The organism is Arthrobacter sp. YA7-1 (genome assembly GCF_025960325.1).
GTDB lineage: Bacteria > Actinomycetota > Actinomycetes > Actinomycetales > Micrococcaceae > Arthrobacter > Arthrobacter bambusae_A.
In genome coordinates this window covers 514,460-628,161 of record NZ_CP110114.1, presented here as the reverse complement: position 1 = coordinate 628,161, position 113,702 = coordinate 514,460, and the positions used below count along the sequence as shown (strand labels likewise).

General features: G+C 64.3%; 104 protein-coding genes, 4 tRNA genes, 3 pseudogenes and 1 riboswitch (2 of these 112 running past the window's edge). Of the genes and pseudogenes, 67 read left to right on the top strand and 44 right to left on the bottom strand.

Translation table 11 applies throughout. The features are described from left to right. From OIT41_RS03035 to OIT41_RS03025, 3 genes and pseudogenes are all read left to right on the top strand, one after another. Positions 1-595, top strand: the 3' portion of a protein-coding gene (locus tag OIT41_RS03035) for a hypothetical protein (RefSeq protein ID WP_264637417.1). Its footprint begins 74 nt before the window's first position; 595 of the gene's 669 nt are visible here — the last part of the coding sequence; the start codon falls outside the window, past its left edge; it ends in the stop codon at positions 593-595. 193 nt (positions 596-788) lie between these two features. After that, positions 789-1,220: pseudogene (locus tag OIT41_RS03030) on the top strand (hypothetical protein); the annotation flags it as partial. Between the two features lie 106 nt (positions 1,221-1,326). Beyond that, positions 1,327-1,773 (top strand): hypothetical protein, encoded by a 447-nt coding sequence (locus tag OIT41_RS03025; protein ID WP_264637416.1) that lies wholly within the window; start codon positions 1,327-1,329, stop codon positions 1,771-1,773. 388 nt (positions 1,774-2,161) lie between these two features. On the opposite strand, the gene OIT41_RS03020 is transcribed toward OIT41_RS03025, so the two are convergent. Both OIT41_RS03020 and OIT41_RS03015 read right to left on the bottom strand, forming a co-directional pair. Beyond that, positions 2,162-2,365 carry a tautomerase family protein gene (locus OIT41_RS03020; protein ID WP_264637415.1) on the bottom strand — a complete coding sequence of 68 codons (204 nt, stop codon included), beginning with the start codon at positions 2,363-2,365 and terminating at the stop codon, positions 2,162-2,164. A gap of 223 nt (positions 2,366-2,588) precedes the next feature. After that, positions 2,589-3,773 (bottom strand): integrase catalytic domain-containing protein, encoded by a 1,185-nt coding sequence (locus OIT41_RS03015; protein WP_264637414.1) that lies wholly within the window; start codon positions 3,771-3,773, stop codon positions 2,589-2,591. Between the two features lie 210 nt (positions 3,774-3,983). Here OIT41_RS03015 and OIT41_RS03010 point away from each other — a divergent pair, with 210 nt between their 5' ends. Next, positions 3,984-4,160 (top strand): CsbD family protein, encoded by a 177-nt coding sequence (locus OIT41_RS03010; protein ID WP_078106551.1) that lies wholly within the window; start codon positions 3,984-3,986, stop codon positions 4,158-4,160. Positions 4,161-4,384: 224 nt separating this feature from the next. Then, positions 4,385-4,879, top strand: coding sequence for a hypothetical protein (locus tag OIT41_RS03005; RefSeq protein WP_241710591.1), 495 nt, complete (start codon positions 4,385-4,387; stop codon positions 4,877-4,879). On the opposite strand, the gene OIT41_RS03000 is transcribed toward OIT41_RS03005, so the two are convergent. From OIT41_RS03000 to OIT41_RS02980, 5 genes are all read right to left on the bottom strand, one after another. Further along, entirely contained in the window at positions 4,876-6,054 is a 1,179-nt protein-coding gene (locus OIT41_RS03000) for a Gfo/Idh/MocA family protein (RefSeq protein WP_241710590.1), read from the bottom strand. The genes OIT41_RS03005 and OIT41_RS03000 overlap by 4 nt on opposite strands. Beyond that, the gene (locus OIT41_RS02995) at positions 6,051-6,896 is read right to left on the bottom strand and encodes a sugar phosphate isomerase/epimerase family protein (RefSeq protein ID WP_264637413.1); all 846 of its coding nucleotides are present in this window, start codon (positions 6,894-6,896) and stop codon (positions 6,051-6,053) included. The genes OIT41_RS03000 and OIT41_RS02995 overlap by 4 nt, the downstream gene beginning before the upstream one ends. A 49-nt stretch (positions 6,897-6,945) precedes the next feature. Further along, positions 6,946-7,734, bottom strand: a complete 789-nt coding sequence (locus OIT41_RS02990; protein ID WP_241710608.1) for a carbohydrate ABC transporter permease — start codon at positions 7,732-7,734, stop codon at positions 6,946-6,948. A 158-nt stretch (positions 7,735-7,892) separates the two neighbouring features. After that, positions 7,893-8,864: a carbohydrate ABC transporter permease gene (locus OIT41_RS02985; protein WP_413542306.1), complete on the bottom strand. Its 972-nt coding sequence runs from the start codon at positions 8,862-8,864 to the stop codon at positions 7,893-7,895. After that, positions 8,861-10,228 (bottom strand): ABC transporter substrate-binding protein, encoded by a 1,368-nt coding sequence (locus tag OIT41_RS02980; protein WP_264637412.1) that lies wholly within the window; start codon positions 10,226-10,228, stop codon positions 8,861-8,863. Before OIT41_RS02980 ends, OIT41_RS02985 begins: the two co-directional genes overlap by 4 nt. Before the next feature lie 228 nt (positions 10,229-10,456). Between OIT41_RS02980 and OIT41_RS02975 the strand changes: the two genes are divergently transcribed. After that, on the top strand, positions 10,457-11,494 hold the full coding sequence (locus OIT41_RS02975; protein WP_264637411.1) for a LacI family DNA-binding transcriptional regulator: 1,038 nt from the start codon (positions 10,457-10,459) through the stop codon (positions 11,492-11,494). A gap of 310 nt (positions 11,495-11,804) precedes the next feature. On the opposite strand, the gene OIT41_RS02970 is transcribed toward OIT41_RS02975, so the two are convergent. The 6 genes from OIT41_RS02970 to OIT41_RS02945 form a co-directional block, all read right to left on the bottom strand. Then, positions 11,805-12,644, bottom strand: a complete 840-nt coding sequence (locus OIT41_RS02970) for an aldo/keto reductase (protein ID WP_241710653.1) — start codon at positions 12,642-12,644, stop codon at positions 11,805-11,807. 117 nt (positions 12,645-12,761) lie between these two features. Then, complete coding sequence (locus OIT41_RS02965; protein WP_264637410.1) at positions 12,762-13,214, bottom strand: hypothetical protein; 453 nt, start codon at positions 13,212-13,214, stop codon at positions 12,762-12,764. Between the two features lie 8 nt (positions 13,215-13,222). Then, positions 13,223-13,876 carry a bacterial proteasome activator family protein gene (locus OIT41_RS02960; protein ID WP_264637409.1) on the bottom strand — a complete coding sequence of 218 codons (654 nt, stop codon included), beginning with the start codon at positions 13,874-13,876 and terminating at the stop codon, positions 13,223-13,225. Positions 13,877-13,902: 26 nt separating this feature from the next. Further along, complete coding sequence (locus OIT41_RS02955; RefSeq protein WP_264637408.1) at positions 13,903-14,361, bottom strand: GNAT family N-acetyltransferase; 459 nt, start codon at positions 14,359-14,361, stop codon at positions 13,903-13,905. A 34-nt stretch (positions 14,362-14,395) separates the two neighbouring features. After that, positions 14,396-14,977, bottom strand: coding sequence for a PadR family transcriptional regulator (locus OIT41_RS02950; protein ID WP_264637407.1), 582 nt, complete (start codon positions 14,975-14,977; stop codon positions 14,396-14,398). A gap of 35 nt (positions 14,978-15,012) precedes the next feature. Further along, on the bottom strand, positions 15,013-15,996 hold the full coding sequence (locus tag OIT41_RS02945; RefSeq protein ID WP_264637406.1) for an NAD(P)H-quinone oxidoreductase: 984 nt from the start codon (positions 15,994-15,996) through the stop codon (positions 15,013-15,015). Positions 15,997-16,110: 114 nt separating this feature from the next. Between OIT41_RS02945 and OIT41_RS02940 the strand changes: the two genes are divergently transcribed. The 4 genes from OIT41_RS02940 (at position 16,111) to OIT41_RS02925 (ending at position 22,913) form a co-directional block, all read left to right on the top strand. Continuing rightward, positions 16,111-16,198, top strand: a tRNA-Ser gene (locus OIT41_RS02940). 148 nt (positions 16,199-16,346) lie between these two features. Then, a complete protein-coding gene (locus OIT41_RS02935) occupies positions 16,347-17,231 on the top strand; it encodes an undecaprenyl-diphosphate phosphatase (protein ID WP_241710647.1) in 885 nt (294 codons plus the stop codon). Positions 17,232-17,354: 123 nt separating this feature from the next. Continuing rightward, positions 17,355-18,134, top strand: a complete 780-nt coding sequence (locus OIT41_RS02930; protein WP_078106563.1) for a VOC family protein — start codon at positions 17,355-17,357, stop codon at positions 18,132-18,134. A 279-nt stretch (positions 18,135-18,413) separates the two neighbouring features. Next, a complete protein-coding gene (locus OIT41_RS02925; protein ID WP_264637404.1) occupies positions 18,414-22,913 on the top strand; it encodes an ExeM/NucH family extracellular endonuclease in 4,500 nt (1,499 codons plus the stop codon). A gap of 120 nt (positions 22,914-23,033) precedes the next feature. On the opposite strand, the gene OIT41_RS02920 is transcribed toward OIT41_RS02925, so the two are convergent. Beyond that, on the bottom strand, positions 23,034-25,037 hold the full coding sequence (locus OIT41_RS02920) for an FAD/NAD(P)-binding protein (RefSeq protein WP_264637403.1): 2,004 nt from the start codon (positions 25,035-25,037) through the stop codon (positions 23,034-23,036). A gap of 59 nt (positions 25,038-25,096) precedes the next feature. Here OIT41_RS02920 and OIT41_RS02915 point away from each other — a divergent pair, with 59 nt between their 5' ends. After that, positions 25,097-27,358, top strand: coding sequence for a prolyl oligopeptidase family serine peptidase (locus OIT41_RS02915; RefSeq protein ID WP_264637402.1), 2,262 nt, complete (start codon positions 25,097-25,099; stop codon positions 27,356-27,358). A 140-nt stretch (positions 27,359-27,498) separates the two neighbouring features. Further along, positions 27,499-27,586: transfer RNA gene (locus OIT41_RS02910), tRNA-Ser, on the top strand. Between the two features lie 122 nt (positions 27,587-27,708). Here OIT41_RS02910 and OIT41_RS02905 read toward each other — a convergent pair. Both OIT41_RS02905 and OIT41_RS02900 read right to left on the bottom strand, forming a co-directional pair. Further along, positions 27,709-29,226: an MFS transporter gene (locus tag OIT41_RS02905; RefSeq protein ID WP_413542305.1), complete on the bottom strand. Its 1,518-nt coding sequence runs from the start codon at positions 29,224-29,226 to the stop codon at positions 27,709-27,711. Further along, positions 29,142-31,313: a RecQ family ATP-dependent DNA helicase gene (locus tag OIT41_RS02900; protein ID WP_264637400.1), complete on the bottom strand. Its 2,172-nt coding sequence runs from the start codon at positions 31,311-31,313 to the stop codon at positions 29,142-29,144. The genes OIT41_RS02905 and OIT41_RS02900 overlap by 85 nt, the downstream gene beginning before the upstream one ends. Before the next feature lie 124 nt (positions 31,314-31,437). Between OIT41_RS02900 and OIT41_RS02895 the strand changes: the two genes are divergently transcribed. From OIT41_RS02895 to OIT41_RS02880, 4 genes are all read left to right on the top strand, one after another. After that, positions 31,438-32,856 (top strand): phosphomannomutase/phosphoglucomutase, encoded by a 1,419-nt coding sequence (locus OIT41_RS02895; RefSeq protein ID WP_078106569.1) that lies wholly within the window; start codon positions 31,438-31,440, stop codon positions 32,854-32,856. Positions 32,857-32,883: 27 nt separating this feature from the next. Next, complete coding sequence (locus OIT41_RS02890; protein WP_241710641.1) at positions 32,884-33,336, top strand: hypothetical protein; 453 nt, start codon at positions 32,884-32,886, stop codon at positions 33,334-33,336. A gap of 24 nt (positions 33,337-33,360) precedes the next feature. Next, positions 33,361-33,810, top strand: coding sequence for an RrF2 family transcriptional regulator (locus OIT41_RS02885; RefSeq protein WP_241710640.1), 450 nt, complete (start codon positions 33,361-33,363; stop codon positions 33,808-33,810). Positions 33,811-33,962: 152 nt separating this feature from the next. Next, positions 33,963-35,123 carry a globin domain-containing protein gene (locus OIT41_RS02880; RefSeq protein ID WP_264637399.1) on the top strand — a complete coding sequence of 387 codons (1,161 nt, stop codon included), beginning with the start codon at positions 33,963-33,965 and terminating at the stop codon, positions 35,121-35,123. A 48-nt stretch (positions 35,124-35,171) separates the two neighbouring features. Here the strand turns inward: OIT41_RS02880 and OIT41_RS02875 are convergent, their stop codons facing one another. The 3 genes from OIT41_RS02875 to OIT41_RS02865 all read right to left on the bottom strand — a co-directional run bounded on the left by OIT41_RS02875 (position 35,172) and on the right by OIT41_RS02865 (position 40,356). Next, entirely contained in the window at positions 35,172-35,777 is a 606-nt protein-coding gene (locus OIT41_RS02875) for a TetR/AcrR family transcriptional regulator (protein ID WP_241709702.1), read from the bottom strand. A 1-nt stretch (position 35,778) separates the two neighbouring features. Next, positions 35,779-38,361: a PEP/pyruvate-binding domain-containing protein gene (locus OIT41_RS02870; protein ID WP_264637398.1), complete on the bottom strand. Its 2,583-nt coding sequence runs from the start codon at positions 38,359-38,361 to the stop codon at positions 35,779-35,781. 168 nt (positions 38,362-38,529) lie between these two features. Continuing rightward, a complete protein-coding gene (locus OIT41_RS02865; RefSeq protein WP_264637397.1) occupies positions 38,530-40,356 on the bottom strand; it encodes a phosphoenolpyruvate carboxykinase (GTP) in 1,827 nt (608 codons plus the stop codon). 283 nt (positions 40,357-40,639) lie between these two features. On the opposite strand from OIT41_RS02865, the gene OIT41_RS02860 reads away from it, so the two are divergent. Beyond that, a tRNA-Arg gene (locus OIT41_RS02860) sits at positions 40,640-40,713 on the top strand. 164 nt (positions 40,714-40,877) lie between these two features. Here OIT41_RS02860 and OIT41_RS02855 read toward each other — a convergent pair. Further along, a complete protein-coding gene (locus OIT41_RS02855; RefSeq protein WP_264637396.1) occupies positions 40,878-41,606 on the bottom strand; it encodes a FadR/GntR family transcriptional regulator in 729 nt (242 codons plus the stop codon). A 361-nt stretch (positions 41,607-41,967) separates the two neighbouring features. Between OIT41_RS02855 and OIT41_RS02850 the strand changes: the two genes are divergently transcribed. The 12 genes from OIT41_RS02850 to OIT41_RS02795 all read left to right on the top strand — a co-directional run bounded on the left by OIT41_RS02850 (position 41,968) and on the right by OIT41_RS02795 (position 56,495). Then, positions 41,968-43,608 carry an ABC transporter substrate-binding protein gene (locus OIT41_RS02850; protein ID WP_264637395.1) on the top strand — a complete coding sequence of 547 codons (1,641 nt, stop codon included), beginning with the start codon at positions 41,968-41,970 and terminating at the stop codon, positions 43,606-43,608. 157 nt (positions 43,609-43,765) lie between these two features. Beyond that, positions 43,766-44,671 carry an ABC transporter permease gene (locus tag OIT41_RS02845; protein WP_264637922.1) on the top strand — a complete coding sequence of 302 codons (906 nt, stop codon included), beginning with the start codon at positions 43,766-43,768 and terminating at the stop codon, positions 44,669-44,671. Between the two features lie 2 nt (positions 44,672-44,673). Continuing rightward, entirely contained in the window at positions 44,674-46,812 is a 2,139-nt protein-coding gene (locus OIT41_RS02840) for a dipeptide/oligopeptide/nickel ABC transporter permease/ATP-binding protein (RefSeq protein ID WP_264637394.1), read from the top strand. Beyond that, complete coding sequence (locus tag OIT41_RS02835; RefSeq protein ID WP_264637393.1) at positions 46,809-47,615, top strand: ATP-binding cassette domain-containing protein; 807 nt, start codon at positions 46,809-46,811, stop codon at positions 47,613-47,615. The genes OIT41_RS02840 and OIT41_RS02835 overlap by 4 nt, the downstream gene beginning before the upstream one ends. Before the next feature lie 36 nt (positions 47,616-47,651). Further along, positions 47,652-48,569, top strand: a complete 918-nt coding sequence (locus OIT41_RS02830; RefSeq protein ID WP_264637392.1) for a dihydrodipicolinate synthase family protein — start codon at positions 47,652-47,654, stop codon at positions 48,567-48,569. Between the two features lie 582 nt (positions 48,570-49,151). Continuing rightward, on the top strand, positions 49,152-50,111 hold the full coding sequence (locus OIT41_RS02825; RefSeq protein ID WP_264637391.1) for an ROK family protein: 960 nt from the start codon (positions 49,152-49,154) through the stop codon (positions 50,109-50,111). A 53-nt stretch (positions 50,112-50,164) separates the two neighbouring features. Then, entirely contained in the window at positions 50,165-50,851 is a 687-nt protein-coding gene (locus OIT41_RS02820; RefSeq protein WP_264637390.1) for an N-acetylmannosamine-6-phosphate 2-epimerase, read from the top strand. A gap of 61 nt (positions 50,852-50,912) precedes the next feature. Then, positions 50,913-52,373 (top strand): dihydrolipoyl dehydrogenase family protein, encoded by a 1,461-nt coding sequence (locus OIT41_RS02815; protein ID WP_264637389.1) that lies wholly within the window; start codon positions 50,913-50,915, stop codon positions 52,371-52,373. A gap of 74 nt (positions 52,374-52,447) precedes the next feature. Then, positions 52,448-53,164 (top strand): ABC transporter ATP-binding protein, encoded by a 717-nt coding sequence (locus tag OIT41_RS02810; RefSeq protein ID WP_264637388.1) that lies wholly within the window; start codon positions 52,448-52,450, stop codon positions 53,162-53,164. After that, positions 53,161-55,197: a YhgE/Pip domain-containing protein gene (locus OIT41_RS02805; protein WP_264637387.1), complete on the top strand. Its 2,037-nt coding sequence runs from the start codon at positions 53,161-53,163 to the stop codon at positions 55,195-55,197. Before OIT41_RS02810 ends, OIT41_RS02805 begins: the two co-directional genes overlap by 4 nt. Beyond that, complete coding sequence (locus tag OIT41_RS02800) at positions 55,194-55,826, top strand: TetR/AcrR family transcriptional regulator (RefSeq protein ID WP_264637386.1); 633 nt, start codon at positions 55,194-55,196, stop codon at positions 55,824-55,826. The genes OIT41_RS02805 and OIT41_RS02800 overlap by 4 nt, the downstream gene beginning before the upstream one ends. Positions 55,827-55,889: 63 nt before the next feature. Then, positions 55,890-56,495 (top strand): hypothetical protein, encoded by a 606-nt coding sequence (locus OIT41_RS02795; RefSeq protein WP_264637385.1) that lies wholly within the window; start codon positions 55,890-55,892, stop codon positions 56,493-56,495. Here the strand turns inward: OIT41_RS02795 and OIT41_RS02790 are convergent. Continuing rightward, a complete protein-coding gene (locus OIT41_RS02790) occupies positions 56,468-57,424 on the bottom strand; it encodes an EamA family transporter (RefSeq protein WP_264637384.1) in 957 nt (318 codons plus the stop codon). The genes OIT41_RS02795 and OIT41_RS02790 overlap by 28 nt on opposite strands. Positions 57,425-57,496: 72 nt before the next feature. On the opposite strand from OIT41_RS02790, the gene OIT41_RS02785 reads away from it, so the two are divergent. Next, on the top strand, positions 57,497-58,447 hold the full coding sequence (locus tag OIT41_RS02785; RefSeq protein WP_241709688.1) for a LysR family transcriptional regulator: 951 nt from the start codon (positions 57,497-57,499) through the stop codon (positions 58,445-58,447). Between the two features lie 7 nt (positions 58,448-58,454). On the opposite strand, the gene OIT41_RS02780 is transcribed toward OIT41_RS02785, so the two are convergent. The 5 genes from OIT41_RS02780 to OIT41_RS02760 form a co-directional block, all read right to left on the bottom strand. Further along, positions 58,455-58,985, bottom strand: coding sequence for a SixA phosphatase family protein (locus OIT41_RS02780; RefSeq protein ID WP_241709687.1), 531 nt, complete (start codon positions 58,983-58,985; stop codon positions 58,455-58,457). Between the two features lie 87 nt (positions 58,986-59,072). Next, the gene (locus OIT41_RS02775) at positions 59,073-59,942 is read right to left on the bottom strand and encodes a winged helix-turn-helix domain-containing protein (RefSeq protein ID WP_264637383.1); all 870 of its coding nucleotides are present in this window, start codon (positions 59,940-59,942) and stop codon (positions 59,073-59,075) included. Positions 59,943-60,492: 550 nt separating this feature from the next. Further along, positions 60,493-61,482 (bottom strand): diguanylate cyclase domain-containing protein, encoded by a 990-nt coding sequence (locus tag OIT41_RS02770; protein WP_264637382.1) that lies wholly within the window; start codon positions 61,480-61,482, stop codon positions 60,493-60,495. After that, positions 61,479-62,297 (bottom strand): alpha/beta fold hydrolase, encoded by an 819-nt coding sequence (locus OIT41_RS02765; RefSeq protein ID WP_241709685.1) that lies wholly within the window; start codon positions 62,295-62,297, stop codon positions 61,479-61,481. The genes OIT41_RS02770 and OIT41_RS02765 overlap by 4 nt, the downstream gene beginning before the upstream one ends. A 155-nt stretch (positions 62,298-62,452) precedes the next feature. After that, on the bottom strand, positions 62,453-63,310 hold the full coding sequence (locus OIT41_RS02760) for a hypothetical protein (RefSeq protein WP_241709705.1): 858 nt from the start codon (positions 63,308-63,310) through the stop codon (positions 62,453-62,455). A 242-nt stretch (positions 63,311-63,552) separates the two neighbouring features. Here OIT41_RS02760 and OIT41_RS02755 point away from each other — a divergent pair, with 242 nt between their 5' ends. The 13 genes from OIT41_RS02755 to OIT41_RS02695 all read left to right on the top strand — a co-directional run bounded on the left by OIT41_RS02755 (position 63,553) and on the right by OIT41_RS02695 (position 80,404). Further along, a complete protein-coding gene (locus OIT41_RS02755; protein WP_078106594.1) occupies positions 63,553-64,293 on the top strand; it encodes a response regulator transcription factor in 741 nt (246 codons plus the stop codon). 12 nt (positions 64,294-64,305) lie between these two features. Then, positions 64,306-65,784 (top strand): sensor histidine kinase, encoded by a 1,479-nt coding sequence (locus OIT41_RS02750; protein ID WP_241709684.1) that lies wholly within the window; start codon positions 64,306-64,308, stop codon positions 65,782-65,784. Between the two features lie 140 nt (positions 65,785-65,924). After that, a riboswitch (cyclic di-AMP (ydaO/yuaA leader) is annotated at positions 65,925-66,120 on the top strand. Between the two features lie 122 nt (positions 66,121-66,242). Next, positions 66,243-66,845 carry a hypothetical protein gene (locus tag OIT41_RS02745; protein ID WP_319801838.1) on the top strand — a complete coding sequence of 201 codons (603 nt, stop codon included), beginning with the start codon at positions 66,243-66,245 and terminating at the stop codon, positions 66,843-66,845. Between the two features lie 161 nt (positions 66,846-67,006). Then, positions 67,007-68,395 carry a glycosyltransferase gene (locus OIT41_RS02740; RefSeq protein ID WP_241709682.1) on the top strand — a complete coding sequence of 463 codons (1,389 nt, stop codon included), beginning with the start codon at positions 67,007-67,009 and terminating at the stop codon, positions 68,393-68,395. Next, positions 68,392-70,431: an ArnT family glycosyltransferase gene (locus tag OIT41_RS02735; protein ID WP_264637381.1), complete on the top strand. Its 2,040-nt coding sequence runs from the start codon at positions 68,392-68,394 to the stop codon at positions 70,429-70,431. Before OIT41_RS02740 ends, OIT41_RS02735 begins: the two co-directional genes overlap by 4 nt. Before the next feature lie 6 nt (positions 70,432-70,437). Continuing rightward, entirely contained in the window at positions 70,438-72,480 is a 2,043-nt protein-coding gene (locus OIT41_RS02730; RefSeq protein ID WP_241709680.1) for an ArnT family glycosyltransferase, read from the top strand. 124 nt (positions 72,481-72,604) lie between these two features. Continuing rightward, positions 72,605-74,137, top strand: coding sequence for a sodium:solute symporter family protein (locus OIT41_RS02725; RefSeq protein ID WP_241709679.1), 1,533 nt, complete (start codon positions 72,605-72,607; stop codon positions 74,135-74,137). Then, a complete protein-coding gene (locus OIT41_RS02720) occupies positions 74,134-75,399 on the top strand; it encodes an AGE family epimerase/isomerase (protein WP_241709678.1) in 1,266 nt (421 codons plus the stop codon). The genes OIT41_RS02725 and OIT41_RS02720 overlap by 4 nt, the downstream gene beginning before the upstream one ends. Beyond that, on the top strand, positions 75,396-76,145 hold the full coding sequence (locus OIT41_RS02715) for a 6-phosphogluconolactonase (protein ID WP_241709677.1): 750 nt from the start codon (positions 75,396-75,398) through the stop codon (positions 76,143-76,145). Before OIT41_RS02720 ends, OIT41_RS02715 begins: the two co-directional genes overlap by 4 nt. Further along, positions 76,142-76,906, top strand: coding sequence for a sugar isomerase domain-containing protein (locus OIT41_RS02710; RefSeq protein WP_241709676.1), 765 nt, complete (start codon positions 76,142-76,144; stop codon positions 76,904-76,906). Before OIT41_RS02715 ends, OIT41_RS02710 begins: the two co-directional genes overlap by 4 nt. Then, the gene (locus OIT41_RS02705; protein ID WP_241709675.1) at positions 76,903-78,066 is read left to right on the top strand and encodes an N-acetylglucosamine-6-phosphate deacetylase; all 1,164 of its coding nucleotides are present in this window, start codon (positions 76,903-76,905) and stop codon (positions 78,064-78,066) included. Before OIT41_RS02710 ends, OIT41_RS02705 begins: the two co-directional genes overlap by 4 nt. After that, positions 78,063-79,340, top strand: a complete 1,278-nt coding sequence (locus OIT41_RS02700; RefSeq protein WP_241709674.1) for a neutral/alkaline non-lysosomal ceramidase N-terminal domain-containing protein — start codon at positions 78,063-78,065, stop codon at positions 79,338-79,340. Before OIT41_RS02705 ends, OIT41_RS02700 begins: the two co-directional genes overlap by 4 nt. Continuing rightward, positions 79,337-80,404: a LacI family DNA-binding transcriptional regulator gene (locus OIT41_RS02695; RefSeq protein WP_241709673.1), complete on the top strand. Its 1,068-nt coding sequence runs from the start codon at positions 79,337-79,339 to the stop codon at positions 80,402-80,404. The genes OIT41_RS02700 and OIT41_RS02695 overlap by 4 nt, the downstream gene beginning before the upstream one ends. On the opposite strand, the gene OIT41_RS02690 is transcribed toward OIT41_RS02695, so the two are convergent. From OIT41_RS02690 to upp, 3 genes are all read right to left on the bottom strand, one after another. After that, positions 80,339-81,016, bottom strand: coding sequence for an HAD-IA family hydrolase (locus tag OIT41_RS02690; RefSeq protein ID WP_241709672.1), 678 nt, complete (start codon positions 81,014-81,016; stop codon positions 80,339-80,341). The genes OIT41_RS02695 and OIT41_RS02690 overlap by 66 nt on opposite strands. Positions 81,017-81,071: 55 nt before the next feature. Continuing rightward, positions 81,072-81,449: a VOC family protein gene (locus OIT41_RS02685; protein ID WP_078106607.1), complete on the bottom strand. Its 378-nt coding sequence runs from the start codon at positions 81,447-81,449 to the stop codon at positions 81,072-81,074. Positions 81,450-81,622: 173 nt separating this feature from the next. Beyond that, positions 81,623-82,258 (bottom strand): uracil phosphoribosyltransferase, encoded by a 636-nt coding sequence (upp, locus tag OIT41_RS02680; protein ID WP_241709671.1) that lies wholly within the window; start codon positions 82,256-82,258, stop codon positions 81,623-81,625. 23 nt (positions 82,259-82,281) lie between these two features. Between upp and tadA the strand changes: the two genes are divergently transcribed. The 3 genes from tadA to OIT41_RS02665 all read left to right on the top strand — a co-directional run bounded on the left by tadA (position 82,282) and on the right by OIT41_RS02665 (position 83,532). Further along, positions 82,282-82,791, top strand: coding sequence for a tRNA adenosine(34) deaminase TadA (gene tadA / locus OIT41_RS02675; RefSeq protein ID WP_241709670.1), 510 nt, complete (start codon positions 82,282-82,284; stop codon positions 82,789-82,791). 82 nt (positions 82,792-82,873) lie between these two features. Beyond that, positions 82,874-83,260, top strand: a complete 387-nt coding sequence (locus tag OIT41_RS02670; protein ID WP_241709669.1) for a VOC family protein — start codon at positions 82,874-82,876, stop codon at positions 83,258-83,260. Further along, positions 83,257-83,532: an acylphosphatase gene (locus OIT41_RS02665; RefSeq protein WP_078106609.1), complete on the top strand. Its 276-nt coding sequence runs from the start codon at positions 83,257-83,259 to the stop codon at positions 83,530-83,532. Before OIT41_RS02670 ends, OIT41_RS02665 begins: the two co-directional genes overlap by 4 nt. Before the next feature lie 23 nt (positions 83,533-83,555). On the opposite strand, the gene OIT41_RS02660 is transcribed toward OIT41_RS02665, so the two are convergent. From OIT41_RS02660 to OIT41_RS02650, 3 genes are read right to left on the bottom strand one after another with little or no spacing between them, the layout of a single operon-like run. Continuing rightward, positions 83,556-84,803, bottom strand: a complete 1,248-nt coding sequence (locus OIT41_RS02660; RefSeq protein ID WP_241709668.1) for a DNA glycosylase AlkZ-like family protein — start codon at positions 84,801-84,803, stop codon at positions 83,556-83,558. Positions 84,804-84,852: 49 nt separating this feature from the next. After that, positions 84,853-85,248: a 6-pyruvoyl trahydropterin synthase family protein gene (locus OIT41_RS02655; protein ID WP_241709667.1), complete on the bottom strand. Its 396-nt coding sequence runs from the start codon at positions 85,246-85,248 to the stop codon at positions 84,853-84,855. Positions 85,249-85,250: 2 nt separating this feature from the next. Further along, positions 85,251-86,285, bottom strand: a complete 1,035-nt coding sequence (locus OIT41_RS02650) for a zinc-dependent alcohol dehydrogenase (RefSeq protein ID WP_264637380.1) — start codon at positions 86,283-86,285, stop codon at positions 85,251-85,253. 116 nt (positions 86,286-86,401) lie between these two features. On the opposite strand from OIT41_RS02650, the gene OIT41_RS02645 reads away from it, so the two are divergent. Next, positions 86,402-86,491 (top strand) — tRNA-Ser (locus tag OIT41_RS02645). A gap of 61 nt (positions 86,492-86,552) precedes the next feature. Here the strand turns inward: OIT41_RS02645 and OIT41_RS02640 are convergent. Beyond that, positions 86,553-87,686: a site-specific integrase gene (locus OIT41_RS02640; protein ID WP_264637379.1), complete on the bottom strand. Its 1,134-nt coding sequence runs from the start codon at positions 87,684-87,686 to the stop codon at positions 86,553-86,555. Next, positions 87,664-88,203, bottom strand: a complete 540-nt coding sequence (locus OIT41_RS02635) for a helix-turn-helix domain-containing protein (protein WP_264637378.1) — start codon at positions 88,201-88,203, stop codon at positions 87,664-87,666. Before OIT41_RS02635 ends, OIT41_RS02640 begins: the two co-directional genes overlap by 23 nt. A gap of 92 nt (positions 88,204-88,295) precedes the next feature. Between OIT41_RS02635 and OIT41_RS20920 the strand changes: the two genes are divergently transcribed. The 11 genes and pseudogenes from OIT41_RS20920 (at position 88,296) to OIT41_RS02585 (ending at position 100,246) form a co-directional block, all read left to right on the top strand. Then, entirely contained in the window at positions 88,296-88,499 is a 204-nt protein-coding gene (locus OIT41_RS20920) for a helix-turn-helix transcriptional regulator (protein WP_413542304.1), read from the top strand. Positions 88,500-89,220: 721 nt separating this feature from the next. Beyond that, the gene (locus tag OIT41_RS02630; protein WP_264637921.1) at positions 89,221-89,424 is read left to right on the top strand and encodes a hypothetical protein; all 204 of its coding nucleotides are present in this window, start codon (positions 89,221-89,223) and stop codon (positions 89,422-89,424) included. Positions 89,425-89,900: 476 nt separating this feature from the next. Next, positions 89,901-90,059 (top strand): annotated as a pseudogene (locus OIT41_RS02625) (helix-turn-helix domain-containing protein); the annotation flags it as partial. 88 nt (positions 90,060-90,147) lie between these two features. Continuing rightward, a complete protein-coding gene (locus OIT41_RS02620) occupies positions 90,148-90,294 on the top strand; it encodes a hypothetical protein (protein ID WP_264637377.1) in 147 nt (48 codons plus the stop codon). Positions 90,295-91,148: 854 nt separating this feature from the next. Beyond that, the gene (locus tag OIT41_RS02615) at positions 91,149-91,766 is read left to right on the top strand and encodes a SipW-dependent-type signal peptide-containing protein (protein WP_264637376.1); all 618 of its coding nucleotides are present in this window, start codon (positions 91,149-91,151) and stop codon (positions 91,764-91,766) included. Between the two features lie 99 nt (positions 91,767-91,865). Then, positions 91,866-92,396 carry a hypothetical protein gene (locus tag OIT41_RS02610; RefSeq protein WP_264637375.1) on the top strand — a complete coding sequence of 177 codons (531 nt, stop codon included), beginning with the start codon at positions 91,866-91,868 and terminating at the stop codon, positions 92,394-92,396. 8 nt (positions 92,397-92,404) lie between these two features. Further along, positions 92,405-93,226, top strand: coding sequence for a signal peptidase I (locus tag OIT41_RS02605; RefSeq protein ID WP_264637374.1), 822 nt, complete (start codon positions 92,405-92,407; stop codon positions 93,224-93,226). Then, on the top strand, positions 93,223-93,612 hold the full coding sequence (locus OIT41_RS02600) for a hypothetical protein (RefSeq protein ID WP_264637373.1): 390 nt from the start codon (positions 93,223-93,225) through the stop codon (positions 93,610-93,612). Before OIT41_RS02605 ends, OIT41_RS02600 begins: the two co-directional genes overlap by 4 nt. Further along, positions 93,609-93,758 (top strand): hypothetical protein, encoded by a 150-nt coding sequence (locus OIT41_RS02595; RefSeq protein ID WP_264637372.1) that lies wholly within the window; start codon positions 93,609-93,611, stop codon positions 93,756-93,758. The genes OIT41_RS02600 and OIT41_RS02595 overlap by 4 nt, the downstream gene beginning before the upstream one ends. A 1,169-nt stretch (positions 93,759-94,927) precedes the next feature. Continuing rightward, positions 94,928-97,072: a putative bifunctional diguanylate cyclase/phosphodiesterase gene (locus OIT41_RS02590; protein ID WP_264637371.1), complete on the top strand. Its 2,145-nt coding sequence runs from the start codon at positions 94,928-94,930 to the stop codon at positions 97,070-97,072. Positions 97,073-98,356: 1,284 nt separating this feature from the next. Continuing rightward, on the top strand, positions 98,357-100,246 hold the full coding sequence (locus OIT41_RS02585; RefSeq protein WP_264637370.1) for a polysaccharide deacetylase family protein: 1,890 nt from the start codon (positions 98,357-98,359) through the stop codon (positions 100,244-100,246). Positions 100,247-100,478: 232 nt separating this feature from the next. Here OIT41_RS02585 and OIT41_RS20845 read toward each other — a convergent pair whose 3' ends face one another. Together OIT41_RS20845 and OIT41_RS02575 are read right to left on the bottom strand one after the other, a co-directional pair. Then, positions 100,479-100,673 (bottom strand): hypothetical protein, encoded by a 195-nt coding sequence (locus OIT41_RS20845; protein WP_319801837.1) that lies wholly within the window; start codon positions 100,671-100,673, stop codon positions 100,479-100,481. Positions 100,674-101,108: 435 nt separating this feature from the next. Continuing rightward, the gene (locus OIT41_RS02575) at positions 101,109-101,546 is read right to left on the bottom strand and encodes a recombinase family protein (protein ID WP_264637920.1); all 438 of its coding nucleotides are present in this window, start codon (positions 101,544-101,546) and stop codon (positions 101,109-101,111) included. 332 nt (positions 101,547-101,878) lie between these two features. On the opposite strand from OIT41_RS02575, the gene OIT41_RS02570 reads away from it, so the two are divergent. From OIT41_RS02570 to OIT41_RS20915, 4 genes are all read left to right on the top strand, one after another. Then, a complete protein-coding gene (locus tag OIT41_RS02570) occupies positions 101,879-102,439 on the top strand; it encodes a hypothetical protein (RefSeq protein ID WP_264637369.1) in 561 nt (186 codons plus the stop codon). Between the two features lie 180 nt (positions 102,440-102,619). After that, on the top strand, positions 102,620-103,174 hold the full coding sequence (locus OIT41_RS02565; protein ID WP_264637368.1) for a barstar family protein: 555 nt from the start codon (positions 102,620-102,622) through the stop codon (positions 103,172-103,174). Between the two features lie 322 nt (positions 103,175-103,496). Next, positions 103,497-104,456: a hypothetical protein gene (locus OIT41_RS02560; protein ID WP_264637367.1), complete on the top strand. Its 960-nt coding sequence runs from the start codon at positions 103,497-103,499 to the stop codon at positions 104,454-104,456. A gap of 171 nt (positions 104,457-104,627) precedes the next feature. After that, on the top strand, positions 104,628-105,065 hold the full coding sequence (locus tag OIT41_RS20915; RefSeq protein ID WP_413542303.1) for a GNAT family N-acetyltransferase: 438 nt from the start codon (positions 104,628-104,630) through the stop codon (positions 105,063-105,065). Between the two features lie 239 nt (positions 105,066-105,304). Here OIT41_RS20915 and OIT41_RS02555 read toward each other — a convergent pair whose 3' ends face one another. Further along, positions 105,305-105,766: a hypothetical protein gene (locus tag OIT41_RS02555; RefSeq protein WP_264637366.1), complete on the bottom strand. Its 462-nt coding sequence runs from the start codon at positions 105,764-105,766 to the stop codon at positions 105,305-105,307. Between the two features lie 254 nt (positions 105,767-106,020). On the opposite strand from OIT41_RS02555, the gene OIT41_RS02550 reads away from it, so the two are divergent. Beyond that, positions 106,021-106,926, top strand: a complete 906-nt coding sequence (locus OIT41_RS02550) for a hypothetical protein (RefSeq protein ID WP_264637365.1) — start codon at positions 106,021-106,023, stop codon at positions 106,924-106,926. 166 nt (positions 106,927-107,092) lie between these two features. Continuing rightward, positions 107,093-107,341: a hypothetical protein gene (locus OIT41_RS02545; protein WP_264637364.1), complete on the top strand. Its 249-nt coding sequence runs from the start codon at positions 107,093-107,095 to the stop codon at positions 107,339-107,341. Positions 107,342-107,467: 126 nt separating this feature from the next. Here the strand turns inward: OIT41_RS02545 and OIT41_RS02540 are convergent, their stop codons facing one another. From OIT41_RS02540 to OIT41_RS02510, 7 genes and pseudogenes are all read right to left on the bottom strand, one after another. Then, positions 107,468-107,932, bottom strand: a complete 465-nt coding sequence (locus OIT41_RS02540; protein ID WP_264637363.1) for a hypothetical protein — start codon at positions 107,930-107,932, stop codon at positions 107,468-107,470. A 15-nt stretch (positions 107,933-107,947) separates the two neighbouring features. Next, positions 107,948-108,088: a hypothetical protein gene (locus OIT41_RS02535; RefSeq protein WP_264637362.1), complete on the bottom strand. Its 141-nt coding sequence runs from the start codon at positions 108,086-108,088 to the stop codon at positions 107,948-107,950. A gap of 275 nt (positions 108,089-108,363) precedes the next feature. Next, the gene (locus tag OIT41_RS02530; RefSeq protein WP_264637361.1) at positions 108,364-109,386 is read right to left on the bottom strand and encodes a zeta toxin family protein; all 1,023 of its coding nucleotides are present in this window, start codon (positions 109,384-109,386) and stop codon (positions 108,364-108,366) included. Between the two features lie 14 nt (positions 109,387-109,400). Then, positions 109,401-109,889, bottom strand: a complete 489-nt coding sequence (locus OIT41_RS02525) for a hypothetical protein (RefSeq protein WP_264637360.1) — start codon at positions 109,887-109,889, stop codon at positions 109,401-109,403. Between the two features lie 125 nt (positions 109,890-110,014). Further along, positions 110,015-110,272: a ParB family protein gene (locus OIT41_RS02520; protein ID WP_264637359.1), complete on the bottom strand. Its 258-nt coding sequence runs from the start codon at positions 110,270-110,272 to the stop codon at positions 110,015-110,017. Beyond that, positions 110,269-110,874: a DNA-binding protein gene (locus OIT41_RS02515; RefSeq protein ID WP_264637358.1), complete on the bottom strand. Its 606-nt coding sequence runs from the start codon at positions 110,872-110,874 to the stop codon at positions 110,269-110,271. The genes OIT41_RS02520 and OIT41_RS02515 overlap by 4 nt, the downstream gene beginning before the upstream one ends. Before the next feature lie 58 nt (positions 110,875-110,932). Continuing rightward, positions 110,933-111,171 (bottom strand): annotated as a pseudogene (locus OIT41_RS02510) (hypothetical protein); the annotation flags it as partial. A gap of 51 nt (positions 111,172-111,222) precedes the next feature. Here OIT41_RS02510 and OIT41_RS02505 point away from each other — a divergent pair. From OIT41_RS02505 to OIT41_RS02495, 3 genes are all read left to right on the top strand, one after another. Next, positions 111,223-111,678, top strand: a complete 456-nt coding sequence (locus OIT41_RS02505; protein WP_264637356.1) for a MarR family winged helix-turn-helix transcriptional regulator — start codon at positions 111,223-111,225, stop codon at positions 111,676-111,678. Further along, positions 111,675-113,279: a chloride channel protein gene (locus OIT41_RS02500; RefSeq protein WP_264637355.1), complete on the top strand. Its 1,605-nt coding sequence runs from the start codon at positions 111,675-111,677 to the stop codon at positions 113,277-113,279. Before OIT41_RS02505 ends, OIT41_RS02500 begins: the two co-directional genes overlap by 4 nt. A 219-nt stretch (positions 113,280-113,498) precedes the next feature. Further along, positions 113,499-113,702 carry the 5' end (the start) of a recombinase family protein gene (locus tag OIT41_RS02495; RefSeq protein WP_319801836.1) on the top strand. 801 nt of this gene lie beyond the right edge of the window, so 204 of the gene's 1,005 nt are visible here — the first part of the coding sequence; its start codon is at positions 113,499-113,501; its stop codon lies beyond the right edge, outside the window.

Here is a 113,702-nt window from a genome sequence, read left to right as displayed (position 1 = left end):
GGGATCCGGTCCCGCCACAGAAGCGATGTCGCCGGCGACTCCCCAGGCAATCGCGGCCGCTCCCGGGGGAGCATCCTCAGGTGCGTCGGCCGCAGCCGTGAAGTCCATCCACTCCCCCGGCATCGTCGCCACCGACGAACAGCTTAGTGCCGGACAGTGCTCCGCCAAGGTCGTCGATGCCGCCACCGGCGAGTACCTGCCGGACCCGGCCTGCACTCCTGGCGCCGCAGATCCAGCGGTCACTCAGGACAACATCGACTCGACCATCTGCACGAGCGGCTACACGGCCACGGTTCGCCCGCCCGCTTCGAACACGGACAAGGTGAAGGCCGAGAGCCTGAGCGAATACGGCCAGACCGCCGTCAAGACCACGGAATACGACCATCTCATCAGTCTTGAGCTTGGCGGCACCAACTCCGTATCGAATCTGTGGCCTGAGCCGAACAAGGCGAGCGCAACGGGCACCACGAACCCGAAAGACGCGGTGGAGAACGCCCTGCACAAGGCCGTATGCACTCACAAGGTCACCCTGTCGGCTGCCCAGAAGGCGATCGCCCACAACTGGGTCACCGCGGTCAAAGACCTCGGTTTGTAGCAGCGCGAAGCGCTGGCTCCGACGCGCAGGGTCGTCAGCCGGGGTATAGTCGCCCCATGCTCTCCACGCGTCGATTTGCTTGCCCCCGACCGGTTTCCGGTCGCGAGGGCTCTCAGGCGCGCGCCTAGGTCCTGGCGCCGGATGTGAGTCGGGGGTGGAACCCGCCACTCACATCCGAACATAAGGACCAGTAATGCCCGCTTATCTCGGCCCCTCCGAACTGAACGATGCTTTGACTATCCGGGACCTCTCAAATCCGGACGCCGGGCCCCATGCAATGCAGACACTCTTGCAAGGTGTCATCGACGCGCTCGGCAGCAAGTGGGGCGTGCCCGAACAGATCATTCGGCACAGCCCGCTGGTGAGCGTGACCGACAACTATGACCGCCTGGGGTTCAGCGAATCGGATGTCACGCGGGATCAAAGATACTCCCGCTACGTCAGCCCTACGGTGATGCTCCGCAGCCATACCTCCGCTTCCATCCCGTCCCTGCTGCGGGCACTGGATTCAGACCAATCCATCGACGAGCTCTGGGCCATCCCCGGTCTTGTCTACCGGCGCGATTCCATCGACCGCACCCACGTCGTTACCCCGCACCAGGTCGACTTGTGGCGCATCAGCTCCCGGCAAGCCCTCGACGCCGGTGATCTCCAGGAAATGCTTTCTTCCCTCGCGCAGGCGGTCCTTCCGGGAGCACAATCCCGCAAAGTGGTCGGGACTGGCTCTAGGGATGGGCTTGGACCGTGCACTGATGCTCCGCAAAGGCATCCCCGACATCAGGTTGCTCAGATCCACGGACAAAAGAATCGAACAGCAGATGCTGGACCTGTCCCAATGGAAACCGGTCTCCCAGATGCCTTCCATCCGCAGGGACATTTCCATCGTCGTCCCCGCGGGTTTGGACGCCGAAGTTCTCGGAGACCGGGTACGGACATCCTTGGGCGAGCAAGCCGAAGATCTGGAAAGCGTCGAACTCCTGGCGCTGAGTTCATGGGGAGAGCTCCCGGCGGCAGCGCGGGAACGGCTCCGCATCTGCGACGGACAAGCCAACGCGCTCATACGTTTGGTGCTGCGCCCCCTCGCCCGGACCATGACGGATTCACAGGCCAACCAGATCCGGAACGCGGTTTACCTAGCCCTCCACGAAGGGCCGGTCAAGGAGCTCATCGCGGGATAGGACATGCGCGGCTTTCCCCAGATGATGGAGGGCGCCGCGGGACATGCCGGCAAAGGGCCCGATCGGGACCTCCATCCCGCGACGCTCCACCAAGGGCTTCCCGCTGGATCGATCAGCCCGGCGGGCCACGATGCGGTGTTCTTGGCGGCGGAGCAAATCATGATCGGAGTATCTACGGATTCGACGACTGTGGTCCTGTCCCGTCTTGATAGGCACCGTTCTTGACCACGCATCCGGCGGCAGCCGCAGGACTCATAGAACGGCGCCAACCACTAGGACCCCGGCCGGGCCCACGTCGAACACGACCCGAAGGTCCTCCACGGTTCGCCGAGGAAGATGAGTGTGTGCCTGACAACCCGGATCGCCGCCTGCATTTCCCTGGCGGAGCTTAAACCGCTTCGTTCTGACCTGAATCAGCGAGGGTCACTCCGGCCACCGACCAGTTCTCTCGCGGGACTTCGTGGAGGACGACGCGGATGGTGTCCGGCCGGATCCCCATGACGTCGGCGTAGGTCGCAGTCAGCGCTGCCAACAGCTCTCGCTTCTTCTCGTTAGATGCCGGCGAAGCGTTCAAAACCTGGATCAGGGGCATCAGACGATTCTGCCACGGCCCATGAGGTTGTGCGTTTGGCTTCCACTGTTCCTCGCTTTGTTGACGGGCGGCCGCCGGATGAACACACCACAGTTTCATGCCCGGCAACTCATTCGGACCCTGTTGCCTCATTGCAATACCTCCGGGAAGAGTAATACGTTGCCTCATTTGAAAACCTCCGGATGGGTGGTTTCGTTGCCTCGGTGAAGTGCCTCCGCGAGGCCTAGTGGTTCCAGGCGCGGTTGAAGGGTTTGAGGGGTGCTGGTTTCTTGGCCAAGGCCAGTGTTTCCAGTTGCCCGGTGAGCGCCAGGATCTGGCGTGAGAGGGCTCCGGGCTTGATGCGTTTGAAGGCGGCGTTCATCTGGATGACCGGGCGTTTGTGCATCCGTTCATGCCGGATCGCGCGTTGGTGGGGTGTGGCGGGGGCGTCGTGTTTCTTGGTGACTTTCGCGCCGTGCCGCTGCTTGAAGAGTAGCTTCTGCTGGGGCAGCAGGTAGTTGGTGAGGACACGGTCCAGCTCCCAGATCTCGTTGAGTTTGGCCAGTTCCGCGGGGGTGTCGTAGCGCAGGTAGCCGACCAGTTCCCGGACCCTGGCCCAGTTCTTCTGCTCCACGTGGGCTCCGTCGTTTTTGTTGCCGGGCCGGGAGCGGGTGAAGGTGATCTCGTGCGCGTGGCAGTAGGCCAGCAGATGCTCGTTGATGAACTCGGAACCGTTGTCTGAATCGATGCCGATGATGGGGAACGGGAACACGGCAGTGACGTGTTCGAGGGCCTCGAAGACCCATTTGGCGGCCTTGTTCCGCACCGACCGGTTCACGGTCCAGCCCGTGGCGATGTCCGTCACCGTCAGGGTGCAGCAGAACTCCCCGAAGCTGTTGCCTCCTTCGTGGCCCACCAGGTCGATCTCCACGAACCCCGGGACGGCGTCATCCCACTCGGCCCAGGTGCGGACCGGGATCTGGGATTTGAGCAGCGTGCCCGGCTTGGTATGGGACCTTCCCCGCGGGAAAAGTTTTGCCCGTTCGCCGGCGAGTTTCCGGTCGATCGTCGCTGCGCTCATCCGCATCAGCAGTCCGGCCTGTTCATCGGTCAGCTCAAGCTCCCGGTCCCGGCGCAGCAGCGGCACCAGGACAGGCAGCATCGGGGCCAGCAGCCTGCCGGCAGGGGCGCGCAGCACGGCCCAGCACTTGATGAGGGCCGGCAGCAGATCGGGCCCGTACACCGGGGTCCTGCCCGGGCGTGGTCTGACGATCTTCAACACCAGGGCATCCCGCAACGCCGCCCGGGCGTAGTCGCGGTGCCACCCGGTCAGCTCGACCAGTTCGTTCAGGATCCGGGACTTCCCTGCACGATCAGCACCCTTATAGGCGAGGGCCTTCTTCTTCGTCACAGCTTGCCGCTGGGCCATCGTTAGCTCCATGAAAACGGGCATAGCCCCCAACCGCCGCCACACCTGCGAACCACGCCGCTACGCGGAGGTTTTCAAATGAGGCAACGTATCCGGCTACGCGGAGGTTTTCAATGAGTCAACGCGCGGACTTGAAATCCAAACCCGAAGCATGCTTAGTATGTAACAACGGCCGTATCGATCGGCTGCCGAACCAGAGGAGGAGACACCATGGGACTAGGCGACAAGATTGAGAACGCTGCCGAGAAGGCTGGCGGCAAGGGCAAGGAAGCTGCCGGCAACGCCACGGGCAATGAAAACCTGAAGGCGGAAGGCCAGGCCGACCAGGCCAAGGGCGATTTGAAGCAGGCCGGCGAAAAGGTCAAGGACGCCTTCAAGAAGGACTGATCCGACCGTCTGGCGAAGGGCGCATTCCATCGGGGTGCGCCCTTCGCCGTGCCGGTACCTGATTCCAGACGTGTTCCCGCGGGAACACACCGCAGACATAGTAATCATGGACGCCGGGCAACCTCACCGGTAGTGTGATCACACCCGAATGGTGCTCATCCGGGATGGTGCTCATCCGGGACTGCGTCAATGGAGTCGCAGCGAAATCACATCTGGGGGATTTGATGACAACGCTGGTTCAGTCGGAGGGCGAATTACGCCCCGACGCAGAGGCCAACACCGTTTCCGATGCGAAGGGCGGGGCCTGGCTCAGCTCGGAACATGAAAATGTCAGGATTGAGGACTCGGGTGAGGGGATCCTCCGGATCATCTTGCGCCCCGGAGGCCGGATCACGGCAGAGGACGGAGCCCTTGTCAAGGAGCGATACCTGGCTCTGACGGGCGGAATGGGCGCCGCTGTACTGCTTCAGGTCATCGGCGTCGAGTACGTCAGCCGCGACGCCGTCAGATTTTTCAGCGAAGCAGCCACCATCACGGCCTTCGCGATTCTGGGCAGCACGCCCGTGGACCGTGTCATCGCCCACGGTAGGCACGGGCTCCCCGCACCGCAGTGCCCCACCCAGTATTTCTCCGATGAACAAGAAGCCTTGGGGTGGTTGCGCGAACTGCGTGCTGGCGCCGCAGAGAGCGGCACCAGCACGGCAGCCAAGCAGACTTAGGCGCGGCCCGTGTGGACGACGAGGTCGTCATACTTGCCGGCCAGGACGTCTTCGAAGTACACCGCCGAGCCGAGAGTTGCCGACACATAAAGGGCCCGCACGGTAGCGAGTGCCGCGGTTGCTTCCTCGACGCCAACCCGCGGATTCTTTCCGGAACGGATGGCTTCCACGACGTCGGCATACTGCTTTTGGTGCGCGGTCTGCAGATCGTCTGATCCGTCCGTATTGGCTGCCGCATCATGCGCCCCGACCTCAAGTTCGGCCTGGTTCCCGGCCCCGGCCATGCCGTAGGAAGATTCTCCTTCTGCGGGAGCATTGTCAGCGGCATGGAAGTACTGCAGCCGATCATTGTCGACGACCGCCGAGCCCCTCTCGCCGTGGACCTGGATCCGGGCGGTGAGACCGGGATAGGCCGCGGTGGTGCAGTGGATCACTGCCAAAGCGCCGGAGGCGAATCGGACCGTCGCAACGGCAGTGTCCTCAACTTCGATGCGCTCGTGGGCGAGCAGCGCAGTGTGGGCCTGGATCTGGACGGGGGTTCCCAGGAACCAAAGAAGCAGATCCACGCTGTGGACGCCTTGATTCATGACCGCGCCGCCGCCGTCGAGCTCCCAAGTGCCCCGCCACTGGCCGGAGTCATAGTAGTTCTGGCCCCGCCACCAAGCCAGCGAAGCCACTCCCGAGGTGATCCTGCCGAAGCGTGCGGACCGGACCGCCCGGGCCACCGCGACGCTCGCCGGATCGAAGCGGTGTTGGCTGATCACGGAGACGACCTGCCCTGTCGCGGCGGCCGCCGCATCTGCAACGCGCCGGGCGCTCGGCAAATCCACGTCGATGGGCTTTTCGATGATGACGTGCTTGCCGGCATTCAGGGCTTCGACGGCCAGGTCCGCGTGCAGGCCGCTTGGCGTGCAGACAGCGACAAGATCGATGTCCGCGCCCTTCAGTGCGGCCGCCAGCGACGAGTACGTTGCGGGACGAGGGTTGTGCAGCTCACTCTCGACCGTGTCTGCCAGCGCGGTCGCGGCCGGCTCAAGCGGGTCAACGAGGGCCACGAGTTCCAGGTCATCATTCGCGGTGATGAGCTTGGCATGCTGACGGCCGATGACTCCGCAGCCGACGACGGCGGTGCGCAGCCGCCGCTTGGGCGTGGTTGCTGTGTTCGCGAGGGTCATTTGGTGGTAACTCCGGCTTCTTCGAGGAGGCGGTTGAAGGAGCGGCCGGCAACTCCGAACGCTGCCGGTCCCGAGAATCCTCCGAGGTGTTGGGTGTTGGCCAGGTGGGGCTCCAGGGAAGCGAAGCCTTCGAAACCGTCTTCCTTCAAAGCGTTGATGGTTTCGCGAAGTTGGCCGTCGCCATCCCCCGCCGGCATCACCAGGCTGTCATCGGCACGGGCATCCTTGACCTGGAGATATTCCAGGTAGGGGCGGAGCATGTCGTAGGCCTCGCTGAAGGGCTTGACGCCCACCTGGACGAAGTTCGCGGCGTCCCAGGCAATCCGCAGCGCCGGGGAATTAACAGTCGTGATGATGTCCAGGACGCGTTCAGGCGTGTCGCCGTAGATGTCCTTTTCATTTTCATGCAGGAGTACCACGTCGTGCGCCTGGGCCTCTGCGGCCAAGGCTCGCATGCGGATCATGACGGCGTCGCGGATGTCTTCGGCGCTGAGGTCTTCGGCCCGATAGAACGAGAAGATCCGGATGTAACGGGTACCCAGGACCTTCGCGGCCCGAATGGCCGCGTGGAGGCGATCCACTTCGAATGCGACAGGTGTGGTGATGTCCACTTTGCCGATGGGAGAGGCGATGGCCGACACACCCATGTTCTGCTCGCGCAGTATCTGGTCCAGCCGGGCGAGGTCCTTTTCGGACAGCTCCACGATATTGGTGCCCCACGCGCTACGGACTTCGATGTGGTTGGCGCCCAAGGCCTGCAGAACTGCGATCTGGATCAGCGGGTCAGGACTTATTTCGTCGCCGAATCCAGACAGTGTCCACTGGGTTTGCTTGACGGTCACGTCGTTTTCTCCTTGAAGTAATACATGGTTGGCAGCCGGCGTGGCTGGCCTATTTGACACCGCCGGCAGTCAGGCCGCCGACGAGGAATCGTTGGAAGATGAGATAGAGGATGACCACAGGTGCGGCACAGACCAAGGATGCGGCCATCATCTGGCCGTACAGGGGCAGCGCCCCACCTTCCGAGGAGGACCCGAAGATCTGCAGCACTACCGCTACGGTCTGGGTATTCGGACGGGTCAGGACCGAAGCGAACATGACGTCATTCCAGCCAAGCAGAAAGGAAAAGACGCCGGCGACCACGAGCCCGGGCCAGCTCAGGGGGAAGATGATCCGGAAGAGAACCCCCATCGAGGAAGATCCGTCAATACGGGCTGCTTCCTCCAGTTCCTTGGGCAAGCCCCGCAGATACGTGACCATGACCCAGATGGAAAACGGCAGCGCAAACGTCAAGTACGCCAGGAACAGGCCCCAGTAGGTACCGATGACGGTGATTCCCAGATAGTTGCCCGCCGAGGCGAAGAGAACAAATACCGGAAGCAGCAAAAGACCGCCCGGAACGCTTTGCAGGCCGATGAGCCCCCGGAGAATGCTTAGGCGGCCCCTGAATTCGAACCGGACCAGCACGTAAGCGGTGATGATGCCCAGTAATGAGGAAACCACCGCAACCGCACCGGCGATCATGACGCTGTTGATCAGGCCCGTGCCCAAGGGCAGGGTGCTCCAGATCTTCGTGTAGTTGGCGAGGGTGAATTCGGTGGGGAAGAATGCCCCCCGTGCCACTTCCACATCGGAGTTCATCGAGGAAAACACGATGTAGAGCAACGGAATCGCGACCATGGCGCACAGCACGATGGTGCCTCCGACCAGCAGCGGTGTCGGGAGCAGGCGGTATACCGCGGCAGTCTGCCGTCCGGTCTTGCGGGGAGCGCTTCCAGTGCGAAGCGGGCTGGAGGCCTCCAGCGGGACCTCCATGACGACGTCGGGCGTTTTGTTGCTCATTTCTTGCCTCCCGCGTCCGCGCCGGTGTCGAGCCGAACGGCTTTCAAGTAGAAGTAGAGCGGTATGGCGATCAGCAGAAGCGAGATCAGTGCCATCGCTGCTCCCATGCCGAACCGCAGGCTGGTGAAACTCATGCTGTAGACAAGGGTCGGCAGTATTTGCACGTCGAAGGGAGCCGGGACGCCGAACAACAAGAAGGCCAGCGAAAAGTTGTTCATGTGGTGGAGTGTCGCGATAAGGCACGCCAAGGCGACCGGCCCGCGCAAATACGGGAAGATCACGTAGCGCAGCTTCGTCCACCACAAGGCGCCATCGATGGCCGCTGCCTCGTGGACTTCCGGGTCCACGGATTGCAAGCCTGAAAGTGCCATCAGATAGATGAACGGCCACGCCGCCCATACCTCGACCAGGATCAGGACCCAGAAGCTGGCCGGACCGGTCAGCCATTGACCGGCAGGCAGTCCGAACGCGGTCAGCACCTTGTTGACGATGCCGTCGTGTTGGAGCATGGTGCGCCAAAAGCTTCCCACGACGAACGATGGAAGGACGTAGGGAATAAGGAACATCGAGCGCACCAAGGACCTGCCGCGATAGGCATTCTGGGTCGCCAGTGCAGCGTAGATGCCGATCGGTACCGTGATGACGGTGGCGATCAAGGAGAAACCGATGCTGTTGCCGAAGGCATGGACCAAGTCAGTGGACGTGAACGCTTCGACGAAGTTTTTCAATCCTACGAAGGGGGCACTGATCCATTTCCGGATCGTGTACTGATCCAGTTGCAGCATCGCGATGTAGATGCCCAGGATCAGGGGGACGACGATTATCAGGCCGATCAGGAGGGCACCAGGGGTGAGCATCCATAGTGGCCGGTTTCGTTCGCTCACAGTCCGCCGGCGCTTGGCGGGCGGTTGCCCGCCAAGCTCCGGGGCGCGCCGCAAGGCGGCGTCTTCTTTCACGGTGGTGCTCACTGGTTTGCCGACGCCCTGTCGAGGGAGGCCTGGGAGTCCTTCTGGGCCTTGGCCAGCGCAGCCTTGAGGTTGGCCTCATTGAAGCTGCCATTGCCAAGATCGGGACGGGACTGAACCACGACGTTGGTCATCGCCAGTTGGATGTCGCCCCACGCGCCGGTGAACGGTGTGGTCTTGGACTTGGACGCTGAATCAATGATCGGCGCCAGCGAAGGATCCGCATCCTGGACCTTCATTGCGGCCGCAGCGTTGGTGGGAAGATCTCCGAACAGTTTGTTGTAGTTGACCTGCTCGTCTTCACTGGTAAGCAGCTTGATGTAAGCAGCCGCGAGGTCCTGGTTCTGCGAGTATTTGGCAATCACCAGGTTGTCGCCGGAAATGATGGAGCTGACCGGCTGGCCACCGGACGGCGCGGAAGTCTGTCCCGGCGGCACGGTCGGCATCACGGCGTAGGCGTATTTACCCTTCACGGCGGAGGCATCGAAAGTGACCTTTGTTGATGCGGTGGTCATCAACATCATGGCGGACTTGCCCGCGGCGAAGTCAGCGGCAGCCTGGGTATCGTTCCAACCGACGGCGGCCGGGTTGACCACCTTGTCCTTGGTGAGCCAACCGAAGTACGTTTCGTAAGCCTGGAGCACGGTGGGGTCATCGATGCGGGCAGTCTTTCCGTCCACCAAGGGGTTGCCCGACTGGTTGGCCATGGCCCAGGCAAACTTCCACGGCGTGTAGTTGTCCGCGTATCCGGTCGCGAACCCGTAGGTGGATCCGGTGGTCAGCTTCTTGGCCTGGTCCAGCAGACCGTCCCAGGTGTTAGCAGGCTTGCCCAGCCCGGCCTTCTTGAACATTTCGGTGTTGTAGGCCAGAACGTAGGGCCTGGAGGTAAACGGGACGCCCACTTCATTCTGGGTGTCCGGCCCTGAAATTCCCAACGTCGCGGGAACGAAGCGGTCGCGGCCGCCTACCTTGTTCCACATATTCGAGTCGAACTTGACGAAGGCGTCTGTTGAGTACGCGGTCGGGGTGAAGGTGGTACCCACTGCGTAGACGTCCGGGCCCTGGCCTGCGACCACAGAGGTCTGGATCTTCGAGAGCTCATCGTTGGCGCTGGCGAACGTCTCGAATTTCAGGTCGGCGCCGGTCTGCTTCTTGAATGCATCGGCTATGTGGGCCTGCCAGGCCTTGAACTGATCGGACTTGTTGGTGTTGGCACCGACCAGGACATCCAGGGTCTTGCCTTGGCCGTTGGGGGCGCCCCCGCTCGCGCTCGACGAGCCGTTGTCGGCACCGCAACCGGTTACCCCTAGTGCTCCCAGCGAAACGAGAACGACCGCGCCAATAAGTCGCGTCCTTGAGTTGTTCATGTCTTTCTTATGCTCCTCGTTGAGTCGCCCCGAAATCCTCGGGGGAACCGGCCACACAGACCGGATGTTAGCTGGAACACTATGACAGTTGCTGCAACAAGTGCAACGGTTGCCAAAAATTGCCGTCGTTGCTTTTGGGGATTGGCCTGTCACAGAGGGGAAGGGACATCCCTGATGAGGGAAGATGGACTCTCAGAACGCATTGCGGGGCCGCGAGGGGGCAGCACTATGAGCATTAGCGAGGCCAGCATTGGAACCGGCGCGCTGGGGCGGGGTCCGACTATCAGGGACGTCGCCGCTCTCAGCGGTGTAGCGGCGTCCACAGTCTCGCGGGCTTTATCTCAGCCGCACCGCGTCAACCAAGCCACCAGGGAACGCATCGAAGCGGCTGCCCGCGAACTGGGATACGTGCCGTCCGCATATCCCCGCAGCACCGCCCCGGGAAGGTCCGGAGCCGTCGCCGTCCTGGTTCCGGACATCACAAACCCGTTCTTTTTTGACTTCATCCGCAGCACACAGCATCAGCTCAAGACTGCCGGCTATACCCAGCTGCTTGTCGACACCGAAGAGGATGTCGAACTGGAAGCAAACTACCTGGACGAGTTCCGGAGCTCCGCGGTCGGCTTCCTTCTTCCCGCGACCCGCCTCAGCGACGATCAGCTCATCAGCGCGGCCGCCAAATCCCCTTTGGTGACGTTGAACCGCAGCACACCGGGCGTACCGAGCGTGATCATTGATACCCCTTCAGGGGTCCAGCAGGCCATGGAGCATCTGTTTTCACTCGACCACAGGGATATTGCCTATCTCGCAGGGCCGCCGAACTCCTGGTCGGACGGCCGGCGGTGGGAGGCCCTGCAGGAGCGATCCGAGTTGTTGGGTATCACCATCCGGCGCCTTGGCCCGTATCACCCGAGTACCCGGTCCGGGGCTGCCGCCGCTGACACCCTGCTCAACAGCGGGGCGACTGCCTGCATCGCGTTCAACGACTTGGTTGCCATCGGCGTCCTCGTCCGGCTGAGGGAACGCGGCATCGACGTACCCGATGAAATGAGCGTGGTCGGGTGCGATGACATCTTCGGAGCTGATTTCTGCCAACCGCCCCTTACAACCCTCACGGCCCCGATCGAACAAGCCGGACGGGTCGCAACGGACATGCTCGTCAGCAGGCTTCGACCGGGCCGGTCCCAGATGCGCGTGAAAGTCGAACTCCCCACCCATCTGACGATCCGGGCATCCACGGGCCCACCCCTCCGCCCCGCGAGGTGAACCAGCAACGCGGAGTCACTTACGGCCCATCTGGTGCCGCTGAATGGGCCGCAAGTCCCCGCGTCGCCAGCCGTGCGTACGCTCCGCGATACCCGAGGCCCGCCTGGCGGCATGCTCCCAACGATCGTTTGACCCTGCCATGAGATAGTCAATCCCGCTCATCGCCTGCTTCCCCTGGGTTCAGCACTTTCCTGAGGAATGGCCTTGAAGCTCGCCAATCACCCCGAACACCCTACGATCATCAGCCCACGTAGCAGTTATGACAAGAAAACCCCGCACCTGTCAGGTGCGGGGTTTTCCCGTGGAGAAACTACGCGAAGTCCGAGACTGCGGGATCCGGTCCGATGCGGCCTTCGGCACCGCGGTCCAGGCCGTTGATGGCCTCGATGTCGGCCTCATCCAAAGTCACGCCAAGTGCTGCGAAGTTTTCCTGGATCCGGGACTCGGTCACGGACTTGGGGATCACGACGTTGCCGATCGCCAGGTGCCAGGCGATGACTACCTGTGCCGGGGTAGCCCCGTGCCTGGCAGCGATCTGGGCGATGGTGGCGTTCTCAAGGAGCTCGCCGCCTTGGCCCAAAGGCGACCACGCCTGGGTCAAAATGCCCCGGGCAGCAGCGAACTCGCGGAGTTCCGACTGGTTGAAGAACGGGTGCAGCTCGATCTGGTGGATGGCCGGAACAACGCCGGTTTCCTCGATCAGGCGCTGCAGGCCCTCCTTGCTGAAGTTCGAGACGCCGATCGACTTGATGCGTCCGCGCTTCTGGAGCTCGATGAGGGCCTTCCAGGTGTCCACGAACTTGTCCTGCTTGGGCTGCATCCAGTGGATCAGGTACAGGTCAAGGGTTTCCAAGCCGAGGCGGTTCATGGACTCTTCGAAAGCCGCAAGAGTGGACTCGTAGCCCTGGTCCGCGTTCCACAGCTTGGTGGTGATGAAGATTTCCTCGGGCTTGAGGCCGGAGGATGCGATGGCACGTCCCACGCCTGCCTCGTTGCCGTAGATCTTGGCGGTATCGATGTGGCGGTAGCCGGCGTCGAATGCCTGTCGCACCACCTTTTCGGCTACATCGTCCTCAACCTGCCACACCCCGTAGCCGAGCTGGGGAATGGAGTTGCCGTCGTTAAAAGTAAGGTTCGGTGACGAAGTCATGGCTTCCATCCTGCCAGCGCGCACCTGCAGTGGCTACGGATTCCGCGCCTCTAAGCTAGGCGCTTAATAGTTGCCATGTGGGAATAGACGCGCCTGCAGCTACTTTGCCGGCAGGGGTTACGAGCCGGCTTCGGCCCTCAGCAGTCGTTCGGCTTCCTCGACGTGCTCGTAAACGGCTTCGGCGCGTCGTCGCACCGACGCCGCTCCTACCGGGACGGGCCCGACGGCGAGACGCAGCATCGCGGCGGCCTCCGCCGTCGTGGCAAGTGAGTTCCCGGCCTTGGACAAGGCCCGATGGACGCCGGCGAGCGATCCCGGAATATCCAGCCCGTCGCTGGGCGAACGGAGCTGGGCCTCCACGCAGACCGCACGTACCCGGGACGACAAGTCCGCGAGTTCGTTGGCAATGACTACGAGTTCGCCGTAGAGCTGTTCGTCTTCGACACCCTCCAGCACTTGGTGATACCGATCCAGGCCTCGATGAAAACGGTCGTGGGCACGCCGCCACAATCCTTTGCCGAGTTCAGCGTCATCCTTCCGCCCCTGCCGGACGGCCCCAAAGAAGCCCAACCCAGCGCTCAGAGGTACTGGCCCGGACCGTGGTCCGGATCTTCCACGCGAGCCGGATTGCCGGGTTCCGCTTCTTTGCCGGGAAGGTGGGCACGCTGGGGCTCACCGTTCTCGCCAATAACGACGCCTGGGGCGATCATGGTTCCGGGTGGCAACTGGCGAAGCTGCAACTGGGCAACAGCGTGTTCCCGGGCCGCCTGCTGGGCGGCTATGGCTGTCTGGATTCCATGGAACAATCCCTCGAGCCAACCAACCAGCTGCGCCTGGGCGATCCGGAGTTCAGCGTCGGAGGGCGTGGCGTTTTCAGGGAACGGGAGGCTGATGCGTTCCAGTTCTTCCACAAGTTCGGGAGCGAGGCCCTCTTCCAGCTCTTTGATGGAGCGTTCGTGGATTTCGGCAAGGCGTCCGCGTGCCGCCTCGTCCAAAGGGGCGCTCTTCACTTCTTCGAGGAGCTGGCGGATCATGGTGCCGATCCGCATGACCTTGGCGGGTTCGTCGACGAGGTCCTGCAGGGTGGTGCCCTTCTTGGCGCCAGCCTTCCCGTCGGCCTTGGGACCTGCTTCCGATGTGCTTTGTGTCGCGCCAGCGTCCAAGGTTGTGCCCTCCACCGGGATGTCGTCAAAACTCTCGCCACTGGGTTGAGTGTCGTCCTGATCGCTCATGCGTTCATACTCTCATGGGCCGCAACTCAGCCCAGAGCCTTGACGAGTATTTCGCCTTCGTCCTTAGCGAAACCGCATTTTTCATAGAATCCGGTGGCATACAGGTTGGCGGGGACCCAGACCTCCTCCATCCCGTGTTCCCGCATCCACTCCTCCATGACAGCCAAAAGGGACCGGCCGATACCGCGGCGGCGCCACTCCAGATGGGTCCCCATTTCCATGAGGAGCAGTTCGGCCCAGGGGCCGGCGTTTCGGCGGCGCTGAATGCAGCAGTGGAGGAATCCCACCGTCTCGTCATCGAGCTCGGCCAGCCAAAACAGAACGGCGGGGTCGCCCAAAAAGGAGCGGGCGGCGTCGTACGTCAATGCGCCTGACGGCGCGACGGACGGATCCTCGTCGAACAAGTTATCCGTCTCCGCCAGGCGGATCAGCGCATCGGCGTCGTCGGGGCCGAGCAGCCGGATGCGGACGTCGGCATTCGTCAATGTTTCGATGTCAGCACCTCCCCTGCGGAGCAGTCTATGCGGTGGCTGTCCCGTTTCCGCGGACGGTTCCCATCATGCCGTTGCTGGCGCCATTGGCCTGCTGGACCAGCCTCGCGTCGCACAGATCCAACCAGCGGGCCTCCGCCTCGGCATGGAAGATCAGGGAGTCCAGAACGAGCAGCCTGGCGGTATCCGTGACCCTTTGGTTGGCTGCGACATCCTTGCGGTCTTGGGTGTACACCTGCAGTTGGCGCAGGGAAATCTCACGTTGGGCCTGGATGAGCGCGGGAACATCGGTGCCCGCCGTCGTGACGGCCAGCGCAAGCTTGATGGCCAGTTCGTTCCTTGGCGGAGCTCCACGATCCACCGCTGTTGTGAACCATCGGCGGATCTCCGCGGTCCCGGCGTCGGTGATGCTGAAAAGCACATGGCCGCGGCCGTCGTCGCCCTCCTTGCGGACCAAAGCGTCGCGCTCCAGACGGTTCAGGGTGGTGTACACCTGCCCGATGTTCAACGGCCAGACGGCTCCCGTGCGTTCCTCGAACGCTGCCCGCAATTGGTAGCCATAGCGAGGTTGCTCCTGAAGCAACGCCAGGATGCTGTACCGGATGGACATACGCCTCCTTCGTGCTGCCGGTTTGGTGGGCGCGGCTAGAGCAGCAGCAGGACTTTGCCCATGTGCTCGCCGGAATCGAAGTATTCGTGGGCTTCGCGGACCTGCGCCAGGGGGAACGACTTGGCCACGAACGGTTTGATCCGGCCGTCGGCCAGCATCGGCCAGACCGATTCGCGGACGGCGTTCATGATGACACCCTTTTCCGCAACCGGCCGCGGGCGCAGCGCTGTGCCGATGATCGCGGCCCGTTTGCTGAGCAACTGGCCGAGGTTGAGTTCTCCCTTGGCACCACCCTGCAAGCCGATCACCACCAGCCGGCCGTAGCCCGCGAGTGCTTCCACGTTCTGCTGCAGGTACTTGGCGCCGACGACGTCGAGAATCACGTCCGCGCCCTTGCCGCCGTTTTGTGCCTTGAGGCTTTCGGCGAAGTCTTCTTCCGCGTAGTTGATGGCGATGTCGGCGCCAAGGAAGGCTTTCGCGGTGCCGACCTTTTCAGCCGTACCGGCCGTCGTCGCGACCGTAGCGCCGTACGCTTTGGCGAGCTGGATGGCCATGGTGCCGATGCCCCCGGTGGCGCCATGGATCAGCACCGTCTCACCGGCCTGCAGCTGCGCAGTCATGATGAGGTTCGAGTAAACCGTTGCGGCTACCTCAGGCAAGGATGCGGCGGTGACCAGATCCACGCCGTCGGGCAATCGCAAAACCTGCTCCGCCGGGACAGCAACCTGCTGCGCATAGCCGCCACCCGAAAGCAGGGCCACCACCTTGTCCCCCACGGAAAACGGCTTGCTGACCTCGGGCCCGAACGCGGCAATCCTGCCCGAGACCTCAAGGCCCGGAATGTCGGATGCTCCCGGTGGGGGCGGGTAGAAGCCGCGGCGCTGCTGGACGTCCGCCCTGTTCAGGCCGGCGGCGACGACGTCGATAAGAACCTCGCCGGGGCCGGGAACCGGAGCAGGGACGTCGCGGATTTCCAGAACCTCGGGCCCGCCCGGTTCGGAGATGAAGACGGCTTTCATGGAGTGCTCCCGATCCCTCGCTCAGTGCAGTTGGCTTTTCAGACACCTTAACCGCGTTAATCGCGGAGGCAGGTTTTTGGCGCAGCCAACTCCCTATGAAACACTACTAGGCAGGGAAGGTTGTCCGAGCGGCCTAAGGAGCTGGTCTTGAAAACCAGTGTGCGGTAACCCCGCACCAAGGGTTCAAATCCCTTACCTTCCGCGTGGCGCGACACAGCGCAGCCGAGAGGCCGGTTCATGCGAATCTTCGGATTCCATGGCCGGCCTCTTGTGCATTCACCGGCTGACACCCGGCCAGCTCCCAGCAAACGTTCATCTCTCAGTAACCGGTACTGGCTAGGATCGAACCCATGATTAATATGATCCAGGCCATCATTATGGGCCTGCTGCAGGGAATCACCGAGCTCTTCCCGATTTCCAGCCTCGGCCACAGCGTCATTCTGCCCAAGCTCTTCGGTTGGGGCCTGGACCAAAAGGCGCCGGAATTCCTGAACTTCCTCATAGCCACCCACCTGGCAACGGCAATCGTGCTGTTCTTCTTCTTCCTCCGGGACTGGATCGAAATCGCCAAGGGTCTTGGCCGGTCCATCCGGGACAGGAAGATCGCTCCGTCGGACACGTATGCCAAGCTCGGCTGGTTGCTGGTGGTCGGATCCGTGCCTGCCGGAATCATCGGCTTGGTCCTGGAAAAGCCCATCCGGAACCTCTTCGGTTCCCCGCTGATCGCCGCCGTCTTCCTTGTGGTCAACGGCCTGGTCCTGTTTGGTGCCGAGCGACTGCGGACACGCGAAAGGCAGCTCACGTCCGCGCGCCATGTGAACACAACGGCAACGGCTTCCGACGCCGAGATCGCCACGTTGTCGTGGAAACGCGCCCTCGGAATCGGAACCGCGCAGGCCGCGGCCCTCATTCCCGGCATTTCCCGCTCGGGCTCGTCGATGGCCGGCGGCCTGCTGTCCGGGCTGAACAACGAGAACGCCGCGCGGTTCAGCTTCCTTCTCGCCACGCCGATCATCGGCGCTGCCGCAGTGCTCAAACTGCCCGACCTCTTCACGCCGGCCATGGCCGACGAGCGCGGCGTATTTCTGGTCGGCGCACTGTGCGCGGCCGTCGCCGCATGGTTCGCCACCAAGTTCCTGCTTCGTTTCTTTGAGACCAGGACCCTGACGCCTTTTGCCATCTACTCGGTCGTCGGCGGAGTGATCTACTTCGTCTTGATGCTCGTCATGGGCTAGGTTCGCTGCCGGCATTGTGCGAAGCCATTGAAACTGTCAGGGGCCCCGCATAGGGTTTTGTCTGTCTCCACCACCCACTCATGAAACCGTGGAAGCAACCGCGGTAACTACACAGGAGCGAACATGCCCACGCCTGACATCACCCCCGGCTCACCTTGCTGGATCGACCTGATGACCTCGGACACGGAGAAGGCAAAGTCCTTCTACAACACCCTCTTCGGCTGGACCTACGAGACCGGGGACCAGGAAAAGTACGGCGGCTACATCACGGCCTCGAAGGACGGCAAGATGGTGGCCGGGATCATGCAGAAGCAGCCGGACATGGGCCAGATGCCCGATGTCTGGTCCACTTACCTGCGCACTGACGACATCAAGGCCACCACCGAAGCGGCCGTCGCCAACGGCGGCCAGGTCTACATGGAACCCATGGAAGTGCCGGACCAGGGAACCATGGCCATGTACGCGGACTCCTCCGGAGCAGCAATCGGCGCCTGGCAGTTCGGCGAGATGAAGGGCTATCAGCTGGCTGCCGAAACAGGCGCACCCGCCTGGCACGAGCTCTTCGCCAAAGAATACGACTCGGCAGTTTCCTTCTACCAGAATGTCTTCGGCTGGGAAACCACCGTCGTGGGCGATACCCCGGAGTTCCGCTACACGACGCTCGGGGAGGGCGACAACTCCAAGGCAGGCATCATGGATGCCTCCGGTTTCCTCCCCGCCGAGGTGCCGTCCTATTGGGGCGTCTACTTCGCGGTGGATACTGTCGATGCGACGATCGAGCAGGCCACCGCCCTGGGCGCCACCGTCATCCAGGCGGCTGAGGACACTCCCTACGGCCGGATGGCCACCCTGACCGATCCGACGGGTGCGATCTTCAAGCTCATCCAGAACCAGGCTGCATAAGCCCAACCGCCAGGCGCAGCCCGCCACCCACCAGAGAGCATGCTCTCCCCACGACGCGGGGAGTGGACATATTGCGATTATGTCCACTCCCCGCCTCAAAGGGAGGGCATGCTCTCTCTTGTTTGTGCCGTCACCATATGGCAACCCGGTATTCATCCACGCCTGATGTGATGCCGAGCGTGATATCCCCGCCGGAGTAAAGCCCGGTTCACCGCCCGCCGACGCACACGGCGGGTGTCTTCCACTGCGCCCTACAGGGCCAATTGAAAGTTAGAGCTAATGCATTTTAAAAATGGGAAACTTCTCGTCGGTTTGGTGGTGTCGGCGGGATTGCTTGCAGCCCCGCTCGCCACCATTCCGGCCGTGGCAGCCGATACGCCCACCGCTACAGGCCCATCGGTGGTGATCAATGAGGCCTACCTCAGCGGAGGAAGCGCCGGCGCAGCGTTCCGGAACAAGTTTGTGGAGCTGTACAACAACTCCGACTCCGCCGTCAGCCTGGGTGGTTGGTCGCTCCAATACCGCGCGGCGGGCAACGTCAATCCGCCCACCTTCATCACTCCCCTCAGCGGCACCATCCCGGCCAAGGGATTCTTCCTCGTCAAGGGCGCCAGCAACAGCGCAAGCTCGACGGCGGCAGAATTGCCGGCTGCCGACGTCGACGGTTCCGGAACGCTCAACCCGAGCGGAAGTGCCGGAACCATCGTCCTTGCGAAGCAGGGCACTGCCGTGAACCCCCTCCCCACGGGTTCCGTCGTGAGCAACCCCGCCGTAGCCGATCTCCTCGGTTACGGCAGCACGAATACCTTCGAGACCGCGGCTGCCCTGGCACCGGCAAGCAACACCGATGTCAGGAGCCTGAACCGGACCAACGGTGCGGACACCAACAACAACGCCGCCGACTTAAGCCTCAGCGCCGCCATCACCCCGACGGCGGCCGGGGCCACTGCCCCTCCGCCCACCGACGCCGGGACCAAGACCATCGCGGAAATCCAAGGCACGGGGGCGGCCAGCCCGTTCACCGGTGCCACGGTGACCACCCGGGGCAAAGTCACGGCTGTCTACGCCACGGGCGGTTTCAACGGCTACTACGTGCAGACCCCGGGAACCGGCGGCGACACCGATCCGGCGGCCAGGACGGCGTCGGACGCTATTTTCGTCTACTCGCCGTCCACCGTGGAAAGCACCCGGACCGGCGACTACCTCGAACTCACTGGCACGGTAAGCGAGTTCTCCAACCAGACGCAGCTCACCGCGGACGCAAGCGGAGTGAAGAAGCTCAGCGAAGCCGCACCTGAAGTCAAGCCGAGCAACTTCGCGCTTCCGGCCGACGAAACCACCCGAGAGCGCTACGAAGGCATGCTCGTGGCACCCCAGGGCGCCTTCACCGTGGCGGACAACTATTCACTGAACCAGTACGGCGAAATCGGCTTGGCTGCAGGGACCTCTCCCTTGGTCCAGCCCACCGCCGTCGCAAACTACGGCTCAGCCGAATACAACGCGGTGGTTGCGGACAACGCACTTCGCGGCATCAAGCTCGACGACGGCGCGTCCACCAACTTCCTCAAGGACGCCTCCACGAAGGCACAGGCGCTTCCCTACCTGACAACGAGCGATCCCGTGCGGGTCGGATCGGCTGCGACCTTCCGTACCAACGTGATCCTCGGCTACGGGAACAACTCCTGGAAATTCCAGCCGCTCTCCCAACTGACCCCGGCCACCGCGGATTCGGTGCAGCCTGTGAGCTTCACCGGAAGCCGCCCCCAGGCCCCGGCGAACGTGGGCGGCAACCTGAAGATCGCCTCCTTCAACGTGTTGAACTTCTTCCCCACCACCGGTGACCAGCTCAGCGGCTGCACCTACTACACGGACCGGGACGGTAACCCGATCACGGTCAAGGACGGCTGCAACGCCCGCGGTGCGGCGAATGCCGAGAACCTCCAGCGCCAGCAAGCAAAGATCATCGCCGCGATCACCAAGTCCGGCGCCGACGTCGTCTCCTTGGAGGAGATCGAGAACTCGGCACAATTCGGCAAGAACCGCGACGATGCCCTCGCGAAGCTGGTGGATTCCCTCAACATCGAGACCCCGGGAATCTGGGACTACGTCCGCACGCCTGCCAACGCTCCCCCGCTGAGCGACGAGGACATGATCCGTACGGCGTTCATTTTCAAGAAGGCCAGCGCCGAACCACTGGGTGAGTCGATCATCCACAACGACACCATCGCTTTCGCCAGCGCACGCAAGCCCCTCGCCCAGGTATTCAAGCCCGTGGGGGCAAGCGATGACAAGAAGTTCATCGCGATCGTGAACCATTTCAAGTCCAAGGGCTCAGCAGTAACACCGGACGACACCGACAAGGGCCAAGGCGCTTCCAACCTCGCCCGCACCAAGCAGTCACAATCGCTCCTGGCCTTCGCCGACCTGTTGAAGTCCTCCAAGGGCACCGACAAAGTGTTCCTCATCGGCGATTTCAACGCCTATTCCAAAGAAGACCCGATCAACGTCCTGACCGGGGCAGGCTACACAGATCTGGAAACAAGCACCGGGAAGCACTCGTACTTGTTCGGCGGAATGGTCGGCTCCCTCGACCACATCCTTGCCTCCCCCGCTGCCCGTGAGGTGGTCACGGGAACCGACATCTGGAACATCAACTCGGTGGAGTCGGTCGCCTTTGAGTACAGCAGGTACAACAACAATGTCGGCAACTACTACGCCCCGGACCAATTCCGGGCCAGCGACCACGATCCCGTGGTGGTCGGCCTGAACCTGCCGACCACACCGGCCAGCGTGGACCTGCAGTTCCTGGGCATCAATGATTTCCACGGACGCATCGACAGCAACACCGTCCTGTTCGCCAGCACCATCGAACAGCTCCGGGCCGGCGCCGCGGCCGGTTCAACTGCCTTCATCTCCGCCGGAGACAACATCGGCGCGTCGCTCTTCGCCTCTGCGGTGGCCAAGGACCAGCCGACCATCGACGTGCTCAACGCGCTTGAACTCAAGGCGTCCGCAGTGGGCAACCATGAGTTCGACGGCGGATGGTCGGACTTACGGGACCGCGTCATCGCCGGGGGCAACAACGCGAAGTTCCCGATCCTGGGTGCCAACGTCTACCAGAAGGGCACCACCACCCCGGTACTGCCGGAATACACCGTCCTGGACATGAACGGCATCAAGGTGGCCGTCATCGGCACCGTGACGCAGGAAACCCCGTCCCTGGTCAGCCCGGCCGGCATCGCCGACCTTGAATTCGGTGACCCTGTGGACGCCGTCAACCGTGTTGCCGCCAAGATCAAGGCCGGAAAGCTGGCCGATGTGATCGTCGCGGAAGTCCACGACGGCGCCGGAGCCGGTACCCCGGACGGTGCGACCATCGAACAGGAAGTGGCCGCGGGCGGGCCGTTCGCCAAGCTCGTGAAGGAAACCACACCTGATGTTGCGGCCATCTTCACCGGCCACACCCACAAGGAATACGCCTGGGACGCACCGATCCTCGACGCCAACGGCCAGCCGACGGGCAAGACCCGCCCGATCGTGCAGACCGGAAACTACGGCGAAAACATCGGCCGTATCACGCTGACAGTGGACACCAAGAGCATGGCCGTGACCGCCTACACCGCGGGCAACGTCAAGCGGTCAACAACGGACATGTCCGGAACCTACCCGCGTGCCGCACAGGTCAAGGCCATCGTCGACAAGGCGCTGGCCGACGCCGCCGTCGTCGGCAATCAGCCGGTGGGCGCTGTCACCGCGGATATCACCACGGCGTTCACGCCGGACCCCGCTGGAGGGACTCCCAAGCGTGATGACCGCGCGAGCGAATCCACCCTCGGCAACCTGGTGGCGGATTCCCTCGTGGACACGCTCAAGGCTCCGGAACTGGGCGGTGCCGAGATCGGCGTCGTGAACCCCGGCGGACTGCGCAACGAGCTCTACTACGCACCCGACGGCACCATCACCTACGCGGAGGCCAACGCTGTACTGCCCTTCGTGAACAACCTCTGGACTACCTCCCTGACGGGCGCCAAGTTCAAGTCACTTCTTGAGCAGCAGTGGCAGACCAACGCCGATGGTTCCGTGCCGAGCCGTCCGTACCTGCAGCTGGGCGTGTCCAAGAACGTGAACTACACGTTCGACGCCGCCCGCCCCGCAGGCGACCGGATCACCTCCATTTGGGTGAACGGAGCGCTCATCGACCCCGCGAAGTCGTACCGCATCGGAACCTTCAGCTTCCTGGCCGCCGGGGGTGACAACTTCCGGGTCTTCAAGGAAGGCAGCAACACCAAGGACTCAGGACTGGTGGATCGCGACGCGTGGATCAAGTACTTGAGCGCGCACCATCCGGTGTCACCGGACTTCGCCCGCCGTTCGGTTGCCGTAGTGAACACCACGGCGGCGGAGGTGAAGAGGGGCGACGCCATGACCCTGACCGTCTCCAAGCTGAACCTGACCTCGCTCGGCAGCCCGCAAAACGCCTCGCTCAAGGCAGTCTTCACGGACGCAAAGGGGCTCGCGACACAACTGGGAACGGTCGGCGTAGCTTCCGGTGCTGCCTCGGTGAACCTCAAGGTACCCGCGGGAGCGGCGGCCGGAACAGGAACCCTGGTGCTGACCGCCGTCGAGTCCGGGACCGTGGTGAAGGCCGCCGTCAAGGTTGCCGCCCCACTGCCTCCGAAGTGCACCGCGCCGGTAGCGCCGAGCAAGTGGTACGACGTGATCGGCTGGATCAAGTACGCCTTCGCGTGGCTCGAGTACCAGAAGTGCCTTAAGGGCTAGCCGCAGCGCCAACCCCGGATGAGCATGCTCTCCCCCGGCCCTGACGAGTGGACATACCACGTTTATGTCCACTCGTCGGAACGGGCGGGGGGCATGCTCATTTTTGTTGGTGGGACATGCTCATTTTTGGAGCGGAAGGCCGAGCATGTCCCTGGCGATTTCGTCCGCGTCGCGGAGGGTCCGTTGGCCGCTTCGGTAGCTGGTGCCCTCGGAAGGCCGGGCCTCTGCGGCAATGGCCGTTCCCCATTGCGTGGAGGAAAGCTGCAGGCCAAGGGCGTACATCCCCGGAGTCACCGAACCATTGGCCCCCACCAAACGGTAGGGATGCGGCTGGACGTCCAAGCCGGAGGTCTGCACGGGCGTTCCTTCGGCGGTCATCATGACCTTCGGCCGCACCAACCCGTCGGCGAGCAACTGGCGGAGGAACGGAGAAACACTCATGCCCACCCGGTTCGCGGGAGACATGGCTTCGATCAGCGTCCTCGCTTCCACGGCGTCGTCGTGCACCCAAGCAGACACCGCGCGGAAGACACGGTTGGAGCGGTCGACGCTGAATCGCGGATCAGGGCCCACGAAACTCACGACGCCGGCGCGCGCCAAAGCGGCCAACTGTTCGGCGCGCAGAGCAGGAGGACCGCTCGCGAGCCCCTCAACGAAGGATTCGAACCAGCCGCGCAGCTCACCGACCCACGATTCGTCCGTGATCCCGCCGTCGGCCACAGCACTCTTCAGGATTGCCCGTCCGGTGTGCAAGGCCCCGATGGCCATCTTCACAGGATCCGACTCTCCGAGCGCGGAACGGCGGGCGTCGTCGTCCAGGTAGTCCACGACGGCGCCATCGAGTTCCTTCCTGGACGCGAAGGAATGCCCGGCCAAAGGCGCTGCGAGCCCCAGCAGGTCAAGGCGGCGCGACGCGGCAACATGCGTGGTGACCAACTCCCCGACCTGGTTCTCCCATCGCCCTGTGGCGTGTGCATGCGGCTGCAACAAATCTTCGAGGGCAGCCAGGAACTCCGTCGCGTCAGTCACGGCCACGGGTTCGGCCACGACCAGCGTTGAGTAATAGGCCCACAGGGCGTCCCGATGCAGAAGGGGCCATAGGTCGTGGTCGAAGCCAGGTTGGATACCGGCCGCGTCGAAGCGTTCCACCGCGCTCTCGGTCAGGTACCGCAAGCGAACGGACTTGGGATAATAACCGTCCAGCCCGGCCTTGGCCCGGTACGGGGTGCCTCGCCTCGAGGCCGCGATGATCTTCGGTTCGCGGCCCGAAGGCAAGTACTTGAGCTCCCCCCGGAGACCATCTTCTGCGGGCACGAATTGTCCCCCGCGGCCTTCGGTCAGCTGGCCCATGACGTCGAAGAAATTCAGGCCCATGCCCCGCACCAGGACCGTCTCCCCGTCCGGAACCAGAGCCCAGTCGACGTCGGCGGGCGCGGCCGGCGGCACGTACAGCAGCCCGAGTTCGGCCGCGACCTCCCTGAACGAACGCTGCTCCGGGTTGAGCCTGGACTCCAGGTGCCCCAGCGCGAGGACGAGGGAATCCACGGTGAGCTTGCCGCCGTCGTCGAGTTCGACGTCGAACCCTCCGCCCGCGGGATTGCCCGGCGAACCGTCACGCGCGCCGTCCGCCGGGGCGCCCGGCAGGGGATGCGCCGCCACGGCGTTGCTCCGGTGGAAGGCGATCTCCACGCCGGCCGGGATACGGTCCAGCAGTTGCTCGAGCGTAGAGCGCAAGTACCGTCCGTAAAGGGCGCGGCTGGGAAAGTCGTGGGAGGCAAGTCCGGCAAGTTCGGCCCGTTCCTCGGGGCTCAGGCCCGGGCCGCCGTCGGACCGCTGTTTCGCCCGCCACTGCTCAAACGAGCCCCCGGCCAGGGGCGGCGCGAGTCGCTCGTCTTCGGGGATCAGCGTGGGATAAAACGACTGCGTGTTCATGAGGTACAGCCGGGACTGCTGGGGCTGCCAGACGTGCCCCGGACCGGCGGGATACGGGTCCACGACGTCGATGTGAAGGGAGCGCGTTTGCGTTTCCGTCGCAGCCCAATTGGCGAGCAAACGCTCCAGCACACTGGTGCCGCGGGGACCTGCCCCGATCAGCCCGACCCGAATGTTCTGCGATTTACCCACGCCCAAGCCTAACTTCTTGTGACTTGCTTCCTCCTCAGATAGTCACTCTAGGATGAGGCATGACCACCACAGCAGCTGATCAAGCGCCCGCGCCCGACAACGCAACTGCCCAGGGAACCGCAATCGCCCCCGAACCTGTCGACGAGAATATCTGGCTCGAAGACATTCACGGCGAGGAACAGCTGGCCTGGGTGCGGGAGCAAAATGCCCGCACCGAAGACTTGCTGGATGACGCCGAATACGCCGCTTTGGAAGCCGGAATCCTGGAGGTCCTGGACTCCACGGACAGGATCGCCATGGTCAACAAGCGCGGCGAGCACTACTACAACTTCTGGAAGGACCAGCAGAACCCCAAGGGCCTCTGGCGCCGGACCACGTGGGAAAGCTACCTCAGCGACGCCCCGGAATGGGACGTGCTGCTCGACATCGACGCACTCGCGGCCGCTGAAGGCGAAGAATGGGTCTTCCACGGCGCCAACTTCCTGCGCCCGGCCGAAGGCGAACCGCACCGCCTCGCCATCATCGCCCTCTCCCCCGACGGCGGCGACGCCAACCGCCACCGCGAGTTCGACGTCGAGACCCGCACCTTCGTGGGCCCTGCAACAGGCGGCTTCGACCTTCCGACCGCGAAGGGCAACGTGAGCTGGCTCGACGGCGATACCCTGCTGGTTGCCACGACCGCCGACGGCCTGCCGAAAACCAGTTCGTCCTACTCGCGCACGGGTGTGAAGCTCCGCCGCGGCCAGTCACTGGCCCAAGCCGAGCGGATTTTCGAGATCCCCGAAGACCACATGATGGCGCTCGTCGCCCACGACTCCACCCCGGGCTTCGAACGCACTTTCGCCGTGGACTGGATCGACTTCTTCAACCGGACCACGTCGGTGCTGCGCGACGACGCGTGGCTTGCGATCGATGTCCCCACCGACGTCAACCTCAGTTCCCACCGTGAATGGCTCATGTTCCGTCCGCGGCAGGACTGGAACGTGGACGGGACCACGTACCCCGCCGGGTCCCTGCTGGCTGCCGACTTCGAGGGCTATCTGTCCGGGGAACGCGACTTCACGGTGCTTTTCACCCCGGATGAGCACACGTCCCTCCAGTCGTGGAGTTGGACGCGGAACTACCTGCTCCTGAACCTGCTGCATGACGTCTCTTCCGAAATCAGGGTGCTGGACCCGGCCAGCAAGGACCCGGCCGGAGGGTGGGCCTCGACGTTGTTGGACGCGTGCCCGCCGCTGCACGACGTGAATGCCTACGCCGTCGACGACGAGGACGAAGCGGAAGGTGACGACGCCGGCAACGACTACTGGCTCGTGGCCACCGGATTCACCACTCCCACCACGCTCATGCGTGGCACCCTTTCCCCGGGCGTTGCCAGGTACAGCCTCGACGCAGGGCACGACGGCGGTGTGTCCAGTACGCATGCAGCGGTGAAGTCCTCGCCGTCGTTCTTCAACGAGGCGGACTATGAGGTACAGCAGCACTTCGCCACGTCCGCGGACGGCACACGCGTGCCCTATTTCCAGGTCGCTTCCAAAGACCTGGACCTCGACGGCGAGAACCCCACACAGCTCTCGGGCTACGGCGGGTTCGAGGTCTCAAGAACGCCGGCCTACAGCGGAGCCATCGGGCGCGCCTGGCTGGAGCGCCGGACCGAAAGCACCACCTCCGAAGACGGCTCCGCGGTGCATTCACGCGGCGGCGTCTACGTCGTAGCCAACATCCGCGGCGGGGGCGAGTACGGTCCCGCCTGGCACAGCGCAGCCTTGCAGGCGAATCGACACCGCGCCTTCGAGGACTTCGCTGCTGTGGCGCGGCACCTCATTTCGCGGGGCGTCACCAGTCCGCGGCGGCTCGGCTGCGTGGGCGGCTCCAACGGCGGACTGCTCGTGGGCAACATGCTCACCCAGTACCCGGAACTGTTCGGAGCGATCTCCTGCGGCGTCCCGTTGCTGGACATGCGCCGTTACACCAAGCTCTCGGCCGGCTACTCATGGATTGCCGAGTACGGCGATCCAGACGTCCCGCAGCAGTGGGAGTTCATCCGTACCTTCTCGCCGTACCACCTGCTGCGCGACGGCGTGGAGTACCCGGAGACCTTCATCTGGACAGCTACGTCCGATGACCGTGTGGGCCCGGTCCAGGCCCGAAAGATGGCAGCCCGGATGCAGGCAATGGGCATCCCGAACGTGTGGTTCCACGAAGCGCTCGAAGGCGGTCACGCGGGAGCCTCGGACAACCGCCAGGCGGCCTCACTTCAAGCCCGCAGCCAGCACTTCCTGTGGCGGGCCCTTGCCGGCAAGGACGGCTCGGGGCACTAACGCACTCAACGATGGAACGCCCGACGGCGGCCCGCGCCACCTCCGACAGGCGGCAGCGCGGCGCCCGACGGCGGCCCGCACCCCCGTTTTGCACTGGATGCCCAGTTCTGCGTATCCTTGGTTGGCTAGCAATAGCAACTGGAGACGTGCCAGAGCGGCCGAATGGGCTTCACTGCTAATGAAGTGTGGGGCACAACTCCACCGGGGGTTCAAATCCCCCCGTCTCCGCGTTTTGGCCCCGGTCTTCGGACCGGGGCCTTTTTGCGTCCCGGGTCCTCTGACCGGACCGCGAGACCGAGGGACCGCGAGTGCGAGAAGCCGCTGACAAGGTCCTTGAATTTTGCGCAGCCCTAGCGCCGCTTCTGGGCCTTGCTCATAACCCTGCGACTGACTTCGGCTCCGGCGTGCCGGTGCAGGGTGAGGCTGTCCACCGTGCTCAAGAGCATCACGGCAGCCATCGCGAGGAAGGCGCCACGGTACGCGGAGGATGGGCCGCCGCCGAAAAGCGACACATGGTCGAAGAGACGCAGGAAGAGCGCACCCACTGCGATACCGGCACCCGCGGCCAGTTGAACCAATGTTGCCGACACCGCGTTGGCAGAGGGAAGCTCCCCTGGAACAATGTCCGCATACTGCACGGAGGCGTACGCCGAGAATCCGATCGAACGGAATGCCCCGCTGGCCAGGAGCAAAGCGATAATCAGCGGCTCCGGAGTCCCCGCATTGAGCGCTGCACAAGCGGCAAGGGTGACGGCCGAGGCAAATGAGGCGAAGACCAACACGGGTTTGAATCCGAACCGCCGAATGATGGGCGTCGTTGCGGGCTTGATGCCGATGTTGCCGACAAATACCGCGGCCACCATGGCTCCGGACCTCAGCGGATCCCAGCCAAAGCCGTCCTGGAACAACAATGGCAGCAGGAAAGGCACCGAGCTGATGGTCAGGCGATAGATGAACCCTCCGGTGGAGGTGGCCCGGAACGTGCGCGTGGCGAAAACCCGGAGATCGAAGAGCGGAGCCTTGGCCTTGAGCATCCACCAGGCCGCTCCGGCCAATGCCAATGCACCGGCCAACAGCACGACTGCCGGCACCACACCGCCACCATGACCGCCAATCCCTTCAAGACCCACAACAAGCGATCCGACGCCGAAGGTGGTGAGCGTGAGCCCGCGCCAATCGAGCCGTCGGCCAGCATCGCCTCCCGTACGCGGAACCAGCCTCAGGGCTGCGATGAAGGCTGCGAGGCCCAGCGGCACGTTGATCAGGAAGATCCAGTGCCAGGACAGATAGGTAGTGAAAGCTCCGCCCACAAGGGGCGCTAAAACGGGCGCCAGCAACCCAGGCCAGACAAGGAATGCCGTGGCTCGGAGGAGCTCCGACTTGGGCGTGCCCCGCAACACTACGAGAGTCCCTACCGGAACCATCATGGCCCCGCCAGCACCCTGTGCCACGCGGCTCAAGGTCAGCAGGGTGAGGTTCTGGCTCGCAGCGCACAGCAGCGAAGCCAAGGTGAACACGGCGATCGCCAGGCAGAAAATCCGACGCGCACCAAAGCGTTCCGCGAGCCAACTGCTGAGCGGAATCCCCATCGCCACGGTTACCAAGTAGGCAGTCATGGTGATGTTGACGTCGGCCGAGACCACTTTGAAGTCGGCCGCGATGCTCGGCATGGCAGTAGTCAGGACTGTTCCGTCCAGGAACTCCATGAAAAAGGTGGCGGCCACGAGCAAAGCGAGCCGCGGCTGCCACTTGGATTCGGACTGGACGTCCGGGACGGAGCCGGTCACGCTGCTTGACCGAGGACGAGAGGCAGCACTGATCCGGCTCCCGCCTGCCTGAGGGCCCGGCCGGCAACGGTCATCGTCCATCGGCTGTCCGCCAGGTCATCGACCAAGAGGATGCCTTGACCGCCGAGCGAGGCAAGGCTCTCTCCAAGTTCGGGACCCACCACAAGGCGCTCCCAGACGCCGGCCAGCCGATAGGCGCTGTTGCCGCCCCGCCCGCCCGTTGGTCCCTCGTGTTGGAGTTGGAGGGAACCCAAATACGGCATCTGGCCGATTCCGGCTATGCCGCGGGCCAGGGATTCGACCAGCACCGGTTTGTTCCTGGACGGAACGCTCACGACGGCAGCCGGGCGCCCTTGACCGCTCCACCCGGTGGATCGGCCGTCTCCGGCAGACCATTCGCGCAAGACCTGTACGCAGGCCTGCAACATGGCAGGTTCAACCTCGCGGTCAGCCGCCCCGGCGGCAAAGAGTTCACGGAGGGCACCACCCCAGCCGAGGTCGGTCAGGCGTGCCAGGATGCGCCCTTCGGACAGCAACTCCTCCGGCTTGATCTTGCCTTTCACGCTCACGCCCAGCCGATCCATGCCGCTGGGCCATTGAAGCCTGGGTTCGAGAGCAAGACCCGCTCGCCGCAGGGTTTGACCGGCGGCGTCGGCGGCTGCTGCTGCCACGTCCGCCGGAAACCACTTGCCGGCACAATTGTCGCAGCGGCCGCATTCACGCGCGGACTCGTCGTCCAGGACCGCGGTGATGTATTCCATGCGGCACCCGGCGGTGTCCTGGTAGATCACCATGGAATCCTGCTCGTCCACCCGTGCCTCGGCGATACGGGCGTAGCGCTCGGCGTCGTAAATCCAGGGACGTCCCGTGGATTTCCAGCCACCGCCTACGCGCTCCACCGCTCCATCCACGGCCAGGACCTTCAGCAGGAGTTCCAAGGGAGTCCGGCGCAGGTCCACCCGCGCTTCGAGTGCCACGGTGGACAAGGCAGAGCCGGATCCGGCCAAGACGTTGAGCACGGCGGCGGCCTTTTCCTCCGACGGCATTGACGCAGTCGCAAAGTATTGCCAGATCTCGCGGTCCTCGGATCCGGGCAGAAGAAGCACGTCGGCATTTGCTGCGCCACGGCCGGCACGGCCGACTTGCTGGTAGTAGGCCACCGGGGATGACGGCGCGCCAAGGTGGATGACGAACCCGAGATCCGGCTTGTCGAAGCCCATGCCGAGCGCCGACGTGGCAACCAGCGCCTTCACCTCGTTGTCCTTAAGGAGTTGCTCGGCCCGCTCGCGATCCGCGGGGTCCGTCCGTCCGGTGTAGGACAAGACGTTGTGGCCTGCCTCGGAGAGGAGCCTGGCGGTGTCTTCAGCGGCCGAAACGGTCAGCGTATAGATGATTCCGCTGCCTGGCATGTCTGCAAGGTGGGTCAGCAACCACCCAAGGCGATCCCGCGAATCGGCGAGCTTCAAGACCCCCAGCCGCAAGGACTCACGGCCGAGCTCCCCGCGGATGGTCAATACTCCGGCACCGAGCTGCTCTTCGATGTCGTGGACCACCCGGGAGTTGGCCGTGGCTGTGGTGGCGAGCACTGGAGCACTGTCCGGCAGTTGCTCGATGAGGTCGGAGATGCGCCGGTAGTCGGGGCGGAAATCGTGTCCCCAGTCCGAAATACAGTGTGCCTCGTCAATCACCAGGAGACCGGTGCGCCGAATGAGCTCGGGAAGCTGGTTCTCCCGAAACGAAGGATTGGTAAGCCGCTCCGGCGAAACCAGGAGTACATCAACCTCGTCCGCGGCCAGCTGCTCCCGGACGTTGTCCCACTCAAGCTGGTTTGCGGAGTTGATCGCAACGGCCCTCACGCCAGCACGTGCGGCTGCCGCCACTTGGTCCCGCATGAGTGCGAGCAGCGGCGAAACGATGAGGGTGGGACCTGCGCCCCGGCGCCTCAACAACAACGACGAGACGAAGTACACAGCCGACTTGCCCCAGCCCGTCCGCTGCACCACCAAGGCGCGCCTTCCGGCGTCGACGAGGGCCTCAATCGCCTCGTACTGGCCGTCGTGGAATCGGGCGTCCGCGTTTCCGACCAGCTCTTTCAGTACTTCAAGGGCCTGCAGCCGGGTGGTGGACTGTTCTGCTGCGAGTAGGGCAGCATCCGGGTTGTTGGGCATGGCTTCAGTATTCCAGCCCCCACAGACAGCCAGAACCCGTGACTTCATCTATGTGGACAAACGTTTTCAACATAGATGAAGTCCCGGCGTAGCGACGACCTCGCTCCACAGTAAGATTGAGCGCGTGACTAGCGAGCAGAACAAGACATTTGACCTCTCGGCTTCCTTCAAGGCCTATGACGTCCGGGGAATCGTCGGCGAATCCATCACATCCCACATCGTGGAATCCGTCGGCGCGGCCTTCGTCGACACCCTCGGCCTCGCTGGCGAGACTGTGTTGGTTGGCGGCGATATGCGCCCGTCATCCCCTGAATTCATCAAGGCATTCGCCGACGGCGCCGCCCGTCGCGGCGCCAATGTCCAGCTCCTGGACCTCATCTCCACCGACGAGCTCTACTACGCGTGCGGCGCCCTCAATGCAGCCGGCGCCACGTTCACCGCAAGCCACAACCCCGCCGAGTACAACGGCATCAAGATGTCCAAGGCCGGCGCCCAGCCGATCTCGTCCGAAACAGGCCTCAAGGAAATCCAGGCACTGGCTGAGGAGTACCTCAACACGGGAAGCATTCCGGCCGCAGAGGTGCAGGGCAAGATCAGCACCCGCGATGTCCTGAAGGACTACTCGGAGTACTTGCGCAGCCTGGTTGACCTGAACGGCTCGCGTCCGCTGAAGATCGTCGTCGACGCCGGAAACGGCATGGCCGGGCTGACCACCCCCGCAGTGCTTGGCGATCAGCTGCTTCCCGCCCTGCCGTTCGAGATCGTCCCCCTGTACTTTGAGTTGGATGGCTCCTTCCCGAATCATCCGGCCAATCCCCTTGAGCCCGAAAACCTGCGCGATCTGCAGGCCGCAGTCATCGAGCACGGCGCGGATATCGGCCTGGCGTTCGACGGTGACGCCGACCGCTGCTTCGTGATCGACGAGAAGGGCGAACCGGTATCTCCGTCTGCCATCACCGGGATGGTTGCGCGCCGGGAAATCGCCCGCGCACAGGCCGCCGGTGAAGAGACCCCCGTGATCATCCACAACCTGCTGACCTCGCGGGCAGTCCCGGAACTCGTGGCGATGGATGGTGGCAGGGCTGTGCGCACGCGCGTGGGGCACTCGTTCATCAAGGCCGTCATGGCAGAAGAAGGAGCCGTCTTCGGCGGCGAACACTCGGCACACTTCTATTTCCGCGATTTCTGGAACGCCGACACCGGCATGCTCGCAGCCATGCACGTCTTGGCGGCATTGGGCGAGCAGGACGGTCCGCTGTCCGAGCTTGGCCGCCAGTACGAGCCTTACGTCTCTTCCGGTGAAATCAATTCCGAAATCGAAGACAAGGCAGGGGCCATTGAGCGGGTCCGCGTCGATTTCGACGGCGAAGACGTCGACGTGGACACCATGGATGGCAGCACCTTCACCGCGAAAGACGGCAGCTGGTGGTTCAATCTTCGTCCGTCCAACACGGAGCCCTTCTTGCGCCTGAACGCCGAGGCGAAGGACGTTGCCACCATGGAAAAGGTCCGGGACCGCGTCCTCGCGCTGGTCCGGTCCTAGCAGGCAGCCCCGGAAGGGAGCAGCAGCATGAGCACCACAACCAAAGGCCTCGAAAGCACTGAGGAACACGAACTCCGTGAAGTGCGTGAAACCCTGGGTGCCGCCTTGGCAACGGCACAGGAACACTTGGAACAAAACGGAGGATTCCTGCCCTTCGCTGTCACTCTCGATGAGGATGACGAACTTCGGATCGTCTTCGTAACCCCTGGAGAGCCGGACGATGAGGGAAGCGTCGACACAGACTTGATGCTGGCGGACATCCTCGAATTGCTGCGCCAAGGCCGTGACGAATACCGTGCGGTGGCGATTGCGAGCGACGTGATCCTTCCGGAACACGGCTCTGACGGGATCCACGCCGCAGCTGAGCATCGCGGCGGCCGGCTGATGGCAGCCGTTGTCCCCTATGTCCGGACTGCCGAAGGCTTCACTTTCGACAACGCCGAAGGCGACACCAATGAACCCCTCGTATGGGTGGACTAGGCCTTACTCCGTAAGCTTGAGGGCATGAAGATCAATGCCTTCGCGGATGTGAGCCTGCGTGCGCTCCTGGTTCTCTCGTCCGTGCCCGCAGGTGAACTCTTGACGACCCAAAACATCGCCGACGCCGTGGGAACTCCGTACCACCATGTCAGCAAGGCCATTGTTCGGCTGCGGGAGCTGGGCCTCATCGACGTCGAGCGCGGCCGCAACGGTGGATCCAGGCTCAGTGCCGCCGGACAGAAAGCCACCATTGGCCAGATTCTGCGGGAACTGAACACCAGATCCGACCCCGCCGAGTGCCAATCCGCCCATGGCGACTGCCCTCTGATCACCGAATGCGGCCTGCGCCACGCCCTGGCCCGCGCGAGGGAGGCCTTTTACCGGGAGCTGGACGACGTCGTCGTCTCCTCCCTGCCGCGTTTGCGACAAATGGCGCCTGTATTCCAGGCGATCGGGTTGCGATCCGGACTGTAAGGCCGTGTTGGAGCGCCCGCCGACAGTCGGTGGGCTGCCGATTAGCCAAATCCTTCTACAGCGTGTAGAAATTTAGCTATAGATACTTGCATTTCAAATACAAGTATTGGCCGGTCCGCATGCAACCGCGGGCCATTAAGACAGGAGTACCTATGCTCTCGGACAAGTCCTTCCCCGTCATCGAGGCCACTTTGCCGCTCGTCGGCTCCCGGATTGGTGACATCACCCCCAAGTTCTACTCCCGCCTCTTCGCAGCGCACCCCGAGCTGCTCGACGGGCTGTTCAGCCGTTCGAACCAGCGCTCCGGCAGCCAGCAGCAGGCATTGGCCGGAAGCATCGCTGCTTTCGCAAGCCATCTGGTGAGCAACCCCGGCACACTGCCGGAGACAGTCCTGTCACGCATTGCACACCGCCACGCATCCTTGGGGATCACCGAGCCGCAGTACCTAGTGGTCTATGAGCACCTCTTCGCCGCGATCGCGGAGGACCTGGCCGATGTCATCACCCCTGAAATCGCCGAAGCCTGGACAGAGGTCTATTGGCTCATGGCGGACGCGTTGATCAAGCTCGAAAAGGGACTGTACGCGGCGCAGGCCAATGGCGAAATGTGGAGCCCATGGAAGGTGGCGTCCAAGGCTCCCGCCGGCACCGGGTCCATGACCTTCATCCTGCAGCCGGCCGACGACACCCCCATCACCGAAGCACTGCCGGGCCAATACATCAGCGTCAAGGTCACGCTCCCGGACGGCTTGCGCCAGGTCCGTCAGTACTCGCTTTCCGGCGACGCCGGCACCAGCCGCAGCTTCACGACCAAGATCGACGACGGCGGTGAGGTTTCGCCCGTGCTGCACAACGACGTCGAGGTCGACGATGTCCTGGAGATCTCCAATCCCTACGGCGAAATCACGCTCAAAGATGGCAACGGTCCCGTGGTCCTCGCCTCGGCCGGCATCGGCTGCACGCCGACGGCTTCCATCCTGCGTTCGCTCGCCGATTCCGGCTCCGACCGCCGGATCCTGGTGCTCCACGCCGAGAGCAATCTGGACAGTTGGGCGCTTCGCGGCCAGATGACGGACGACGTCGAGCGCTTGGACGCAGCCGAGCTGCAGCTCTGGCTAGAAGAACCGCAGGCCGGGGCCAAAGCGGGCTTCATGTCGCTGCGCGAGGTGGACCTTCCGGCCGACGCCTCACTGTACCTGTGCGGGCCGCTGCCGTTCATGAAGCACATCCGCAACGAAGCGATCAACGCCGGAATCCCCGCCACAAAGATTCACTACGAAGTCTTCGGTCCGGACATCTGGCTCGCCAACTAGCAAGCAGTAGGTGTCGTTTAGAGGCCCCAAAACGACACCTACTGCGAGTCAGTTGGGCGGCCCGGCCATTAGCAGCGGCAGCATCACCTCGTCCACCACGTGCACCAGGAATTCGTCGTCGATCGGCGCGCCCGAGAAGATGAACCGCTGCCGCAACAAGGCGGGGCCGGCCTCGATCCTGGTCTCCGTCGCTACGCTCGGATCGCATTCGCCGCGGGACGCGGCCTGCTCAATGATGGCGCGCATGATCTTTGCCACGTTGCCGCGGGCGTACTCCCGGATCTCAGCCGCCACCGCCGGATTCTGCAGCGCCTCACCCAAGAGCCCGCGCATGGCTTGCCCTACTGCTCCTTCCAGTTGCTGGGCCACGAGCCGCAGGATCGCGAGGGCATCTCCGCGCAGGCTACCGGTATCGGGCGCGGACGCCGGACCAGGCATGGCATCGTAGGCTGCTTCGAGGACCAGGGCCGCGCGCCCGGGCCACCGCCGGTAGAGCGACGCCTTGCTCGCCCTGGCGCGCTCGGCAACGCTGTCCATGGTCAACCCTGCGTAGCCGGATTCGGCGATCTCTTCCCGGACCGCCTTGAAGATTGCGCTATTCAGGGCCGCCCCGCGGCGGCGCGGCAGCTTCCGGTGATCCCGCTGCTGCGGCATCTCAAGGCCTCTCCGCCGAAGCGGCCGGCAGGACCACTCCCCGGGTTCCGTCCACGAATACCCGTTGGCCGTCGGCCAGGATACTCGTGCCAGAGCCGGTTCCCATGACGGCCGGAATGCCGTATTCCCTCGCGACAATCGCCGCATGTGAGCCGAGCCCACCGGCGTCCACCACAACCGCGGCGGCCCTCTGGAACAGCGGCGTCCAGGCCGGGTTGGTATACGGGCAGACGAGGACCTCTCCACTGCGCAACCGTCCGAACTCCGCCGGTCCACGGATCACACGGACCGGACCGGTCGCTTGGCCCCGGCTGGCCGGAGTGCCGGAGACCAGGGCCCCTTCGACCTTGCGGTTCCCGGCGAAGAGCAAAGCCGGATCGAGCAACGGGATGCCTTCGAGCCCGCGCCGCTTCGCCGCGCGCGCCAGCACCAGCGGCCGGAATCGGTCACGGAGCGAAGCCGGCAGCGCGCCGTCGTCGTTGTCCTTGATGGACTCAAGTTCCTCAAACCGCAGGTGATAGATTTCGTCGGGCTCATCGAGCACGCCGGCCAACACCAACCGGCGGCCTAGCTCCCGGTAGGCCCGGCGGATCGGCGGGATGGCTTTGGTCGCGTAGAAGTGGCTGTCCTCGCGGAACGCCATGCCGGCTTGTGCGGACTCGACGGCGGCGAGCACCCGCCGACGCAGCGGTTCGAAGCGGAGGGCCGGATGGCGTTTCAGTGCCGCGAGCGCATCCCCGGACTGGTCAACTGTTTGAGGCCGTTCTCCAGACATGGCCTTGACCAACCCCAGAACCACCTCGGGGGCATCGGACCACGTAGGCGAACTACTGAGGACAACGCTCGTGGTTTCGCGGTGGCCGTACTCGAGCTGGAACGCCTCGAAAGCCTCTCGGAATGCGCGATGACCGGGTTCCTTTTCCACCACGTCCAGGAGCTCACGGGGTGCTGAACCAAGTAACGCGCGGGACAACCCCGGATCGTCCCCCGCCATGGAAGCGAGCCGTTCGAGGGCCCTGTTCGCTTGGCTCGTCCGCGTTTCCGCCCCCGCGATCAATGCAGGCGCAAGCTTCGTCTTGCCCAGGAGCAAGAGCATCAACCGCATTTTCAGCACCGGCACCAGGATGCCCGGCAGATACGAAACCCTCAAATCTGTGATGCTCTGCATCGCCGCGAAGCATTCCCCGGCAAATGCAACAACCACGCGCCACCGCAAGGGGCCAAGGTCCGTGCCGTTCAGTCGTTCGATGTTGCCGAGGAACAGGGAGAAACGCGGATCCCGGGTCCAGGCGGCAGCCTTGAATCGCCTCGCCCGGCGCAACAAGGACAGCGGCGCGGCAATCGTACGGACAGTCGGGCGCGGAACCGGCGGGATGAGCTGGACCACCACCCCGTCTTCCTCCGGCAGCAACTCCTCCACCGCCGGGAAGACCACCCCCACGCTCCCGGCCATCCCGTGCAGCATGGCGAGGATCCCCCTACTCATCCAGCCGGATACGTCCAAGGGATAGGGCCGCTCCTGGAACATCTCGATGAAGAACGGCCCGACGCGCCGTTGGACCGCGTTGAGGACGGGCGGTTGGGGCGGGAGGGCGGTCAAGGGCCTCGACTGCAGGATGTACAGCGTTCCGTCGACCGCCGCCCACTCGATGTCCTGTGGCCGGCCGAAATGTTGCTGGGCTTTCCTTCCCAGCCTGGCAAGTTCCGCCAATTCCTCCGCGGCGAGCCCTGGTTTCGTGCTTTGCGTACCGGAGTTTTCCTGCGTACCGCCACCCTCGGCCACGCTGATCACCACCTCGCGGCCACCGGGCGTGAAACTCAGCGTTTTCCCCGAGCGGTCCAACACGTAGTGCTCCGGCGTCACCCTCCCGGAGACCACGGCCTCCCCCAGCCCGGGGTTCGCGTCCACCACCATCTCGCCGCGCTCGCCCGTGACCGGGTTCGCAGTGAACAGCACGCCCGCCATCGCGGCGGGCACCATTTTTTGCACGACGACGGCGATCGCCACCTCGTGCGGATCGATCCCCTGCCGTCGGCGATAGGCCATGGCCCGGTCCGTCCACAACGATGCCCAGCAATTGGCCACCGCCTGTACTACACCGTCTCCGCCGAGCACGTTGAGATAGGTGTCCTGTTGACCGGCGAACGCGGCTCCCGGAAGATCCTCCGCCGTGGCGCTGGAGCGGACCGCAACTGCCCCGCCGCCCAGCCCCGCATAGGCATCGAGGATCTCCTGCCGCAGCCAGCCGGGCATTTCCGCCCCGGCGAAGAGGGCCCGGAGTGCCGCACTACCGGCACCATCGCCGCCGTCGGGAGCTTCATCCGGCCCGACGGACAGGAAACCGCCCAGCGCGGCACCCACGTTCGTTTCCGCCAGGAAGGACGAGTACGCGTCCGTGGTGAGGATAAATCCCGGCGGCACGGGAAACCCCTGACGCACCAACTCCCCCAGGGCGGCACCTTTTCCGCCGGCAACAGCGATGTCCCCCACGCCAAATTGGGCCAAGGACGCGATGGTCTGCTTCGGCGATTCAGGCGGCCCCGACCCCGTGGAGTCTTTGGTGTGCTGCTGGGCATCGTCCATAACGCGGACCCCCGGAATTAGAGAACTGTTGGTTCTCTAAAAGCTACTCTCGGCCCGATCACGGCACAATGCTCCGCGACGACTGCTCCACCGTGCGGAAACGACGACGGCGATCCCGCACCGAGGTGCGGGATCGCCGTCGTCGTAAGCCAGGTTCCGGCAGGTGGGCTAGGCCAGGCGGGCCTTCAGTCCGTCGAGCTCGGAGATGAGCGCGGCTGGCAGGGAACCGCCGAACTTTGCGTACCATTCCTCGATCGATGCCAGTTCGGTCTCCCACTCGGCCGGGTCGACGCGTACGGCGGCTTCCACCTCGGCGGGGGTCATGTCCAGGCCTTCGAGATCGATGGCCTCGCCGGTCGGCACGAAGCCGATGGGGGTCTCGACGGCGTCGGCCTTGCCTTCAAGCCGCTCGATGGCCCACTTGAGGACGCGGGCGTTGTCACCGAAGCCGGGCCAGGCGAATCCACCTTCGGCAGTGCGGCGGAACCAGTTGACCAGGAAGATCTTGGGCAGCCGCTCAGGGTTGGCCTTGGCGGACAGGTTGACCCAGTGGTTCAGGTAGTCGCCTGCGTCGTAGCCAATGAACGGCAGCATGGCCATGGGGTCGCGGCGCACGACGCCGACGGCACCGGCCGCAGCAGCGGTGGTCTCGGAGGACAGCGTGGAACCCATGAAGATGCCGTTGGACCAGTCACGGGCCTCGGTGACCAGCGGGATGGTGGTCTTCCGGCGGCCGCCGAAGAGGATCGCGGAGAGCTCTACGCCGTCGGGGCTGAAGTACTCCTCGGCGAGCATGTCGATCTGGTCGATCGGGGTGCAGAAGCGGGAGTTCGGGTGCGCAGCAGGCTTGTCGGACTCGGGAGTCCAGGAGTTGCCCTGCCAGTCAGTCAGGTGCGCCGGAGTTTCCTGCGTCATGCCCTCCCACCAGACGCCGCCGTCGTCGGTCAGCGCGACGTTGGTGAAGATGCTGTTGCCCTTGGCAATAGCGCGCATCGCGTTGGGGTTGGTGCCCCAACCGGTGCCGGGAGCGACGCCGAACAGGCCGGCCTCGGGGTTGACGGCGCGGAGTTCGCCGTCCTTGCCGAACCGCATCCAGGTGATGTCGTCGCCGAGGGTCTCGACCTTCCAGCCCTTGATGGTGGGGTCGAGCAGCGCGAGGTTGGTCTTGCCGCAAGCGGAGGGGAATGCCGCGGAGATGTAGTAGGTCTTCTGCTCGGGCGAAGTCAGCTTCAGGATGAGCATGTGCTCGGCCAGCCAGCCTTCGTCGCGGGCCATGACGGATGCGATGCGGAGGGCGTAGCACTTCTTGCCGAGGAGTGCGTTGCCGCCATAGCCGGAGCCGAAGGACCAAATGGAGCGCTCTTCCGGGAAGTGCACGATCCACTTGTCGGGGTTGCAAGGCCATGCGACGTCGGCCTGGCCGGCTTCCAACGGAGCGCCGAGGGAGTGCAACGCGGGGACGAAGAAAGCGTCGGTCTGCGTAATGCGCTCAAGGACGTCTGTGCCGATGCGGGCCATGATGCGCATCGAGGCAACTACGTAGGCGGAGTCGGTGATCTCGACGCCGAACTTCGGATCTTCGGCATCCAGGTGGCCCATGACGAACGGAATGACGTACATGGTGCGGCCGCGCATGGAGCCGGCGAACAGCCCGCGCAGCTTCTGCTTCATCTCGGCCGGAGCCATCCAGTTGTTGGTGAAGCCTGCGTCATGCTCCTTCTCGGAGCAGATGTAGGTCTGTTCTTCCACGCGGGCTACGTCCGCGGGATCAGAGAATGCAGCGAAAGAGTTGGGGAAGAGCTCTTGGTTCAGCCTCTTCAGGGTGCCGGCCGCAACGAGTTCGTCGGTCAGCTTCTTGTTTTCAGCTTCACTGCCGTCGACCCAGTGGATGCGGTCCGGCTGTGTCAGCTCGGCTACTTCCTCCACCCAGGCCAACAGGCGTGCATGCGTAGTAGGTGCCTTCTCAAGCAACGGCAGTCGCGCCAGATCGCCCATCGTGGTTCCCTTCCTCGGGTTCAGTGGTGTGTCCTAAATGCTAGGGGTCGCGGAGTAGACCAATCTGGGTCCAGACATGGGATCTCTTGACCATTTCGACGCAAAACCCCTAAAAATCAAGGATCTGCGTCAAAGATTTGCCAAATTTAGTGACCAACGTCACATAGACCGGTCTAGTTAGGCAGATTACACCGCATCGATTTGGCACCAACAGCGATCTCGCGTAAAGTTTATTGAGGTTCGAGGGGGGAACGAGTTTGAAACTCCCCAGAATCACCAAGATGCGCCCATAGCTCAGCTGGATAGAGCGTCTGTCTACGGAACAGAAGGCCGGGGGTTCGAATCCCTCTGGGCGCACAAATCAAGACCCGCACCGGCTTCGGTGCGGGTCTTTTTTCGTTAAATTCCAGGCCCGAGTTTGGTTGGCGCGCCCTCCAGGTGCCGCGCGCACAACAGGCAAGGGCCGCCGTCGTACTTCATGACAAAGCACGACGGCGGCCCGTGAGCTTGGGTGCCAGGCTTTAGACCGCGACGGCGTCGCTGATGCGGCGGCGGATCCCATCGAAGTGGCGGTTGAGCAGTTCGGCTGCCGCGGCCTTGTCCCCGGTGGCGACGGCGGTGTAGATGCTTCGGTGCATGGCCGCCGTGGCTACAAGATCTTCGTTGTCGGAGCCGATTTCCACGTGTATTTTCCGGTAGACCTTCCAGAAGACGCCCATCAGGTTGATGAGGAGCTCGTTGTTCAGTGGCTCAAACAGCCGGCGGTGGAACTCGGCGTCGGCGGCGACGAAGTTCTCGCCGGAGTTCGCGAGCTCCTCCATCTGCTTGACGGCTTCTTCGATCAAAGCGAGCTGCTCGGTGGTCATCACATCCATCGAGGATCCGATCAGCCCCGACTCGAGGGCCTGGCGCACGTCCACGAGTTGCAGCGCCTCGAACCCCTGGTGGCGCAGCGACAAACGGCCCCGGAATGTCAGGCCGTCGGCGAGCGCCTCGAAGTTGCTCGGGGCGACGAACATGCCAAAACCATGGCGGATCTCGATGACACCGAGGGCCTGCAGAACTTTCAGGGACTCGCGCAGTGTGTTGCGCCCTACGCCCAAAGCCACGGAGAGTTCGTTTTCCGTGGGCAATGGATCGCCCGCCTCGAGCTCGCGCTCGAGGATCAATTCCATAATGTCCGACTGGAGGGCCCTGAGCCGGGCCTGTGCGCTGAACCGCGCCTGCGGAACGACACCGGAAGTGGTCATGGCTCTCCTTGCAAAAGTACTCATCCTTGGCCTGGATCCTGTGAGGACCGGGGACAAGGAATCAGTGCGGTGTTAATGTTGAGGTGAGCCTAGCGCCCACCGTGGATATAGTGCTTCGCAACATACAATATCGGATGTCCCATATCCTTGATAGATGTTCGCCCTTATTTTTGACCGAGCCCCAGGCCGACCCCGCCGGTGAACCGTGGCGCAGGGCCCCGACGGCAGCCCCCGCTGGCAGCGCCGGAGCCGCCCGTCGGGTCGCCAGTGATCCAGATCTCGCTTGACGACTTCGTGTGACCGCCCTTACAGTTTCTTTACGAGCATCGGATGTCCTACATCCGATAACCAGAAAACTTGAATGGTGAGGCATCTTATGAGCAACACGATTAACAAACTGCCGCTGGTCAGCGACGCGAGCCGGCGCAACTTCCTCCAGCTGACCGGGGCGATCGGAGCCGCGGCAGCGTTCACGGCCACCCTGTCCGCGTGTGGCGGTCCTGCCTCCACCACGACGGGCGGAGCGAACAACACTGCGACCGTCAACAAGGACCTCACCATCGAGGCAGGCATCTCCTATGCCCTGTCCACGGGTTTCGACCCGCTGACGTCTTCCGGCGCCACGCCGCAGGCCGCCAACCTGCACATCTTCGAAGGCCTCGTGGAACTCCACCCCGCTACCCGCGAGCCCTATAACGCGCTGGCCGCGAGCGACCCCAAAAAGGTCAACGACACCACGTACCAGGTGACCATCCGCGACGGCGCCAAGTTCCACAACGGCGCCCCCGTCACCACGGACGATGTTGTCTACTCCTTCACCCGCGTGATGGACCCGGCCAACAAGTCCTTGTTCTCCCAGTTCATTCCCTTCATCAAAGACGTCAAGGCCCTCGACGCGAAGACGGTGGAATTCTCGCTGAAATACCCCTTCCCCGGTTTCGGACCGCGAATCTCCGTGGTGAAGGTGGTTCCGAAGGCGTTGGCCTCGACCGATCAGAAGGGATTCGATGCCAAGCCCGTCGGTTCCGGCCCCTACAAACTGATCTCGGCCGTCAAGGACGACAAGATCGTCTTCGAAGCATTCGCCGATTACAACGGCCCCAAGCCGGCACTCGCCAAGGGGATGACCTGGTTGTTGCTCTCGGACGCGGCAGCCCGTGTCACGGCAGCCCAGTCGGGACGCGTCCAGGCGATCGAAGACGTCCCCTACCTGGACATGGACGGGCTCAAGTCCAAGACACGGGTTGAATCCGTGCAGTCCTTCGGCATGCTGTTCCTGATGTTCAACTGTGCCAAGGCCCCGTTCGACAACAAGCTGGTCCGCCAGGCACTCCACTATGGACTGGACAAAGACGCCATCATCAAGAAGGCCTTGTTCGGCAATGCGAAGGCCGCGTCGTCGTACTTCCAGGAGGGCCACCCGGACTACGTCAAGGCAAAGAACGTCTATGGCTACGATCCCCAGAAGGCCGCGGACCTCCTCAAGCAGGCCGGAGTGAGCAACCTCGAATTCGAACTGCTCACCACGGATACCGCCTGGGTCAAGGACGTTGCGCCGCTGATGCTGGAATCCTGGAACAAGATCCCCGGCGTCAAGGTCACCGCGAAGAACCTGCAGTCCGGAGCCTTGTACTCAGACAGGGTCGGCAAAGCCGACTTCTCGGTAGTCGCGGCCCCTGGCGACCCCTCCGTCTTCGGCAACGACGCGGACCTGCTTTTGAGCTGGTTCTACTCCGGCGCCACCTGGATGGCCAAGCGCGCCTACTGGACTACCCCGGAAAGCGCCACCCTCCAGGGCCTGATGGATAAGGGATCACAGGCCGCGGCCGCTGACGCGAAGAAGATCACCGGCCAAATCGTGGACCTCGTCTCCGAGGAACTTCCCTTGTACCCGCTGTTCCACCGCCAGCTCCCCAGTGCCTGGGACGAAAAGAAGCTGTCGGGCTTCAAGCCGCTGCCCACCACGGGACTGTCCTTCATCGGCGTCGGCCGCACAGCCTAGCCACACCCCACCCCAACTGACTCGCATTTGTTGTCGTTTAGACGGCTCAAAACGACACTTACTGCGAGTTAGTTGGGTACCCGCACCAAAGTAACCGGAGAACAAATTGGTCATGATATTGCGTCTGCTTGGACGCAGGCTCGCAGCATTGCCCTTGATGATCCTGGGCATCACACTGCTGGTCTTCCTCGTCCTTCAAGCAGCACCAGGCGACCAGGCCAGCTCGGCCCTCGGCGAAGGCGCCAGCGAGGCAGCCAAACAGCAGTACCGCCAGGACAACGGCCTGAACGATCCCTTGTTCGTCCAATACTTCCGTTTCCTCGGCAGGCTCCTGCATCTCGATCTTGGCGTCACCACCCCGCCGTCCAAGTCGGTGGCGAGCATGATCGCCTCGGCTTTCCCGCTGACCCTCCAGCTGACCTTCCTCGGCGTGATCATCGCCATCGTCCTGTCCTTGGTCTTCGGCATCATCGGCGCCCTTTACCGCGACAAGTGGCAGGACCAGCTGGTGCGGATCTTCTCCATCGCGGCGATCGCCACCCCGTCCTTCTGGCTAGGCATCCTGCTCATCCAGTGGTTCGCGCTCGGCGACAACCCGCTGTTTCCCTCGGGTGGAATCGCGACGCCGGAGTCCGGCTTCGGCGGTTGGCTCAACTCGATGGCGCTCCCGGCCCTCGCCCTCGGCATTCCGGTCTCGGCTTCGCTTATCCGCGTGGTCCGCACGTCCATGGTGGAGGAACTCGACCGCGACTACGTCCGCACGGCCATCGGCAACGGGGTCCCCTACCGCGAAGTGGTTTCCCGGAACGTCCTGCGCAACGCGCTCGTGACTCCGGTGACCGTGCTGGGGCTCAGGATCGGCTACCTCCTGGGCGGCGCCGTCGTGATTGAAATGATCTTCGCCCTTCCCGGCATGGGCCAGCTGATCCTCAACGGGATCACCAACCTGGACGTCAACCTGGTCCAGGGCGTGGTCCTCACCATCTCGGTCACCTTCGTTCTGGTGAACATCGTGGTTGACCTCCTGTACCTGCTCATCAACCCCCGAATCAGGACGGTATAGCCATGCGCAGCAAACTTGCTGAACGGCTCAGCGCCCCGAGCGTCCGCTTCAAGTCCCTCCCGTGGGGATCGCGTTTTGCCTTGTTGTTCCTCGTGGTCATCGCCCTGGCGGCGATCTTCGCACCGGTCATCGCGCCGCACGATCCCCTGGAAACGTTCATTCCGGCGCAAGCGCCGGACGGCGACCACTTCTTCGGTACCGACCGCCTGGGCCGGGACGTCTTCTCCCGGCTCCTTTACGGTTCGCAGTCTTCGCTCATGATCGGCCTCGGCGCAGTGGCCCTCGCGATCGTCGTCGGCGCAGTGCTTGGCTCCCTGGCCGCGACGTCCAGCAAAGCTGTCAACGAGATCATCATGCGCCTCATGGACATCCTCATGGCGTTCCCGGGCATCGCCCTCGCAGCCGTACTCCTGGCCGCATTCGGCAACTCGGTGCCCACGATCATCGTCGCGATCGCCATCATCTACACGCCGCAGCTCGCCCGCGTAGTCCGCGCCAATGTGCTCTCCCAATACGGTGAAGACTACGTCCGCGCCGAACGCGTGATGGGTGCAAGCCGCCCCTACATCCTCCTCAAGCACATTGTCCGCAACACCGCGGCCCCGGTGCTGGTTTTCGCGACGGTCATGGTGGCCGACGCCATCATCCTCGAAGCATCCCTGTCCTTCCTCGGCGCCGGTGTCCAGGATCCCGCGCCGTCGTGGGGCAACGTGATCTCCTACGGCCGCAACCTGGTCCTGTCCGGCGGCTGGTGGGCAACCACCTTCGCCGGCCTCACCATCCTGCTCACCGTGCTTGCGCTGAACATCCTCGCCGAAGGCCTCACCGATGCCATGGTGAACCCGAAGCTGCGCAAGGCTCCCGTTGTGAAGGACGACGACGGTGCTGCCGCTGCCTTTGCGGGCGCGGCAGTGGCCGGTGCCGCCGTCGATACCGAGATCGCGACGTCGGTAGCCCAGTCTTCCGTGGTCGAGCAGCACGAGCTCGACGGCGTCCGCGCCGCCAACGGCGATCCGCTCTCGGAAGAGGACTACGCGGCGTCTGTCCTGAATGATCCGCGACTCGCGGCGGAGAATCCCCACGCCCTGCTGGATAAGGAGCTCGAGCTCCTCGCGTCCATCGAGGCCAAGCGCACGGACCGGCTCCCCCAGGTCCCCGCCGACGCCCGCAACGTGCTGGAGGTCAAGAACCTGTCCATCCGCTTCCCCGGCCGTTTCGGCGAAACAGCGATCGTGGACAACGTCTCCTTCACCGTCCGCGAAGGAGAGACCATGGGCCTGGTGGGCGAATCCGGTTGCGGCAAGTCCATCACCTCCCTCGCGATCATGGGCCTCCTTCCAAAGACCGCCGAGATCACCGGGTCCATCACCTTCGACGGCAAGGAACTCCTGGATTCCGGCTCGAAGCACAGCAACGCCAAGGCCTACCAGGGCCTGCGCGGCGAACAGATCGCCATGGTCTACCAGGATGCGTTGAGCTCGCTCAACCCTTCCATGAAGATCAAGGAGCAGATGACCCAGCTGACCAGGCGCGGCGGCCGCAAGACCCCCGCCGAGTTGCTGGAAATGGTGAAGCTCGATCCCGTCCGGACGCTCGCCAGCTACCCGCATGAGCTCTCCGGCGGCCAGCGCCAACGCGTCCTGATCGCCATGGCGCTCTCCCGCTCGCCGAAGATCGTGGTGGCTGACGAACCCACCACCGCCCTCGACGTCACCGTCCAGAAGCAGGTAGTGGAACTGCTCAACGAACTGCGCGAGCAGCTCGGCTTCGCCATGGTCTTCGTCAGCCACGACCTCGCCCTGGTCGCCTCCCTGGCGCACCGGATCACGGTCATGTACGCCGGCCAGGTGGTGGAATCCGCACAGGCTTCGGAGCTCCTGCAAAACCCGCGGCACGAATACACCCGCGGCCTGTTGGGCGCCGTCCTTTCCATCGAGGCCGACGCCGTCCGCCTCCACCAGATCCCCGGCACCGTCCCGTCGCCGCGCGATTTCGCTCCCGGCGACCGCTTTGCAGCCCGCTCGCTGAGGCCCGACGCCGACCCGAACCAGCAATTGGTCCTCGCCGTTGTCGATCCTGCCGGCGACGGAGCAGACCGCGACCACTACTGGGCAAGCCACCTGAAGGAGGACGCAAAGTGAGCGTTTCAACCGGCAAGCCGGTCATCGAGCTCAAAGACGTCAAGGTCCACCACCGTGCCCGCACGGGCGGTCTCTTCCGGCCGAACATCGTCAAGGCAGTCAACGGCGTGGACTTCAGCATCAGCCGCGGCGAAACGGTCGGCATCGTCGGCGAGTCCGGCTGCGGCAAGTCCACGCTCGCTTCAGTGCTCGTGGGACTCCAGGCCCCGACGTCGGGCCAGGTTCTCTTCCACGGCAAGCCGGCCATCAAACGCAACGCCCGGATGCGCAAGGAATTCGGACGCGCCGTCTCCGTGGTCTTCCAGGACCCGGCCACGGCACTCAATCCGCGCATGACCATCCAGGATATCCTCACCGATCCCCTGCAGGTGCACGGCATCGGCAACGCCGCGTCGCGCTCCGACAAGGTCAAGGAACTGCTGGCCCTCGTCGGCCTGCCGCAATCGGCCGGCGAGGTCACGCCGTCGCAGGTTTCCGGCGGCCAGCGCCAGCGCGTGGCGATTGCCCGCGCCCTCGCCCTCGCTCCTGACATTATCGTGGCGGACGAGCCGACGTCGGCCCTCGACGTTTCCGTCCGCGCCCAAGTCCTCAACCTGCTGTCCGACCTGAAAACCCAGCTGAACCTCGGCATGGTTTTCATCTCGCACGACATCCAGACCGTCCGCTACGTCTCCGACCGCATCTGCGTCATGTACTTCGGACAGATCGTCGAGGAAGGCCCGGCCGCCCAGGTCTTCGACAACCCGAGCAACGACTACACCAAGAAGCTGCTCGGCGCCGCGCCCAGCCTGCTTCACACCTAAGTTTTTCCCATCCAGATCCAAGCAACGGAGATTTCTGTGTCTACTCAGTTCCAGGGCGTCATTCCCCCGGTCATCACCCCCCGCCACGCTGACGGCCGCGTTGACACCGCGTCCCTGAAGAACGTCACCAAGCACCTGCTCGACGGCGGCGTGTCCGGCCTCTTCGTGTTGGGCTCCTCGGGCGAAGTCCCCTACATGACCAACGAAGAGCGCGACCTCGTCGTCTCCACGATCGCCGACGCGAACGCCGGCGCCGTGCCCCTGATCGTGGGTGCCAACGAGCAAACCACCAACCGCGTCATCGAAGAAGCACGCAAAGTCGTGGATCTCGGCGCCGACGCCATCGTGGTCACCTCCATGTACTACGCCATCGGCAACGCCGAGGAGACCGAAACCCACTTCCGCAGCATCCACGCTGCCGTGGACAAGCCGATCTTCGCCTACGACGTCCCTGTCCGCACCCACTTCAAACTGCCCACCGATCTCCTGGTCCGCCTCGGCCGCGACGGCGTCATCGCAGGCGTCAAGGACTCCTCCGGCGACGACGTCTCCTTCCGCCAACTCGTCCTCGCATCCAAGGACATCCCCAACTTCGACATCTTCACGGGCCACGAAATCGTCGTCGACGGCGCCCTCCTCGCCGGCGCCCAAGGCGTAGTCCCCGGCCTCGGCAACGTCGACCCCGCCGGTTACCGCCGCCTGTTCGACGCCACCCAAGGCGGAGACTGGACCGCCGCGGCCACCGAACAAGACCGCCTCGCCGACCTCTTCGACATCGTCTACACCCCCAACGGCCGGGTCTCCGGCGGCGCAGCAGGACTAGGCGCCTTCAAGACGGCCCTCCAAATCATGGGCATCATCGAATCCAACACCATGAGCGCCCCCATGCTCTCCCTGAACGCCGAAGAAACCTCCGCAATCCGGACGATCCTCGAACGCAACGGCCTCGTCTAGGGAGGCGGCGCCGGCTCGTCCCGCTCACCTAAGCGGGTTGCAGTCACCTGTGCTGTTCGCGAGCGTCACCTTTCGTAGGTTGCCGGACGTCACCTTTGTGGGTTGACGTGGTCGGGTCGTGCCGGCGGACCAGTTTTGCCGTCCCTTAGACACCTCCCGACGCACTGCTACAGTCGCTGAGCGACTTCCGCAATGCTCTGGTCGGCGATGCGGGACTACACAAAACCGTCCCTCCGCCACTCGGGCGAATACGGAACCTATCGGGGTGGTCCGGATCCGCACTGTGCCGCCGGAGGCGGCAGTGAGCGGCCCGTCCCGATCGGCGAGGCGACAGCGCAAAGCGCGGGCGCATTGTTTCGTGTAGGCGCGCATCGCCGACCAGAGTTCTGCGGAGGTCGCTTAGCGACCGTAGCGGAACGTCGGGAGGTGTCTAAGCGCCGGCGAAATGATGGGTCCGCGCTGTCCCAGCCAGAGCTAACCTGATCATCAACGAACCGCAGCCTGGGCGCCGCCGCGACGACGGCTAACCTGACCACACAGCAACGGCAGCAACAGCAATCGAACGATCCGGAGGACAAAAACATGATGTACGTGGTCGGGGTTGATCTTGGGGGGACGAAGACGGCTGCCGGGGTTGTGGGGGCCGACGGGGAGGTGTTGTTCTCGGAGCAGACTCCTACGTTGAATCGGGGTGGGGGCAACGTGATTTTGCGGGAGACGGCGGCACTCGTGGAGCGGCTCATGCGGCGGGCGGCGGGTGCGGGAATCGACGTCGGGCGTGTTGGCGTGGGTTCTGCCGGGGTCATCGATGCAGTGAATGGTGAGGTGGTTTCTGCGACTGATGCGATTCTGGGGTGGGCCGGGACAAGGTTGACGGCCGGGCTGGCGCAACTCCTTGGCTTGCCGCGGGGCTCGGTCAGTGCAGTCAATGATGTGCATGCGCATGCTTTGGGTGAGGCATGGCGTGGGGCGGCTGCGGGGTCTTCGAGTTCGTTGATGGTGGCTTTCGGGACAGGTGTGGGCGGCAGCTTCGTGCTGGACGGCTCTCCTGTTTTGGGGCACCACTATGTAGGTGGGCACGTTGGGCATTTTGCGTCGCCGTACGCCTATCACGAGGGCAAAGCCCTCCCGTGCGTGTGCGGCGGCTCGGGCCACGTCGAGGCGATCGCCTCGGGGCCGGCCATCCATGAGTCGTTCATCCGTTTCGGCGGTTCCTCCGAGGTCGCGGACACACGTGCCGTGTTTGCCGTGGCCCGCGACGGCGATAGTGCCGCCGCGGCTGACAGTGCTGCCGCCATCAAAGCCATCGGGGCGGGCGCGGGTGCTGCCGGGCAGGCGATCGGCGGGCTCGTCAACATCCTCGACCCGGAAACGGTAGTGGTTTCCGGCGGTCTGGCGGATGCGGGAGATTTCTGGTGGAAACCCATGGAACGCGCCCTGCGCAAGGAGCTCATGGGCCCGCTTGCTGACATTCCCGTGCTTCCCGCGGCGCTCGGCAATACCGCGGCGATTGTGGGCGCAGCCAAACTCGTCCTGAACTGACCCGCGAACACCTGGAAATCCAATCCCCCTAACAACCTCGCAAGGAGACCCCCATGATCTTGACCCCCGACGGCCTCGAAGCCCTCCGCTCGCAATTGATCGTGTCGTGCCAGGCCTACCCGGGCGAACCCATGCGGGATCCCCGGACCACCGGCCAGGTGGCGGCGTCCGCGGTTATCGGTGGTGCCGCGGCAGTCCGGGTCCAGGGCCTCGCAGACGTCCAGTTCACCCGCGCCGCGGTGGAGGTTCCGGTGATCGGGCTCTGGAAGGACGGGCACGACGGCGTGTTCATCACCCCGACGCTCCGGCACGCCCTCGCCGTCGCGAATGCCGGCGCTCACGTCGTGGCTATCGACGGCACGCGGCGCACGCGTCCCGATGGCTTGAGCCTCAAGCAAACCGTTGACGGAATCCACGCCGCATCGCACGCCCTGGTCATGGCCGACTGCGGTTCCTTCGCTGATGCTGTGGCCGCCGTCGAAGCCGGTGCTGACCTGATCGGCACCACGCTGGCCGGGTACACCGGGGAACGTGCCAAGACAGACGGCCCCGACCTTGAGCTTCTCGCGGAAATCGCCGGCGCCGGACTAGGCAAGCCGCTCATCGCCGAGGGCCGCATCCACACCCCCGCACAAGCCCGCCAGGCGCTCGACGCCGGGGCGTTCGCCGCCGTCGTCGGTACCGCCATCACGCATCCGGCGAGCATCACCAGCTGGTTCAGAGGCGCAATGGACGCCTGACCCTGCAGAATCCGTGGCCGGGTCCCTCATCCCGGCCTGTGTCCGGGCGTAGGCTTCTCCCATGGCTGAGGAGAATATCCGGGAATTCGATGTCATCGTGATCGGCGCCGGGGCTGTGGGTGAGAACGTTGCAGACCGAGTAGTCCGGGGAGGCCTCACTTGCGCAATTGTGGAGGCCGAGCTCGTCGGAGGGGAATGCTCCTACTGGGCGTGCATACCCTCCAAAGCGCTCCTTCGGCCGGGAACCGCACTGCACACGGCACAATCAGTGCCCGGGGCGTCGGACTCCGTCACCAAGGTCCTGGACCCCGCACCGGTCCTGAAGTACCGCGACTACTTCACCAACAAATGGCAGGACGACGGAGCGGTCCAATGGCTCGTAGATACGGGGATCGAGCTCATCCGGGGCCGGGCGCGCATCACGGGCCCGCGCGAAGTCCAAGTAGACGGCAAGGACGGCACCAGCTACTCGCTCAAAGCCCATCACGCCGTGGTGGTGGCCACCGGATCCACACCGCTCATCCCGAAAATCGACGGCTTGCGCAACGTCCCCTACTGGACAACCCGCGGCGCCACCTCGGTGCGGCACATCCCTCAACGATTCATCGTGTTGGGCGGCGGGGTGGCCAGCGTCGAGCTTGCCCAGGCTTTCGCCCGCCTAGGCTCGTCGGTTTCGATCGTTGCCCGAGGCCGACTGTTGAGCGCATTTCCCGAGGAAGCCGCCAACTTGGTCGCGGCGGGGCTGCGGGCCGACGGCGTCGATCTGCACCTTGGGGCAGACACGGCGCGGGTCGAACACCACCCGGACACTGCCTTCAGCGTCACGCTGGGCGACGGGACGGTCTTGAAGAGTGACGAGTTGCTGGTGGCCACAGGTCGTCGGCCTTCCCTTGACAATCTGGGACTCGAAAACGTGGGTCTCGACGCCGAAGAGGGCAAGCCTTTGCGCCTCACCACAGACTCGAGCGGCTTGGTTGAGGGCGCAGCGAGCGACGGGACCAGCGGGCTGTGGCTTTACGCAGCCGGCGATGCCGCGGGATCTGTCTTCCTCACCCATCAGGGCAAGTACGAGGCCAGGGCAACGGGCGACGCTATTGTGGCCCGCGCCCAAGGAACCCTCCACGGCACCCCGAAACCGTGGAGTTCCCTGGCGAAGACGGCCGACGAATACGCGATCCCGAGCGTGGTCTTCACGGATCCGGAAGTGGCATCCGTGGGCCCGAGCCTCAAGCAGGCGCTGCAGAAGGGCATCAACGCAAGCTCGGTGGAACTCCCCATCAACGTGTCCGGCTCCCAGCTGCATTCGGAAAATTACGAAGGCTGGGCGCAACTGGTGGTGGACGAGGACCGGAAGGTGGTGGTGGGCGCGACGTTCGCCGGGCCTGGAGTAGCCGAGCTTTTGCACGGCGCAACCATCGCGATTGTGGGCGAAGTCCCACTGGACCGCCTATGGCACGCGGTGCCGTCGTTCCCGACCATCAGCGAGGTGTGGCTGCGCCTGTTGGAGAAGTACGGCCTGTGATGGAGTCTATTTGAACTGACTGGTCAGTTCAGTTACGATTGGAGCAGATAACAGGTTCTGCGAAAGGTCCAATTGTGCTGTCTGCACAGCAACTCCAGATCGACGGCCGCCGGGACGATCTCCTGCCTCCCACGTCCCTCGAAGCCAGGCGGGGGGAACTTCTCCTGGTCAGCGGGGACGGTCAGGACCAGCGCACGGCATTGGCGCTTGCGCTGAGCGGCCGGATGAAGCCCAACAAAGGCCTCCTGAGCTGGGACAACTCCACGAAGACCAAAAAGGTCCGGGCCGCGAGCGCCATCATTGACGCTCCCGGCGTCAACGAGCCCGAGCAGCATTTGAGCGTCCGCGACCTCGTCACCGAAGACCTCTCCCTCATCCCCCGCCGCTACCGCGGCGCGCTCCTCAGCAAGCCGTGGCTCAAGGTCAACCGTTTCGAGGACATCGCCGGACTGTGGATTGAGCAGCTCCCCGCGGACCGACGCCTTGAGCTGCTGACCGCCCTTGCCCTCGCGGACCCGGCCCTTGACCTCCTGGTGCTTGACTCCCCGGACCGCCACAGCGCTAACACCGCGGATTGGCTCCCCCGCCTTGAGCAGTTGGCGTACGACGCCGGGCGGCCGCTCGCCGTCGTCGCGGTTGTTTCCGCCCTCCCGGACACCTGGGACGGCCCGGCCGCGGTGATCGGCAACTCGGTCACGCACACGGCACCGGCCGAAACCGCGGAACCCGCAGACGCCGCGCAAGAAGATCCCGAAGAAGTACCCGAAACCCTGCAAAGGACCGCAAAGTGACTGTTCTGCGGCTGGCCCGCTCCGAACTCAAACGCATGACCGGCGGGCTCCTGCCTAAGCTGACCATCCTCGCCCTGACCATGGTGCCCCTGCTTTACGGAGCCGTGTACCTCTACGCGAACTGGGACCCGTACGGCAACCTCAACCAGATCGACGCCGCGCTGGTCGTCGAGGACGCGGGAGCCCAGCCGGCCAGCGGCCCCGAGCTGCAGGCAGGCCAGAAGGTTGCCGACAGCCTCGTGCAGAGCCACGTTTTCAACTGGCAACGGGTGACCACGGCGGCCGAAGCCGACGCCGGCGTTGAATCCGGCAAGTACGCCTTCGCCCTGAAGATTCCCAAGGACTTCTCGGCCAACCTGGTCTCGCCCGACAGTTTCAATGCGGCCAACCAGGCGATGCTCAACGTCACCACCAACGACGCGAACAACTACCTCCTCAGCACCATCGTGGACAAGCTCACCACCGCGGTGCACTCGACGGTGGCCAAGGAAGTGGGCGAGGAGACCGCAAACCAGCTCCTCACGGGCTTCGGGACCATTCACGCCTCCATCGTCAAAGCCTCCGACGGAGCCTCCCAGCTCGCCGACGGCGTCGGCAAGCTGAGCGACGGCGCGGCCACCCTCCACGATGGAACCGGCAAGCTCAGCAGCGGCGCGTCCGAACTCCTGGCAGGCCAAACCAAGTTGCGCGACGGCGCCAACCAGCTGAACGACGGCGCCGGGCAGCTCAGCGCGGGGCTCACGGAACTGAAGAACAAGACCGCGTCCCTTCCGGCCGACTCGCAGAAGCTCGCCGACGGCGCCGCCCAAGTAGCCGCGGGAAACGCGCAGCTGAACGCGAAGGTCCAGGATGTCGTCGGGCAGCTTTCAGCGTTCGACGCCGGCGCGCGGGACCGCGTGGTGGCGTCCAACGCGCGGCTCGTGTCCGCCGGGGTCATCACGCAGGACCAGGCGAATAGGATCCTGGCCGACTTCGACACCGCGGCAGCGTCCGGCCCGGTCACCGATGCCAAAGCCAAGATCTCGGCGGACGCCGCGCAGATCCAGCAGCTTTCCAACGGATCTGCCGCGGTCAGTGCGGGCGCTGCCAAGCTTGCGGGCGCCACGCCGGCGCTGACGGGCGCCATCGGCCAGGCCTCGGCAGGCGCGGACCAGCTCAGCTCCGGCGCCGGGACGCTCGCGGCGGGCGAACAGTCCGCCGTCAACGGCACGGCAGCCCTGGCGGACGGTGCGGCAAAGCTCGACGACGGCGCGGCGCAGCTTGCGAGCGGTGCCGCGACGGCTGCGGACGGATCCCGCACCTTGGCGAGCGAGTTGGCGAAGGGCGCAGGCAAGGTCCCGAACCCGAACGACGCCCAAAAGAGCGAGGTGTCCAAGGTGATCGCCGATCCGGTTGCGGTCAACAACGTTTCGCAGGCCAAGGCAGGGTCCTACGGTGCGGGCCTGGCCCCGTTCTTCCTGACGCTGTCCCTTTGGATCGGTGTGTTCATGCTGGTCCAGGCGATGCGTCCCATCACGCAGCGGGCCCTGGCGTCGAACGCTCCGTCATGGAAAATCGCCGTCGGCGGCTGGCTGCCGTTCTTCGTGGTGTCCGTGGTGCAAGCAAGCATCCTCACCCTCGTGGTGGACCTGGGGCTGGGCCTCAACGCGGCGCACCCCGTGTGGATGTGGTTATTCATGCTGGCTGCGGTCATGGCGTTCACTGCCCTCATCCAGGGCATCGTGGCGCTCCTGGGAACTCCGGGCAAGTTCGTGGTGCTGATCCTGCTGGTCCTCCAGTTGGTGTCGTCCGGCGGAACGTTCCCCTGGCAAACAACACCCACGCCGCTGCACGTGGTGCACGAGATCATGCCGATGGGCTACGTGGTGACCGGCATGCGGCACTTGATCTACGGCGGCGATTTGTCCATGATCTGGCCGATTGTCCTGGGCCTGCTTGGCTACACTGTGCTGGGAGCCGCGCTTTCCACGCTGGCCGTCCGTAAGCACAAGTTCTGGACCCTCAAGACCCTGAAACCGGAGATCGCGGTATGAGCATGCACGAGCCGGACGTCACCGGGCTCCCGGAGAAGAAGCTCCGCCCGGCGCGCACGAACGCGACCAAGCAGCGCCTTTTCGATGCTTCCATGGAGCTGATCGGCGAGCGCGGCGCGGCGGGCGTCACGGTAGACGAGATCGCGGCCGCAGCCGGGGTGTCGAAGGGAACGGTCTATTACAACTTCGGCAGCAAGTCCGACCTGATCGCCCAGTTGCTGCGCCACGGCGTCGACATCATGCTCGGGCGGCTCCAGACCATCGAGGGCTTGCACTCCGATCCGCTCGAGGCCATGGAAGCCATGCTCGGCCAGGCCATGGACTTCATGGACGACTATCCGTCCTTCGCGCGGCTCTGGATCAGCGAGAACTGGCGGACTCCCAGCGAGTGGGGCAAGCTCTTCGTCGAACTCCGCAGCGAGTTGTTGGCCGTGATCGGCGCGGCGATCGAAAAGGTCGCCACCACGTACCCCGTGGATACGGGAATTGCCCGGGGCAGCCTCGAGGCCGCCATGTTCGGGGCGATCTTCGTGGTGGGCCTTGACCGGCAGACGTACAACCCCGAGCGCACCCGGGAGCAGAGCATAGCGGCCATCATGACCATCATGCGCGGCTACGTGCTGCGGTAACGGTATGGCAACTGCCGCGCCCAGAGGCGTGGCGCCGCCGGCCGGTCAGGGATGATTGATCCCATGCGTCACATGGGGAACAGCGGAAAGCTTGCGATCGTCTCTGCCGTGGTGTCCGCTGGTTTGCTGGTGCTCCTTGCCATCACCCTCGACGAAACCGTGATGTACACCTTCCTCGGGGTCCTGGCGCTCGGCTACCTTGCGTGCGTCGCGGAGGTCATCGTCCGTCGAAGGCACTTCATGCTGGTTCTCGGAGCCATCTCGTCCATCCTGTTCATCGCGTTCGGAATCGCTTTCCTGCGCATGTGGGGGCTCGCTTTCAACCAGGATGACAACGCCTTGGGCAGCGCGGTGAGCACCAAGGACTCGGACATCTATTTCTACCTCGCCGCCCTTGCCGGCTGCAGTTCCTTGCTGGTCTTGTTCCTGGGAGCGGTCTGGCCGTCCCGCCGTGCGAAAGCGGCGGCCCGTCCGGCAGCCCGGCGTCCAGCGCCCCGGCCTGCTTCGCGCCCTTCCCCGGCACCCGCCAGGCCCGCCCAGCGGCCGGCGGCCCGTCCGGCGTCGGGGGCCGTGAAGCGACCTGTCCCGCGGAAACCGGCCCCGGCCACCTCCGCCAAACGCCCGACGTCGGGAGCGCCGGCTCAGCGCAAGCCGGCACCCAGGCGCTGACTCATTCCGGGCGCGGCCACATCCCCAGGCTTCGCTCGCCGCTGCAGCACGGCAGTGGCCACGCCGCCCAGCAGGAGGAGGCCGCCGGCCAGTTCCGCCGTCGTCGGGACCTCCGAGATGAGCAGCCACGCCGCGGTCATTCCCACCACCGGGACCAACAACGTAAACGGCACCACGGCCGAACTCGGGTACAGGCTGAGTAGCCGGTTCCAGATGCCGTAACCCACCAGCGAGGCGAAGATGGCGGTGTACAGGGCGCTCAGGATGGTCGCCGGCTGAAGGTTGGAAAGGGTCCCGACGACGGCGGCAGGGCCGTCCACGAGGAGCGACAAGGCAGCAAGGGGCAACGGGACCACGGCCCCGGACCAGACCACGAGCCCCAGCCCCGAGGCCGCCTTGGCCTTGCGTGCGATGATGTTTCCCGCAGCCCAGGACAACGCGGCGGCAAGCACAATCATGAGCGGCACCACCGGAGCCACCAGGCTTCGACCGACCGCCACCAGCGCTAGTCCGGCCACACCCAGCACCACGCCCGTCAGCTGGCGCTTGCTGGGCCGCTCGCCCAGGAACCTGGCCGCCAAGAGCACCGTCAGGAGCACTTGCGCCTGTAGCACCAGTGACGCGAGCCCGGCTGGCATGCCGAGGGCCATGCCCAGGTAGAGGAGGCCAAATTGCCCGGCGCTCATGAACAGCCCGACGCCGATGATCGCCTTCCAGCTCACGTTCGGCTTGCGGACGAAGAAGATGCAGGGGAACACCACCAGCACGAAGCGCATGGCGACGAACAGCAGCGGCGGCACGTCGGCCGCTCCACCGCTCCCGTCACTGCCATTCCCGCTTGCGGGGTGTAGGCCAAAGTCGATAGCGACGAAATTCAGGCCCCAAAGGACGGCGACGAGGACGGCGAGTGCTGAGTGTCGGATATTCACGATTCAACTCTGGCAGTCAAAAGGATGAAGCACCAGCGTTGAATTCTGCATCGGATCGTGTACGTTTGCTTCATGATTGAGATTGCGGCGTTGCGTGCCCTCGTAGCCGTGGAACAGCAAGGCTCCGTGGTGGCCGCCTCGGAGGCGATGGGATTCAGCCCCTCGGCGGTCTCCCAACAGATCAAGAAGCTCGAGAAGCAAAGCGGCGTGACGGTCCTGGAACGTCACGGCCGCGGCGTACTGCTGACGGACCGCGGCATGGCGCTGGCCGAGTACGGACGGCGCATCCTGGGCGAATTGGAAGAGCTGCAGGCCACCTTGCTCGCCGACCCTGCGAAGCCAAGCGGCGTGTTGCGGCTCGTGGCATTCTCCACCGCCTGCCGCGGACTGGTGGGGCCGATGCTGGGGAAACTGGGCGCGGCTCAGGCTGGCACGGGCTCGCGGGCGAGTTCCGGGCCTGGCGGCTCCGGGCTTGAAATCCGGGTGGTGGCCGAGGACCCGCGCGAGGCCGTCCAGAGGGTCGCCACCGGTGAAGCCGATCTCGGCGTCGTGCACAACTGGCACTCAGTGCCCCTGGTCATTCCGGAGAACATGGTCCACGAGGACCTCTGCCTGGACACCGCCGACGTCCTGCTCAACTCGGCGCACCCGCTGGCCGGACGGACCGCCGTCGAGCCTACCGACCTCGTGGACGAAAGCTGGATCAGCACGCCGGCCGGGGCCATTTGCAATGAAGCATTGCTGGCAATCCTCGCGGGCCTGGGCCGCGTGCCGGACATCCGCATCTACGACCCCGACTTTTCCACGCATATCGCCATGGTTCAGCAGGGCGTGGCGGTGGCCCTCGTGCCGCGGCTCGGAAGGCCTGAGCTTCCCGCCGGAGTGGTGGCGGTGCCCGTGGTTAACCCGATGCAGCAACGCCAAGTGGGAATCGTGTACCGCAAGACGATGACGGCAAGTCCCAGCATCCGCCATGTGGTGCGCTTGCTGCAGGATGTGGCGGCCGGCCTCGAGGTGGATTAGCCGGGGACTACTTCTTGGGGCGGGGAACGGTGAAGTGGGTCAGCCGGGCATCCTGGCCATCGAGTTCAGCCCACGGCTTCTCGAGTTCCATCACGGTCACGGCGCTCGTGGGGTAGCGCGTGGCGGCGTCCATGTAGGCGTCATGGTCAGAGTCGCGGGAAGCCAGGTGCATCGCGAGCTCCTGCACGCCGGGCATGTGCGAAAAGATCATGAGCGTGGTGACGGTTTCGGGCACGTGGTTGATGACGGTCAACATCCGCTGCGCGGAGGCGGCGTAGAGGCCGTCCTCGAGTTTCGGCGTCGGGGCCTTGTCCCCCAGTTCGCTGCACACCCAGGTGCAGGTCTGGCGGGTCCGGAGCGCGGACGAACACAAGATGAAGTCCGGAATCACGTGGTGCTTGAGGAGCCATTTGCCCGCGAGCGGGGCTTCCCGGTGGCCACGCTCGGCAAGGGGTCGCTCATGGTCCGGCACCCCGAGGGGCCAGTCCGACTTCGCGTGCCGCATGATCACCAGCCGCTTGATGTGATGCTCGCTCATCCCCCCACCCTACTATCCCAACTGACTCGCATTTGTTGCCGTTATGAGGCCTCAAAACGACAACAAATGCGAGTCAGTTGGGTGGGGCTAGATCGAGTATTCCGGAGCGGCCCAGACGATGACCTCGGGGTGCTCGTAGAAGCGGTAGCCCTGGCCGCGGACGGTCCGGACGGTGTTCGCGAGGCGGCCGAGCTTGGAGCGGAGGCGCCGGATGTGGACGTCGATGGTGCGCTCGTTCGGGACTTCTTCGGCGTTGCGCCACAGGCCTTCGAGGAGTTCATCGCGGCCCACGGTGCGGATGCCGTTCTCGACGAGGTAGTTGAGGAGTTCGAATTCCTTGAACGTGAGGTTCAGGGATTCGCCGTCGAGGTGCACCTCACGGCGGGCGAGGTCGATCAAGACGCCGGACGGTCGGGCTTCCTGGGCAGGCTGCGGGCGGAGCGCTTCGGAGCGCTGGCGGTTGCCAACAGTCGGGTCACCGAAAGTCGAGCGGACGACGTCGAGCGCCGAACCGGGCGCACTGGCCGGGGCTACCGCGACGGCGGCATAGCTCTCGGCACCGGCAACGAGGGACTGTGCGTAAGCCCGGATTTCCTGGGCAAGCTTGGCGATGGACGTTCCTGCGGCAGCCGCCGTGTCTTCGTCAATGCCCATGTAGAGCACGAACCCGCGGGCCACATTGTCGCTGGCAACAGGGCGGATGGAGCGGTCTGCGGGAGCCAGGACGGGCGTGGGCGCAGTCATTGGCGCGGCCTCGTTGGCGGGAACGGCGCGGAGCTGTCCGTAGGAGCTGGGGTTGTAGCCCTGGGGGACGTAACCGGGCGCCTGGCTGCCACCCTGCGGTGCGGGCTGGGCGTAGGCCGGGCGGTTTCCGAAGCCGGGACGCAGGCCGGCGTTCGACGCGGCCTTATTGGCGTTACGGACGGAGATATGGACGTATCCGGATGCAACTGACATGGAGTGCTTACCTCAAAGTGAATAGCCGTCATCGCGGCTTCGAATGCTGGTCTGGTCCCCGCAATGAGATGGGGAGGGGCGCCCGACGCTGGGCAGGGGGCGAATGCCTGAAACTTCCTGGGGTCTGAAGTTAGGCATGCATTCGACAACAGCTCATCGAAAAACCAGCGGGTGCGCTGGGCTCGATCGCTGCGGCTGCAGATGCTGTTGAGTTCTTGTTCACATTTGAAGTGTGCAACGTAACAAAGGGAACTTGCAAGTAACAAAGGGCGGAACCGTCCACATTTTGAGACGAATCGGACTATTGTGCCGCACATCACAATTCAGACATGTCCAAATGTGACCCATTCTCGTTCGTCACACTGGCCGTTGCGCGCGCAATACTCGAATAAAATTTGATTGAATTGCCACTTCCTGAATCTCAAGTCACGTCACGCGCTTGCCCTTGAATCTCGAGATATGAAACAACCCTTGTCCAATCCTGGATCTGCTTCCATCGAAAATTCTTTAGGCAAATCGCCTGTCAGGGCCTTTGCAAGGCTTCTCAACCTCACATCGCGTGGCTGGTTTCCAGCTTCGACGCAGCCCTTGGTTTGGATCGGTACATGTCGGCGTCGGCCTCCATGAGAAGCTGCCGCGCCAATTCTTCCCGCGCTTCGGGGAGCATTGGCCTCATCGCGGCCGTCACGGCTTGGCCGACGGCGAGCTCGACCCGCAGCTGCGACTCGCCCGCGATGCACTCCGGATCGAAGCTGTTCAGGATGCGGGAGGCGATCACGGCAATTTCCTCGGGTGATTCCAGGGCCGGGAGGAGAATGACGAATTCGTCACCGCTGTAGCGCGCGACGGTGTCGACGCCGCGGACCGCATCGGCGAGGCGCCCGGCGACATGGCCGAGGACCTCGTCGCCCACTGCGTGGCCGTAGGTGTCATTGATGTCCTTGAAGCGGTTGATATCGCAAAACAACAGGCCGACGTGCAGGCCGTGGTTGCCCGCACGCTCCAAAGCCTCATCGAGGCGCGACGTCAACAAGGTCCGGTTCGGCAAATGGGTCAAGGCATCGTGGGTGGCTTGGTGCCTGGCCTCTTCAAGGAGTTTGGCCCGTTCCAACTCCGATTCTTCGAGCCTGCGCAACGTGGCGGCCAGTTCCCGCTCATAAAGGCGCCTCTCGTGGACGCCAAAAACGACGACGACGTTCAGTTCGGGGGCAGCCGTGTCGAAGGCATCGGGTTTCCGCGTCCGGGACACCGCGAGCAATACCGGCAGCCTTTCGCCGTTGGCGGCGAGGATCTCCACCGCAAGCTCTTTCACCGAGCCGTTGGATTCGATGGCCGGGATGGCGTGGGTCAGGAACATGATCCGGTCCCCGGCCGGCAAGAGGGAGAGCAGGTTCAGCCCCAGCAGCGCTTCCTGTCCGCGTCCCGTCCACTCGTACATCGTCCGGTTCGCGTCGACGATGGTGCCGTCGGGCCGGGTGAGCAGGTAACCGGCCGGGGCTGCGTCGAAGATCTGCCGATAGTCAACTGTCCCGTCGGTCATACCGGGGTGCCGAGGTAGTCAAGAAGAGCGTTGACTGTTTCCTCCGGGGCGCTTGTCTGCGGGAAATGGCCGGTCGCGGCAAGCCTGACGAGGACGCTTGTCGGCAGGCGTTCCTGGAGGTAGGTTCCGATGTGTTCAGGAGTGACGACGTCGTCCGTGCTTTGGAGGATGAGCACAGGCAATTCGACGCGGGACAACAAATGACGCACGTCGGAGAGGAAAGCGACGCGGGCAAAATCGCGGGCAACCCTGGGGTTGATCCGACGGAAGCTGCCCTGCAATTCCCGCCCGAACTCGGGTGAGGAGGGGACGTTCATGAACACAGGGGCCATCGCCTCGGCCCAGACAAGGTAGTTGGCGTCCAAGGATTCAAAGAGCTCGTCCAGCTCATCACTGGAATAGCCGCCGAAGTAGCCGTCGTCGGGGTGGTTCATATAGCTGGGCGAAGCTGTCACGAGCACGAGCCGGGCGATGCGCGACTGCTGGTCGGCCGTGGCCGCGGCAATGGCCATCATGGCTCCGACGCTGTGGCCGATCAGCGTCACGCCCCCCAGGTCCAGCTCGGCGCAGATCTCCAGGAGGTCGGCAACGTAGGCGTCAAGGCTCGAGTAGCGTGACGAATCATAAAATGCCTGGTCGGATCCCCCCGAGCCCATGTGGTCGAAGAGAACTACGCGGTATTGCTCCGTCAGGAACGGGAGAATCCGGTCCCACATCTTCTGGTCCGTGCCAAAACCGTGCGCGAACATCAGGACCTGGCCGTCCGTGGCCCCCAAGACCGTGACATTGTGCCGCTCAACCATCGACGCGGTCATGGCTACCCTCAACTCTCCTCGGCTATCGGCCTGACCCCTTCCGCATTTCCGCGCCGGGCTCGTCCGTGAACCCCCGTCCGCCGGCCCTTGTCATCGTACCCAACTGACTCGCATTAGATGTCGTTTTGGGGGCCGATAACGACATCAACTGCGGGTTAGTTGGTGGTCCCGGTTCCTTGGCTGGTTGACGCGGTGGCAGTCACGATCTGGATGGACTGGGCCGTGTACTTGTCGGAATCCTTGAGCGCAGTGACCCGCACGCTGGATCCGGACTTCACATCGGCGAGGGTCAGGGTGGTGCCGGTGGTCCCGCTTCCGCGTTGCCGCATACCTTGAGCTACCACGACGTCCGATCCCAGCACATAGGTTTTCGTGAACCCGTCTTCGCTCTTGACCGTCATGGAGCTCGCCGAGATGTCGGTGACTGTTCCCAGCTGGCCCGCCATGGTGACGTAGCTGCCGTTCTGGAGGACAACGTATTCCGAGTGGACCGCTGCGTTCAGGCCGCCCATGCCCACCCCGAGCCCACCCGGGCCTGCGTTCGTGCCGCCGGGGCCGCCGAATCCGCCCTGCCCGTTCTGCCCGGCACCCGGACCCTGCGCGTTGGTAGTGTCAGCCACCGCGGTCCCGTTACCGGCGGCATATGCGCCGGCTCCTGCCGCCGCAGCGACCACCACCGCGACGCCGCCGACAATGAGGCCCTTCTTCAGGCTCCAATTCTTGAAAAACGAAGGTCGGGGCTGTCCAGCGTTGTATTGCTGCGGACCACCCCAACCGGCGGCAGGCTGCTGGTTCACCGGCTGCTGCGGAGCACCCCAACCGGCGGCAGGCTGCTGGTTCACCGCCTGCTGCGGAGCACCCCAACCAGCGGCAGGCTGCTGGTTCACCGGCTGCTGCGGAGCACCCCAACCGGCGCCGGGCTGCCCGGACTCATCAACGGGGCGGATCACTGGCTGCGGGTGCCCGTTCTCCGGCTCGGAACCAGGTACGGAGGGGTTGTTTTGCTGATCCATGATGTTCTCCATCGAAGTCGAGACTCTTTGGTCGCGGTTGTTCTTGTCCCAATCAGCGTCAGTCGCGTTGCTGTGCGTTGGCTGTGTCGAACTGAAGGCTTCCCTGTGACCTGCAGCGGTGTTGTGTCGGATTCTGCTGGGGGAACCCGCGCAACCTTTGGACAGGTGGCTAGGCTGGGACTCACAGGGTGCTCACAGCAACGGCTAAGCACCGGCAAACCGGCAGATTGGAGAGTTGTCCCATGGCATCCTCGCACTCCATGACCAACAACCTTCCGCAGCTCAGCCACCCGGACGGTTCTCCCATCCGGGCCCTCGTGGTGGACGACGAACCCAGCCTCGCCGAGCTCATGAGCATGGGCCTGCGCATGGCGGGCTGGTCGGTCGCAGTGGCCGGCGACGGTCCGGCCGCAGTGAAGCTCGCCAAGGACTTCCGTCCGGACGTCCTGGTGCTGGATGTGATGCTTCCAGGGTTCGACGGCGTTGAGCTGCTGGGCAGGATCCGCGCCTTTGCGCCCGAGGTTCCTGCGCTTTTCCTCACCGCCAAGGATGACGTGCAGGACCGGATCGTGGGGTTGGCCGCGGGCGGCGACGATTATGTCACCAAGCCCTTCAGCATGGAGGAAGTCCTCCTGCGCCTGCACCGCTTGGTCCAGCGCTCGGGGGTGGCTGCGATGGACACGGCCGAGCTGGTGGTAGGCGACCTGACCTTGAACGTTGACACCCGTGAAGTCACCCGCGGCGGCGAAGACATCCCGCTCACCGCGACCCAGTTCGAACTCCTGCGCTACCTCATGGAAAATCCCAAGCGCGTGGTTAGCAAGGCCCAGATCCTGGACCGCGTGTGGGATTACGATTTCGGCGGCCAGGCCAACATCGTGGAGCTTTACATCTCATACCTTCGCAAGAAGATCGAGGCCAACCATCCGCCCATGATCCACACGGTGCGCGGAGCCGGCTACGTCATCAAGCCTGCCGAATAGCCGGGGCGTCGAATGTCCGCACTCTCGGGTATCCCCCGCCAAACCGACCACAGCTGGTTCAATCCCTCAACCTGGCACTTGCGCACCCGCTTGATCCTCCTCTCCATGGCGCTCCTCGTGGCCATCTGCGGCGCAGTCGGGGTGGTCAGCTATGCCTCCATGGACGTGTTCCTCACGAAGCAACTGGACCAGCAATTGATGCAGGCGTCGCACGGGCGCCCGCCGCAAGGCAACCCCGGCGGCCGTCCGGACCCCCTGGATCCCCGGGGCCAGAGCATCGGCACCTTGAACGCGCGAATCCTTGGCGGCCAGGTGAGCAGCGATGCCGGGTTCCTCTCCTCGGATGCCACCCGTACTCCGTTGTCGCCCAGCGATGCCGGAATACTGTTGGCGCTCCCCTCCGATGGCCGTCCGGTTGATCGCACCCTCTCCAATGGCGGCTACCGGCTGGTAGCCGCCGAAACCCCCTATGGCGATGTGGTCATCACGGGGCTGCCGCTTGCCTCGAAAGAAGACACCGAGGCCTCGCTCGTGTGGACCATGGTGCTGGTGTCCTTGGGCGGGCTGATCCTGATCGGGCTGGCCGGAACCGTCCTGATCCGCCGTACCATGCGCCCTCTGGAGCAACTTTCCGACGTCGCCACGAAGGTATCGAAACTTCCGCTCGACGCCGGTGAGGTGGCACTCGCGGTGCGCGTTCCGGCGTCGGCGGCCCACCCGGGCACAGAGGTGGGAAGCGTGGGCCATGCATTGAACCTCATGCTGGACAACGTCTCGAGCGCCCTCGAGGCGCGCCAGCAAAGCGAAACGAAAGTGCGCCAGTTCGTGGCCGACGCGTCACACGAACTACGCACTCCGCTGACGGCCATCCGCGGCTACACAGAGCTCTTGCGCATGACCGAGACGTTCACCGAGGACGGCCGCAAATCACTGGGCCGGGTGCAAAGCCAGTCCGAACGCATGACCACCCTCGTGGAGGACCTCCTTCTGCTGGCCCGGCTTGACGAAGGCAAGGCCCCGGAGTTCACCGATGTGGACCTCACGCAGTTGGTGGTCGAAACCGTCAGCGACGAGAAAGTCATGGCCCCCGAACACATCTGGCAGCTCAAGCTCCCGGATGAGCCCATCACGGTCCGCGGCGACACCACTCAGCTCCACCAGGTCTTGGCAAATCTGCTCTCCAACGCCCGCAAGCACACGGAGGCGGGTACCACCGTGGTCACCGGCGTCATGCGTTCCGCCGATGGCAGCGCCGTGGTGACCGTGACGGATAACGGGCCGGGCATCCCGCCGGATTTCCAGGGCAGGATTTTCTCGCGCTTTGCCCGTGCCGACGCCGCCCGCTCCGGTTCCGAGGGCACGTCCGGGCTCGGCTTGTCGATCGTGGAATCCATCGTTCAGGCGCATGGCGGTACTGTCGAAGTGGCATCGCGGCCGGGCCGGACGGAGTTTGCGGTGCGGCTTCCGGCGCTGAGGACCGCCACGGCCTGAAGGCCGTCCACAAAATGACGACGCCGGTGCGCGGCGAGCGCAAGTCGACGCACCGGCGTCGTGATCTCCGTTACCCAAATGTGACTTAAGCCGGATCCTCCTGTACCGTCGAATAGGTGCGCCGGATCATTCCGGCCGCCGCCGGGTAGGCGCCGAGCTCTGCCCCTCCCCGGTGCCAACAGTCCAGGCAGAGACGGGGGACCCAGGTCTCCGGGCAAGCGCTCATGTTGAGCCAGCCCTAGGGGTGAAGCCGCACCGCCACGATTCCCAGTGGCCACGGCCGGATGACCTCATCCGAATCCGACAGCTAACTCCGCAGGCGTCGAGAGGCAATCACCATGTCTGATTCCAGGAATCAGTCGCGCTCTGTTGCGCGCCACCGCGGCGAACCGGCCCGGAGAAACAAGTCACGTTCTACGTTGAGGCGAGTCGCTTCAAACCTCGGCACCGGCCAGCGCATGGCAGTTGTTGCCGGCGTCGTCGCCGTGTTCCTCGGTGCCGGTGCTGCAAGCCAGGCCGCCGGACAAGCCATCAATGCCCAGGACATGAGCCGTTCGTCGGATTCCCGCGCGGTTAGTCACTCAGCCACTCCATTGGCCACCGCCACGCCGTCGGCGAGCGCGAGCGCCAAGCCGAGCGCCACGCCGGTTCCGAGCCGGGCAGCCGCCCCGGCTCCGGCCGCCGTCGCGCCCCAGGCTGCCGCTCCCGCCGCTCCGGCCGCGCCTGCAGCCCCGGCCGCACCTGTTGCCCTCGACGATCCCGCCGGGGCCCAGGCCTATGCCGCTAGCCTCCTGCCCTCCTACGGTTGGGGTCAGGGCGAGATGTCCGCACTGATCACCTTGTGGAACAAGGAATCGGATTGGCGCACGACTGCCACCAACGCCTCCAGCGGCGCTTACGGAATCGGGCAGTCGCTGCCGGGCGCGAAAATGGCATCCGAGGGCGCCGATTGGCAGACCAACTACCAGACGCAGATCCGCTGGGGCCTGAACTACATCAAGGAACGCTACGGATCGCCGTCCGCGGCGTGGTCCTTCCACCTCGCGAACAACTGGTACTAAGCCAGGAGCCACGCACAAAGAACGCAGGGGTCCGTCCCTTCCGGGGGCGGACCTCTGCGCCTAGTGGCCACACATGCGAGTCGCCATGCCGGTCGGAGATCCACAGCCATATCACAGGTTCCGCCTAAAGCCCTCATAATCGGCAGCCGCACTCTGGATACATGACGCTCATCGAATCCACCTCCGGTACCCTGAAGGACCCCGCGGTGGTGCCGCCGGGCCTTCCCCTCCAGCCCAACGCTCCCCTCCAGCCCAACGCTCCCCTCCAGCGCAGCACGGTGCGACGCGCCCCCGTGGACACCCACACCGCCATCCCCGTGCTCGATGTCACGATCCCGGTCTTCAACGAGGAACGCGACCTTGAGGAGTGCCTGCGCCGGCTTCACGGCCACTTGCGCGAGACGTTCCCGCACGGCTTCCGCATCACCGTGGCGGACAACGCGAGCACGGACGGCACCTTGAAAATCGCTGAACGCGTGGCGAGGGAGCTGCCCGAACTCGCTGTTGTCCATCTTGAGGAGAAGGGACGCGGCAACGCCCTTCGCAAGGTGTGGCTTGCATCGCCGTCCCCGGTTCTCGCTTACATGGACGTGGATCTGTCCACGGACCTCGCCGCGCTGGCGCCCCTTCTGGCACCGCTGATCTCCGGCCACTCGGACCTCGCCATCGGCACGCGCCTGACGCGGAACTCAAGGGTTGTCCGCGGCCCCAAGCGCGAGTTCATTTCGCGCAGCTACAACCTGATGCTGCACTCGTTCATGGGCGCCCGTTTCAGCGATGCGCAGTGCGGCTTCAAGGCGATCCGGGCAGATGTCGCCCAGCAGCTCCTCCCCCACACCATGGACAACTCGTGGTTCTTCGACACTGAACTCCTGGTGGTCGCCGAACGCTGCGGACTCCGCGTGCACGAGGTTCCCGTTGACTGGATCGACGATCCCAATTCCAGCGTCGACGTGGTGCGCACTGCCCTGGCAGACATCCGCGGCATGGTCCGGCTGACCCGGGATCTCGTCTCGGGCCGCATCCCCGTTCCGGAACTGCGCGCAGCGCTGGCACGCGGGCCGCTTCCGGCGTCGTCGCGCATTGCCGAGCAGAGCCCGCGCAGCAGCCTTTTCGGGCAACTGGTCCGGTTCGCCGCGATCGGCGCTGCCTCCACCCTGGCCTACGTGCTCATTTTCCTGTTCTGCCGCGGCTTCATGGACCCGCAGCTGGCCAACTTCCTGGCGCTGCTCGCCACGGCCATCGCCAACACCGGCGCCAACCGGCGCTTCACCTTCGGCATCCAGGGCGGCAATCCGGTCCGGCACCACTTCGAGGGTTTGATCGTTTTCGGCATCGGCCTCGCCCTCACTTCCGGGGCACTCGCTGTGGTGCACGGTACGACGTCGCCCGACCGCTGGGGCGAGCTCCTCACCGTGGTCGCGGCGAACCTCGCAGCCACTGCAGTCCGCTTCCTCTTGTTCCGACTTTGGGTCTTCCGGCAGCCAGCCGCGCAGGCGCCTGCACCCACCACACAAGCCACAACGCGCACAGAAACGGCAGCATCATGACCTCCACGATTACTCCCGCAAGCACGGGACCCGCCGGTTCAGTGGTTCCTGCCGCCGCCGGGACTGCCGACGCACCGCCTCACCCGGCCGGCCCGTCGATCCCCGATGCCGCGCCCCGTTGGACCCGATACGCCTTTGGACGGCAGCCCCGCTGGGTGCGGCCGTCCGCCGCCGGGCTCCTCGTCGCCACCGCGTTCCTGTATCTCTGGAACCTCGCGGCCACCGGCTACGGAAACTCCTTCTACGCCGCGGCCATCCAGGCCGGCACCAAGGACTGGACGGCGTTCCTCTTCGGTTCCCTCGACGCCGGCAACGCCATCACGGTGGACAAGCCCCCGGCCTCTTTGTGGATCCCCGCTTTGGCGGGCCGGATCTTCGGCTTCTCGCCCTTGAGCATGCTGGTTCCCGAGGCACTGATGGGCGTTGCCGCCGTCGGCTTCCTCTATTTGACCGTCAAGCGGGTTACCGGACCGGGCGCGGGCTTGTTGGCGGGCGGCGCCTTGGCCCTGACGCCGGTGGCGGCGCTCATGTTCCGCTTCAACAATCCCGACGCCATGCTGACCCTCTGCCTGGTCCTGGCCGCGTACTTCACGACCCGTGCCATCGAACGCGCGGGCTGGAAGTGGCTCGCCGCAGCCGGCGCCGTCGTGGGACTCGCTTTCCTGGGAAAGATGCTGCAGGGATTCCTGATTGTTCCGGGCCTCGGACTCGCATATCTCTGGGCCGCCCCTATCCCGTTGCGGCGGCGCTTGCTGCACCTGCTCGGCGCAGTGGGCGGTATCGCCGTAGTGGCTGGCAGTTATATCGCCCTCTTCCAACTGACTCCGGTTTCGGCACGGCCGTACATGGCAGGTTCGCAAACCAACAGCTTCCTTGAGCTGACTTTTGGTTACAACGGGCTGTCCCGCATCACCGGCTCGGGCGAGGGCACGCCCGGTGGAGGCGGCGGCCCCGCCGGGGGCGGCCTCGGCGCATTCGGCGGCGGCGGCGGCAACACCGGCTTCGGCGGGGCGGCCGGGATCACCCGCATGTTCGGCACGAGCTTCGGTGCGGAGGTCTCCTGGCTTCTGCCTGCTGCGCTGATTCTTCTGGCAGCCGGCCTGTGGTTCACCCGCCGGGAAGCGCGGGCCTCCCGTACCCGTGCCGCCCTCATCCTGTGGGGCGGCTGGCTTCTGGTCACGGCGGGCGTGTTCAGCTTCATGAGCGGCATCGTCCACCCCTACTACGCGGTAGCCCTCGCACCGGCAATCGCCGCCCTGGTGGGCATTGGCAGCGTTGAGCTGTGGCGCGGCCGCGGGTATTGGCCGGCCAGGATCGTCCTGGCGGTGGTGGTCCTCGGCAGTTCAGCGTGGTCCGCGGTTCTCCTCGGCCGCGACGCATCCTGGCTTCCGTGGCTGCGCATCGTGATCGTGGTCCTGGGCGTGGTGGCGGCCGCGGCAATCCTGCTCCGCCTCGACTCACTGCGGCCCGCGGGCCGGTTCCGGAGCGCAGCGGCCGCGGCCGTCGTCGTCGTTTCCCTTCTGGCCGGCGGCCTCGGAACCGCAGCGTGGACGCTCGCGACGGCGGCTACCGCGCATTCCGGGTCCATCCCGACGTCGGGTCCCGCCGGCTCCGCCACGGGCGGCTTCGGAAACCGCGCTGGAGGGTTCGGCGCAGCCGGTGGCGCAGGTCAGGCAGGAGGCCCCGGGTCCGAGGGAACGGCCGACGCCGGACTGACCGCGCTGCTGTCGTCCACCACCACGAAGTGGTCGGCGAGCGTCTCCGGCGCCACACAGGCCGCAAGCCTTGAGCTCGCCACGAACACCAACGTGATCGCACTCGGTGGCTGGAACGGCGGCGATCCCTACCCCACGCTGGCACAGTTCCAGGACATGGTGGCCAAGGGACAGATCGGCTACTACATCGAGGGTGGCGGCATGGGTGGCGGCGGCGGATTCGGAGGCCAAAGCGGCAATTCCGAGGTAGCCTCCTGGGTACAGGCCAACTTCCAAGCCCAGACGGTGGGCAACTCCACCGTCTACAAGCTGACAAAGTAGATTCCGATGACCACGTCCTATTCCACAGATACAGGTTCCACGCCGGGCCAGCTGGTTCCGCCGTCGAGTTCCGTAGAGCCGACACCGCTGGAACCGCCCGTTCCCCACGCCCTGCGGCACCGAGTGGAGCTCGGCATCGTGCTCCTCGCAACGGCGGTCCTGTATCTCTGGAACCTCGGCGCTTCCGGCTGGGCCAATCCGTTCTACTCCGCAGCGGCCCAAGCCGGTTCGCAGAACTGGACCGCGTGGTTCTTCGGATCGTCCGACGCCGCGAACTCCATCACCGTGGACAAGCCGCCGGCGTCACTGTGGATCATGGACCTCTCGGTGCGGATCTTCGGACTGAGCTCCTGGAGCATCCTGGTTCCCGAGGCGCTCATGGGCGTTGCCACGGCATGGCTGCTGTATCTCGCAGTCCGGCGGGCTGCGGCCCCCGCCACCGGCGATCCACGGATCGCCCACCGGGCCGGGCTGCTGGCCGCCGTCGTCATGGCCATCACCCCGGTTGCCACCCTCATGTTCCGGTTCAACAACCCGGACGCCCTGCTGGTGCTGCTCATGACGGCCGCCGGCTACGCCACGCTGCGGTCCATCCAGGACAACAAACTGCGTTGGCTCCTGCTGGCCGGGGTGCTCCTGGGCTTCGGTTTCCTGACAAAGCAGCTCCAGGTCCTGTTGGTGGTTCCCGGGTTTGCCGTGGCGTACGTGGTTGCCGCGCCGGGTGGAGTGGGCCGCCGCCTGCTTCGGCTCCTTGGCGCGGGAGCGGCCATGGTGGTCTCGGCCGGCTGGTGGCTCGCAGTCGTCGAACTCGTTCCGGCGAACATGCGGCCGTTCATCGGCGGGTCCCAGAACAACTCCATCCTGGAACTGACCCTCGGATACAACGGCTTCGGCAGGCTGAGCGGCCAGGAGACAGGCAGCGTCGGGGGCGGCAACGGCTGGGGCGTTCCCGGGCTGTTCCGGATGTTCAACAGCGAGTTCGGCGGCCAGATCGCGTGGTTGCTGCCCTCGGTGCTGGTCCTCGGGGCCGGCCTGCTGTGGCTGGGCCGCCGTGCCCCGCGCACGGATGCCGTGCGCGCCTCAGTGATCGTGTGGGGTTCGTGGGTGCTGGTCACCGGGCTGGTATTCAGCTTCATGGCGGGCATCATCCACCCCTACTACGCGGTAGCGCTGGCCCCTGGAATCGCCGGGCTCGCAGGCCTGGGCGGCGCGCTTTTGTGGCAGCACCGTGCGCAACTTGTCGCCTCGGTCATGCTCGCAGTCGCAGTGGCCGCCGCGGGATTCACGGCCTTCGAGCTCCTGGGCAGCACCACGGCCTATGGTCCGTTGCTGCGCTGGGCAGTGCTGTTCGGCGCCCTCGCAGCCGCAGCCGGGCTGGTCCTTTCGGGACGCTTCACCTCCCGCATCCTTCAGCGCACGACGGCGGCGCTCGCCCTCGCGGCCTCCCTCGCCGGGCCTTTGGCGTACTCCATCTCCACCGCCTCCGTGACGCACAGCGGCGCCATCCCCAGCGCCGGGCCCGCGACTACGTTCGGTGGCTTCGGCGGCTTTGGAGGCCGGGGCGGCTTCGGGCAAAACGGTTTCGGGCAATCCGGCCAGAACAACGCAGCCCAGAACACTCCCCCGCAAGCCCTCCAGCCGTCTGGCATCCAGGGCGGCGGCTTCGGAGGGAACCGGCAGGGCGGCGGCATGGGCGGCCTGCTCGGCGCCACCACGCCGTCGTCGGAAATGGTTGCCACGCTGAAGTCCGGCGCCTCGAACTACACGTGGGCGGCCGCCGTGGTTGGCTCCAACAATGCCGCCGGCTACCAGCTGGCCACCGAACTGCCCGTCATGGCGGTGGGCGGCTTCAACGGCACGGACCCGTCCCCCACGCTCCAGCAGTTCCAGCAGCTCGTGGCACAGGGCAAGATCCACTACTTCATCGCCGGCGGCACCATGCAGGGCAGCAGCGGATCCGAAGCGCCTGCCCAGATCGCGCAATGGGTGGCGGCGAACTTCCAGGCACAGTCCATCGGCGGAACCACGGTGTACCCGCTGGCGGGCTGAATCCTGAGCTGAAGCACCCGCAGGAAAACTTTCAAAAAGACCCTTGTTTTGCAAACGTTTGCAGAGAAAAGTGGACGCCACTGCAGATCCCGTTTCCAAGCTTTCGTTGCATCAAGGAGGATGTATGTATTTCGCCGACTGGCTCGTTTTAGGGGCCTACTTCGTCGTCATGATAGGGATCGGCTGGTGGGCCAAGAGCCGAGTGAAAAACGCCGCGGACTTCTTCACAGCTGGTGGGAAGATGCCGTGGTGGCTGGCAGGGATTTCCCACCACATGTCCGGCTATTCGGCAGCCGTCTTCGTTGCCTACGCCGCCATCGCCTACACCACCGGCTTCGCACTGTATGTCTGGTGGGCGCTCACCATCACCATCGCCTGCATCATCGGCTCCGTCTTTTTCGCCCCGCGCTGGCCGCGCCTAAGGCAGCGCCTGGGCATCATCTCCCCGCTCGAATACCTGGCCACGCGCTACAACCTGCCCGCGCAGCAAGTACTGGCCTGGTCCGGTGCCGCCCTGAAAGTGTTCGATGTTGCGGCCAAGTGGGCGGCCAGCGCAATCCTCCTGAACGTGTTCGCCGGGGTTCCGATTGCCGTTGGCATCCTGATTGTCGGCGGGGTCACGCTCATCTACTCGACCGTTGGTGGCTTGTGGGCTGACGCCTTGACGGATGTGGGCCAATTCATCATCCAGTCCGTAGCGGGCGTCGCGATGCTCATCTTCGCCATGGCCAAGCTCGGGGGCGTTTCCTCGATCGCCGGGATCTGGTCCCGTCTGCCGGCCTCCCATTCGCAGCCATTCGCCGGCGACTACACCATCGGATTCTTCCTTGCTTACTGCCTGATCAGCACTATTTCCTACAACGGAGGTACCTGGAATCTGGCCCAGCGCTTCATTGCCGCCCCTTCCGGCTCAGCGGCCCGCAAATCAGTCCTGCTTTCCGGCGCACTCTATCTAGTGTGGCCATTGGTGCTCTTCTTCCCCATGTGGGCCGCGCCTCTGATCCTGCCCAACCTGGCGCACCCCGATCAGGCCTATGCGCTCCTCACCCAGCAACTGCTGCCTGCCGGCCTGGTAGGCCTGGTTGTTGCCGGAATGTTCTCCCATACCATGGCCATGACCTCTTCGGACGCCAACGCGATTTCCGCCGTCGTCATCCGCGACATCATCCCCGCGCTGCGCGGTTCACGGCAGCCCCTGACGTCGCGTGCGGAACTGCTGGGAGGCCGGATTTCCACGTTCCTGTTCATCGGATTGTCGATGGTCATTGCCCTGAGCGCGGATTCATTCGGGGGTGTTTTGGGCCTGATCATCCTCTGGTTCGGTGCCTTGGTTGGTCCAATCGCCGTTCCCATGTTGCTGGGGATGTTGCGGCCGTTCCGTCGTTGCGGCCCCTCGGCGGCCTTGTTCTCGTGGGCCACCGGTCTGATCGTTTTCGCGCTCGCGAAGTATGCCCTGGCTGCTCCCATCGCGAGCCTGGGCACGGCAAGTGCGCAGACCATCAACGTGGCCGCCCCCGTTGTAGCCTCTGCTATCGTCTATTGCGTCTTCGGCTGGTTGCGCCCCTGGCACAATGAGGCATCCGACGCCCTTGTCGAGTCCCTGGACCGGGACCTCGAGCCGGCCACCTCGCTTCCCGTTGAAAGCACCGTGGCATGAGCACAACGGCGTCCGAAATACGGGATCAGCTGCTCAAGGGCGTCCTCCCTTGGTGGCTCGAGAATGGAATCGACAGGAAAGACGGCGGAGTTTTCACGTGCTTTTCCAACTCGGGGCGATTGCTCTCGAACGAAAAATATACGTGGTCCCAAGGCCGCTGGGCTTGGCTCTGTTCAAGGATTGCGTTGGACAGCGAGGCCGGAATCATCGGGGAAGACCCCCGGTTATGGGCCACCTTGTCGATTGAAACGGCCAGGTTCATCCAGGCACACGCCATCCTGGACGGCGGTGTGACCGCATACCGCACATCGGCTGCGGGGCAGCCCTTGCCGTCCGGGCCGCACGGGGAGATCGCCGTCAGCGTCCTGGCTGACCTCTTTGCGGCCCTGGGCCTGGCGGGTGCCGCCAGGCTCCCCCAAGCGGCGGCCCGCGAACGTGAAGAGTGGCTGCACTCAGCCCATGCACTTCTCGCCCACGCCGAAGAAAGGATCGAGGCCCGGAGCGCTCCGTCCGAGCCTTACCCCGTCCGGGCCGGATTCAAGGACGCGGCCGGGCTGATGCTGCTGCTGAATGTGGGCGCCCAGCTGCATTTGGCCAGCGGCTCGGCCGAAAGCGCTCAAACAGCCGGCGCCGCGCTTTCCCGGCTCCTCGGCGACGCAAACTCCGAAGGCATGTGGAAGGCCGGCTCCTGGTGGGAATACCGGCCGGACAGCGCCGATGACCTCGACACCCTTCTGGCCCGCCACCGAACCCCCGGCCACCTGCTGGAGATGCTCTGGATGGTCATGGAAGCCGTCGAGATCATGCCTGACCTCGCACCTCGTATTCCGGACTGGCTACCGGACCTCGCTGTCCGGGCGCTGGAAGCCGGCTGGGATGACCAGCACGGCGGCATCTTCCGGTACGTCGACAGCACAGGAACAGAACCGCGGGGCAGGCTCCTTGGCAACGACCCTTACGAGACCTTGGTGACCCAGACCTGGGACACCAAGCTGTGGTGGGTCCAGGTTGAGGCCCTCTACGCGAGCAGGCTGCTCGCAGAACGTTTCGTGCGTCCCGAGCTCCTGGACTGGCATGAGCGGATCTGGTCCTACACCCTCGACACATTTCCCGACCCTTCCGGCCAGGAGTGGCTGCAAATACGCGACCGCGAAGGGAAACCCCTCGACAAAGTCGTGGCACTGCCCGTCAAGGACCCCTTCCATATAGCCCGATCACTCCTCCTGACCACCGAATTAGAAACCCGAAGGACTCACACGTGACAGCACTTACCACATACAGCCCGGCCGTTTCCGCACACCCCGACCGGGCCGCCTTGGGGAAACACGCCGGCGCGCACGCAGCGGAAACCCTGCGCAGGGCGCTACGGAACCAGCATGAGGTCCGGCTGATGCTGGCGGCAGCTCCCAGCCAGGAGGCAACGCTTCTGGCGCTTGCCCAGGAGCCCGGGATCGATTGGAGCCGGCTGACGTGTTTCCATATGGACGACTACCTGGCCCTGCCGGCCGACGCACCCCAAGGTTTCGGAAACTGGCTGGAGCGCACGTTCTTCAGCCGGCTGCCGCCTACTACCTTTCACCGCATCAACCCGGAGAATCCCGCCGAAGAAGAGGCAGGACGCTACGGCACGCTGATGGGCCAAGACCCCTTCGACCTGGTCCTGCTGGGACTGGGAGTCAATGGTCATCTTGCCTTCAACGATCCCCCGGCCGACCTTGCCGACCCGCTGCCCGCACGCGTCATTACCCTCGATCAGGTAAGCCGCCAGCAACAGGTTGACGAAGGGCATTTCCCTGGTTTCGACGACGTTCCGCAGCGCGCCATCACCGTCTCCATCCCGCGCTTGCTGCACGCCTCAGAAATCATCGCTTCCGTTCCCGGGAGTGCCAAAAAGATGGCCGTCCAGAACACCCTGAACCAGCCGATCAGCGGAAACCATCCCGGTACCGCGCTGCGCACGCACCCCAACGTCACCATCTACCTCGACGCCGAATCGGATCCCCGATGAACGCAAATGAACAGCTCTCGGAGGACTACCTCGGGAAAATCACCGAGCTCCTCGCGCGAATCCGCTGGGAAGAAGCCGAAAACATCAACATCGCCGCCGCCATTCTCGCGGCCCGGGTGGCCGAGGACGAACTGGTACACATCTACGGACCGGGCGGTCATTCAAACCTGGCAAGCCAGGAAGTGTTCTTCCGGGCAGGCGGATTGATGCACGTCTCCGCCATTTTGGACGAAGGGACCTTGCTCTCCAACGGCGCCCTCCGCTCAATGGCCATGGAACGGACTCCGGGTTACGGCCGGATCGTCATCCAGGACGCGGGCCTTGGACCAGGAGACGTCCTCATCCTGGTCAACGCGTACGGGATCAACAGCGCACTCATCGATGCGGCCCTGACGGCACGCGAACTATCGGTCAAGACCATTGGCGTTTCCTCGCGCGAGCATGCAGGGGAAACAGCCGGTGACCACCCTGCAAGGCATCCGCAAAAACTGAACCTGCACGACGTCGTCGACCATCACATCGACACGAAGGTTCCCATCGGAGACGCCGTCATGAAGGTCCCCGGGACAAAGGAGAAAACGGCCGCCGTGTCCACGTTCGCCAACGCCTTCACCCTGAACTGGCTCATGATGTCCACCATCAGCAAGCTGAACGAAATGGGGATTGAGCCGCCATTGTGGAGATCGGGAAATGCGCCGGGCGGGGACGCAGCCAATCAGCAGTTCATTTCACGTTTCAAAGGACGGGTACACAAGCTGTGACACACCCCAAAACGATTGTGGGCAAAGACCCCCACCGGGGGATCAACATCGAAATCGCCTACGACACGACCATCCTGTCGGTGCGGGAGATCGACCCCGACCAAGGGCTGCCCGTCATCGCACCTGGATTTATCGATGGCCAGGTCAACGGATACGGCGGACTGGATGTCAACGCCGCTGATGTCACGCCGCAAACCATCATCGACATGAGCACAGAGCTGGCGAAGCTGGGCGTCACCACGTGGGTGCCCACCATTGTGACTGCCACGGAAGAGGCAATCACCGGCGCGCTCGAACAGATCAAGCGGGCATGCGACATTGACCCAGCCACCCGCGCAGCCATCCCCTGCATCCATGTCGAGGGCCCGTTCATCTCGGACCAGGACGGTCCCAGGGGGGTCCACGACGCCGATTTCGTCCGCCCCTTGGACGTCCAGGAGGTCCGGCGCTGGCTTCGCGCAAGCGGCATGGTCGGCATCGTCACCGTCTCGCCGCATACCCCTGACGCCCCGGCCCAGATCGCCCAAATCCGCGAACTCGGCGTCGAAGTGGCCATCGGACACACGCACGCAAGCCCCGAACAAATCACGGCTGCCATCAACGCGGGAGCCGGGCTGGCCACCCATCTGGGCAATGGCATCGCCACCACCCTGCCCAGGCACCCCAATGCCTTGTGGACTCAACTGGCGGACGACCGCCTCACGGCAGGACTCATAGCGGACGGGCATCACTTGCCCAGTGACACGTTGAAAGTCATGATCCGGGCAAAGACCCCCGAACGCGCCTATCTGGTCTCGGACAGCACCGCGCTGGCCGGCAGCCAGCCTGGCCGGCACCGTACTTCCGTGGGTGGCCTGGTGGATCTTGCCCCGGGCGGCCGGCTCTCCCACGTGGGCACGGATCTGCTCGCGGGGGCCGCCGCCACCCTGCCGGACGGTTTCCAAAACGTGATCCGCAACGTCGGCCTGGAGCTTCCGGAAGCCCTCAAAATGGTGACTTCCACTCCCGCCCGGGTGATCCCGGGGACCCGTCCGGGGCTCGGCCACCTTCGAGTCGGTTCCCCGGCGGATTTCGTCCTGATCACCGGAGAAGGACCCGAAGCGGGAACCATCACCGCCGTATTCCAGTCCGGCCGGAAAGTATCTGGCGGACCGGAATGAGTGCCACCCAAGCCGGGCAGGCCACCATGCGGGTGGGCGCCGCCGTCGTCGGGATCTCGCCGCCCGCGGGTACGCCAATGGCCGGCTTCGCGGCGAGGACGGAACCGAGCACCGGCGTCCACGACCCCCTGACCGTCCGGGCGTTGGCCGTGGAAGACACCTGCTTGATCACCGTGGATGTGTGCGGCCTCCATGAGGACACATGCACCCGCATCGCACACGGTTTGCCCTTTGTGCCGGATCGCGTCGCGATCACCGCAACGCATACCCACGCAGGTCCGTGCGTCATTCCGGGCCGGCTCGGGGGCCATGACCCGGGCCTCCTGGAGGAAATCGTCTTGGCTTGCCGCGAGGCCGCGGAGGCCGCCGTGGACTCCCAGCAGCCGGCGACCCTGCACTACGGCGAATCGCGCGGAGTGGATGTTGCGAGGAACCGACGCCATCCCGAACGCGCCGTGGATCCACCCCTCCAAGTTGCCACGTTCAACGACGAAGCCGGACAAGTGCTTGCCTGGATCGTGCTCTATCCCTGCCACCCCGTGGTCCTAGGCCCGGAAAACCGCCTCATCAGCGGCGATTATCCCGCGTTCACCAGGAACGTCCTAGAGGAACGTTCCCCGGGCTCAGTGGCCCTTTTCCTGCCCGGGACCGCCGGGGACATCAATTCAGGCCATCGCGCCGACGCGTCGTACTCGCTTTCCGGCTCCGCCGGCAGGACGATGGAGCAGGCGCGCAAGATCGGAGAACATGTGGCGGCATCCGTAGTGGAGACCCCGCTATTGCCGGTCTTCGATTCAAGGAAGACCTCCGTGGCCCGGAGGGCCATCAGCCTCACAATGACTTCGCGCGACGCCGATTCCCCCGCGGAGTTGAGCCGGCAGTGGGAGGCCGAAGCGGTCTCGGCGGATCCCGGCAGGCGATCCCTTCTCGACGCGTGGAGGCAGTGGGCCATGGACCGGAGGCCCGAAGAGGACATGTCCTGGCGTGCAGCAGTGAGCGTCTTCAACTGGCAAGGCCTGGCCCTCGTAGGATTACCGGGAGAACCATTCCTGGCCACAACGGACGCCATCGCCTCCGAGGTGGACGGTCCCGTCATGGTCACTGGCTACACCAACGGCTGCCCGGGGTACTTTCCGACCGCCGACGAGTATGACTTCGGAGGATACGAAGTGGAGGACGCACACCGCTATTACGGCATGCCCGCCCCCTTTTCCCCTGGCAGTGCCGAAGCCTTGGTCCAGGCCGCTTTGGAACTCACGGGTGAGCTCCAATGACGGGCCGTCCAACCATCACGCAATTGGCGGCCGAACTCGGAATCGCCCCCTCAACCGTGTCGAGGGCCTTTACCCGGCCAAACCTGCTCAAACCGGAGACCGTGGCCCTGGTACAAAAAGCTGCGGAAGCCGCAGGCTATGTACCGAACCATCACGCGCGCGCCCTTTCGACGGGACGTGCCGGGGCGATCGGACTCATCGTGCCGGACATCGCCAACCCGTTCTTCCCTCCGCTGGTCCGGGCGGCCCAAAACTACGCAAGCGATCTCGGACTCTCCGTGTTCTTGGCGGACACTGATGAAGATCCCCTTCGGGAAGACCGTCTCATCTCACGGATGGCTCCCCAGGTTGAAGGGCTGATCGTCGTTTCATCCCGGCTCGCCTCGGCCCGCATCCGGCAAATCGCCGATTCCCAGAGGGTGGCCTTCATCAACCGCGATGTTCCGGAGACCTACCGGGTACTGCTGGACACCGCGGCAGCCATCCGCTCCGCGCTGACCCACCTGTCGGAGCTCGGCCACCGCCGCGTGGCCTACGTCGGCGGTCCTCCGCAATCATGGGCAAACAAGCAGCGCCGCTCGGCTGTGGACAACTTCTCGAAGGTCCACGCCCTCGAGGTCACGCATTTCAGTGCGGATCCGGGCACCTACGAAGCCGCGAAGGCGCTCAGCGATTCGGTGGCAGCATCCGGAGTCACGGCAGTCATCGCTTTCGACGACGTCATCGCGCACGGCCTGATGGGCGGATTCGCGGCCGCGGGCGTGGACGTCCCGAAGGACTTGAGCGTCATCGGATGCGACGACACCCTCGCGACCACGACCTTTCCTGCCCTTTCCACGATCGCGGTCAATGTCGGCGCCGCGGCCCGGCGCGCCGTCGCTGCCCTCTCCGAGAATCCAGGCTCAACCAGCCTGACCGGAGCGAGGATCATCTTCGAAGGAACCCTTGTCCTCCGGGGAACAACGGGAGCGGTCCGGCCTACATCCAGCCCGCTGACGCTAGAACCGGAGCTCGATCGCCCATCGCCCCGAATCGTCCAGGCTGGCCACGGCAGTGACAGCTGAGTAATCCGCGATCTGCCACAGTCCATCCGCCGCCTCGCCACCGGCGTCGCCCACCACCACGGTCCGCATGCCGGCCGCACGGGCTGCGGCGATGCCCGCCGGCGCATCTTCGAACACGACGACGTCGGCCGGCTCGGCACCCAGCAACGCGGCTGCCGTGAGGTAGCCTTCCGGATCGGGCTTGCCGCGGGTCACGGCCTCGGAGGTGACAGCGGTCGCAGGCATCTCGAGTCCGGCCGCTTTCATGCGCACCCCGGCGAGGATCCGATCGGCCGAGGTGACCATGGCGACGGCGTCGGCAGGCAAGGACCGCAGCAGTTCCGCGGCACCGGGCAACGCCACGATCCCGTCGGTCCGGGTCCGTTCCATCTGGCCGAGTTCCTCCGCGAGAGCGTCGATGTCTGCTCCGGCCGGGGCGAAGCGGCGCACCGTGTCCTTGGCCTGGACCCCGTGCGACGTCCGCAGGATCTCGTCGATGTCCAGTCCGTACCGCCCCGCGAATTCGCTCCACACCTGCTCCACGATCGCGGTGGAGTCCACCAAGGTGCCGTCCATGTCGAAGAGGACGGCCCGGACGGTCAGGGTTTTCACGGCTTCAGCAGGCAGGTTCATACCTCCATCCTGCCTGCTGAAACCCGTCCGCGGCCCGACTCTTACGGCGTGAGTCCTAGCCGTTGGGCCTGTGCGGGATGTATTGGACGGCCCATTTATTGCCGTCCGGATCGGCGAAGTACACAAAGTGACCCCAATCCTGGACGTCGATGTCGCTGACTTCCACGCCGTTGGCCTTGAGTTGGCTGTGGGCCTCCTGGATGTCTCCCACCACCATCTGCAGGCTGGGGGCGGTGCCGGGAGGCGCGTCGTTGAGGCCCTCGCCGATGCAGATGGAGCAGGCCGAGCCGGGCGGAGTCAGTTGGACGAAGCGGATGCCGTCCATGGGCCGCTCGTCGTAGTCGGCGTTGAAGCCCACTTTGTTGACGTAGAAATCCTTGGCGCGGTCCACATCGGACACGGGGACAAACACGAGTTCAAGTTTCCAGTCCATGCGCCAAAGGCTATCGGCGGAGCCCGAAAACCGGTAGGGGCGGAGCACAACGCGGGGTCACTTACGGCCCATGTTGCTGCTCGAATTGGGCCGTAAGTGACCCCGCGTTGATGAGGCTACGCCGGGCGGGTTAGCTGCTAGCGGCCGAAACCCACGAATTCGCGGACCTAGGGCTAGCCGGCAACGCCGTACAGTCGGTCTCCTGCGTCGCCCAGGCCTGGAACGATGTAGGCCTTATCGTTGAGCCTCTCGTCAATCGAGGCGAGGACGATCTTGACGTTGGCCCCTGAAAGCTCTTCTTCGAGCTTGGCCAGGCCTTCCGGCGCGGCCAGCAGGCAGATGCACGTGACGTCCGAAGCGCCGCGCTTGAAGAGGAACTTGATGGCTTCGCGCAGTGTGCCGCCGGTGGCGAGCATCGGGTCAAGGACGAAGATCTGGCGGCCGGTGAGGTCTTCGGGGAGTCGCTCGGCGTAGGTGATGATGTCGAGGGTCTCTTCGTCGCGGGCCATGCCCAGGAAGCCGACTTCAGCGGTGGGGACCAGCTTGGTCATGCCCTCGAGCATGCCGAGGCCTGCGCGCAGGATGGGGACCACCAGCGGCGTCGGCTTCGTGAAGGCGGTACCGATCGCTTTGGTGACGGGGGTTTCGATCTCTACCGCTTCGGTCCTGACCTCGCGGGTGGCCTCGTAGGCCAGCAAAGTGACGAGTTCTTCGGTGAGTTGCCGGAAGACCGGGGAAGGAGTGTTCTTATCCCGCAGAACGGTGAGCTTGTGAGCGACCAGCGGGTGGTCCACGACGAGTGTGCGCATGACTCCAAAACTATCATTGAGGCATGAGCACCAACGAGCCTTATCACGCGGAGCACGCGGCCTGGATGGGTCTGGCCCTTGACGAAGCCCGGCGGGCGCTGGATACCGAGGATGTGCCGATCGGCGCCGTCGTCCTGGGGCCCGACGGCGGCGTACTGGGTGCCGGGCGGAACGAACGGGAAGCGCACGGCGACCCAACGGCCCACGCCGAGATCGTCGCGATCCGCGAAGCGGCAGCCGCCCTGCAGCGCCACGCACTTGAGCTCGGCGAAGGCGGAGACGGCTGGAGGCTCGAGGACTGCACCCTCGTGGTGACGCTGGAGCCGTGCGCCATGTGTGCCGGAGCCATTGTGCTGGCCCGGATTCCGCGGGTGGTCTTCGGTGCCTGGGATGAGAAGGCCGGTGCCGCCGGATCCGTGTTCGACATCTTGCGGGAACGCCGCCTCAACCATTGGGTGGAGGTATACGCCGGCGTGCGCGAAGAGGAATGCTCGGCCCTGTTGCGCGATTTCTTCGCAACCCACCGGAAATAGCGGCTGCCCTCCGGATCGCTCTTGAAATCAATAGCGTGTTGGACGTCAGATGGTCTCAGGAAGCACAGCTGAGGAGGACCTCATGACCGTCTCTTTCAACCACACCATCGTCTACGCAACGGACAAACGCCGTTCGGCGGAGTTCCTGGCCAAGGTGTTTGGACTCCCGAAGCCGCAAGCCGTGTGGTCCTTCGTGACCGTGCCTTTTGACCATGGGGTCGCCCTCGATTTCGCCACGGCCAGCCGGCCCATCTCGCCCCAGCACTATGCCTTCCTGGTCAGCGAGGAGGACTTCGACGGGATTTTCGCCCGGATCCAGGCTGAGGAAATCGCCTATTGGGCGGACCCGGCACGGTCCCGCCCCCAACAGATCAACCACAACGACGGCGGACGCGGCGTCTACTTCGCCGATCCGGACGGGCATTTCCTGGAGGCGATCACGCGGCCGTATGGATCGGGTGCCGCATGAGCCACGTACGCGTCACGGCGATGGTGACCGGCCGCGTCCAGGGAGTCGGTTTCCGCTATTCAACAATGCACCAAGCCCGATCGCTCGGACTGACCGGAGAGGCGGCCAACCAATTGGACGGCTCGGTGCAGGTCATCGCTGAGGGTGATCGCGAAGCAGTCGATTCCCTGCTCGAATGGCTGCAGTCCCGGGAAGCCCCCGGCCGCGTGAAACACGTGGATGCCGCGTTCACACAAGCCACCGGCGAGTTCTCCGGATTCTGGGTGGACTGACGCAACCCAAAGCGAGACCAGCCTCAGGTGGTGGCGGCGTTCGCCTTATGAATTGGCACTGTTGAATTGGCGCTGTCCAGGGCGTCGATGCGTTTCTGGCGTGATGCCGGCGAGTCCAGGCTGAACGAGCGAAAATCCCCGAGGTCTTCGCGGATCCAGCTCTCCACCTCAGTGATCCGCTGGGTGACGGCCGCGGTGGGCTTGTCGAATGTCCAGGCCGCGATCCGTTCCTTGCCCGGATCGTATTGCCACAGCCCGATGATGCGTCCCCGGTCCAGGATCGGGTGGTCTGACAGATCCGCCTGCAGACCCAGGGTGCCGTCCAGGACCTTCCGGCCCCTATCGCCTTCAGCCAGCATGTCCGCCGAGTTCCTGCGCAACAGCACCAAAGAGTCTGTCCCGGCCAGAAGCTGGATCTGTTCCTCCTGCGGCGCCTTGAACGCGGAAAGGTGCTCGACGTCGTCGGGCAGCATCCAGAGAGGCTCGCCTACCGCCGTCGTCACTTCGACGGCGCCGACGGCGGCCAGCGCCGCCTTGCTCTGCGCGACAGTGAAGCCGGTAAGCCATTGGCTCTGCTTTAACGTCGCGCCGCCGGTCCAACGCAGGTACCGTTCGATCAGGCGCGCGCGGGCGGCGTCGTCGTCGAGGGTACTGGGCGGCAGCGCCCATGACGTGTAGGCGTAGCGCTGTTGGTCGAGGCGGCCGTTGACCGGCACGCGGCGGATACGGCCGTCGGCTTGCAGGAGGCCCAACGCTGTGGGAAGGGTGGTGGACGCGCCCTTCTTCTTGCCTTCTTCGCCGAGGCTTCGGACGGATTCGCCGAGCTCGTCCTTGAGCTGTTTGGGATCCATGGGGTCGCTGGATTCCATGAGGGTGTGCAGCACTTGCTCTTCGAGCAGGGTGATCTCTCCGCGTTCGACGCCGAGCCGGGCCAGGACCTTGAACGGCGCCACTGCGGCGTCCCGACCCACTTGGAGGCCCCACGCGAAGTCGTTCCGGCCGAGGACGTAGGTACATCCGCGGGCTGTGGGAAGCTCGTGTATTCTCAGCTCGGCCACGTCCCGATCGACCTGTTCGCGGCGGATCCCTGCCCGGGCGAAAAGCGTCAGGTAGGGGTTGGCGCCGCCCACGGAACGGGCCCAACCGGCGCGGTCCAGGACTTCCTCGGAGGTCTTCCCGGAGAGGGAGCCGTCCAGGCCCTGCCGATGCCACGCCCAGGCGCGCAGCAGTTCAGGGGTGAGTGTTCGGGTGGAAAGCACGGCGGACGTCATGGCCCCATTCTGCACCGTTTGCCCGGCATCCGGGGCGGTCCCGCGCTAGCTATCGCTCGAAGTCCAGCGAGAAGCCAGCCCAGGCGTCGGGATGTTCCCGGAGGACGACGTCGACGCCGGCGAGCGCACCGCCGTCGTCGCTCTCGCGGACTTTCGCGGCAACCGCCTCAGCGATGAAGCGGGCCAGGACCTCCGTCGTCGTGAGCTGTCCGGCGAAGTCGGGGTGCTCGTCGAGGTTCTTGTAGTTGAGGCCGGCCAGCACCTCGTCCAGGATGGTTCCGGCCGCGCCGATGTCCAGGACGATCGCGTCGTCGTTCAGTGCTGCCCGGCGGAACGTCACCTCGGCCACGAAAGTGGCTCCGTGGAGTCCCTGCGCCGGGCCGAACGACTCCCGCGGCAGGCTGTGGGCGATCATGAAGTGCCGGCGGACGGTGAGGCTGAACATGGTTAGCCTTTCTTGGTATTGGGGTAGTTGATGACCCGGCAAAGATCGTCCAGTTCGCCGCTTTGCAAGCCATTGAAGACCTCCGGTAGCTCCTCGAATTGCGACTCTCCCGTGAGGAAGGCGTCGAAAACCGGGTCCCGCAGCAGTGACACGGCCAGGTCCAGCCGCTCGCTCGAGGTGCGGCGGTGCCGGCGCGAACGTGCCACCACTCCCACCTGGCTGGCCCGGATCGAGAGGCGCCTGGCATGGAAGTCCTCCCCCAGTGGGAGGGAGACTTTCCGGTCCCCGTACCAGGACATCTCAATGATCTCGCCTTCGTCCCCCGCGATCTGCAGGCTACGGGCCAGCCCTTCGTCCGTGGCAGAGCAATGGAACACGATGTCGCAGTCCTGCTTTGCATCCTCCGGAAGCACGAACTCCACGCCCAGGGATTCGACGAACCCGCGCTTCCCCGGGTCCGTCTCCACGAGTTGCAGGCGTTCCAGCGGGAAACTGCGCAGCAGTGCTGCGGTCATGCCGCCCACGAGTCCGGCCCCGACGACGGCGATCCTGTCACCAAGGCGGGGTCCGGCCTCCCAGAGGGCGTTGAGGGCGATCTCGGCGATGCCGGTGAGGACAGCGCGCCGTGGCGGCACGCCGTCGGGAATTCGGGTGAGAGAGCTGAGGGGCACGACGTAGCGGTCTTGGTGCGGATGCAGGCAGAAGACGTTCCGGCCGATCCAATCTTCGGGACCTTCTTCAACGACGCCGACCGATAGATAGCCGAACTTGACCGGCGCAGGAAAATCCCCGGTTTGGTGGGGCGCCCGCATCGCTTTCGCGATTCGTGGGGGGACGTTGAACTCGTGGACCACGAGTTCGGTTCCCCGGCTGATTCCCGAGTACAGGGTCCGAACCAGGGCCTCACCCTGCGCCGGTGCCCGAAGGTCCTCGCTCCGGAGTTCACCCTGGCAGGGGCCGACGGTCCAGTAGGCCAGGGCGGATTGGGGGTGGGTGTTCTGTGCCGGGTTCTGCGGCGCGTTTCGTGGAAGAGTCATCGTGCTTGCGAATCTAGTCCTGCGGCTGCGATTACGAAAGGGAAGGCTACTTACTAAGTGGGTGCAGCCCGGCCGTTTTGGGGAACAGGCCTCCACTCCGGTACCCTATTTCAGTTGGTGACGTGTCCGAGCGGCCGAAGGTGCAACACTCGAAATGTTGTTTGGTGTAAAAGCCAACGTGGGTTCAAATCCCACCGTCACCGCCACTTGAAAGGCCCCTGGTTCCCTTTGTTTACAAGGGAACCGGGGCCTTTTGCTTTGTCGAAATCAGGGTTTTGGGCACATTTTGGGCACATTCGCCAGGGACACTGCACGGTCCAGGGCGTCCGAAACGCTGTCCAAGTCCCCGTCAAACAGGTCCGCATAGATGTCCAGGGTCATGGCCGCCGAGCTGTGACCGAGCATTCTCTGCACCGCTTTGACGTTCGCGCCGGCTGATACAGCAAAGCTCGCGGCTGAATGCCGAAGGTCGTGAGGCGTGATTCGTGGCACCCCTGCTCTCTTCACGGCCCCTGCGAACCAGCTCATGTTGTCATCGTGCACGCGTGCGAGGCGGAGGTGATGGCCATTCTCGCCGGGAAACACGAGATCATTTCTGTCCTTGTTCTCACACTGCTGTGCCAGGGGCTCGGCAAGGAATCGCGGGAACGGCACGGTTCGTTTCTTGTGGTTCTTGGGCGTACCTACTTCGATGATCGAACCCACCTGGACCGCGTTTTCTTCGATCACGAATCGCCGCCGCAACATGTCCAGATGTTTGACTCGCAGTCCAGTCGCCTCACCCCATCGCAACCCGCAGTAGGCAAGCACGAGAACCAGTGTCGGATATTTACTGGCTGCGGCGAGTGCATGCACTTGCTCGTGACTCAGGTAGACGTGCGGCTTCTTGACCTTGCGTGGCAGCGTTACGCCACGTGCGGGATTACTCAATGTTCGACGGTCGCTCACGGCGTCATCCAAAATGGAGGCCAAAACACCGTAGGCGCGGATTACAAGTGTTGCACCCTTAGGCTTCCGGGGCGGTTCTGCGCTCTGGTCCCCTGTCGTCAAGCCTGAGACCCACTGCTGCACATCTGTCTTTCTAATATCAGAGACTGCCGCACCGCCCCACACCGGCAGCACATGATTCCGCCAAGCCGACTCCACGGGGCGCAATGAAGATGGCTTCAAATGAGTCTGCCGCGACAACCACGCTTCCCCAAGCGGACCGATCAGGGCCTTCGCGGCTGCCGCATCTATGAACTCCCCGCGGGCCTTGGATACCTCAACGCTGGCGAGGAAAAGCTCGGCATCCCTCTTTGTCCTGAATCCACGTTTCTTGGTCTGTACCCGGTCAGGTTTTCGGTAACGAACCTGATACCGGCGCCCGGCGCGCGTCTCATAGGGTTCGATCGTTGCCATCGCCGGATTGTTCTTTCGCTGCGTTCTGATCAACCAGAGTCTTGATAATTGCGCTGAGCTCGTCCACTCGTAGATTGAGGTCTTCGAATGTCACGGGACCAATTTTCGTATTCCCTGCCGGGATGAAGTCGGGGCGCAGCCCCCGTACGTAGTCGTCACTGCCCACGTCGCCTTCGATCGGTGTTATGCCATCCGCCCATTCCCAAACCCGTACCAGGTCAGCCGGGTCAGCTCCGGTGACGGCCACCGGCTCGTCGAGCGATCTGGGAAACAACAGTGCATTTGGGTTCACGCCGAGGACTACTGCCAGGGCCACGAGATCATCAACATCAACCCGCCTAACGCCGGCCTCGATCTTCTGTATTCCGCTCGCGGAAATTTCATGCCCGACGCCCTTAAGCCTTTGCTGAAGCTCCCGCAGGGTGACATTCCCCCGCAAACGCTTCAGGTTCCGGGCGACGGTCTTGCCGGTTGGGCCAATGTCATGTCCTCGCAGCCGCTCTCCGCTATGTACCATATAAGAAACGATACACGCTATATAGACAACAAGCGTAATTAGCCACTTTGCATCTAATTTGACGAGGCGTTCACGGAAGGGAATGAGGCTTCATGGAATCGGAATTGCTGACCCCGGCAGAGCTGGCAGTCAAGCTTCACAAGACGGCGCCCGCATTGGCGCAATGGCGCTATAGAGGGATGGGCCCTAGGTTCGTGAAATTAGGCAGCGGCGTCCGCTATCGCGCCAGCGATGTAGAGGCATGGCTTGACGCACAGACACGCTCTCAGACGGGCCAGGTGCTTCCGAGGGTCTAGAAGTCGGAATTATTGGTCTGATGTTCAACCAACGGCCGTTCAGCATGTCGGCCCTCAGTGCCTACTGAGGCGGCCGTTACCGGTGGACGCAGTCGGCCTGAACTAGCCGTCCCCGCCTTTGGTATATGGCTCGTCGGGACCTTGGCGGTGACGGTCGAAGAGCGATCCATTCTGACGCGATCACCTTTCGACCAGCTCTGACTATGACGCGGAGAGTCCTGGCGCCGCGCGCCGTCCATCGGTGGGCGTGCCATGGATGCGGACATGAATGCCCGGGTGGGGACCACCACCACGAACAGCTTCACGGCCTACGCACGTCGTCGACGCTTAGCTGGATGAACAGGCCTCCGTGGGTTGTCATCGCATCCCGGCCTCCATGCTCGACCGTCCCCGCCGCTCAGTCAAGGGCGCGTCCGCGTCACTGCGTGATGGGCCTACGGCCCACCCTTGACGGCGCGCCGAGGACAGACATACCGGCCTCTATCGGGATGCGGGCAAGACTGAAATGGTCTAACGGGGCGTACAACTTTCGTCGGCCGGCAATACCCTCTGCAAGTTGATGGTGACGAGTTTCTTGTAGAACTTCTGATCTCCACGGGCCGTCGGACCGTTACGTTGTGGTCGAACCTAAGGCTGAAAAATTCAAGTCGGAACACCTGGGTTATGCGCAGCTGTGCATAACCTGGTGCAGTTGGGCTTCCACGTCGCAGCGGTCAACGACATGCTTCGCCTCCCGCGGCAGGCTACCACCGTTGGTTTACTTATCTGCGGTTCCCAGAACGAGCATACGGTCCGTTACGCACTCGATAGCTCAGCCCAGCCGCTCATGGTCACTTCGTACACCTACGAAGCCCTGCCCCGCCGACGAACAAGCAGCACTGCCTTCGCCTGCCGCAATCGCTGCCGCTCTGGAACACGATTCTGACGACAACGCCTGAGTAAGGCTGAACGACGAGCAGAACCGGCAATCGAGTGCGCCCCGAGGTGCCAATCCGGCCCTCCAGCGATCCCATGGTTTCCTCGCCTCGCGATCACCGTCTTGACGGAAGTCCTGTTCCCAGACCAGTCCATCCTGATTCCCGTGGAAGTCGCCTGTGTAGAGGCCCGGCGCCGGGTTTAAGATACTCCCCGGAAGGACAGCGTCAGCCAAAGCCATTCGGTACTCGGCACGGCGGAACGAAGTCTGAAACTCCTCGTCTGAGTCGAACAGGTCGTGGATAAAGGCCCTCTTGGCGTGCCCTGCACCCGCCAGCCGGCCGCGAAGCTTACGCCCCAACACCGGTTGAAGAGCAACGGAAACCTGCGCCTTGGTCCCGGGGTTATGCCCATTGTGGTCAGACGGAGCCCTCCGCACAGCTCAAGGCTGTCCACACTGTGCACAACCCCGGCCCAGCCTCGAGAGGGAAAGACCTCGGCGGCCGGCCACGCCGGATCACCGACAGCCAGATTCGAAGCGCTGTCCGCCTCGTCGACGGCGGCGGGCCCGCCGCGCAGGTTGCCCGTGATCTCGGAATGTCCCGCGCAACGTTTTATCGACGGTCCCGGGAACTCACGACCTAGTTCTCGTTCCGACGCCGCATCCTCTGCGGCTTCCCCGCGCACCGTGTCCGTCGCCCCGACGCTGCCCGGTCGTGGCTAGGGTTCAAGCATGGAAAGGGACAACACGTCCGGGGAATTGGAGGGGCAGAGCTCGATCAACGAGCTGCTCGACGAACCCGTCGGCAGCACCTCCGTCCAGCTGGTTTTACCCATCCTGGTCCAGGTGAAGCCCGGTCACTTCCGGCGCGTGTCCTGACCAGCACCGGCTTCCGACCGAACCAGTCCAAGGACCAGAACCCGGACCGCACCGCGGGTCCCGTGCTACCGGTCCCGGGCCGGCTCATGACGGGCTTTTGTTGTTGACAGGTACCTGGCATGGACCCGCTTTGCCCACCGGGATCGGGAGGTTTGCGCTTGCGGTAGCTGCTGTTGGCCGCCCGGTACGCAGCCGGTGCAGCCGCTCCCCCCGCTGCGCTGCACACTGCTCACTCCGGTCCTGTCCACGATTGGGGGCTATTCGGGTTATCCACGGCTGGATTTTCGGGAGCCATAGGGGAAGCTCCCTGCCGCAGTCGTAGCGGTGGATAATCGGACAGAATCGTCCCATTTGTGGGCAGCGCAGCCTCTCCCCGGCTCCACCGGAAACCAGCCGTGGGTCCGGGAGCCGAACAGGACGCATCCGCCTTTCCCTCTTGGGTAACATCGATGTTGCAAGGGGCAGTAGCCCTAAGAAGTGGGCCTGGCAGTCTTCCGGATGGTATGACGAGCCGGGGCTGCGTTGTCTAACGGGAGCAGTCGACGATGTCATGTGAACCAGAGCAGCCTTGCGGATCCAGTCTCCGCCTTTCTGATGGCACCACACTACGGCGTCACTGATCCACAGAACAGGCTCCTCGTGGGGTCTACAGTGCATGCAATGCAACCCTCACCAGATGAACGCCACGTTCACGCGCGGGTAACTTAATATTCATGCAATACGGCCGGTGGTGTACATTCGTCCACAAGTATTGAATTGCTCTCGGTCCCGGTTGCTTGCTTTGGGGTGGATAGCCCCGGCGCGATGCCGGCTCGTGTGCGAAACATTTAATGGGGGATTAGATGTCAATTTTGATGAGCGCGCTGTCAAACAAGGGATCAAGGAGCCGAAAGGCCCGGGCCATTTTGGCCGGCGGCATTGTTCTTGGCGTGGGGGCTGCCGTCACGCTGGCCGCCTGGAACGACTCGGAGTTCGTCACGGGCACTTTCAATGCGGGCCACTTCAGTGTCCAGGGCAGCACAGACGGTACAGCCTTTAGTGACCATGTGTCGGGTTCGCCGGCTACTTTGAGCTTTTCAACAGGGTTCGACAAGCTCAGTCCGAGCACAACAGTGGCGGCTCCCTATGTCCTTCACTTGGACAAAGACACCGTCTACGATGCCACGGTCTCAGTTAACTCTGCCGCCTCGTCCGGTACGGCCGCCAGTCAACTCACGTACGGAATTGTTGAAGTTGCTTCCGTCGCGGACTGCACGCCGTCGGCCGTGGGTGTGTCAACGATCGTTCCGGCCGGCACGGCACTGAATTCGGTCGACGGCGCTACGCCCTTTGGGCTGACGAAGCCCGTGACGCCAGGAACGTCTCCGGGGTCCGACCAGTTCCTCTGCCTGCAGGTCACCGCCGGTGCCGGACTCGTTCAGGGGTCCTCGGCAGTGGGCACCTGGGAGTTCCGCGCAACTTCGACGTCGTAGCCCGGGTTGGCTAGGCATGCTGTAAGGGGAGGGCGCAGGCGCTTTACGCGCGGGCGGGCGATCCTTGCCGGAGGCGTTGTGCTTGGAGTGGGAGCGACGATGACTGTTGCGGCCTGGACTGATACGGAGAACGTGACGGGTTCCTTTGGTGCGAGTACGTTCATCACGGAATCGAGCACCGTCTCGGGGGTGTGGGCGAGCAATACCACCTCGCCCGGCGCTGGACTGGACTTTAACGCCTCGGCGATGTCGCCATCCGTGTCTTTCTACGCGTGGGTCAATGTCCGTACCACCGCCGCTTCTACGGTGGGTGGAACGATAACGCTTGCAAGTGTGGCAACGTCCGGGGCGTTGGTTCCTGTGCTGGAATACCGGGCCGTGCGTACTGCGGCGGTCGGGACCGTCTGTGATGGGAGCGCTTTTACCGGCTCGGCGGTCTTCATTGCGGGCTCTGCTTCAAGTTATCTGCCGGTGAGCACCGTTCCAGCGTCACCGGTCCCTTCTTCCATCTCCGCGCCGGGCGGGGAAATCCGGTACTGCTTCGAGGTTAGGGTTCAGTCCGGGGCAGCCAACACCTACCAGGGGCAGCCCGGCGCCGTGCACTGGCTGTTCTCCGGAATCTCCAACTAGGACCCCCGATGGATGCGGAGTCAAGAAAGCGCGGCGGTTTCGGCGACCGGGCCGGCGATGCGCTGCTGACCGTGGCGGCAATCGGCGGGCTGGCCTGCGTGGTCCTCGTCCTCCTGGGTCTCGTCTTCCACATCACTCTCATCATGTTCAAAACCGGTTCCATGTCTCCGACAATCCCGGCCGGGTCCCTGGCCATCGTTCGGCAGATTCCCGCTTCCGAAGTCAGAGTCGGGGATGTGGTCACGGTCGACAGATCCCAGGCCCTGCCGATAACACACCGGGTCAGATCCATCGCCCCGGCCGCCGGCAACAACATGAGCATCACACTGCGCGGCGACGCCAACCCCGCAGATGACCCGCAGCCCTATGTTGTGGGGACCGTACGGATCGTGCTCTTCTCCATCCCGAACCTCGCCTACACGGTGCAGGCTGTATCGAACCCGCTCGTACTGGGAGGGATCACCATCGCGGCCGCGGGGCTCGTCACCTGGGCGTTTTGGCCCGCCAAGGAGCCCGTTCCCCGCCGGCGAAACCGGACAGTACGGCATCTGCAACGCGGCGGGCGACTTGTCCTCGCCCTGCTCCTGACCTGCGCCAGCGACATCCCCATGCCGGCCCCCGCGCAGGCCGCCACCACCCAAGAGGTGGTCAAAGCCCCGGTGCCGGCACTCACTTCCTTCATGGACCAGCCACTCATGGACCCCATGACGCCCGGCACAATTGTTCCGTGGCAGTTAGGGGATTCAGCCCACGCCAATGACCCCGGAACCATCCGAACCACCCTGGCCCCGGGTGCCTCTCGCGTCCGGCACGAAAGGAATTTGAGTTGATTGTTCCCGAGTGCGACATTCGCTGGACGTACGAGGGCTGCCCGAGCGGTGGAGGCCCGCTCGACCCACCCGCAGCATCCAATCCCGCTGCCAACGAGCTTGCCTCCGTGCCCGCTGACCAGCAGAGCTGGATTCTTCTCGACGTTGGTCTGCCTGCCAACCCTGCGGTGCCACAATTCGGCTCGGCAACGCATGTTCTTCCCGCAACCGGCGCCGGCGAGGAACCTTCTTCCGGCGGCACTGTTGGCCCGCGGTCCGCTCACGGTACCGACCCATTCCGGCCCCTGCTGACAGCGGTGACCGCCATGGCCGCAGGGCTCCTGGGAGCATTCCCGGCCCGATGGGGACGGCCCGGGCGGTTTCGAAAGAACCCGGGTCCACGATGAAGCGCCCCTACCTCCTCATCATCGCCTTGGCAATGGCCGGGATCGCCGGCCTGCCGTACCCCCAGCAAACCGTTGCCACGTGGCCGGCCCCGCAGTACGCCTCCGGTTCCCTCACAGCAGGGACTGTCGCCACACCGGCCCCCTAACTTGCTCGGCCGGGCTGCTCACCAATGTCACCTTCAGTTGGGGTGACCCTCCAGTCGGGAGCCTGAAGATAAGCGGCTACACCTGGACAGTGACGCCGAAAGGTCCTGCTGGTCCTTCCTCCGGACCAGGGTCGCTACCGGCGACGGCCAGATCTGTCACGCTGCCGTCCAACACACTCGCCATAGGAACGGGAACCTTTTCGATCATCGCCACCGAGCAAGGTGGATGGAGCTCACCAGTGGCCACAGGGACCGTCACCGTGATCGGCGTCATCGTTCCCGCAAGCACCAGCTGTAGCGTGCCCTAGCTAGAGCATCGGTGCCACAGAGGTAAATCCAGGCAGGGAAAACACTGCCCCGAAACAAGTGGGCGCCAAGTCCGAATTATGATGCCATTCACACAAAAATCTTTCGAGCCCCTCGACACGAAGGCAAACTCTTTTGGGCCGCCTGATCGGGGTGAATGAGGGCGACACGCCCTGCATTGAGACCGGCGCAAACGGGACGGCCGACCCGTGACGGCGAGCCGTCGGGCCCCGGAATGCCGCGACAGCTCACCATTCCCCCTCCGCCCCACCCCCGACCCCGTGACTGGGCGGAGGGGACCGCCGGGCAGGAAACCCGGTCCCGGACGGATTCCGACGGGGTCCGTTCGCGCGACGCCGTGCGGGACGGCGGCCTCTTCGGGGAAGGCCGGCGCCAGTCGCGGGGCCCTTCAAGCGTGATTCATCCACCACATGGACAAAACGCTTGCCGGGAAGAACAATATGACAAATGATTCAAGGAATTTGGCGGTAAAGGACCATCGTCCTTGGTTTTTTGGGGGGGTCAGCGATGGCAGGCATGGTTGAACCGGCCGTACCGGAAACGCTTGGAGACAAGTGCACGGCTGCGGGAAGGACCGGTACCGTACGCGATTGCGCCCGGACGGTCCTGATCACCGACCTGAGACGCGAAGGTGTCTCCGGACGGGGCAGTGGCTCACCGATAGGCCGCGCCCCGGGCCCCGTGTGGGGGCAACCGGCCGGACGCGTGAAGCCGGCGGGGCTGCGGGAACCAGTCCGGGCCGCTGAAGCTCGTGTCCTTGCCACAGGACCGGGGGTTCCGGAAGGGATCCGCACCCGTGTGGTCGTCCCCTGGGGTCCGGCTGGGCCACGGAAGGCGCGGCGGTGAGTGCCCGCCTGACCGGGACCGCAGGCACTCCGCCGCCGGAACTGGCGGAGGCTGCACCGGATGCCCTGCTGATCATCGGCGAGGACGGCGCGATCACGTATCTGAACGCCGCGGCCGAAGCCTTGTTCGGCTACCGGAAGGAATGGCTGCTCGGCCGGCACTACGGGGCGCTGCTACCGGGCCGTTTCCACGGCCACGACGAAGGCATCCGCAAAGGGTTTGCCACGGACCCGCGGCCCCGGCAGCTCGGCGCGGGCCTGGAGCTGGCAGGGATGCGGCGGGACGGGACCGAGTTCCCGATCGAGGTCAATCTCGCCCCGCTGCCCGCCACGGCCGGGCCCGGGACCGTGGCCTCGATCCGTGACGTGAGCGAACGCAAACGCAGCGACACCGCACTGCGCCAGGCCCTCTCCCTTCTCACCGCCACCCTGGAGTCCACGGCGGACGGCATCCTGGTCGTGACCGCCGAGGGAAAGATCGCAGGTTCCAACGAACGCTTCGCCGCCATGTGGGGCATCCCGGCGGACCTCCTGGAATCCCAGGATGACGATAAGGTCATGGGCTTTGTCCTGGACCAGCTCACCGACCCGGACGCGTTTGTCGCCAAAGTCCGCGAACTCTACGCAACGCCCTGCGCCGAAAGCCTGGACCTGCTGTACTTCCGCGACGGCAGGACCTTCGAACGCTACTCCCGTCCCCAACGGGTCGCGGACGCCATCGTCGGCCGGGTCTGGAGTTTCCGCGACATCACCGACCGCGTCAGGGCGCAGGGCCAGGCCAGCCAGGCCCTGGCCGAGCTGGCCCGCCAGGCCGAGGAACTCAAACTGCTCGCCTTCCGGGACCCCCTGACCGGACTGCCCAACCGGGCCCTGTTCCGCGACCGCCTCGAACAAGCCCTCGCCCTCCACGACCGGGCCAAGGTGCATGTGCTCCTGCTGGACCTGGACGATTTCAAGGAAATCAACGACGTCCTCGGCCATCAGGCCGGTGACGAAATGCTCATCGAAGCCGGCCGCCGCCTGCTGTGCTGCGTCGGCCCGGCCGACACCGTAGCCAGACTCGGCGGGGACGAATTCGTCATCTTGCTCACCTCCACCACCGACCCGGCCGCCATCGCTTCGCGCCTCGTGGCCGCCCTGAACCTGCCTTTCACCCTCCACGGACGGGAACTTCGGCCCAGCATCAGCCTTGGTCTCACCAGCGCCGGCGCAGATCTGCATGCCCCTGACCTGATGCGCCGTGCCGACATCGCCATGTACGCGGCCAAAGCCGCCGGAAAAAACCGGTACCTGCACTTCCACCCCGACATGATGACCGCCCTGCTGGCCCGCAACGACCTGGAAACCGGGCTCCGCACCGCCGTGGAACGAGGCGAAATCACCGTCCACTACCAACCCGTCGTCAGCACCGCCCTAACCAAAGCCACCCACGTCGAAGCCCTCGTCCGCTGGGAACGCCCCGACGGAATCACCGCGCCCGGCGCTTTCATCCCCACCGCCGAAAGTTCCGGACTGATCACCGGCATCGGACAGGAAGTCCTCACCCGCACCTGCACCCAGCTGCGGCCCTGGCTGGACGAGGACCCCGAACATTGCGCTGCCGTCAACGTCTCCGCCGTGCAACTGCGTGAACCCGGATACTCCCGCACCGTCCTTCAAACACTCGACGCCGCCGGAATCCGGGCCAAGCAGCTGATCCTGGAAGTCACCGAAAGCGTCTTCCTGGACCCGGCCCCGCACGTCTCCACGCAACTGGCGCTTCTGCGCAGGCACGGCATCAGAATCGCGATCGATGACTTCGGCACCGGCTACTCCTCCCTCGGACGCCTCCAGGACCTCCCGGTCGACATCCTCAAAATCGATAGATCCTTCGTCTCCGCCATCACCGATCGACACGAGAATTTGCCCATCTTGGCTTCCATGACTGCCATGGCCCATCACCTCGGACTCCACATCACCGCCGAAGGCGTCGAAACCGAAGCCCAGGCACAACACCTGCTCCGCTTGGGCTGCGACACCCTCCAGGGCTACCTCTTCTCACCCCCCGTGCCCCTGACAGACCTCCCTACCGCCCGACACCACGCCACACACCAAATCCAGGCACTCCACACCACCAGGCCCGCAGAACCCTGGCCCGGGTGAATGAGGGTCGACACGCCCGGCGGCGGGCCGGCACAAACGGGCCCGCGCGTGACAGTGACCCGTGGAGACCACACGAACCGCTGCGAAACGGAACGAGCAACCCGATGCCGGGGCCGGCGGCGGTCCGGTGAGGTCCGCTCGTAGGCACAGGCGAGGTCATCGGCGAAGGTGCCATAGACGTCGTCCGTCACCATGATGGGATCGGGGCGCCGGGTGGCAACCAAGTCGGCGATTTGGTCGAGAACGGCAGTGGAAGCTTGATGACGCAGGGGTGCTCGGGTTGACCCCGCAGAACACCGTGATGGCGGGGAGGGCGAGGCAATCTCACTCGCGTACCGGTGGATGCCGGCCGTCGAGGACCGGACGATCGGCTGGGGATCCCATCGTCCGGTCCTCGATCCGGTATAGGCGGTGGTTGCGTCCTCCACCTGCCTCGGCAGCGCCCGTGCAGCCCGGCCGGTTCTTGGGGGGCAATAACCGGCTGGCACATCTGGCCCCGCTTGCACCCATTGAACGACATTTTCCCCCCGGTGCACACGAGTACCGGTACCTGTTTTTACGGGGCAGATTTTTTTACGGGACTGATCCGTCGTGTCCTGCGCGCGGACATTTGTCCTGGCCAGTCATCCAGGTCCGCACCGACCGGGTCTTAGCCTTGATCCACTCGTCAATAGTCAGGGTTTCCTGGACGGCCTGCCGATGTGGTCGCCTGCGGGCTGTGAGGGGCAGTCGTTTTTGGCGTGCTTGTGTTCCCCCGGCGCTAAATGACGGGGTGCCGGTCCGTGACTGCCTACTTGAGCAATAGGAGACGAGCGTCCGGAGCCTCACGAACCTCTACGCCCGTCGCTGGTCCTCGCGACCACCACTTCTTCGATTTGGCAGATTCAAACCGGTCCTACCAGGGCGGCCGTGCCTGGTGCTCGGTGGCTAGCCGAGGGGAAATGAGAGCAGGTGTGTCGGATTCTCGGGGACCCGATAAATGTAGCGGGTGCTGCGCGGGTGTGCATCCGCCGCCCCGGGCATGGAGGGAGCATCCCCCTTTGCTGGGAAGACCGGGGTATCGAGCCCCCGGCCCTACATGAGTGGTCCTGCTTGGCAAGACAAGTGGTCTTCACTCGTTTCGTCCGGTCGTGCGGCAATTTACGGTGGTTCTCGTTGCGTTGCGGCTTCACCCCGCCACGGGACCGGCCGCGGTGGCTGCCATGCCCCCGGGCTTGGTGGCGCGTCGCAGGTACCGAACCGTCAGGAGCGGGTTCCCCGCCGTCCAGAATCGAGCCAGGTGTCATGAGATTTTCCGCCCGAACCGTTCGGACGTCCCGCCGGCGGCTGCCGGTCCGCACGGCAGCCGGCCGATGGGTCACCGCGGCGGCCACGGTCCTGCTGGCCCTGTCCGGCGCCGGTATCAGCGCCGCCCTTGCAGCCCCGCCCGCACAGGCTGCCAACCCCACCGTGGTGACCCTGACTTTCGATGACGGTAACGCCGACCAGCTCAACGCAGCCCAGATCATGAACAACTACGGGCTCAAAGGAACGTTCTTCACCCCCTCGGGCTACATCGACAACCCCGGGTACCTGTCGCTGTCAGACCTGCAGGGACTCGCCGCGGCCGGCCACGAGATCGGCGGCCACACCGTGACCCACCCGGACCTGGCCACCCTGCCCGTGGATGAGGCCACCCGGCAGATCTGCAATGACAGGGTGAACCTGACCAACTGGGGATTCAAGGTGACGAGTTTCGCCTACCCGTTCGCTTCCGAGACAGCAGCCACCGAAGCCATCGTGAAGAACTGCGGATACAACAGTGCCCGCGGACTAGGTGACATTCAGACCCGGTTCGGCTGCGCCGGCTGCGCCCTGGCAGAGACGATGCCACCAGCGGATGCGTACAACACCGCGGCCGCGGACGAAGTCGACAACACCTGGACCCTGGCAGACCTACAGAACACCGTCACCCAGGCTGAACCCGCCGGCGGATGGATCCAGTTCACCTTCCACCATATCTCGAGCACCAGCACAGACCCGCTGAACATCACGCCGGCATTGTTTGACCAGTTCGCCGCGTGGCTGAAGGCCCGGCCCGCGACCACCACCGTCCAGACAGTCGACCAGGTCATCGGCGGCACGGTCAAATCCACAGTGTCCGGTCCCGCGGTGCCCCCGCAGCCAGCCAGCGGGAACCTCGTGACGAACCCGGGCCTTGAAACCCTCACCAACGGCATGCCGCAGTGCTGGTACGCAGGCGGTTACGGCACCAACACGGCGGCGTATTCAGTCATCAGTCCCGGCCACACCGGAACGAACGCCGAACAACTCGTGATGAGCGGATACGTCGACGGAGACGCGAAACTGCTCCCGGCACTGGACCTGGGCGGCTGCTCACCTTCGGCCACCGCAGGACACACCTACAACCTGGGTGCCTGGTACAAATCGACCACGAACACCCAGTTCACCCTGTACTACCGGATCGGGCTCGGGTCGTGGAAGTACTGGACCTCCAGCCCCTGGTACGCGCCGGCAACTTCCTACCAGAAGGCCACCTGGACCACTCCGCCCCTTCCGGCCGGCGCGAACGGCATCAGCTTCGGGCTGAACCTGTTCAGCAACGGCACCCTCACCACCGACGATTACGAGATGTTCGACGCCGCGAACGTGACCCCTCCGCCACCGCCAGCCCCTGGAACAAACCTGGTCCAGAACCCCGGTCTGGAAACGGCAGGCGCCGGTACCGAACCGCAGTGTTGGCAGACCGGCGGTTACGGCACCAATACCGCCGCGTTCAGCACTGCCTCCACCGCCCACACCGGGACTGCGGCCGAAAGCCTCACAGTCTCCGGATATATCGACGGCGATGCCAAACTCATCCAAACACTCGACAGCGGCAGCTGCGCGCCTCCTGCTATCGAAGGGCACAGCTACTCCCTCCGTGCCTGGTACACCGCCAGTACCGTCACCCAGTTCGCTGTGTACTACCGCGACGCCTCCGGCGTCTGGGTGTACTGGACCTCCAGCCCCTGGCTTGGCGCCTCATCCTCCTACACCCAGGCCAGCTTCACCACCCCGGCCCTGCCAACCGGGGCCACAGCCATCAGCTTCGGATTGAGCCTGTTCAGCAACGGCACACTCACCACGGATGACTACGCGATGTACGACACCGTCGGAGCGCCGCCCCTTTAACAACAGAGGGCGTCAGGGCGTGAGCCCCGGCCCGGTTCACCGCTTGTCAGCCCAACCCGGATACGCCGTTTATGCCAGTGTCACTACTTCGAAATAGTCACGATCAAGGCTAGGACAGGCATATGAAGGGTTGCTGGTGCCGGCCGAAGAATCCGTGAGGTCCAGTGGCGGGGACCGCTTCGCAGTACCGAGGGCGGCACGCGGTTTTCCGGCTATTCATGGCGCTGGCGCACTAGCTCTGCTCGGGCAGGGTTTCGTCTGTCGTTATCGATCCTGTCTCGCCCCAGCGGGCAGATCCGAGCCAGCGGATAACGGCTGTCAGCTGCTCGCGCAGTTCCTCGACGCCGATTTCAACCCCGGGAGTCAGACTCCGATCGATCCGTCGAGCCTGGATAAGGGCCGTTTTGCCCATCTCGGAGACAGCCACCCGCTGCGAGCGTCCATCCAGGCGACTTCGTTCCCGGGTAATGTGCCCGTACGCTTTCCAGCCTGGAAAGTGTCTGTCCCATGGTCTGCGCCTGCACCTGGACTTTGGCTGAAAGCTGGGCCTGCGTCATGGCCCCTTCTGCATCGAGAACTTCGAGCGCGATAACGCCCGCATGGGTTAGGCCCAGGACGGCAAGCTCCTCGTTCCAGGCATGCTCGACCAAACGGGCTGCCGTTGAGAGCAACCGTGGAGTCGTCTAGTCGTTTAAGTCCGGCATCTTCCCACCATGGTAAGCCTACTTCCTAAGTGTGGGTCGCCGTAGCATGCGCGGACGGTGGTCTATCGAGAACTCGAACGATGCTCACGCCGGTGGCCGCGTGGACCGTCGACACGGCGGCCCGGACCGGCTGTCTCCCGGGGGCTATGGCCGCGGAACTAGGGGTTGGCGCGGCTGGCCCTAAGTTGCTTCAGGTCGGGAATATGATTGTACAGAGTACCTGGGCTCACGCCGAGTAGCTTGGCGATAGATGTGATGCTGGATTCGGGGTTGGGCAGCATGTCCCTGGCGGCGCGGATGATGTCCGGTGTGGCGACGCTGGGGCGTCCACCGACGCGTCCGCGCGCCCTTGCTGCGGCAAGGCCTTCATGGGTTCCGGCGACGATCAGTTCCCGGATGAATTCGGCCAAGGCAGCGAAGACGTGGAAAACAAGCCTGCCGCCCGGGGTCGCGGTGTCGAGGTTTTCGTGCAGGGAGGTGAATCCGACCCCGAGGCTTCTCAGTCGGCCTACGGTCGTGATGAGGTCCTGAAGCGATCTCGAGAGCCGGTCCAGGGACGGCACCACAAGGGTGTCGCCGGCTTCAAGGAAACCCAGGCAAGATGCGACTTCGGGCCGTTCGCCTTCCCGTCCGGATCTCTTCTCGGCAAAAACGCGTCAGCACCCGGCAGCCTTGAGCGCGTCGATCTGCCGCTCAAGCTTCTGCCCTCCGGTGGACACCCTGGCGTTACCAACGAAGCCACGTTCGCGAGTGTATCGCGAACGTGGCTTCGTTGACATAGATCACGGACATGGGTCATGAGACACGAAACGCCGACTTTTCGGTGACAGTGGCCGACTGTCTCGTCAACGGTCGTTTGTGAACTGCCGTTGGCGATGCCAGGATGTCGCGGGGCCATGTGGCAGTCGCCGTCTGAGACGATCTGGTTATGAGCATTAGCGCGAGTGGCGAGCCGGATCAGATGATCATCTCCCTGGGAACCCGGCGGGCGTCAGTGATCGACGACGAGCTGACCGCATCGTTTACCCTGGGCCGGACCATCCTTGAGTCGGTTCAAACGAAGTCCTCGCGGGAACCCCTTCGGCCGGTCCGTGCCGTTGTGGAGATCGTCCGACACGGCGGTGGGTTGATGCCGCGAGCACTCCTGGGAGGGGCTTTCACTCCCGGTGAAGACGGCGCTGATCTTCTCATCGAGGTGCAGACCTCGGGCGAGGACTACGCCGGAAAGCCTTCGTGCAAGAGCCGTTTGTGGACCCCGCTGATTCCGGGACTGCCAGACGAGTTTGCGCATTCGGTCGTCGACGGATTCATTCGTCGCCCACTGCCGGCCGGCCGCATCGTTGTAGATCGTGCAGCTTTCGATCCGGTCGAATCATCACCGATGGCGTTCGAACTGGCTGCCGAGCTCCTGGCGATCGTGCTCCATTCCAGCTCTATGGGACGAGGGGTGGAACGGTCAGCGCGAGCCGCTATTGAGGCGTGGCCGTGAGCGTGGGCTCGGCCAGCTGAACCAGTGGGTGGGCTTCCGCGGCACGGTGATCGACTGGCTAATTGGCGGACCTGACCGTGCCATGAGCCGGTGGGTGCCGATCCCGTGTCTCCCGACCCGCCGGGGTTATCTCCAATTTATCGAGGCCGGCCGCCAAGTGAAGGCCCGTAAGATCGCTGCATGAATGCTTTCGACTCCGAGGCAGATCTTGAGCACGATCTAGACTTCCGCCTATTGATAAATACGGCGGTCTCGTTGTTTCATCGGCGGCACGTGCTCGATGAGACAACCACATGGCTGGCCGAACAAGGCTACCAAGTCACTATTTTGGACGCATCACCGTGGTCGAGCGAGGCGGATATGCATGGGGCGATCTCCGAGGCGCTTGATTTCCCGAGCTACTACGGCCGTAACCTGGACGCCCTGAATGACTGCCTTCGGGATGTCATCTCGCATGACTACGGTTGGGACGCCGACGCCACCGGGTTCGTGTTGACGTTCCTCGGATACAACGCCTTCGCATTGGCTTGTCCCGGGACGGCGCAGACCCTTTTGGATATCATCGCCCAGCGCTCCCGCGAAGCGGCTCTGTTCGGGCACAGGATGATCTGCCTTGTGCAGAGCAATGACTCCCGGATCAGTTTTGATCCAGTGGGCGCCACGCCTGTGCTCTGGAATGACGCGGAGTGGCTTGATTCCAGGCGACTCGCGCCACAAGCGGACACTGGAGATTAGTCGAGCACCCGCGGTGATGGATCATCCCAACGGGCTGCAGGGTGACAAATAGCGCTGCGAAAAGACCGCCATTTATCGTTGCGAGTCACAGGCGTAACCGATGAGCATGCTTCGGACTGTAGCGTATAGGGCCCCTTCACCGGGCATTAATTCGGGCAGGGTATACGGGAATCCGAGAATGGCGGAAACACGCGGAAGTTCAGAGAGCCGAAAGGGGGCGCCGGAGCGGCCGGTGAACGACCGGCTAACGGGCAGCCCTGGACGCCCGGATGAGTATGCGAGTCGAGCTGCTCTGTCACCCATCGCTAGTAATCTTGGGATCGTGATTGAAACTCCGAATGTCGAGATCGACGAAAGTCGGGTCTGGCACTACACAGACCCCAGTGGGCTCGAGGGCATTCTCGCGAACCATGTCATTTGGGCATCGTCCGCGGACAAAATGAACGACCCTGACGAGCTGCTCGTCGGCGGGAGAACTCTCTTGGACCTCCTCGCTGAGGCTGAGTCCAGCATCGACCCTGCAGTAGTTGATGCTGTGGCGCATATGGTCCTGGGCATCACTCGCAACCACCGGCACGGGGCCTACTTGGCATCGTCCTGCTGGCACTCCGACAGCCCCACCATGTGGACTCAGTACGCGGGAACGAAAGGCTACGCCGTAGTCTTGGACGCCGCGGATCCGCTCTTCATTCGCCGTCAATCGGCTCTGACTCCTGAGATGGTTGAGGCTTCGGGCCTCCTCGGTCCGAGTGACGGGAAACGGATAGAAGAGTGGGCTGAGTCGACCCCGAAGATACCGTGGCGTTGGCGAGGGGTGGTTTACACGGTCTCAGATCAAGAGGCAGCGCTTCGCGAAGGTCTGATCGCGCTAGAAGAGGCGGCCAGGCTTACGAGGGCCGGTCGCCCGGCGATACGGGGTGAACTGGAAGTCATGGCTGATCTCGCCAACATGCTCGACATCATCAAGCACGAGGGCTATGTAGACGAGCGCGAAAAGCGGATTCTATGCATGACGATGCCGGGTGCCGAAGCTCCGTTCGTACGTCAGAGGGGGAGTTCCGGGCAAGTGATCAACTATGTTGAGCTTGGGGTGCCCCAAGACCCGACGACCGACCTGCTGGACGGCGAACCAGAGGCAATGGGTCGGCTCCCGATCGTCGGTGTCGTGGTCGGTCCGGACGCAGACCCAGACTACGCCGTCAACCTACTTCGAGTGCACGGGTACGAGCACGTCCCGGTGTCGCACAGCGGGATCGTTTACGGGGCTGAAAGAGCGAAGTAGTCTTTGACCGTGTCCCCGCGAGTGAGCGACTGCGAGTACGAGGCGTTCGAACCGACCTTTCCCCTCAGCCGCGACCCAGAATTCATAGGGTGGACTAATCGGTTGACGACTCTCTCGTCGTCCCCGGTTTCAATTCGGGAAGCAACGGCGGTCGCGCAAGACGGCCGCCGAATGAAGGATTTGCAAGTCGCATGTTCTCCGATATCCGTCCAATCTGTGCGAGAGAACGTCTCGGCAATTATTGAGCGACTGGTACTCCTAGCCGAGATTGACGGCATTCACGTCGGTTTTTGCGTTTCATCCCCCGGCCCCCACGACGCGGATCCGATGTTCATCCAGGTAGTAGCAGTCGCTCCGGATGCGCAGCGACGAGGAGTAGGCCTGGCACTGCTCACCGCAGCTGCGAAACGGGAGCCCCGGCGCGACATCGTGCTTGCCACACAGAACGACAACATCGCAGCACAGTCACTGAACGAACAGTTCGCAAAATCAATTGGCGCGAGTATCCGAAAGGTCAGCCTCGGCACTTATCGGGATTGCGACTTTGGTATCCAACGAGGGATGGGCTATCGGGCGTGGGCCATCCAACGTCAACCACTCGAACCGTGATTGAAGAGGTCCACCGGAATCGGTCGTTTCTGGTGGGCGCCGAGACAGTGCACGCCAACTGTCATTTTCCGAAGGCGACTGCACCGGAAATCAGAAACTTTCTGCTTTGCGTGGGAACTTCCGTAAGGGAAACCGTGAACGGGGCAGATTACAGTCCACGGAACTCCTCACGGCCGGCACTCATCAAGTGGTGAAGGTGCCCGGTAAAGGATCCTTTACCGGGAATCTCGGGCATGGAGCTACCAGCTCGCCAAGATTATGCGAGCATCGTCCAGTAGGTCGCGCTGAATCTTGTCGCGACGTTCGGGGAGTTCTTCCCAAAAATCTCGGTCTGCAACTAGAGGGTTCAGTACCGCAGGCTGGCCCAAGGCAAACCAGGCGAGGCCGAGGATGAGGTTGGCCCCGGTGTATGGATCAAGGATTCCGTCGACGATTTGCTGTAGCCAGTGTCGGACCACGGTGCGGCGGGCAGTGCCGTCATCCTCAAAAGGTTTGCCCAATTCATCTCGCACCTGGAACCACAAATCGCGGGTTCCCTGCGGGTCGTTCCGCGGGTGTCCGGCCAATTCCCGTAGCGCGGGTGAATCGTGACCGTCCACAAGTAAATCTGCCGCGATGTCGGGATATTGCTCGCTGTGAATCAAACCCACCTGGTCTCGAAGAAACAGCAGACGTTCACTATCGATTTCCTGGCCACTCATGGATAGACCATAGTCGCCTTGCCGCCCCCTATCGCTTCAGCAGACAGTGGCGTCCCGGCGACGGATTGGTCAAAGTGCGCTTTACACCTGCGCGCGGTGCGCCTAGCGTGCCCAATAAAGGATCCTCAAATGAGACTGGTCGGCGCTCTGCGTTGTACGGGCCGTCTGGAAAGGCGTCGGGCTCTGAGCCCCCTGGGTCTGACGGTATCCGCTGGGGTCGGTGATGGTTGCGTGGTCGTGTTTATGCTGTCTTTATGGGTAGCTGGGGCACTGCGATTTTTTCCGATGACGTGGCCGCTGATGTGCGTGCGGACTGGCGGGAAGGGATCCTCGACAGAGTCCCTCCCGAGGAACTGACAGCAAAGCTCATCAATTCTTATGCGGTGCAGGCGGACGACCCGGACGACGGTGTGGTGTTTTGGCTTGCCTTGGCCGCGGCCCAGCATGAGACCGGTCGACTCCGTCCCGACGTGCGGGACACGGCACTGGACATCCTTGACCGCGGGGGCGACGTTGCCCGCTGGGAAGAGGAGGGCCCTGGCCTGGCGAAACAGCGGCAGCTAGTGCTGGAGAGGCTACGGATGAAGCTGGCCGGACCGCAGCCGGCACCGAAGCGTTTGAAGCGTCCGGTGCCGCACGGTGTGGAGTTTGACGTCGGTGATGCTGTGCTGCTGCGGTCTCCGGGCGGTAAGCGCGCGATCGTGGTGGTGGTAGGGCATAAACCCGGCTGGCCAAAAGGCACCGAAAACCCGGTGGTGGAACTGCTGTTATGGGAGGACGCAGGGGAGTTGCCGACGCGAGAGTTCATGGCCACCGCGCCGCCCCTGTTTACCGACAGTGAAGTTCCCAATCCTTTCAGACAGGGACCGGCCAGGATACGGCCGGAACTGTTTAGTGTTCTCACGGCGCAGAAAGCCTCAGCGTTCAGCGCGGACGTCGGTGAGGTGATCGCCAAGGGCATTCCCCGGCCTCCGGCGGGCGAATACCGCGACGGGTCCGTGATGAGTGGCGACGTCGTCGTGTCCGGGGTTCAATGGAGATGGTTCGGCGTATTCATGGACCACCCCCGTTACGAGGCGATGCGGGAACTGACCCGTTCTCAAACGGGCCCGCGGAGGAAACGGTGGACGGACCTCTTCAAAAAAGGTGGCCTCTCCTAACCAGTGAGGCCGTGCAGCATTCCGCAACGAGAATGGCCCACCAGGTCCCGCCTGCAAAGAGCCCGCTCAACGTTCCCAAACGGGACAGCTAAAAACCGATAGGACCGCGCGGGATCATTCCCGCCCGGCTCTACGATGGGAGCACCCAGAACTGTATGGTTGCGCTATGAGACGCCGGACCAAGGGTTTGCTGCTTACGGTGGGTATTGATGCCGTGGTCTTCCTCGGGTTCTGGCTGTGGCTTGGTCTCTGGCAAGGCGTGATCGCCGTTCTGGGCGTCCAGGCCGTGTCTTGGGCCGCCGCGGCGGGCAACAGGGAAGCGCGGGGGGTCGAGGAATACCGGCGGGCATGGCTTCAGCGACGGTCACGATCCAAGGCCGACCGCCCGGAGGCCGGCGAAGGTCCGCCCGCGTAGTCTCAAAGGGAACTACCCCGAGCTCATTGGTTCCAGGGGCACAGGTCCACATCAAGCGCGCAGATCATTCCCTTGTCTGTCCGATAGTGGATCCCGATACGTGCGCGTCCCGCGTCCGGAAAACAATCAACCACCCTGCGTCTCTGCTGGCCCGACAATCCAGTAATCGACGATCACGCGCACTCCGAAGGCCGTCCCTGCCATCAGTGAGCCGTGGATGGCCGGCCCCAGCGGATCCAGTGCCGATGAGAGAGTTGCCTTGGCACCGGCTCGAATCTCCTCCTGGGCGGCTCGGTTGAGAGCAGCTTTGATAGAGGTGCCGTACTTGATCACGCCGTCGAGGTCCGGGGGTGAATCCATCGGGTGTGTGACCAGGACGAGTGCGAAGACCGCGGCCTGGTGTCCACCGAGGAGTGCGACGGCCTTCGCTATATCGGCTTTGACCTTGTCGCGGTACACACGGACGTTGGCGCGGTCCGGGGTGGCTACGTCGAACGAGTACAGGGCTTTGGCTTCAACCAGTGCAATCGCTTTTGCCGTCTGGTCGAGGAGTGCCAGATCGGTGCGCTTCCATTCGCGAGCGACCACCAAGTCGGGCAGCCGCGTTCACAGGCTCCAGGCAAGGCGATCGCGCAGCGGGAGTTCTACCCTCGAGGTCAACGCCAAGTAGGCAAGTTCCCCCGGGGCGAACGACGATGCTGCGGTCTCCAGGACTTGTGCCAGGTACACAGCAGTGATCTCAACCATGACGTCATGGTTACATCAGCTTCCGCTCTTCCGGCAAGCCCGAGCTACCACCTGCGGAAATTGTGCGGTCCCTCGAGATCCTGGCAAATCGGGCGCACAACCGCCTGCAGGGTGGCTGGGACGAGTTCGCGGTGCGTCGCCAATGGCCATACGCCTACGGAGAAGACGTCCAGGCGCAAGAAGGCGCAGACGAGCCTGAACCTGCGCAGGATCATCGCACCCGGTACTTCCCTGGAACTGCGCGATGGCGCCCGGGAAATTGGCGTTTCGTGTTACTACCGTCCGAAGTCGTTGCCGGCCTGGGGCCGGCCTCTATGTTGCGGCGAACGGGTTGTTGAAGCGGCGCGGACGGCGGCCAGGGTCTCTCCGTCTACGAGCGGCCCGTCAGGCTTGGTGCGCCCCTTCGTGGTCTCAAGCTTCGGGCTGGCATCCTTGTCGACTACGCGGTACACGAGGTATTCGCTGACGCATCCGTAGTCGGTGGCCACGGCGGCGGCGTTGGCCGCGCAGATGGACTCCGGGGCATCGGCTGTGGTGAAGAGCGAGGCCGGGAAGGACGGTGGCACCCAACGGCCTCCCAGCTCGGCGTCACGGCCGGTGGCCTCGCCGTTCTCGGCTTCAAGGTAGCCGCGTTCCCAACGTCCCAGGGTGCGGGCCTCGCTGACTGCCCGGGTGGTCTCGACGTCGGCGACCTTTACGTCGTAGCCGGCTGCCTGCAAAGCGTCCAGCTGCGCACGGGCGTTCTTCTCCCCTGAGAGCGTGCCGTCGATGATGATGTTGTCCCCCCGGTCAAGGGCGTCCCGGATCGCTTTCTTGGCCAGGATGGAGGATTCATTGTGGACCAGGGCCGCCAACTCGCGCGGGTAGAACTTCTCCCCGGCTGCTTCCAGCTCGCGCACCTCATCCGGAACCAGGTAGCTGTCATAGCTGCCGTCGGCAAGGGCCTGTACCAGCAGCTCGTCTTTGAAGTCATCGGGGTTGATGGACAACCAGTGCTCCGGGCCCGTCCGTGTCTGGGCGATGAGCGCATCCTGCGCGGTGGACTTCCCCGCTCCCGGGGGGCCGGCAAGGACGATGGCCTTGCGGTTCCTGAGCACTTGCGGGTGCGCTACGACGAAGGCTGCAAGGATCTCGTTGTGCAGGGCGCGTCGTTCCTGGCGCGGTTGCTGCCGTTTGACGTTGAACCATTCCGGGTTCTGGGTGGTCGCGTACCGGGAGTGGGCTGTCAGCGGTCCGCCGTCAGCGCACAGGCGTTCCAGCTGGGCACGGTGCGCGGCAGCCTGATCGTCAGTATTCACGCTCTACAGCGTAGTCACGGCACGTCCGGAGCGTCCTCGGACGCGTCCAGGATGATGTCGTAGGCGTCCCCGTCGATCAGACCCTTGTCGAAAGCCTCCCCCACCTCTTCGAATGTTCCGGCAGGGTCCGGGGGAAGGATCGCCTTCCACTCCATGGCCAGCTGTTCCGTGTTGTCGGGGGCTTTCACGTAGGGCCACGCGGACAGCTGGCGGATCATCTCGTCCCGGTCAATGTCCCCGGCAGCGTAACGCTCCGCGATTTCGTAGGGGCTGGCTCCGCTGAACCCTTCCGGGATCGCCTTCACGCCCCTGGATTCAGCCTTCGTCAGCGCCTGGCTGATCGCGGACTGGGTGATGTGCAGGGCACGGGCTATCTCGCGCTGCCCCAATCCCTGCTGCACCGCTTCGCGCAAGGCCCTCAAATAGTCCAGACGGCCCAGGTCCTCACGGGCCAACGCGCGGCGAGCCAAGTCAATGGCGTGGTCGGGGCTGGTAATCGTCATCTCCGAACCTCCTATATTAGTAAGCTTATCAGCCGTCGAGGATCCTCTGAGGCCTGCTTATCGTCCAGGCCCGACGCGCCCCTGTGGTCGTGGGCCGACAGAGCAAGTTCATGCCACGCAGCGCGTTACTGCCGGTGGCGGGCTTCTTCTTCTTTGGAGCGGCGCCCCGTGCGGGCGCTTCCTGGGGGTAGCGGTTCCCAGGGTTTGCCGTTGTTGTATTTGCGCTGGAGCCGGCGGACCTCCTTGAGCGTAGCGGCCTCGATAAGTTCCGAGATGGATGCGTATCCCTCGAGGTGACCGGCGCCCGCGAAGGCTGCCCGGACCTGGCCGGCGTCCGGCGTCGCGAAGTATGGGGAAAAGCTCTCGGGTTTGGCCTTGCTCACTCCCCCGCGCCTTTTGGCTCCGGGGAGACGCGCTGCAGCAGGGCGTTGTGGACCTGTTCCAGGGTGGTGGCGCGGACCTCGGCCGTTGCCAGTCTGCGTGCCGCGTCGGCGGCTTCCTTGGAGGCGGCCCGCTCGGCCTCCCGGGACTCCTCCAGCTGCTTTCCGATCACAGCAAGCTGGCGCTCCAGCGCCGCCCGCTGGGCCTCGAGCCGGGTGATCTCCCCGGCGTGGGCGGCCGCGGCGGCGTCTTTGTCGGCGGCTGCCTGGTCCAGGTCGGCGACGAGTTCGGCGATTTCCTGGTCTTTGTCTTTGCGTTCCTGGACCCAGGCCGCTTCCACGGCGGCGTGGCGTTCAGCGGCCAGGGCGGATGCTTCGGCCCAGCAGGCTCCGGCGAGGCGGGCTGCCTGTTCCAGCAGGGTCGCGGGGGTGGCGGCGACCTGTCCGCCGGCGGCGTGTTTTTCCTCGGTCCATTCCTTCAGGTACCGGGTGGCGTCGGCGTTGGACACGCCGGCGGCCGCGCGGACGGTCGAAACGGTGGGCCGGCGCTCGGCACTGATCTGTTCGGCCGCGGCGTAGACGCGGTCCTTCACGCTCGACGTCATCAAAGCACCTCTTCGATTGTTGATAGTAGTAGGAGTAGTAACGATACTACTCCTACTACTACGGGTATTGAAGCTCAGAACGGCGGTTCGGCGTCGGGCCCGCTGTGACGGAGCTTTCCGACGGTGCACGGCTGGCGTACCGGCTGGGCAGCTCGGCCACTGCCATGGGCAAGTCCTCCGGTCCGTGGGCCTGTCCGTTCTTCCAGTGGAAGAACGCCTGTTCGCTGATCGCATCCCAGAACCGGGCCTTGGTTCGGTAGAAGGTCACCGAACGTCGCCCTCGCAGTACGTGGCCATGGACTGGCGCCGTGGGCTCCAGCAGGCCTTGCATTATGCAATAGTTGTCGTATGCCAAATCTTCCCGATCACCACATCGATGCCCTCCAGCGGGCCACGCGCGACTTGCTCGCCGTCGCCATGCGCAGTGTGGACGAGGTCACGGACCTTTCCATGCCGCAGATGCGCATGCTGTTCGCCCTTCACGACCACGGGACACTGCCCAGCGGCGCCCTCGCGCACGTCCTTGAAGTCTCCGGATCTTCGGTGACCCGGCTGGCCGACCGGCTGTGCGCAGGAGGGTACGTCCGGCGTTCCGCTTCTGCCGAAAACCGCAGCCTCGTCCTGCTTTCCCTGACCGATGAAGGCCGCAGTGCCGTTGAAGCCGTCCTCCGCCGGCGCGACGACGAGTTCCGGGACGCTCTCGCGCACCTCGACCCGGAGCTGCGGGACCAGCTCGCCGACGGTCTCACCGCTCTCCATGGGCACCTCTCGGCGGCGTCGCTGAGCCGGGCGGTGGTCGCGTGAGCAGCCACCGCGGCCATCAGTTGGGCGATTTCGCCGTCGACCGGCGGATGCTTCTGGTAGCGGCTCTCGCGATCCCGGTCGGGGCGCTCGGGGCCCTTGCGGCCTGGGCGCTCTTGGGCCTCATCGGCCTAGCAACAAACCTCTTCTTCTTCGGCCGCCTCTCGACAAGTCTCGTCGCCGTGGGCAGCGGACATCCGTGGTGGCAAGTACTCACATTGCCCATCGCCGGCGGACTCGTAATTGGGCTCATGGCGCGGTTCGGTTCGGAAAAGATCCGCGGCCATGGAATGCCCGAGGCCATCGAATCCATCCTCGTTGGCGGCAGCCGGATCGCTCCGAAGGTCGCCGTCCTCAAGCCGGTCTCTGCCGCCATCAGCATCGGCTCGGGCGGCCCCTTCGGCGCCGAAGGGCCCATCATCATGACAGGTGGCGCGATCGGTTCGATCCTTGCCCAGCACCTCCACCTCACCGCGGACGAGCGCAAGACACTGCTCGTGGCGGGAGCGGCGTCCGGCATGGCTGCGACGTTCAATTCGCCGCTCGCGGCCGTGCTGCTCGCCGTCGAGCTGCTTTTGTTCGAATGGCGTCCACGCAGCTTCGTACCTGTGGCTGCCGGGGTCGCGGTCGCGACCATGGTGCGGGGCGTGATCCTCGGCACCGCACCGATCTTCCCCGTCTCGACCACCGGATTGCACCTGACCCCCGGTATCGAGGCGCTGGCCGCCGTGGTCGGCATCTCCGGCGCGATCGTCGCCGCCGGAGCAACCTGGCTCGTGTACCGGGCAGAGGACGCGTTCTCGCGGCTGCCCATCCACTGGATGTGGTGGCCGGCCATCGGCGGCCTCATCATCGGCGCAGGCGGGCTCATCGAGCCCCGCGCCCTTGGCGTCGGTTACGACGTGATCGACCAGCTGTTGACGGGGCACGCGACGACAGGGCTCATCATCGGCATCCTCGTGGTCAAGACGCTCATTTGGTCGCTGTCCCTGGGCAGCGGGACCTCCGGCGGTGTGCTCGCTCCGATCTTCATGATCGGCGCGGCACTCGGCGCAGCGGCGGGCCTTGTTTTGCCGGGCGTCATCCCGGGGTTCTGGGCGTTGCTCGGGCTCACCGCCGTCGTCGGAGGTGTCATGCGCTCGCCCCTCACGGGCGTGATCTTCACTCTCGAGCTGACAAATGCATGGGCTGTTGCACTCCCGCTGCTCATTGCCTCGGTGGTTGCCTACGGCGCTTCCGTTCTGTTCCTTCGACGTTCGGTGCTCACCGAGAAGATCGCGCGCCGAGGACTCCACCTGACCCGCGACTACACGACCGATCCGCTCGAGACGTTCTTCTGCGAGGACGTCATGCGCGCACCGACCGCTGCGCTCACCGAGGCAACGCCTGTGCTCCATCCGCGGGAAACACTCCGCCACGCCGCATACGTTCTCGCCCGGACCGGCGCGCCCGAGGCCGCGGTCGTGAACGACGACGGCACATGCCTTGGGCTCATCAGCCCGTCTGATTTGCTTGTTGCCAGGCTGCACGACCTCACCGAGGCGACCGACCGGGACCGCTCGCTCCGCTACCTCACGCGGGTGGGAATGCAAGGTAGCAATTGATCGACAGCACCTACGCGAACTTCGCCAGAGGGCTGGCCACCCGGATCATGGTCACCTCTTCCTGCAAACACCCGATTTTGAGAAACCGCAGACGATCCGGCCCATCCGGGGCCGCGAAGGCCAGAATTCCGCTCAGAACCCCTTCTCACTCAATTAACGCACAACCGCCTTCTGCGGCCGCATGGTTTTGCGAGATAGGTTGATGGGAGCCTCGCGTAGATGACCGCACGAAGGAAATATGATGCCGCGTTCCGTGAGGAATCGGTTCGGCCGGTTTTGTCCTCGAACGGGCTGGTGAAGCAATGCGCCGAGGAGATGACGAGGAGCGCGCCCGGAACCACGATCCCATCCGACGCCGATGAGATCGAGCAGTACAAGTGCCCCCACTGCCAAGTCCAGCCGGGCTCGCCGTGCCGGTCCCGC

What these genes read in the sequence shown, in the direction of transcription:
- OIT41_RS03025 (WP_264637416.1), top strand. Translation starts at nt 1,327, where the DNA reads ATGGGCTTGGACCGTGCACTGATGCTCCGCAAAGGCATCCCCGACATC.
- OIT41_RS03020 (WP_264637415.1), bottom strand. Translation starts at nt 2,365, where the DNA reads ATGCCCCTGATCCAGGTTTTGAACGCTTCGCCGGCATCTAACGAGAAG.
- OIT41_RS03015 (WP_264637414.1), bottom strand. Translation starts at nt 3,773, where the DNA reads ATGGCCCAGCGGCAAGCTGTGACGAAGAAGAAGGCCCTCGCCTATAAG.
- OIT41_RS03010 (WP_078106551.1), top strand. Translation starts at nt 3,984, where the DNA reads ATGGGACTAGGCGACAAGATTGAGAACGCTGCCGAGAAGGCTGGCGGC.
- OIT41_RS03005 (WP_241710591.1), top strand. Translation starts at nt 4,385, where the DNA reads ATGACAACGCTGGTTCAGTCGGAGGGCGAATTACGCCCCGACGCAGAG.
- OIT41_RS03000 (WP_241710590.1), bottom strand. Translation starts at nt 6,054, where the DNA reads ATGACCCTCGCGAACACAGCAACCACGCCCAAGCGGCGGCTGCGCACC.
- OIT41_RS02990 (WP_241710608.1), bottom strand. Translation starts at nt 7,734, where the DNA reads ATGGTCGCGATTCCGTTGCTCTACATCGTGTTTTCCTCGATGAACTCC.
- OIT41_RS02980 (WP_264637412.1), bottom strand. Translation starts at nt 10,228, where the DNA reads ATGAACAACTCAAGGACGCGACTTATTGGCGCGGTCGTTCTCGTTTCG.
- OIT41_RS02975 (WP_264637411.1), top strand. Translation starts at nt 10,457, where the DNA reads ATGAGCATTAGCGAGGCCAGCATTGGAACCGGCGCGCTGGGGCGGGGT.
- OIT41_RS02970 (WP_241710653.1), bottom strand. Translation starts at nt 12,644, where the DNA reads ATGACTTCGTCACCGAACCTTACTTTTAACGACGGCAACTCCATTCCC.
- OIT41_RS02960 (WP_264637409.1), bottom strand. Translation starts at nt 13,876, where the DNA reads ATGAGCGATCAGGACGACACTCAACCCAGTGGCGAGAGTTTTGACGAC.
- OIT41_RS02950 (WP_264637407.1), bottom strand. Translation starts at nt 14,977, where the DNA reads ATGTCCATCCGGTACAGCATCCTGGCGTTGCTTCAGGAGCAACCTCGC.
- OIT41_RS02945 (WP_264637406.1), bottom strand. Translation starts at nt 15,996, where the DNA reads ATGAAAGCCGTCTTCATCTCCGAACCGGGCGGGCCCGAGGTTCTGGAA.
- OIT41_RS02935 (WP_241710647.1), top strand. Translation starts at nt 16,347, where the DNA reads ATGATTAATATGATCCAGGCCATCATTATGGGCCTGCTGCAGGGAATC.
- OIT41_RS02930 (WP_078106563.1), top strand. Translation starts at nt 17,355, where the DNA reads ATGCCCACGCCTGACATCACCCCCGGCTCACCTTGCTGGATCGACCTG.
- OIT41_RS02925 (WP_264637404.1), top strand. Translation starts at nt 18,414, where the DNA reads ATGCATTTTAAAAATGGGAAACTTCTCGTCGGTTTGGTGGTGTCGGCG.
- OIT41_RS02915 (WP_264637402.1), top strand. Translation starts at nt 25,097, where the DNA reads ATGACCACCACAGCAGCTGATCAAGCGCCCGCGCCCGACAACGCAACT.
- OIT41_RS02905 (WP_413542305.1), bottom strand. Translation starts at nt 29,226, where the DNA reads ATGGACGATGACCGTTGCCGGCCGGGCCCTCAGGCAGGCGGGAGCCGG.
- OIT41_RS02900 (WP_264637400.1), bottom strand. Translation starts at nt 31,313, where the DNA reads ATGCCCAACAACCCGGATGCTGCCCTACTCGCAGCAGAACAGTCCACC.
- OIT41_RS02890 (WP_241710641.1), top strand. Translation starts at nt 32,884, where the DNA reads ATGAGCACCACAACCAAAGGCCTCGAAAGCACTGAGGAACACGAACTC.
- OIT41_RS02885 (WP_241710640.1), top strand. Translation starts at nt 33,361, where the DNA reads ATGAAGATCAATGCCTTCGCGGATGTGAGCCTGCGTGCGCTCCTGGTT.
- OIT41_RS02880 (WP_264637399.1), top strand. Translation starts at nt 33,963, where the DNA reads ATGCTCTCGGACAAGTCCTTCCCCGTCATCGAGGCCACTTTGCCGCTC.
- OIT41_RS02875 (WP_241709702.1), bottom strand. Translation starts at nt 35,777, where the DNA reads ATGCCGCAGCAGCGGGATCACCGGAAGCTGCCGCGCCGCCGCGGGGCG.
- OIT41_RS02870 (WP_264637398.1), bottom strand. Translation starts at nt 38,361, where the DNA reads ATGGACGATGCCCAGCAGCACACCAAAGACTCCACGGGGTCGGGGCCG.
- OIT41_RS02865 (WP_264637397.1), bottom strand. Translation starts at nt 40,356, where the DNA reads ATGGGCGATCTGGCGCGACTGCCGTTGCTTGAGAAGGCACCTACTACG.
- OIT41_RS02855 (WP_264637396.1), bottom strand. Translation starts at nt 41,606, where the DNA reads ATGACCACTTCCGGTGTCGTTCCGCAGGCGCGGTTCAGCGCACAGGCC.
- OIT41_RS02850 (WP_264637395.1), top strand. Translation starts at nt 41,968, where the DNA reads ATGGTGAGGCATCTTATGAGCAACACGATTAACAAACTGCCGCTGGTC.
- OIT41_RS02845 (WP_264637922.1), top strand. Translation starts at nt 43,766, where the DNA reads ATGATCCTGGGCATCACACTGCTGGTCTTCCTCGTCCTTCAAGCAGCA.
- OIT41_RS02840 (WP_264637394.1), top strand. Translation starts at nt 44,674, where the DNA reads ATGCGCAGCAAACTTGCTGAACGGCTCAGCGCCCCGAGCGTCCGCTTC.
- OIT41_RS02825 (WP_264637391.1), top strand. Translation starts at nt 49,152, where the DNA reads ATGATGTACGTGGTCGGGGTTGATCTTGGGGGGACGAAGACGGCTGCC.
- OIT41_RS02820 (WP_264637390.1), top strand. Translation starts at nt 50,165, where the DNA reads ATGATCTTGACCCCCGACGGCCTCGAAGCCCTCCGCTCGCAATTGATC.
- OIT41_RS02815 (WP_264637389.1), top strand. Translation starts at nt 50,913, where the DNA reads ATGGCTGAGGAGAATATCCGGGAATTCGATGTCATCGTGATCGGCGCC.
- OIT41_RS02800 (WP_264637386.1), top strand. Translation starts at nt 55,194, where the DNA reads ATGAGCATGCACGAGCCGGACGTCACCGGGCTCCCGGAGAAGAAGCTC.
- OIT41_RS02795 (WP_264637385.1), top strand. Translation starts at nt 55,890, where the DNA reads ATGCGTCACATGGGGAACAGCGGAAAGCTTGCGATCGTCTCTGCCGTG.
- OIT41_RS02785 (WP_241709688.1), top strand. Translation starts at nt 57,497, where the DNA reads ATGATTGAGATTGCGGCGTTGCGTGCCCTCGTAGCCGTGGAACAGCAA.
- OIT41_RS02780 (WP_241709687.1), bottom strand. Translation starts at nt 58,985, where the DNA reads ATGAGCGAGCATCACATCAAGCGGCTGGTGATCATGCGGCACGCGAAG.
- OIT41_RS02775 (WP_264637383.1), bottom strand. Translation starts at nt 59,942, where the DNA reads ATGTCAGTTGCATCCGGATACGTCCATATCTCCGTCCGTAACGCCAAT.
- OIT41_RS02770 (WP_264637382.1), bottom strand. Translation starts at nt 61,482, where the DNA reads ATGACCGACGGGACAGTTGACTATCGGCAGATCTTCGACGCAGCCCCG.
- OIT41_RS02765 (WP_241709685.1), bottom strand. Translation starts at nt 62,297, where the DNA reads ATGACCGCGTCGATGGTTGAGCGGCACAATGTCACGGTCTTGGGGGCC.
- OIT41_RS02760 (WP_241709705.1), bottom strand. Translation starts at nt 63,310, where the DNA reads ATGGATCAGCAAAACAACCCCTCCGTACCTGGTTCCGAGCCGGAGAAC.
- OIT41_RS02755 (WP_078106594.1), top strand. Translation starts at nt 63,553, where the DNA reads ATGGCATCCTCGCACTCCATGACCAACAACCTTCCGCAGCTCAGCCAC.
- OIT41_RS02750 (WP_241709684.1), top strand. Translation starts at nt 64,306, where the DNA reads ATGTCCGCACTCTCGGGTATCCCCCGCCAAACCGACCACAGCTGGTTC.
- OIT41_RS02745 (WP_319801838.1), top strand. Translation starts at nt 66,243, where the DNA reads ATGGCAGTTGTTGCCGGCGTCGTCGCCGTGTTCCTCGGTGCCGGTGCT.
- OIT41_RS02740 (WP_241709682.1), top strand. Translation starts at nt 67,007, where the DNA reads ATGACGCTCATCGAATCCACCTCCGGTACCCTGAAGGACCCCGCGGTG.
- OIT41_RS02735 (WP_264637381.1), top strand. Translation starts at nt 68,392, where the DNA reads ATGACCTCCACGATTACTCCCGCAAGCACGGGACCCGCCGGTTCAGTG.
- OIT41_RS02730 (WP_241709680.1), top strand. Translation starts at nt 70,438, where the DNA reads ATGACCACGTCCTATTCCACAGATACAGGTTCCACGCCGGGCCAGCTG.
- OIT41_RS02725 (WP_241709679.1), top strand. Translation starts at nt 72,605, where the DNA reads ATGTATTTCGCCGACTGGCTCGTTTTAGGGGCCTACTTCGTCGTCATG.
- OIT41_RS02720 (WP_241709678.1), top strand. Translation starts at nt 74,134, where the DNA reads ATGAGCACAACGGCGTCCGAAATACGGGATCAGCTGCTCAAGGGCGTC.
- OIT41_RS02710 (WP_241709676.1), top strand. Translation starts at nt 76,142, where the DNA reads ATGAACGCAAATGAACAGCTCTCGGAGGACTACCTCGGGAAAATCACC.
- OIT41_RS02700 (WP_241709674.1), top strand. Translation starts at nt 78,063, where the DNA reads ATGAGTGCCACCCAAGCCGGGCAGGCCACCATGCGGGTGGGCGCCGCC.
- OIT41_RS02695 (WP_241709673.1), top strand. Translation starts at nt 79,337, where the DNA reads ATGACGGGCCGTCCAACCATCACGCAATTGGCGGCCGAACTCGGAATC.
- OIT41_RS02690 (WP_241709672.1), bottom strand. Translation starts at nt 81,016, where the DNA reads ATGAACCTGCCTGCTGAAGCCGTGAAAACCCTGACCGTCCGGGCCGTC.
- OIT41_RS02685 (WP_078106607.1), bottom strand. Translation starts at nt 81,449, where the DNA reads ATGGACTGGAAACTTGAACTCGTGTTTGTCCCCGTGTCCGATGTGGAC.
- upp (WP_241709671.1), bottom strand. Translation starts at nt 82,258, where the DNA reads ATGCGCACACTCGTCGTGGACCACCCGCTGGTCGCTCACAAGCTCACC.
- tadA (WP_241709670.1), top strand. Translation starts at nt 82,282, where the DNA reads ATGAGCACCAACGAGCCTTATCACGCGGAGCACGCGGCCTGGATGGGT.
- OIT41_RS02670 (WP_241709669.1), top strand. Translation starts at nt 82,874, where the DNA reads ATGACCGTCTCTTTCAACCACACCATCGTCTACGCAACGGACAAACGC.
- OIT41_RS02665 (WP_078106609.1), top strand. Translation starts at nt 83,257, where the DNA reads ATGAGCCACGTACGCGTCACGGCGATGGTGACCGGCCGCGTCCAGGGA.
- OIT41_RS02660 (WP_241709668.1), bottom strand. Translation starts at nt 84,803, where the DNA reads ATGACGTCCGCCGTGCTTTCCACCCGAACACTCACCCCTGAACTGCTG.
- OIT41_RS02655 (WP_241709667.1), bottom strand. Translation starts at nt 85,248, where the DNA reads ATGTTCAGCCTCACCGTCCGCCGGCACTTCATGATCGCCCACAGCCTG.
- OIT41_RS02650 (WP_264637380.1), bottom strand. Translation starts at nt 86,285, where the DNA reads ATGACTCTTCCACGAAACGCGCCGCAGAACCCGGCACAGAACACCCAC.
- OIT41_RS02640 (WP_264637379.1), bottom strand. Translation starts at nt 87,686, where the DNA reads ATGGCAACGATCGAACCCTATGAGACGCGCGCCGGGCGCCGGTATCAG.
- OIT41_RS02635 (WP_264637378.1), bottom strand. Translation starts at nt 88,203, where the DNA reads ATGGTACATAGCGGAGAGCGGCTGCGAGGACATGACATTGGCCCAACC.
- OIT41_RS20920 (WP_413542304.1), top strand. Translation starts at nt 88,296, where the DNA reads ATGGAATCGGAATTGCTGACCCCGGCAGAGCTGGCAGTCAAGCTTCAC.
- OIT41_RS02630 (WP_264637921.1), top strand. Translation starts at nt 89,221, where the DNA reads ATGCTTCGCCTCCCGCGGCAGGCTACCACCGTTGGTTTACTTATCTGC.
- OIT41_RS02620 (WP_264637377.1), top strand. Translation starts at nt 90,148, where the DNA reads ATGGAAAGGGACAACACGTCCGGGGAATTGGAGGGGCAGAGCTCGATC.
- OIT41_RS02615 (WP_264637376.1), top strand. Translation starts at nt 91,149, where the DNA reads ATGAGCGCGCTGTCAAACAAGGGATCAAGGAGCCGAAAGGCCCGGGCC.
- OIT41_RS02610 (WP_264637375.1), top strand. Translation starts at nt 91,866, where the DNA reads ATGACTGTTGCGGCCTGGACTGATACGGAGAACGTGACGGGTTCCTTT.
- OIT41_RS02605 (WP_264637374.1), top strand. Translation starts at nt 92,405, where the DNA reads ATGGATGCGGAGTCAAGAAAGCGCGGCGGTTTCGGCGACCGGGCCGGC.
- OIT41_RS02595 (WP_264637372.1), top strand. Translation starts at nt 93,609, where the DNA reads ATGAAGCGCCCCTACCTCCTCATCATCGCCTTGGCAATGGCCGGGATC.
- OIT41_RS02585 (WP_264637370.1), top strand. Translation starts at nt 98,357, where the DNA reads ATGAGATTTTCCGCCCGAACCGTTCGGACGTCCCGCCGGCGGCTGCCG.
- OIT41_RS02570 (WP_264637369.1), top strand. Translation starts at nt 101,879, where the DNA reads ATGAGCATTAGCGCGAGTGGCGAGCCGGATCAGATGATCATCTCCCTG.
- OIT41_RS02565 (WP_264637368.1), top strand. Translation starts at nt 102,620, where the DNA reads ATGAATGCTTTCGACTCCGAGGCAGATCTTGAGCACGATCTAGACTTC.
- OIT41_RS20915 (WP_413542303.1), top strand. Translation starts at nt 104,628, where the DNA reads ATGAAGGATTTGCAAGTCGCATGTTCTCCGATATCCGTCCAATCTGTG.
- OIT41_RS02555 (WP_264637366.1), bottom strand. Translation starts at nt 105,766, where the DNA reads ATGAGTGGCCAGGAAATCGATAGTGAACGTCTGCTGTTTCTTCGAGAC.
- OIT41_RS02550 (WP_264637365.1), top strand. Translation starts at nt 106,021, where the DNA reads ATGGGTAGCTGGGGCACTGCGATTTTTTCCGATGACGTGGCCGCTGAT.
- OIT41_RS02545 (WP_264637364.1), top strand. Translation starts at nt 107,093, where the DNA reads ATGAGACGCCGGACCAAGGGTTTGCTGCTTACGGTGGGTATTGATGCC.
- OIT41_RS02535 (WP_264637362.1), bottom strand. Translation starts at nt 108,088, where the DNA reads ATGGTTGAGATCACTGCTGTGTACCTGGCACAAGTCCTGGAGACCGCA.
- OIT41_RS02525 (WP_264637360.1), bottom strand. Translation starts at nt 109,889, where the DNA reads ATGACGATTACCAGCCCCGACCACGCCATTGACTTGGCTCGCCGCGCG.
- OIT41_RS02515 (WP_264637358.1), bottom strand. Translation starts at nt 110,874, where the DNA reads ATGACGTCGAGCGTGAAGGACCGCGTCTACGCCGCGGCCGAACAGATC.
- OIT41_RS02505 (WP_264637356.1), top strand. Translation starts at nt 111,223, where the DNA reads ATGCCAAATCTTCCCGATCACCACATCGATGCCCTCCAGCGGGCCACG.